This window comes from Allobosea sp. UC22_33 (genome assembly GCF_042700715.1).
In the GTDB taxonomy this organism is placed as follows: Bacteria; Pseudomonadota; Alphaproteobacteria; order Rhizobiales; family Beijerinckiaceae; genus Allobosea.
This window is the reverse complement of record NZ_CP170556.1, coordinates 1,185,392-1,296,581: the sequence shown is the minus strand read 5'-3', so window position 1 is coordinate 1,296,581 and position 111,190 is coordinate 1,185,392. Positions and strand designations below refer to the sequence as shown.

The window sequence follows — 111,190 nt, the reverse complement described above, 5'->3', positions numbered from 1 at the left end:
ACGACATTCTCCGGGCCGAACCAGCGCACGAGCAGGTCCGGGTTGGTCCAGGCCTCGTAGACCTCGGCCGGCGACGCGTTGAGGCGACGCTTCATCGTCAGGCTTGGTGTCACCGGCTGATGCATCTGCCTCTCTCCGCCCTCAACTTTCGCCCTTGCGTCGCGCTTCGAGCAGCGCCTCCAGCGCATCGAGGCGCTCGGTCCAGAACCGCTGATAGCGCGCCAGCCAGCCCATCGCCTCCTCCATCGGCTCCGCGTTCAGATGGCAGGACACGGTGCGCCCCGCCTTGGTCCGGGTCAGCAACCCGGCATCCGAGAGGACGTCGAGATGCTTCATGATCGCCGGGAGCGAGACCGGAAACGGCTTCGCCAGCTCGCTCACGGAGAGCCCGTCCTCCCGCTCCAGGCGCGCCAGCAAGGCCCTCCGCGTCGGATCCGCCAAAGCGGAGAAGGTCCGGTCGAGCTGCGCATCTTGAAACTTAACCATTGAGTTAAGTGTAGACGCAAGCCACTTCGCGCGTCAAGCCGGTGTTGCGGGCGAAGGGTTTCGAGCCGGATCAGGCGGCCGCAGCGGCCTCATGGCGCGAGATATGGGCGATTGCGGCGCGCAGATCGTCCAGCGTCGCGTCAGCGCCGACGCAGCGCTCGGCGAGATGGCGGCGGAACATGCGCGCGCCCGGACGACCAGGAAACAACCCGACGAGATGGCGGGTGAAGGCATGCAGTCGCCCGCCCCGCTCCAGATGCGCGGCGAGATGCGGCTCCAGCGCCTCCAGCATTGCGAAGGCATCGGCCACCGGCGCCTCCTGGTCGAAGAGCAGCGGGTCGACCTGGAGCAGAATCTCGGGATTCTGATAGGCCTCGCGGCCGATCATCACACCGTCGAGCTTATCCAGATGAACCGGCCACTCCGCGGGAGCCTTGATGCCGCCGTTGATGGCGACCGGCAGATCGGGATTGGCGACCTTCAGGCGATAGGCGCGCTCATAGTCGAGTGGCGGGATCTCGCGGTTTTCCTTGGGCGAGAGCCCCTGCAGCCAGGCCTTGCGGGCATGGACGATGAGCGCATCGACGCCGGCCGCGCGGACCGAGGCGGTCAGCGCATCGAGCGCGGCTTCCGGGTCCTGATCGTCGACGCCGATGCGGCATTTCACCGTGACGGGGATCGCAACCGCCGCCTTCATCGCCGCGACGCAGTCGCCGACCAGAGCCGGCTCGCGCATCAGGCAAGCGCCGAAGGCCCCGCCCTGCACCCGGTCCGACGGGCAGCCGCAGTTCAGGTTGACCTCGTCATAACCGAAATCGGCGCCGATCTTCGCCGCTTCCGCCAGGAGCTTCGGATCGTTGCCGCCGAGCTGGAGCGCGACGGGGTGCTCCATCGCGTCGAAGCCGATCAGGCGCTCGCGATCGCCGCGGATCACGGCCTGTGCCGTCACCATCTCCGTGTAGAGCAACGCATGGCGCGACATCAGGCGGTGGATGACGCGGCAATGCCGGTCCGTCCAATCCATCATCGGCGCCACGGAAAATCTAAGAGATTGATATTTCTGCATTTTTAGTATCTTCAGATCTTCAGGTCACGTCGCATGCGCTCGATTGCACGCTACCACACGCCCCGTTTTTCGGTTTTCCGACGCGCGAGTGCATACGGAGCGCACACGAAATTGGCCACCTTCACTAAACTAAAACCCAGCTCTTGGAGAGCCCGGATCCGTCGCAAGGGGCAAGACCTCAACGCGACGCTTCTGCGCCGCAAGGATGCCGAGGCGTGGTTTTCGACATGGAGCGTCGTGAATACCCCCTAGATTTGAGGGCGCCTTCCTGCCTAATCCTGAGGCAAGAAGGCCATGATGGGGGCGGTGATCGCAGAGACGTTTCCAAGTGCGATGCCGTCGCGCAGATTTGCGAGCCGGGGTATCGCTTTGCGGAGGTGGCGAAGCGGCTCGGCGAATAGCCGTACCCGCGCTCTTCAAAACACCCATCCACGCCGTAAACCAGGAGCCTCGATGACCGACCTGCTCGTCGCCAATGTCCGCCCCGACGCGAAGACCACATCCGATATCCTCATCAAGGACGGCCGGATCGCCGCCATCGGACCGAACCTGCCGCGCGAGCCCGGGCTGCAGGTCCATGACGGCGCCGATGCCATCGCCATCGCTCCCTTCGTCGAGCCGCATGTGCATCTCGACAAGATCCTCTGGGGCTTGCCCTGGCACGGCATCAACGTCCCACGCACCCTGCGCGAGATGATCGACAACGAGGTCGAGATCCGCAGGAACCTGCCCTGGGGTGTCCCGGAGCGCGCCGGCAATCTCATGCGCCAATGCGTCGCGATGGGTTCGACGCATATCCGCAGCCACATCGATATCTCGACCGAGTACAAGCTGGACAACCTGCATGGTGTCCTCGAGGCCTGGGAAAAGACCAGGCACGCCGTCGGGCTGGAGCTGGTCGCCTTCCCGCAGACCGGCATGATGATCGACCCCGGCACGGCCGACCTGATGGAGGCGGCGCTCGACGAAGGCGCCTCCGTGATCGGCGGCATCGACCCGGGCGGCATCGATGGCGACCCGAAAGGCCATCTCGACACGATCTTCGACATCGCCAGCCGCAAGGGCGCCAAGATCGACATCCACCTGCACGAGGCCGGCGATCTCGGCCTGTTCGAGATGGGCCTGATCGTGGAGCGGACGAAGGCGCTGGGCCTGCAGGGACGCGTCGTCGTCAGCCACGCGTTCTGCCTCGGAGATCCCCAGCGCGACAAGGTCGAGCGCATGATCGACATGGTGGTCGAAGCCCGCATCGGCATCATCTCGTCCGTTCCCGGCGCCAATGTCTTTCCGCCGATGTTCGAGCTGGCGCGGCGTGGCGTGAAATGCGCCATCGCCTCGGATTCGCTGCGCGACACCTGGAACCCACACGGCAACGGCGACATGCTGGAGCGCTGCTGGCTGCTCGCCTACCGGACCGGCAGCCGGACCGACGACAAGCTGATCGAATGCCTCGGCATGGGCACCAGCAGAGGCGCCGAGCTGCTCGACCTGCAAGGCCATGGCCTGGAGATCGGCTGCGAGGGCAGCCTCGTCCTCATGGCAGGTGAAAACCTGGCCCAGATCGTCGTGGACCGGCCAAAGCGCGCCCTGGTGGTGAAGAACGGGCGCATCGTCGCCCGCGACGGCAAATGGGTCGACTGAAGACCGCATGACAGCAGAGCCCGAGACGGAACGGAGGAGCCCGGAGCCGACCGCGATTCCGGCAAGCCATTGAGGCTACGGTCGATGGCTGCTCAGAGGCCCGCGTCCCTCCTTCGCGACCTTGCCGGGCCGAGGCCGACTCAACGATCGGCCAGAGCTCGCCTCAGGCTGCGAGCTTCGGCCAGGGCCGCGACAGCGCGCGCATCTGCTCGAAGGCATGAGCGACGCGCAGCACGCCGAGATCATCGAAGGACTGGCCGATGATCTGGAGGCCGATCGGCAGCCCGCGGCTGGAATAGCCGCAATTGATCGACAGCGCCGGCTGGCCGCCCATATTGGCCGAGACCGTGAAGGCGATATGCTCGAAGGGCCGCTGCGGATCGTTGAACGGCGAGGCCCATTCCGCCGGATAAGAGGGCTCTGGCGCAGTCGGCGAGATGATGAAGTCGACGTCCCTGAGCGCGCCGTGGAGCGCGTTGCGCATCGCCTCGATCTGGGCGAAGCCGGTATAGACCTCGCCGCCCGTGAAATCCTTGGCGCTCACGATCCAGTTGAAGATATAGGGCAGGATCTTGGCCTGCTGCTCCGGCGGAAGACGCGAGACGTCCTCATAGCCGCGCGCGCGCCAGAAACGGTCGAGCCCGTCGATCATCGTGCGGGTCAGGAAAGGCGCGATTGGGACGATGGTCGCGCCGGCATCGGCCAGCACCGCGGCGGCGCCCTGGACAGCCGCGAGCGTCTCGGCGCCGACGGCCTGACCGAAGCCCGCCTCTAGCCACAGGCCGATCTTCAGGCCCTTCACCGAGCCTGCAAGGTTGAGCCAGTCGAGCTCCTGATAGGGGATCGCCATCGTGTCGCGACGATCCGGCTTGGTCAGCACCGACATGTAGAGGGCAGTGTCGGCAACGGTGCGCGTCATCGGCCCGGCGGCGCGCCCGATGAAGGGCGGATCGATCGGCAGGCGCCCGGCCGAGGGCTTCAGGCCGACGAGGCCGCACCAGCCCGCCGGCAGGCGGATCGAGCCGCCGATATCGGTGCCGATATGAAGTGGGCCGTAGCCGGCCGCCGCCGCCGCGCCGGCTCCGGCGCTGGATCCGCCGGGATTGGTCGAAAGATCCCATGGATTGCGCGCCAGCCTGTGGAAGCTCGACAGGCCGGAGGAGAGCATGCCGTAATCGGGCATCGTGGTCTTGGCGAAGATGACGCCGCCGGCCTCCCGCGTGCGGGCCGCTGGCGGCGCATCGGCCGCTGCCGGCACCAGCGTCACCGCCGCGGTACCCAATGGAACCGGCGTCCCCTTCGTCGCGATGTTCTCCTTGATCGTGACGGGCACGCCGTCGATCGCGCCCAGCGGATCGCCCTTCATCCAGCGGGCCTCGGACTCCCGGGCGCTCGCACGGGCCGTCTCCGGGTCATAGGCCCAGAGCGCATTGAGCTGCGGCTCCCAGGCATCGGCGCGCGCGATGACGGCGTCGATCACCTCGACGGGCGAAAGCTTGCGGGCGCGATAGGCCTCGACGAGTTCGACGGCCGTCAGATCAGCAAGGTCGGTCATGGACAGCTCTCGTCATCATACGCCTCCCGCCGCCCGAAGGCCGCGAAGGCACTCTCACCCGTGAAAGATCGAAATGGTCTTCATGCTGGCGAAGCCGTAGAGGGCCTCGAAACCCTTCTCGCGGCCATGGCCCGATTTCTTGACGCCGCCGAAGGGCAGCTCGACGCCGCCCCCGGCACCGTAATTGTTGATGAAGACCTGGCCGGCCTGCGCGGCGCGCGCCATGCGCAATTGCCGGCCGCCATCGCTCGTCCAGATTCCGCAGACCAGCCCGTAAGGCGTACCGTTGGCGAGCGCGAGCGCCTCTTCCTCGGTATCGAAGGGCATGATCACCTGAACGGGGCCGAAGATCTCCTCCTGCGCCAGCCGGTGATCCGGCGGAACGTCGCGCAGCAGGGTCGGCGCGACATAGGCGCCTTCAGCCGGCGCATCGGGAAGGATCGTGCCCTGCGCCGCGACTTTCAGGCCATCCTTGCGGGCGACGCTGAGGAAGTCCTCGATGATCGCCTTCTGGCGCTGCGAGACGACCGGTCCGACGGCGAGGTCGGACTCGGCCGGCCCGACCTTCAGCGCGCGGTACCGCTCGCTCATCCGGGCGACGACATCCTCATAGACCGCGCGCTCGACGAGGATGCGCGACGAGGCCGAGCAGGTCTGGCCGGCATTCTGGATGCCGGCATTGACCAGGAACGGCACGGCGCGGTCGAGATCGGCGTCGGCGAAGACGACCTGGGCCGACTTGCCGCCGAGTTCCAGCGTCACCGGCACGGCGTTGCGGGCCGCGGCGGTCTGGACCATCTCGCCCGTCCGGGCCGAGCCGGTGAAGGAGATGTGGTTGATGTCGGTGTGTTCGGAGAGCGCCGCGCCGGCCTCGGCGCCGAAGCCCGTGACGATGTTCAGCGCGCCGGCCGGCAGCCCTGCCTCCTGCGCGATGTCAGCGAATTCGAGGATGGTCAGGCAGGCTTCCTCCGCCGGCTTGACCACGGCGGCATTGCCCATGGCCAGCGCCGCGCCCAGGCTGCGCCCGAGGATCTGCATCGGGTAGTTCCACGGGATGATATGCCCGGTGACGCCGTGCGGCTCGTAGATCGTCAGGACGGTGAAGCCGTTCTGGTAGGGAATGGTGTCGCCATGCACCTTGTCGGCGGAGGCGCCGTAGAACTCGAGATAGCGCGCCAGCGCGACGACATCGGCGCGCGCCTGCGTCAGCGGCTTGCCGACATCGCGCGCCTCGATCTCAGTCAGGAGGTCGATATTGCGGAGCACGCCGGCCCCGATCCGGGTCAGGATGCGTCCGCGCTCGGTCGCGGTCAGGCGCCCCCATTCGCCGGACAGCGCCTGCCGGGCAGCGGCGACCGCGAGATCGACATCCTCCCGCCGGCCGCGCGCCAGCCTGGCCAGAACCTGACCTGTCGAGGGATTGCGCACGTCGATATGCTCGCCGTCGGCGGCATCGCGCCATTCGTTGGCGATGAAATTGCGGTAGGTCTTCACGTTACGCCTCGGTCGTTTTCTGTCCGGCAAGCTGCGCCTTAAGGCGGACAGCCGTCGCATGGATGTGAGCCCGCGCGACGCGCTCGGCCTCGTCGGGATTGCGTGTCTGGATCGCGCCGAGAATCTCGACATGCTCGGCCACGGCCGCGCTCGCCCGCTCGCTCGACAGGGCGAAGGCCGGCGCGAACACCTGAGATGTCAGATGCAGGAGCGGCACGAGCGAAGCCAGGGATGCATTCCTGGCCACGCTGATGATCAGTAGGTGGAAATCGACATTCGATTGGGAATAGGCACTCGGATTCCAGTCCGCGGTCAACCTCTTCTGGAGCTCGACGAGCTTGCTGAGCTGCTCGATCTCGGCCGGCGTCGCCCGCTCGGCGGCATTGCGCGCCGCGACGCCGTCCATCGCCTCGCGCACGGCATAGGCATCGAGCAGCTTCGGCAGGTCGGCCGTCGCGACCCGGACACCACTGCCCGGCTTGTTCACGACGAGCCCGTCACGCTCCAGGACGCGGAACGCCTCGCGCAGCGGCGTCCGGCTGATGCCGAACTCGGCGGCGATCCGCTCCTGCCGAAGCGTGGCGCCGGGCGCATAGACGCCGGCATAGATGCGCTCGCGCAGCGCCTGCGCCACCTCGTCCAGAAGGCGCGACTGGCTGCGCCATTCGAGCACTTGGTCCATCGGCTTCTCCAAGATGCGCGAAATGGTATCCAGGATACAAGGACTGTCAATATCGACTGAGGGGTGAGTGCCCCATGCGGCAGCCCCTGCAGCGGCAAATGCAAAGCCGACTTATCAAACGGGAGCAGCAACCGAGGCCGATGAATTGATCTGAGGCAGATACTGCATTGCGCGCGTCACCCTTAGAGCAGACCAAACTTCGATAGATCGTGGCCGCCAGCGCTGCAATCGGCATCGGAGGTCATCGTCTCCGCCTGGCCAGGTACTTCGCTTCGCCGGTGTGGGGCACCGCCGAAGCCACCCATCGGCTCCGCGCCACCGACAACGAGCGCTGCGGCCAAGTCCCAGACCCGTTCGTCTGTTCAGTTTCTGCAGGACCCATGGCGTCCAACGGCAGAAGGGCGTCCATGCCCGACACGGATGGCCTGCTGATGCCACTCACCGCGATGGGCGAGAGGCATGCGAAAATCCGATTCCCACCCATTCGAGCCGCATACGCGAGCGCCATGGAACCGCGTCGCCAGGCTGGGGATTGAGAGCTTGCAGGCTGCCTCCCGCAAGCCTTTCCCGAACCCGACGGCGCCCGAAAGGCGGAGTATTACATGGCCGAGGCTCCGCAGATTTCGCGACGCTCCCGCATGCGGCAGTTCTTCCGCATCGCGTTGCGCTATTGGCGCGGCAGGAAGCGCTGGCAGGCCTGGGCCCTGACAGGCGCCGTCCTGGTCTTCATCGCGGCGCAGACCTCCGCCGCCGTCGGCATCAACCGCTGGAACCGTTGGTTCTTCGATGCGCTGGAAAGGCGCGACGTGGACGCCGTCTGGGCGACGACCGGCTGGCTGCCGTTCCTGCTGGCGGCCTCGGCCCTGTCGGTCTCCGGCCTCGTCGTCAGCCGCATGCTGCTGCAGGTGCGCTGGCGCGAGAACCTGACACGCCGCCTCGCCGGCTGGTGGATCGCCGACCAGCGCTATTATCGTCTGGGCTTCCTGTCCAAAAAGATGACCGCGCCGGAATACCGGATCGCCGAGGATGCCCGGCTCGCGATCGAGCCGCTCGTCGAACTCGCGATCGGGCTGATCACCGCCTTCGTCACGGCCGCGACCTTCGCCGCGATCCTCTGGCAGGTCGCCGGCTCGGCGGAGTTCATGCTGGGCGGAACCCTGATCGTCATCCCCAGCTACATGGCGGTGGCGGCGGTGGTCTATGCCACGATCGCTTCGCTTGCGGCCTATCTCGCCGGCCGCCCGCTCGTCGCGCGCGTCGCCCACAAGAACGAGATGGAGGCGCAGTTCCGGGCCGAGATGACCCGCTTGCGCGAGAATGCGGAGAGCATCGCGCTGATCAAGGGCGATGCCGACGAGCGCAGCTCCGCGGGGGAAGGCTATGGGCGCGTGGTGGCGGCCTGGCTCAAGATCGTGCGGCAGCAGGGCGTCATCGCTTTGGTGCTCAATACCAATGGCGCGCTGTTCCCGATCGTGCCGCTCCTGCTGATCGCGCCGAAATTCCTGGCCGGCGCGATCACGCTCGGCGCGGTCGTGCAGGTCGTCGCGGCTTTCAGCGCCGTTCAGGCTGCCTTGATCTGGTTCGTCGACAATTTCGTGCGGCTGGCGGAGTGGTTCGCCTCGGTCACCCGCGTCGACGAGCTGGTGGAAGAGCTGGAGGCGCTGGATATCGGCACGATCATGGAGAAGGACGAGCGGATCGTCCTCGGCGAAAGCGAGGACGACGCGATCCATCTCGAAAACCTGTCCATCGCCCATAGCAACGGCCGGATCGTCGTGGCCGATGCCACCGTCACCATCGCACAAGGCGCGAAGACGCTGATCGCGGGCGAGAGCGGCTCCGGCAAGAGCACGCTGATCCGGGCGCTCGCCGGCATCTGGCCCTGGGGCTCCGGCTCGATCCGCGTGCCGTCCGGCCAGACCATCGCCTTCGTGCCGCAGAAGCCCTATCTGCCGAAGGGCACGCTGCGCGCGATCCTGCTCTATCCGGACTCAGACCGCGCGGTGGCGGACGATGCGATCCTCGCGGCCTTGCAGCGCTGCGGGTTGGGCTATCTCGCCAAGAAGCTCGACGCAGAGGAGGACGATTGGGATCGCGCCCTGTCCGGCGGCGAGCGCCAGCGCGTCGCCTTCGTCCGCCTCCTCCTGCAAAAGCCCGACATCATCGTGATGGACGAGGCGACCTCGGCGCTCGACGAGGGAAGCCAGGCTTCACTGCTGGGCCTGTTCGACGAGGAACTCGCCGCGGCGACGCTGATCAGCGTCGGCCATCGTCCGGGCCTCGAGGATTATCACGACCAGAAGATCACGCTGGAGCGGCGGCCGGCAGGCGCTCACATGACGTCGAAACGCATGCGGAAATCGCTCTGGCGGCTCTTCAAGAGCCGCAGCGCCGACAATGAGGACGAGCGGCAGGACATCGAGCAAGTGTGACGGCGGCGCTCGCGAGGAACGCCGCCGCCGTTGTCACTTCTTGGCGCGCGCGACGATCTGCGTCGGGTTGACGAAGCGCAGCGCGATCACAAGCCAGATCAGCGTGGTGACCATGTAGATCACCGCCATCGCGTCGATCGACTGCACCGCGCGCACGCCGGCAGCGAAGACCGCGTAGTAGAGCGCGACGACGAGCGTCTGGCTGGTCGGGCCGGCCGTGAGGAAGGTCAGCTCGAACATGGCGAGCGTCCTGACCAGCACCAGGAGGAGCGCCGCGAGGATGCCGGGCATGAGCAGCGGCAGCAGCACATGCACGAAGAGCTTGAAGGTGTTGGCGCCGAAGACGCGCGCCGCCGCCTCGATCTTGGTGTCGATCTGCTCGATGAACGGGATCATCACCAGGATGACGAAGGGCACGGTCGGCACGAGATTGGCGAGCACCACGCCCGACATCTGGCCGGCGAAGCCGGTCTGGTAGAGCACCGTCGCCAGCGGAATGCCGAAGGTGATCGGCGGCACCAGCAGCGGCAGCAGGAAGAGCAGCATGACGAGCTTCTTGCCCGGGAAGTCGCGCCGGGCCAGCGCATAGGCCGCCGGCACGCCGATCAGGCCCGACAGCGCCACCACCAGGAAGACGATCTGGAAGGTGACGAGCAGCACGTCGTAGAGCTGGAATTCCGCCCAGGCGGCCGCATACCAGCGCGTCGTCCAGCCGGCCGGCAGCCAGGTGCCGAGCCAGCGCGTCGAGAAGGACGAGGTCACCACCGTCGCGATCATCGCGAACAGGTTGACGATGAAGAAGCCGATCAGCGTCCAGTTGGCGGCCGCCCAGAGCTTCGTCGAGAGACGGGTGTCTTTCACCATCGGATCAGCCCTTTCCGCCGCCGGCAGGGCCGCGATACAGCAAGCCACGTGCGGCGAGCACCACGACGACGATGGTGAGCTGAACCACGCCCATGATCATCGCGACGGCCGAAGCCATGGAGTAGTCGTATTCCTCGAAGGCCGCCTGATAGGCCGCGATCGAGATCACGCGGGTCGGACCCGAGGGCGCGCCGAGCAACACCGCCGAAGGGAAGACCGAGAAGGCCTGCACGAAGCTCAGGCAGAAGGTGATCGCGAGCCCCGGCAGCAAGAGCGGGAAGAGGATGTGCTTGAAGCGATCCCAAGGCCCCGCCCCCAGCGTCGCGCCCGCCTGCTCCAGCGCCGGATCGATGCCGGAGAGGTAGGACAGGGTCAGCAGGAAGGTGAAGGGGAAGCCGGTGATGACCAGCGAGAGCATCACGCCCCAGTAGTTGTGCAGCAGCTTCACCGGCGTCGAGATGATGCCAGCCGTCATCAGCACGCGGTTGAACCAGCCCTGCGGCCCGAGATAGTTCAGCAGGCCCTCGGCGACGAGCACCGTGCCGAGCGTGATCGGGATCACCAGGATCGTGGTCAGCAGGCGCTGGTTCTGCATCAGCCGGACGCGGAAGGCGATCGGGATCGCCAGCAGCAGCGTCGCGACCGTCACCGGCAGCGCCAGCCAGAGCGTCGTCGCGATCGTCCCGTAGAGGAAGCGATCGGAGAAGAAGCGCTGGTAATTGGCGAAGATGCCGCCCTGCTTCGGCTCGAACGACAGGAAGAGCCCGTAGAAGAACGGGTAGATGAACAGCGCCAGCAGGAACAGGACCGCAGGCAGGACGAGCAGCGTCAACCCGTCGACCCCGCGTGCCGCCAGCCGCTGCTTCAGCGGGATGGAGGAGATGTCCGTGCTCACGCCGCCGCTCCATAGACGAGGACGCGGTCGGGATCGGCGGCGAGCGTCACCGTCTCGCCCGGCGACAGCTTGTCATGGGCGAGGAAGGACAGGTCGGTGCCATCCGCCATGCGGGCGAAGCCGACGAATTCGCGGCCGCGGAACTCGGTCGAGACGACCTGCGCCTTGAGCCCGGGCTGGCCCGCCGCGACCGGATGCAGGTCCTCGGGGCGGATCGCGAGATAGCCGTCGGAGCCTGCGGAAACCGCGTTGCGCGCGCGGCCGGAGAGCTGGGCATCGCCGACAGCGACCGTCGCCTTGCCCTCGCCGGCTGTTGCGACCTTGCCCTTCACCTTGTTGCGGAAGCCCATGAACTCGGCGACGTCGAGATGATCAGGCCGCATGAACAGGTCTTCCGGCGTGCCCACCTGACGGACCTGGCCGTCACGCAGCACGACGATGCGGTCGGCGAGCGAGAGCGCCTCCTCCTGATCGTGGGTGACGTAGATCGTGGTGGCGCCGAGCGTGTTGTGGATGCGGCGGATCTCGGCGCGCATCTCCAGACGCAGCTTGGCGTCGAGGTTCGAGAGCGGCTCGTCCATCAGCACGAGCGGCGGCTCGACGACGATGGCGCGCGCGATGGCGACGCGCTGTTGCTGGCCGCCGGAGAGCTGGCCAGGGAGCTTCTCCGTCTGGCCCTGCAGGCGCACCAGCGCGGCGGCTTCCGCGACGCGCTTGTCGATCTCGGCACGCGGCAGGCCGCGCATCTTCAGACCGAAGCCGATATTCTTGTTCACGTTCATATGCGGGAAGAGCGCGTAGCTCTGGAAGACCATGCCGAAGCCGCGCTCTTCCGGGCGCAGCGGATCGATGCGCTTGTCGTCGAGCCAGATGCCGCCGCCGGTCGCCGGGAGCAGGCCCGCGATCAGGTTCAGCGTCGTCGACTTGCCGCAGCCGGACGGGCCAAGCAGCGCGATGAACTCGCCCTTGCCGATCGTCAGCGAGACGTCCTTGAGCGCATTATGGGTGCCGAAGTCACGGCTCAGACGGTCGAGCCGAAGCTCGCGGAACGAGGCTGCGTTGATGGTCATGGCTTCCGGATGGATCTGAGAAACGGGATCGGAACAGCAGCGGCGGGCCTCGGAGCAAGCCGAGGCCCGCCGCTGCGATCGCAGTTACTTCTTCTTGGCGCCGCCGACCTGCTCGTCCCAGATGCGGAAGGCGATCACCATCTTGTCCGGGTTGAGCGGGGTTTCCATCGGGTTGTCGGCGATCAGCTTCTCGTATTCGGGGCGGCCGAACTCGGCGATGGCCTTCTGGCTGGAAGCCGGCGCCATCGACAGCGGAACGTCCTTCACGGCCGGGCCCGGATAGAAATAGCCCTCGTCATAGGTGAAGGCCTGCTGCGCGGGCGTCAGCATGTGGCGGATCAGGTCGAGCAGCACGTTGAGCTTCTCGTCGGAAACGCCCTTCGGGATCATCATGTACTGGGCGTCGGTGACCCAGTGGAAGCCCTTGAGCGCCTGGATCTTGGCTTCCTTCGGCACGATGCCAAGCACGCGCGGGTTGATGTCCCAGCCGGTGGTCGAGACGATGATGTCGCGCGAACCGTCGCCGAGCTCCTTCATCGTCTGGCCGGTGCCGCCCGGATAGTACTCGATGTTCTCGCCGAGCTCCTTGAGATAGGCCCAGGTCTTGTCCCAGCCCTTCTCGGGGTCCTTCGGGTCCTTGTCGCCGAGGAGATAGGGCAGACCCATGATCCAGGTGCGGCCGGGGCCGGAATTGGCCGGGCGGCCATAGAGGAAGCGGTTCTTGTTCTGCTTGCTCCAGGCGAGCAGCTCCTCGGCCGTGGTCGGCACCTGCTTGACGCGCTCCGGCATGTATTCGAGCAGCGGGCCGGAGGGGTAATAGACCATTGCCATGGCCTGGCCCTGCCCGAGATTGTGCATGGCGAGCGCCGGCTTGAGATAGATCTCCTCCGGCTTCGGCAATTCGGCCTGCAGGCGCGGCAGCAGGTCGACCCAGAGCTTCTGGTCGATGCCGGCCGAAAGCACGTCCAAGCCGCCGATGACCATGTCGATATCGAGGCGCCCGGCAGCCTGCTGGGCCTTGATCTTGGCCGGCAGCTCGGGCGCCGGGGCCTTGGTGAAGACCATGCGCGAGACGGCCTTGGGATTGGCCTTCGGGTAGTTCTCCAGCGGCGTCTGGACGAGGGCGAGCGCCCCGCCGACGTCGATGACGCTGATCGTGAGCGGCGAGGCCGGCAGCTTGAGCTGCTGCGCGAAGACGCCCGGCGCATGGGCGGCAACGCCGAGTCCTGCAACGCCGCCGATGAAATGACGCCGATTGATGCTGTCGTGAGCCATGATTTCTCCTCCGGATGTGGATGCCCGCTTACGAGCTTTATTATGTTGCGCTGGCCCGACCGCCCCGATCCGGCCCCTGCCCTCGCCCCGGAAACCTGCCAAGTTGACGCAGCCCCCGGTTGATCAGTATCCTAGTATACTAGTCATCGAGAGCTTGGCAATGGCCCACCCTGCAACCCGTCACAGCACGGACCAGATCTACAGCGTCCTGCGCAGCGACGTGATCAGCGGCGCGCTGAAACCGCGCGAAGCGATGTCGGAGGCGCGGATGGCCTTGCGCTTCGGCGTCAGCCGCACGCCTGTGCGCGAGGCCTTCAAGCGGCTGGTCGACGAGGGTTTCCTCGTCGCGGTGCCGCAGGTCGGCACCTTCGTCGCGCCGATTGACCTCGCCGCCGTCCGTGACAGCCAGTTCATCCGCGAGACGCTGGAATGCCGCACCGTGGTGCTGGCCGCGCAGCGCATCGGCGACGCCGATTGCCGCCGCCTCGCCGCCCAGGTCGAGGAGCAGGCGGAGGCTGTGCGACGAGGGGATCGGACCGATATCTTCCGCCTGGACGAGGTGTTCCATGCCGAGATCTCGCGCATCGCCGGGCACCGCGCCGTCTGGAGCATGATCGAAGGCGTGAAGGCCCAGATGGACCGGGTGCGCTGCCTCTCGCTGGAAACGCCGTCCTGGTCCGAGGTGATCCTGAACGAGCACCGGATCATCGCGGCCTGCGTCATGAAGCACGACGCCAAAGGCGCGGAGGCCGCGATGCGCGCGCATCTGCGCACGGTCTTCGCGACGATCGACACGATCGCGAAGGACCATGCGGACGCCTTCGACGATTCCCGCCTCACTCCCGAAACCACCTGACGCCCGTTCTCCGCGCAGCGACCTTTCTCACAAGGATAACAAGACCATGGAACAATGCTGGCGCTGGTTCGGGCCGGATGATGTCGTGACTCTGGCGCAGGCCCGGCAGGCCGGCGCGACCGGGATCGTCAACGCGCTGCACCAGGTCCCCTATGGCGTGGTCTGGAGCGTCGAGGAGATCGAGAAGCGCCAGGCGATCGTGCGCGCCGACAGGAGCCTCGGCCTGGAATGGAAGGTGGTCGAGAGCCTGCCGATCCATGAGAGCGTCAAGATCGGCGAAGGCGATCTCGAAACCGTCTTCGAGAACTACCGCCAGTCGATGCGCAACCTCGCCGCCTGCGGCCTTGAGGTGATCTGCTACAATTTCATGCCGGTGCTGGACTGGACCCGCACCGAGCTCGCCCACAAATTGCCGGGCGGCGGCACGGCTTTGCGCTTCAACCTGCACGAATACGTCGCGCTCGATCATTTCATGCTGAAGCGCAAGGGCGCCGACGAGGGCCATTCCGCCGAGGTGATGGACAAGGCTAGGGCCTGGTTCGACCAGTCCTCGCAGGCCGATCGGGACCGTCTGCTCTCCAGCGTCATGGCCGGCCTGCCCGGCGCCTTCGACCGCTACGACCTGCCCGGCCTCGCCCGCATCCTCGATCGCTATGCCGGCATGACCCATGACAAGCTGCGTGCCAATCTGAAGCGCTTCCTGGAGGCGATCATCCCGACCGCCGAGGAAGTCGGCATCCGCATGTGCATCCATCCGGACGACCCGCCGCGCTCGCTCTTCGGGCTGCCGCGGATCTGCTCGACCGAGGACGACATTGCCTACATCCTCGGCTCGGTCGACTCGCCCGCGAACGGGCTGACGCTGTGCTCGGGCTCGCTCGGCGCCAATCCGAAGAACGACGTGCCCGGCATCGCCCGCCGTTTCGCCGACAAGATCTGGTTCGCGCATCTGCGCAACGTCGCCAAGGACCCGGACGGCTCCTTCATGGAGGCCGAGCATCTCGGCGGCGATACCGACATGGTCGCGCTGGTCGATGCCCTGATGGCCGAGGAGCAGCGTCGCAAGGCTGCCGGCCTTGCCGCTTGGCAGATTCCGATGCGGCCTGACCATGGCCACGAACTGCTCGACGATGTCGGCAAGGGCAGCTTCCCGGGCTACCCCGCTGTCGGGCGCCTGCGCGGGCTTGCGGAGCTGCGTGGCGTGATGACCGCGCTGGCGCAGGTCAAGGGCTACGCGGCCTAAGACACGAAAAGCGGGCCCAAGGCCCGCCTTTCGCAAGCAATCACAGCCGTCATTCTCGGGCGAAGCGAAGCGTAGACCCGAGAAGCTCTGGCAGGAAAGGGCGCGTTCTCGTTCCGAGATGCTCGGGTCAAGCCCGAGCATGACCCGCGGCAAGCGCCTCAGTGATCGTGCGAGTGGCCCTTGTGGCCATGCGCGGCGCCATGGCCGTGTCCATGATGACCATGGCCGTGATGATCGTGCTCATGGCCGCAGCCGCAACCCTCGCCATGGGCATGCTGGTGCTTGTGATCATGATCGTGCTTCTGACCATGCGCGTGATCATGGCCATGGTGCGCATGGTCGTGCCCGTGGCCATGGTCATGCCCGTGATGATGACCGTGATCGTCATGGTCGTGCCCGCAGCCGCAATCGTCGCCATGGGCGTGGTGATGCACCTCCGCCTCCGGCTGGAACGGACGCTCGACCACCGTCATCGAGCAGCCCTGCCCGCGCACCAGTTCGCCGAGCGCCGCATCGTTCGGGACATAGAGAGCATCGGCCGTCATCTCGGCCGGGACGTGATGGCCGCCGAGATGCCAGGCGAGGCGCACCAGCCGCAGCGGGTTCTCGGCGCGGATTTCCAGCAGGCTTTCCGGCGCGGCCTTGATCTGGACGAGCGTTCCGTCTTCCAGCTTCAGCGCGTCGCCATCGTTCAGCACCGTCGCCTTGTCGAGCGCGATCGCGAGTTCAAGCCCGCCCGTCGCGCGGACGCTCACGCCATTGATCGCGCGGTCGCGATGACCGAGGGCCAACGTGTCGACGACACGGTCGGCCTTGACGGCGGCCTTGCGGAGAACAGAGGTGGCGCGAAGCATCGGCGGCGATCCCATGGCTTGCGGCCGGGGCGCCACGCGCCCGAGCCCGGATCGCAGCTTAGTAGCACAAACCGGCGGCCGTGCTACCAAGCCTGGATGTCGCAGAGGCCGTCAGCGCGGCAGCGCCTTGACCTCGGTGTCGAACTTCTTGAGCAGGCGCGAACGCTCGGCCGGCGAGCCCCAGCGCGGGGTGTCGTAGTCGATCAGCTTCATCTCGGCGAATTTCGGTGCATCCGGCGAGAGCAGCGAATTCTTGTTCGACGGGATCGAGTTGATCTTCAGCTTCGCATTGATGTTCTGGGCATCGGGCGAGAGCGTGAAATCGACGAACTTGCGCGCCGCTTCCGAATTCTTGCCGCCCTTGATGATCGAGACCGAGCCGGTCTCGTAGCCAGTGCCCTCGCAGGGAGCGACCGTCTCGATCGGCGCGCCCTGCAGCTTCTGCGTCAGCATGTCGTGGATGAAGGCGATGCCGACCGCCGTCTCGCCGAGCGCGGCAGCCTTGACCGGCGCGATGCCGGACTTGGTGTACTGGCTGATGTTCTTGTGCAGGGCCTTGAGGTACTCGAAGCCCTTCTCCTCGCCGAGGCGCTGCACCGTCGTCGCCAGGAAGACATAGGCCGTGCCGGACGAGCTGGGATCAGCGATCTGGACCTCGTCGCGCAGCTTGGGATCGAGCAGGTCGGCCCAGCATTTCGGCGCGGCGATGCCCTTCTTCTTCAGGACCTCGGTGTTGTAGCCGACGCCGAGGGCGCCGAGATAGATGCCGTTGGTGCGGAACTTGGACTGCTCGGCATGGCGCTGCGCCCAGTCATGCAATTCGGGCAGCTTCGGTGACTTGTACTCGTCGAGCAGGCCTTCGTCGGCCGCCTGGAGATGCGGCTCGCCCGGCCCGCCCCACCAGACGTCGCCGCGCGGGTTGCTCGCCTCGGCCTTGACCTGCGCATAGACCTCGCCAGTGCTCTTTCTGACCATCGCGACCTTGATGCCGGTCGCCTTCTCGAACATCGCCGCGCCTTCGCGGCACTGCTCCTCGAGGATCGAGCAATAGACCGTGACCTGGCCCTGGGCGAAGGCCGGAGCCGTGAAAGCCAGGCCGGCGAAGAGCGCGCCAACGGACGCAAAACGCGAAGAAACCATCATCATCCTCCCGATCGGATTCGTTTGCCGACGAAAAGACCGACGGGAGAATGGGGAGTCAAGCGAAGCGCTGCTACGCCGCGCCGTCCGGCTTGTCGGGCACGGGAGCAGTCACCGCCTCGGCCGGCTTCGCGCGCTTCTTCTTGGCGACGGGCTTCTTGCGTCGCTTTGCCCGCGCCTTCGGCAATTGCGCCTCCTGCAGCATTTCGAGCTGAACCTGCTGGATCTCGGCGAGACGCTGCCATTGCCGGGTGACGAGATGGTCCATCTTCTCGTGCAGGTGCCGGATTTCGAGCTCGGCCTTCAGGTTGACTTGGTAATCGTTGAGCGAACGCAACCTGTCTTTCGAATCCTTCCGTTTCTGACTCATCATGATGATCGGCGCCTGCACCGCCGCGATGCAGGACAGGACAAGGTTGAGCAGGATGAAGGGATAGGGGTCGAAGGCCTTCAGATCGCCCATCAGCGCGTTGATCGCCATCCAAACGACCAGCACCACGCCAAAGCTGATCAGGAAGGCCCAGGAACCGCCGAAGTTCGCGAGATTGTCGGAGAAGCGCTCGCCGAGCGTGCGGTGCTCCTCAAAGTCGTCATCGGTGTTCTCGGCGATGGTCTCCTGCTGGGCGATACTCTCGGCAACCTCGCGGTCGAGATCCGAATATTCGCCGTGCTCCTCGCGCAGGATCTCCTCGACATAGCGGGTGCGATAGCGCGCAAGTTCCTTCAGGCTGATCAGCGCGTGATCGGGCATGTCGGGGAAATCGTTGCGGATATGGTCGGCGAGCGCTGGACGCAGCGTGCCGACCTCGACGAGGTTCCGGCGTGCCATCTCCTGCCCGCTGATGGCGCAGGTTCCGCGCTTCTTGCCGGCCGCACCGGCGAGGCTCGCCGGATCGGCCAGGGTCGCGAGAGCGCTCGACGGCGCCTCCGCGACCTGATCGTCATCTCGTTCCTGTGTCATTCCCTGCCTGTCATAGCGTCTCGTGCGTTCCGCAGACTGCACCTGATCCCAGTGCAGATACCAGCATTCGAAGATGCCCGGCCGATGGCAGCGGCCGCTGAAATGGGAACGCCCGGCGAGGCGGCCGCCTCTCCGGGCTCATGGTCACTGCCGGGCCACACTGGCCCGCAGGTGGTTTCGGTTTCAGCCCTTCGGCTTCTCGTTCGTCTCGGAAGCGTCGGAATCCTCTTCGTCCTCGCCTTCGCCGTCTTCCTCGGTCTCGTCCTCTTCGTCTTCCTCATCCTCTTCGTCGAGTTCGAGATACTCGTAGCCGAAGACGATCTCGCCGGTTTCCGGATCGAAGACACTGGCCGAGGAATCCTCGAACGCCTCGATCAGCAGCTCGGCATCATCGGGCCCGTCGACATCGAAGCGGCGCACGGCCTCCTCGCCATCGGCCTTGAGAACGAGCTCGATCGACCAGCCCTTCCCGGTGGTGTCGTAGATGCATTTCAGACCCTGGATCGCCAGCATGATGCTCTCTCCTGAGCTCGACCGATACGCGACAGCGCGCGCCGGATCAGATGCCCGACGCGCGTGACGGCTGCGCGACGCTGGAGAGGAGAAAGCCGTTGCGTCTGCTAGCCGGCGGCCTGCGCCAGGAAGCGCTCAACCTCATCGCGGCGCGGCGCGCCGCTGCGGCCGCCGAAGCGGGTGCATTTGATCGCGGCCGCTGCCGAGGCGAAGCGGATAGCCGCCGGCTCGGCCTGTCCCTCGGCCAGCGCCAGCGCGAAGGCACCGTGCCAGACATCGCCGGCACCGAGCGTATCCACCGTCTCGACGACGAAAGCCGGGCTGTGCCGGACCTCGCCACCCTCGACAAACAGCACACCCTCCTTGCCGAGCGTGACCGCGAGCCAGGTCGGGACACCGGCCGCCACCCTGGCGAGGCCGGCGCGCGGGTCTTCCTCGCCCGAGATCTCGCGCAAGGCCTGCTGGCTGAAGGCGACATGGCTCGCCGTGCCGACCAAATCGGGATGCGGCGGCTTGCGGTCGCCATCGAGCACGCCGGGAACGCCGGCGGCGCGAGCGAGCTTCAGGGCGGCCAGCGCCCCCTCCCCCCAGCGGGTATCGGCGAGCACGGCGCCGGCCCCCTTCGGCAGCTCGGCCGGCAGCCAGGCTGCATCCTCCGGCATGGCCGGATCGGAATAGGAGATCACCATGCGCTCGCCTTCGGCATCGACCAGGATGGCCGAGACCGGCGAGGTCAGGCCCGCGACGCGGCGCGCAAAGCCCGTATCGACGCCTTCCGATTGGAGATCGGCGACGATCTGGTCGCCGGTCAGGTCGTCGGCGAGGCGCGTCGCCAGCCAACAGGCGCCGCCGAGACGCGCGATCGCGACCGAGGCATTGCCGGCGCAACCGCCGCCGACGACGGCGAGCCCGCGTGAGCGGTACTTCTCGCCGCGCGTCGGCATGGTCTCGACGCTGTAGACATAGTCCAGCGTCGCGATCCCCAGGCAGAAGACGCCGGCCAAGACCTCACCAGCTCCCGGTGTTCGGCATGCTCGCCCACGGCTCGGCCGGGGCCTTCGGATCGCCCTTCTGGAGCAGTTCGATCGAGATGTTGTCGGGCGAGCGGATGAAAGCCATGTTGCCGTCGCGCGGCGGGCGATTGATGGTGACGCCGGCCTTCATCAGCTTGTCGCAAGTGGCGTAGATGTCGTCGACCTCATAGGCGAGATGACCGAAATTGCGGCCGCCGGTATAGTTTTCCGGGTCCCAGTTGTAGGTCAGCTCCAGCGTCGGGCGGCCGCGCGAGGCGCCGGCCTTGGCTTCGGCCAGATCATCGGAAGCCGCGAGGAAGACCAGCGTGAAGCGGCCCTTCTCGTTCTCGATGCGGCGGGTTTCGACCAGCCCGAACTTGTTGACGTAGAAATCCAGCGCCTGATCCAGATCGGTCACGCGCACCATGGTGTGGAGATATCGCATCGTCGTTCCTCGTTGAGGGGCGGCAGGGTTGATCCGTTTCCCAAATCAGGCAAGAGCATCGGCACTCTCGACCACCCCGCCAAGTCATCTGAACAGGACGCGCCATGACGACAACGCAAGACGGGCCGGCGACGGCACCGGCCGTGCGCGCCACGCCCGCCCAGATCGCGCAGATCAAGCAGCGCGCCGCGATCCTCTCGGTGATGGCGACGATCCTGCTGACGGCGGCGAAGATCGTCGGCGCGATCCTCTCCGGCTCGCTCGCCTTGCTGACCGACGCGCTGCAGGGCCTGGTCGATGTCGGCTCGACGCTGTTCACCTGGTTCGCCGTCCGCGCTTCCGACAAGCCGGCCGACGACGAGCACCATTACGGCCATGGCAAGGTCGAGGCGCTCGCCGCGCTGGTCGAGACCGCGATCCTGTTCACGCTCGCCGGCGCGATCCTGTGGGAGGCCGGCAACCGGCTCTGGACCAATGTCATCGCGCATGTCGAGGTGACGCCGCTCGTCATCGGCGTGCTCGTGCTCTCGATGATCGTCGACGCCATCCGCTGGCGCTCCCTGACCAAGGTCGCCAAGGAGACCGGCAGCGAGGCGCTGGCCGGCGAAGCCACGCATTTCTCCGCGGATTTCGTCGGTTCGGCGCTGGTGCTCGCCGGCCTGATCGGCATCTGGTACGGCTTCGAACGGGCCGACACGGCCGCCGCCTTCGCCATCGCGGCCTATACCGCCTTCTCGGCCTTTCGCCTGGCCCGGCGCGTGCTCGCCACGCTGATGGATACCGCTCCCGAAGGCGTCAGCGAGGCTCTGCGTGAGGCCGCGCGCGGCGTGCCGGGCGTCGTCGGAATCAACTGGCTGCGCGTGCGCCCGGCCGGCGGACGCGTCCATGGCGAGATCGGCATCAGCGTCTCGCGCACCCTGCCGCTCGACCGGGTGGTGGCGATCAAGGCCCAGCTCGCCGATGCCCTTGTGAAGGCCGAGCCCGGCGCCGAGATCACGATCACGGCCGATCCCGTGCAGGTCGATGACGAGACGGCGCTGGAGCGCGTGCTGCTGATCGCGCTCAAGCTCAAGATCCCGGCGCATCACGTCACGGTCCACTCGATCGGCGACAAGCTCTCGGTCAGCCTCGACATGGAGGTCGACCAGAGCCTCCCGCTCGGCGAGGCGCATGAGATCGCGACCCGGCTCGAAAGCGCGATCCGGGCCGAATTTGGCGGCGAGACCGAGGTCGAGACCCATATCGAGCCGATGGAGACCGGCCAGCCCGCCGGCCACAACGCCGCCTGGGAGACCGTCGAGGATATCGGCAAGGCGCTTGCGGGCGAGGCTGCGAAAGTCGCCGGGCCGATCCACGACATCCACAGCGTGCGCGTGCGCCAGACCGCCAAGGGCCTGGTGGTCAACTACCATTGCCGCGTCGACCCGACGCTCAATGTCGCCGCCGTGCATGATGCGGTCGACGCGATCGAGCGCGCGGTCCGCCTTGCTCGGCCACAGGTCTGCCGGCTGGTAAGCCATGCGGAACCGGCGGTTCCGGCCAGTTCCTGATGCGCCCAGCCGTCATTCTCGGGCGAAGCGAAGCGCAGACCCGAGAATCTCTTTCCAGAGGAGGCTCCGAGCCTCCTTGTCATGAGATGCTCGGGTCAAGCCCGAGCATGACGACCTGCTTTCCGCCATGACGGCGCGTTTCCCTCCCGCGCCGCCATGCTCTAGAAACACCCCCTGACCTTCGCCATCAGGGTTCCCATGCGTACCGAAGATGCTCCGCTGATCCGCCTCGAGGACTACCGCCCCAGCGACTGGCTGATCGACACCGTCGATCTCGACGTCAGCCTGCATCCGCAGAAGACGCGGGTGCGTACGCTGCTGGCGCTCCGGCCGAACCCGGAAGGACAACCCGGCGCGCCGCTGAAGCTCGATGGCGACGAACTCGTGCTGAAATCGCTCGCCATCGACGGCAAGCCGCTCGACGCGTCCGCCTATACGGTGACGCCGCAGGCGCTGACGATCCCCAGCCCGCCGTCGCACGACTTCACGCTGACGATCGAGACCGAGCTCGACCCTTCCGCCAATACCAAGCTGATGGGGCTCTACCGCTCGTCGAAGGTCTATTGCACGCAATGCGAGGCGGACGGCTTCCGCCGGATCACCTATTTCCTCGACCGGCCCGACGTGATGAGCGTCTACACGGTCAGGCTCGAAGCGGCGAAGGCCGAGGTGCCAGTGCTGCTCTCCAACGGCAATCTGGTCGCGGCGGCCGAACTGCCCGGAGGAGACCGGCATTTCGCCGTCTGGCACGACCCGCACCCCAAGCCGGCCTATCTCTTCGCGCTGGTGGGCGGGGCGCTTGACCATGTCCGGCAGGACTACGTCACCGCCGACGGCCACAAGGTCGAGCTCGCCGTCTATGTCGAGCCCGGCAAGGCCGAGCGCGCCGGCTGGGCGCTGGATTCGCTGGTGCGCTGCATGCGTTGGGACGAGCAGGTCTTCGGCCGCAACTACGACCTCGACGTGTTCAACGTCGTCGCCGTTTCCGATTTCAACATGGGGGCGATGGAGAACAAGGGCCTCAACATCTTCAACGACAAATACGTCCTGGCCGATCCGCAGACCGCGACCGATGGCGACTACGCCTCGATCGAGGCGATCATCGCGCATGAGTATTTCCACAACTGGACCGGCAACCGCATCACCTGCCGCGACTGGTTCCAGCTCTGCCTGAAGGAAGGGCTCACCGTCTTCCGCGACCAGGAATTCTCCGCCGACGAGCGCTCGCGCCCGGTGAAGCGCATCGCCGATGTCCGCACGTTGCGCTCGACCCAGTTCTCCGAGGATGCCGGCCCCCTCGCCCACCCGGTGCGGCCGCGCGCCTACAAGGAAATCAACAACTTCTACACGCCGACGGTCTACGAGAAGGGCGCGGAAGTCATCCGCATGCTCAAGGTGCTGATCGGCGACGACGCCTTCAAGCGCGGCATGGACCTCTATTTCGAGCGCTGCGACGGCACCGCCGCGACGATCGAGGAATTCCTCGCCTGCTTCGCCGAGACCTCCGGGCAGAATATCGACCATTTCGCCAGGTGGTACGAGCAGGCGGGCACGCCGACCATCGTCGCCTCGGGCCGCTACGACGCGGCGGCGAAGCGCTACACGCTCGACCTGGCACAGAGCACGCCGCCGACGCCGGGCCAGGCCGAGAAGCTGCCCGTCGTCCTGCCGATCACGCTCGGGCTCGTCGGCGCCAAGGGCGACCTGCCGCTGAAGACGGCTTCGAACGCCTATGCCGGCGACGGGCTCGTCGTGCTCGACCAGTCGTCCCTGTCGGTGACCTTCGACGATGTCGCGGAAGCGCCGATCCCCTCGCTGATGCGCGGCTTCTCCGCTCCGGCACGGCTCGACCTCGACCTGTCGGATGCCGACCTGCTGCGGCTGTTCTCGGCCGACAGCGATTCCTTCAATCGCTGGCAGTCGCTGCAGAGCGTCGCCACCCGCGCGCTCGTGACCGCCGGCAAACCCGGCGCCGATGCCGATGTACTGACGGCAACCGCCGGCAAGCTCGGTGAGGCGTTGCAAGCCTTCCTCAAGAGCGATGCGCTGTCCGACCCGGCCTTCGCGGCGCAGGTCCTGCGCCTGCCGGCACCTGCCGATATCGCTCGCGAGATCGGTGGGGATGTCGATCCCGATGCGATCTTCGCCGCCCATCGCAAACTGTCGGGCGCGATCGGCAAGGCGCTGCTCGGCGAATTGCCCGGCCTGCGCGGGGCTCTGGCGTCAAGCGGCGCCTATCGCCCCGATGCGGCCTCGGCCGGGCGGCGGGCGCTGCGCAACGAATTGCTCGGGCTCGCGGCGCTGGCGGCCCCGGCCGAGGCCGCCGATCTCTGCGAGGAGCAGTTCGCCGCGGGCGATAACCTGACCGATCGCCTCGCCGCGTTGGCTGCAATGACGCTGATCCCCGGCGAGCGCCGCGAGGCTCTGATCGCGCGCTTCGCGGAGGCCTATGCGGGCGAGCCGCTGGTGCTCGACAAATGGCTGATGGCGCAGGCGCTGATCGCCGAGGCGGGCACGCTGGAGCGCGTCAAGACGCTGATGCAGCATCCGGCCTTCTCGCTCGGCAATCCCAACCGCGTGCGGGCGCTGATCGGCGGCTTCGCGGCGAACCTGACCCAGTTCAACCGGGCCGATGGCGCGGGCTACGATTTCGTCGCCGATATCGTCGTCGCGCTCGACAAGACCAACCCGCAGGTGGCCTCGCGCCTGCTCGGCTCGTTCAAGAGCTGGCGCATGCTGGAGCCCGGCCGCAAGCGCCTCGCACAGGAGGCGCTGAGCACCGTCGCGCGCCTGCCGAACCTGTCGCGGGACGTTGCCGACATCGCCGAAAGGGCGCTCGCCTGAGCGCTCCCCGGAATGGTTAACGCCGACCTGTCCAAAACATTAACGTTTCATTACCCGCGCAGGATTCATCCGCATAAGCGCTACAACCTAAAGGAGAATTCGACACTCCTGACTCAACTCAGGGCTAGACAAACCGAGGCGCCCGGATTCAACTGACGGTGATTCGCGGGGATGCGGCACGTCTCCCGATCTTACTGACGGTAAAGTTCCGAAGGGGGACCGGGCATGTCGCGTGCCAACGCGGGCTGCGCACCTGTGCGCGCCGATACGATTCTGGGTGTGGCGCGTTCGCTGACGCACCCTCTGTATCATCGTTTCGAAAGCTTCGAACCCACCTTCCGCACCGCGATTCCCGCGTTTGTGGGGCTTTTCCTCATCATTCTCTGCGCTGGCGCACTGATCCAGACAGCGGCGATGCGCGACGACGCCCTCGTCGACGCCGCCGGCGACATGGACCTGGTCTCGGCCCTGGTCGCCCGGGAGCTCGACACCGCCACGCTGGCAGGCAAGGAGCCGGCAGCGGTGCTGGCGGCGCTGACCGCCCGCCACCTCGCCGCCCATGGCCGCTTCGTCCATGTCAGCGGCGCCGATGGCCGCGTGATCGCCAGCGAGCCGGTGATCGGCCAGACCCAGCGCACGCTTGTCGACTTCCTTGGCCAGACCCAGCCGCTCACCGTGTTCGGCGACCGCGCCGGCGTGATGCGCATCACCCTGCCGAACGGCGCCGATGTCTTCGCCAGCGTGCGCAATCTTGCCGCCCCGCTCGGGCAGGTCGCGGTGCTGCAGCCGGTTTCGCGGGCGCTCTCGACCTGGCAGCTCCGCCGTTCGGGCCTGATTATCCTGTTCGGCTCCGCCGGCCTCATCCTCGGCGTCACCACGCTCGCCTTCATGCTCCAGTCGAAGCGAGCCAGCGCCGCCGACCAGGATTGCGACTGCGTCCGCGAACGCATCGACACGGCGCTGAACCGCGGCCATTGCGGCCTCTGGGACTGGGACCTCGCGCGCGGCCGGATCTACTGGTCGGATTCGATGTATGCCCTGCTCGGCTATGACCGCACCGGCGAGTACATGTCCTTCGGCGAGGTCTCGAGCTTCATCAACCAGGAGGATGTCGACCTCTATGCGCTGGCCGACGCGATCAGCCGTGGCGAGGCCGACCATCTCGACCGCGAATTCCGCGTCCGCTCAGCCGCCGGCGAATGGATCTGGCTGAAGGCTCGCGCCGAGCTGGTGATCGACCGCCGCACCCGCTCCCGCCATCTCGTCGGCATCGTCGTCGACATCTCCGAGCAGCGCCGCATGGCCGAGCGCACCGCGACCTCGGACGCCCGTCTGCGCGACGCCGTCGAGGCGATCTCGGAAGCCTTCGTGCTCTGGGATGCCGACAACCGCCTCGTGCTCTGCAACGCCAAATACCAGCAGCTTCACCAGCTCCCGGCGGACGCCCTGCAATCCGGCGCCTCCTATGACGAGATCATGGAGCTTTCCGCCCAGCCGCAGATCGACCGCGAGCCGATGCGGGTCCAGCGCGGCACTGCCGGCGCCTCCTACGAGGCCCGCCTGTCGGATGGCCGCTGGCTGCAGATCAACGGCCGCCGCACCAAGGATGGCGGCTCGGTCTCGGTCGGCACCGACATCACCAAGCTCAAGCAGCAGGAAGAGCGGCTGACCCAGTCCGAGCACCAGCTCCTGATGAACGTCACCGACCTCAAGGCCTCCCGCCAGAAGCTCGAAACCCAGGCCCAGCAGCTCGCCGACCTCGCCGAGCGCTATCTGAAGCAGAAGGCCTCCGCCGAAGGCGCCAACCGCGCCAAATCCGAATTCCTCGCCAATATGAGCCATGAGCTGCGCACGCCGCTCAACGCCATCATCGGCTTCTCCGAGATCATGGAGAACGGCATGTTCGGCCCGCTCGGCGAGAAGTACACCGACTATGTCCGCGATATCCGCTCCAGCGGCGGCTATCTCCTGAGCATCATCGACGACATCCTCGACATGTCCCGCATCGAATCCGGCCGGATGCGGCTGGAGAAAACCGAGATCGCGCTCGGCCCGGTGCTCGACCAGGCGCTGCAGAAGGTCCAGCCCGAGGTGGAGCGCAAGCAGCTCGTCCTCGCCATCGAAGGCCCGCTCGACACCCATCTCGAAGCCGACCCGCACGCGCTCTACCAGATCCTCGGCAACCTGCTCGACAACGCCGCCAAGTTCACGCCCGAAGGCGGCCGGATCGCGGTCCGTACCCGCCATGTCCCCGGCGCGCTCAACATCTTCATCGAGGATACCGGCATCGGCATCCCCAAGGAGAAGCTCGATCGCGTCGGCAGGCCCTTCGAACAGGTCGAGGGCGATCTGGTGCGCAGCTACAAGGGCTCGGGGCTCGGCCTCGCCATCGCCCGCTCGCTCACCGAGCTGCATGGCGGTTCGCTCCGGCTGCGCTCGGCGATGGGAGCCGGCACCATCGTCATGGTCCACCTGCCGCTCGACGGCGGCGCGGGACGGGTCACAGCGCAGGCGGCGTGATCGGGCACGACCATATTCAGATTACGAGGACAGCGCGGGGAACCCCTCTCCTGTAAGGAGAGGGGCAGGGGTGAGGTGTAGGCCGTTGGACCAGTGCTTCGCAGCTTCATCGCTGCGCAGCGACCACCTCACGGCAATCACGGTGAGCGGCCTACCCCTCACCCTGCCCTCTCCCTACGGGAGAGGGTTCCCCGCGACATCTGGATGACGCCCTATCCCTTCCGAGCCTCGCCCAACACGCGGGTGAAGATCGCCCTCACCGCGCCGCGGACCTCGTCCAGCTCGGCCTTCAACACCTTCGCATCCGGCCGGCCGACAGCCGTCGCGATCCGGCGCAGCACCCGGGGCGGCACGGCCTTGGGATCGAAAGCCTCCTCGACCGTGAAGCGCTGCCAGAGCTGAACGTCGCCGATCAGGCGATGCGCTTCCAGCAGGGTCGAGGCATCCCCGTCCGACAGCAGCCCGGCAGCCTTGGCCGCGGCGAAGACCGAGGCTGTGTCGTTGACGATCAGACCGGGATGCTCGCTGGCATGGGCGAGCAGCAGGAACTGGGCGAGAAAATCGAGATCGGTGATGCCACCGGCCGCGAGCTTCAGGTCCCAAGGGTCCTTCTCGCCCTTCTCCTTAGCGATCAGCGCGCGCATCTCGGCGACCGCCGTCGCGACCTTGGCCGGCTCGCGCTTGCGCGAGAGGATCGCGCGGATCGAGGCTTCCGCGCGCTTCGCCAGACCGGCATCGCCCGCGACGACGCGGGCGCGGGTCAGCGCCATCTCCTCCCAGATTTCGGCCTCGCCGGAATGGTAGGCCTCGAAACCGGCGAACTGGGTCGCGGCCGGGCTCTTGTTGCCGGTCGGGCGCAGGCGCATGTCGACCTGATAGAGCGTGCCGCGCCGCGTCGGCACGGTCAGCGCCGCGACGAGGCGCTGGGTGAAGCGGACATGCCAGGTGACGGGGTCGAGGCTGCGGGCGCCGTCGCTCGGCCCGGCCTCCTCCGGCCGGTCATAGAGCAGGATCAGGTCGAGATCGGATGAGGGCGTGAGCTCGCCCGCGCCGAGCCGGCCGAGGCCGAGCACGACGGTCTCTGCTCCCTCGATCGCGCCGTGATCTTCGACAAAGGACCTGCGGGTGTCGGTGAAAGCGACGCGCAGGCAGGCTTCCGCCACCGCGCAATAGGCCTGCCCTGCCCCTTGCGCCGGATAGACGCCGGAGAGCAAGCGGGCACCGACGAGGAAATTCTCCTGCCGGGCCGCGTCGCGCAGGCGGTCGAGCCCGTCCTCGACGCTGGGCGGCGGGGAGCCGACATGGTTGCGGATACGGCGCTCCAGCGCTTCGACATCGAGCACCGCCTGCCCGAAGGCGGGATCGATGACGCCGTCGAGCACATGCGGGTGCAAGGCCGCGACCTTGGCGAGCCGCGGCGCGCTGCCGAGAATCTCGGCGAAGAGCGTCAGCAGGGAATCGTGCGAGCGCAGCAGCGTTAGCAGTTCGACCGCGGCGGGCATGCGGACGAAGGCATTGTCGAGATGGGCGAGCGCGCCGTCGGGATCGGCGGTGCGGCCGAGCGCGACGAGCAAGGCCGGTGTCAGCTCCGTCAGCACCTCGCGGGCGCGGGCGCTGGTGACGGCGGCGCGGCGGCCGAAATGCCAGCCGCGCACCGTTTCCGCCGCTGTGGCGCCCTCCCGGAAGCCAAGCTTGCCGAGCGTCTCGATCGTTTCGGGATCGGCTTCCGAGCCGGTGAAGCTCAGCGTTCCCGCTTCGGAAGCCAGGCTCGGCCCTTCCTCGAAGAGCAGGGCGTAATGCCCCTCGACGCGTTTCGCATGCGCCGTCAGCGCCTTGCCGAAGGCGGCCGTCGAGGGATAGCCGCAGAAGCGGGAGAAGGCTTCGAGATCGCCCGCCGCCTTGGGCAGGGTCTGCGTCTGCTCGTCGGCCTGCATCTGCAGGCGGTGCTCTATGGTGCGCAGCCAGCGATAGGATTCGGAGAGTTCGTCGCGGGCCTGCGGGGTGATCCAGCCTTCCGTCGTCAATTCGCCGAGCATCTCCAGCGTGCGCGGGCCGCGGAGCGCCGGGCGGCGGCCACCGAAGACGAGCTGCTGGGTCTGAACGAAGAACTCGATCTCGCGGATGCCGCCGCGCCCGAGCTTCACGTTATGGCCGGCGACCGCGATGGTCTCGTGACCCTTCACGGTCTGGATCTGGCGCTTCATCGCGTGAATGTCGGCGATGGTGGCGAAATCGAAATACTTGCGCCAGATGAAGGGCGCGAGGTCTTTCAGGAAGCGGCGGCCGAGCTCGATGTCGCCCGCGATCGGCCGCGCCTTGATCATGGCGGCGCGTTCCCAGTTCTGGCCGACCGTCTCGTAATAGGAATAGGCCGAGGGCAGCGAGACGGCGACATGGGTCGAGGCCGGGTCCGGCCGCAGGCGCAGGTCGACGCGGAAGACGTAGCCGTCCGGCGTGCGCTCCTGGATGATGCGCGCGATCTGCTGGGTGAGCTTGACGAAGAAGCTCGTGGGCTCGCCGACGCCGGCGGCTTCCGCCGCCTCGGGGTCGAAGAAGACGACGATGTCGATGTCGGAGGAATAGTTCAGCTCGCCGGCACCATGCTTGCCGAGCGCCAGCACGACGAGACCGGAGCCAGCGCCGGGATCGGCGGGATCGGCGAGGTTGATCCGGCCGAGATCGGCTGCCCGACGCAAAACGTGGTTCGTGGCGAGACGTGTTGCCGCGTCTGCGGTTGCGGTGAGAGCGCCCGTCACGGTCTCGACATCCCAGGCGCCACCGATATCGGCAAGCGCGACCAGGAGCGCCATGGCGCGGCGGAAGCGGCGCAATTCGCGCATCAGGTCGGCGGTTTCGCAGCCGGTCTCGGCGAAAGCCGTAATGCCGCTCAGAAGCGCGTCGCGGCGCGCCTCCGGCGCCTCCGTCAAGGCAGCGAGCAGCCCAGCGGGGTCGAAGCGCATGATCTGCGTCAGGAAGGGCGAATGGGCGAGGATGCCGGCGACAAGCGCCGCGCTCGCCGGATGCTCGGCCAGATGCGCGTTCAGCGCTCCGGCCGCTTCCTCGTCATGCAGCCGCTCGATCAGCTCGCGCTTGAGCAGCGCCTCGGCCTTGGCCTTGGCCGGCAGGACCGGCGCCGCCTCGAGCCTGTCACAGAGCCGTTCCGCCATCGTTCATCGTCCTGCCTCAGAGGCTGGGCAGGCCAGCAGGGTTTGATGCCGCTGTCGAGGCGGCTGGCTCCGGGAGGGCCGGCGTGTCCACAGGCTTAGGCGCGTCGGCCGGCAGGAGGATAACCACGCGCAGGCCCGGCGCGTTGTCCTCCAGCTTGAGCTGACCGCCATGCAGGCGTACGACGCCGGCCGCCAGTGAGAGTCCGAGCCCGAAGCCCGGCTTGCTGCGGCTGGCATCGAGCCGCACGAAACGGTCGAGCACGCGGCCGCGATCGGCCTCGGGGATGCCGGGCCCGTGATCGGCGACGGACAACTCGACCTGATCGCCGATCTGCCGCGCCGAGACCGACACGCTGCCGTCGCCGCCCTGCTCCGGCGCGCCGTATTTCAGGGCATTGTCGATCAGGTTGTTGAGCGCTTGCCCGATCAGCTCGCGATTGCCGCGGATCTTCAGGTTCGGTGCGACCTCCGAGGTCAGAGAGAGGCCGGCTTCCTCTGCGAGCGGCTCGTAGAGTTCGGCGAGCCCTGAGACGATCTCGGAGATGTCGAGCTCGCTCATGTTCTCGCTGATCCGGCCGGCTTCCAGCCGCGCGATCATCAGGAGTGCGTTGAAGACGCGGATCAGGTTGTCCGCCTCCTCGATCGCGCCGTCGAGCGCGGCGCGCAACTCATCCGGCGCCTTCGCCGTGCGCAGCGCCTCCTCGGCGCGGTTGCGAAGGCGGGTCAATGGCGTCTTGAGGTCATGGGCGATGTTGTCGGTGACCTGCTGCATGCCCGCCATCAACTCGCCGATGCGATCGAGCATGGCATTGAGGTTGAGCGCGAGCCGGTCGAGCTCGTCGCCGGTGCCGGTAATGTCGAGCCTGCCCTTCAGGTCGCCTGCCATGATGCCATGCGCGGTCTCGCTCATGCCGTCGATGCGCTTGAGCACGCGCCGCGCCACGAACCAGCTGGCGAAGCAGCCGAGGATGAAGACCAGTGCCAGCGACCAACCCGCGGCGCGTCGGATGACGATACCCAGCCGCTCGCGCTCCTCGAGGTCACGGCCGACGAGCAGACGGAATCCGGCCGGCAGCAGGTAGACGCGCACGAGCGCATGGCTCGGCCGGTCGACCGACTCGCTGGAACGGGCATATTCGATCTCGCTCTCGCCGGTGCGGTCGAGCGTGCCCGGCGGGATCGCCTCGACATTGCCGGCGATGCGCTCGCCGACCGGCGTGGTGACGAGATAGAGCGAGGCGCCGGGCGCCCGCGAACGACGCTCGACGATGTTGACGATACGGCGGATGCCGCCCTGGCGCTGCTGCTCGGCCAGGCCCTGAATCTCGGCGTCGATGGTCGAGCGGATCTGGTCGTCGAGCAGGCGCTTGGCGTTCCAGGCGACGTAACCCAGCACGAAGGCGGCGAAGAGCGCGAAGATGACGAGATAGGCTGCCGTCAGCTTGAAGGCGGTCGTGCGGAACAGCGTCGGCAGGAACTTCTGGCGTTTCCGCGGAATAGCGTCAGCGGCTGTCACGGACCATGTATCCTGCGCCGCGGATGGTGTGGATCATCGGCAGCTCGAAACCCTTGTCGACCTTCGAGCGCAAGCGGCTGACATGCACGTCGATGACATTGGTCTGGGGGTCGAAATGATAGTCCCAGACATTCTCCAACAGCATCGTGCGGGTCACGACCTGGCCGGCATGCTTCATGAGATATTCGAGCAGGCGGAATTCTCGCGGCTGCAGCACGATCTCCTGGCCCTCGCGGGTGACGCGGTGGGCCAGCCGGTCGAGCACGAGTTCGCCGACGCGATAGGTGGTGGGCTCGGAGGCAGGCGCGCCGCGGCGGCGGGCCAGCACCTCGACGCGGGCCAGCAGCTCCGAGAAGGCATAGGGCTTGGGGAGATAGTCGTCGCCGCCGGCGCGCAGGCCCTTCACCCGGTCGTCGACCTGGGCGAGCGCCGAGAGGATCAGCGCGGGGGTATCGTCCTTCTGCTCGCGCAGGGAGCGGATCAGCGACAAGCCGTCGAGACGCGGCAGCATGCGGTCGATGACCAGCACGTCATAGCCGCCGCCTTCGGCCATGGCATAGCCTTCCAGGCCATCCGCGGCATGGTCGGCGACATGGCCGACCTCGCGGAAAGCCTTGGTCAGATAGGCCGCAGCCTCGGCATCATCTTCGACGATCAGGAGTCGCATAGGCCAACCCTATCTCAAGAAACGCGAAAACGGCAGGCCGGAGGATACGCATCCGGCCTGCCGCCGCGACGGCAAGATCCCTGGGCTGGGGCGACAGGAAACCGAGGGACCCTGCTTCAGCATCGGACCGGAAAGCGGAAGCCGCCTTCCGGGGAAGCCCGATGCAATCCTGATCAGGCCGCCGGCTGGCGGCCGACCTCGAAGGTCACCTCCCGCGACTTGCCTTCGCGGAAGACGGTGATCGTGGTCTTGGTGCCCGGCGCAAAGGTCGCGATCTTGCGCGAGAGCTCGCGGGCATCCTTGATCGCCTCGCCGTTCACCGCGGTGATGGTGTCGCCGCGGCGGATGCCGGCCTTGGCGGCCGGGCCGTTGCCCTGGGCCTCGGCGACCAGCGCGCCCTTGGGCTCCTTCAGGCCGATCGCGTCGGCCATCTCGCCGGTCACCGGCTGGATCTGCACGCCGATGAAGCCGCGCGCCACCGTGCCGTCCTTCTTCAGCGATTCGACCACCTGCTTGACGGTGGACGCCGGAATCGCGAAGGCGATGCCGACATTGCCGCCCGACGGCGAGTAGATCGCGGTGTTGACGCCGACGACCTCGCCGCTCTGGTTGAAGGTCGGGCCGCCCGAATTGCCGCGGTTGATCGGCGCATCGATCTGGATGAAGTCGTCATAGGGACCGGAGCCGATATCGCGACCCTGGGCCGAGACGATGCCGGCCGTGACCGTGCCGCCGAGGCCGAAGGGATTGCCGATCGCCAGCACCCAGTCGCCGATACGCGCCTTGGCATCGGCGAGCTGGACATACGGATAGTTGCCGCTGTCCTTGACCTTGAGCAGGGCGAGATCGGTGCGCGGATCGGTGCCGACGACCTTGGCCTCCAGCGTCTTGCCCGTGTCGGTGACGAGCTGGACCTCGACCGCGTTCTCGACGACGTGGTTGTTGGTCACGACGTAGCCGTCCTGGCTGACGAAGAAGCCGGAGCCCTGCGACATGCTCTGACGCGGCTGCGGCCGGTTCGGCATGGCGCCCTCGCCGCGCTCCCGGAAGAAGCGGCGGAGCTGCGGGGGAATGTCGTCGAGGCTCTGCTCGTCGCCGGCGGAGGCGACCTGCGCCTTCACGCGGACGGAGACGACGGCCGGCTTCACCTTGTCGACGAGATCGGCAAAGGAGGGCAGCGCCGTCTGCGCGCCGGAGAGCTGGATCGGCTGGGCGATGGCATTGTGGTTCTGCATCAGGGCGCTGTCGGCGATGCCGGCGGCGAGGCCGATGCCGAGAATGGCGGTGCCGGCGAGAAGGGCGCCGCGCTTCAGGATGGACTTGCGGTTTTCGGTCTGTGTCGTCATGGCGGGAACCTCTGGACCCACAGGGTGCTTTCCCCTGCTCGTGACGAGGACCATGACGCCCGCCGCCTTACGCGGCTTTGGCCTGAAGATGACGGTTTCGTAAGGTTGGCCAGATCGTCCTGATCATCTTGACGCCGTCTCGCGCATCGTCTCCTCTTGTCGCGTGGTTGGGAGGCTACGATGCGTAAAATCAGTATAGCACTGGCCTTCACGGCCGGGTTCAGCGGCATTGCTGTAGCTCAGAACCGCTCAGCATACGAAACCGGCATGCGGATTGCAGCACAACGTGGCTATACCGGCGCGAAGGCGGCATGTCTCGCCAACGTCTTCCAGTCATACGCCTCGCTGCAACCATTTGGCCGCGCCAACAGAGTGAGCTATGCGGTCGAAGGCCCCAAGGTCCGAGCGATGAAGCACGAGCTGTATCAGCGCTGCGGTATCAACATCTAGACCGGCGCTGAGCATAGCTCGAAGCGGCAGTGAAAACCTGGACGTCTGGATTGGAGCGCGATCTTCAGTCCGGCCGTCTTGCGCCATCCTGCGGCCCAACCAGCGCCGCTAGCTTTGCCTCCTCGTCCGCCGAAAGCGCCGGCAGCGCCGCTGGAGCAAAACTGCGCTGGCGGGCGCGGCGCCACAAAAAGGCGAGCGCCAGCAGCAGGATGACGAAAGGCGCGCCCCAGAGCAGCAGCGTATGCGCGTTGAAGGGCGGACGCAGCAGCACGAAGTCGCCATAACGGGCAACGACGAAATTGACCACGGCCTTGTCGTCGTCGCCGGCGACGAGGCGTTCCCGGACGAGGATGCGCAGATCGCGGGCGAGCGGGGCGTCGGAATCGTCGATCGACTGGTTCTGGCAAACGAGGCAGCGCAGTTCGCTGGAGATGGCGCGCGCCCGCTGCTCCAGCCCCGCATTGGGCAGGATCTCGTCAGGTTGCACGGCCCGCGCGCCGGACGCCGCCAGCAGCATCAGGCCGAGGATGAGAGCGATCCGCCGCATCGCCTTCACTCCGCGGGCTGCGCGACGGCCGCAGGCGCGGCGCGCTTCGGGGCCGCGAGACGGAAGCGCCTGTCGGTCAGCGACAACCCGCCACCGAGGGCCATGACGAGCGAGCCGATCCAGATCAGCAGGATCAGCGGCTTGTCGTAGAGACGAACCGCCACGCCGCCATCCTGCGCCTCGCCGAGGCTGACATAGGCTTGGCTCAGGCCGTCGGTCCGGATTCCGGCTTCGGTCGTCGGCATGGCGCGCGCCGTATAGATGCGCTTGGACGCTTCGACCGGCGTCAGCTCGCGATCGCCCGCGAAAACCTGGAAGCGGGCGACCTCGGCCCGGAAATTCGGCCCGGTCCGCGGCGACATGCCCTCCAGCACGATGGTGTAGCGGCCGCTGGTCAGGCGCTCGCCGGGCTTCAGCACCGTGATCGCCTCGGTGCTCCAGGCCTGGGCGGCGATACCGATGATGCTCAGGCCGATGCCGGCATGGGCGAGCGCCGTGCCCCAGGCAGAGCGCGGCAGGCCGCGTGCCCGCGACAGCATCGCCCGCCAGCCACTGGCGCGGGTGACGATGCGCTCGGCGAGATCGAAGCCGGCGCCCAGGACGAGGAAGGCACCCAAGCCGACCCCGAGCGGCGCCAGAACCGGCCCGCCGCGGGTGAACGAAAGCAGTGCTAGCGCCGCCAGCACCGCAAGCCCGAAGGCAAAGGCGTTGCGCTGCGCGGCGCCGAGCAGGTCGCCACGCTTCCAGGCGAGCGACTGGCCGATCGGCAGCAGGAGCAGCAGCGGCACCATCACCGGCACGAAGGTCGCGTTGTAGAAGGGTGGGCCGACCGAGATCTTGTCGCCGGTGATCATTTCCAGAAGCAGCGGATAGAGCGTGCCGACGAAGACGGTGGCGCAGGCCGTCGCCAGGAAGACGTTGTTGACGACGAGCGCGCTCTCCCGGGAGACCGGCGCGAACAGGCCACCCTGCCGCAGCAGGGGCGCACGCCAGGCGAAGAGCGCGAGCGAGCCACCGACGAAGAAGATCAGGATCAGGAGGATGAAGAGGCCGCGCGCCGGGTCGGTCGCGAAGGAATGCACCGAGGTCAGAACGCCCGAGCGGACGATGAAGGTGCCAAGCAGCGAAAGCGAGAAGGTCAGGATCGCGAGCAGGATCGTCCAGACCTTCAGCGCGTCGCGCTTCTCCATCACCACCGTCGAATGGATCAGGGCCGTGCCGGCGAGCCAGGGCATGAAGGAGGCGTTCTCGACCGGGTCCCAGAACCACCAGCCGCCCCAGCCGAGCTCGTAATAGGCCCAGTAGGAGCCCATCGCGATGCCGAGCGTCAGGAAGGTCCAGGCCAGCAGCGTCCAGGGCCGGACGGCGCGCGCCCACATCGCGTCGATGCGCCCGTCGATCAGGGCCGCGACCGCGAAGGCATAGGTGATCGAGAAGCCGACATAGCCGATATAGAGCAGCGGCGGATGGATCGCGAGGCCAAGGTCCTGCAGGATCGGGTTAAGGTCCTGCCCCTCGGCCGGCACCGGCGATAGCCGCTGGAACGGGTTCGAGGTGAACAGGGTGAAGGCGAGGAAGGCGACCGCGACGAGCCCCTGCGCGGCAAGCGCACCGGCGCGCAGGCGCGGCGGCAGCGAGCGGCGCGAGAGTGCGACCAGCGCGCCGAACAGCGTTAGGATCAGCACCCACAGCAGCATCGAGCCTTCGTGGTTGCCCCAGACGGAGGTGAATTTGTAGATCAGCGGCTGCGCCGAATGGGAATTGGCGACCACATTGCCGACCGAGAAATCGGAGCGGACATAGGACGTGACCAGCGCGGCGAAGGACAGGGCGACCAGCGCGAAGGAGACCAGCGCCGCGCTGCTGCCGACCGAGGCCAGCGTCCGGTCCTGCCGGAACACGCCCCAGAACGGCACCACCGCCTGGATCACGGAGACGCCGAGCGCGAGCGCCAGCGCGTAATGCCCGATCTCGACGATCATGCTTGGCTCACGGCTTTGCCGGCGCGGCAGCGGGAGTAGCGCCCGCGCCGCTGCCCGCCTGCCAGTGCCCCTGCTTCTTCAGCGCGTCGGCGACCTCGCGCGGCATATAGGTCTCGTCATGCTTCGCCAGCACGGAATCCGCCTTGAAGCGCCCGGCGCCTTCGAAGACGCCCTCGGTCACAACGCCCTGACCTTCCCGGAACAGGTCGGGCAGCAGACCGTCATAGCCAACCTTGATCGCGGTCTTGCCGTCGGTGACGCCGAAGGTGACGCGCTGGCCGCCATTGCGCTGGACGGAACCGGCTTCGACCAGCCCGCCCAGGCGCATGCGGGTGCCGGGCTGCACGCCCTTTTCGGCGATCTCGGTCGGCCCGTAGAAAAAGACGATGGTGTCGCGCATCGCAAAGAGGACGAGGCCGGCTGCGAGGAAGAGCACGGCGCCGCCCGCCGCGATCAGGCTCAGCCTGCGCTGCTTGCGAGTCCAGCGGCGTTTCACCGGGAGCGGCCGCGTCGGCTGGGCAATCGTCATGGTGCGGCCTCCTTCAAGGCCAATTCATCGGCGAGCGCGTCGATCGCCGCAAGCGCGGACTTGTCCTCTGCGAGGCGCTCGCGTGCTGTCTTCACGGCCTGAAGCGCCGCAGGCTTGTCGCCGAGGACGGCGCGGGCCCTGATCAGCCGGCTCCATTCCGGCAAAGTGCCGCCGCCTGCGTTCAGGCGTTCGGCAAGACCGTCGACCATCGCCTTGATCGCCTGCTGGCGCTCGGCCTCGGGAAGGGCTGCGACCGCCTTGCGGCCGGCATCGGCCTGCATCCGCTCCAGCCGGGCGCGGACGGCACCGGCCCAGTCGGCATCGGCGGGCACTTCGGCGAGGAGTTGGGAGAGCGCAGCCTGCGCGCCTTCGCCATCGCCGTCCTGCTCCCTGGCAAGAGCGAGGTAGTAACGAGCGCGGGGGTTTTTCGGGTCGAGTTTGACCGTTTCGGCCAGCGCTTCACGCGCCGCTGCGGTCACGACGCCGCCGGCTTCCATGATGCGCGCTTCACCCAGCCCGGCATAGAGATCGGCATCGGGCTTGCCGGAGCGGACGGCAGCGGCGAAGGCTTTGGCAGCCTCGTCATAGCGGCCCTGGCGCAGGTAGATCGGCGCGAGCAGCGACCAGCCCCTGGCGTCGCCCGGATTGGCGGCGAGATGGGCTTCCATGCGGGCCAGCACGATCGCGAAATCCTGCTGCGGACCGGCCTTCTCCAAACGTGCCGCCAATGGCTGGTCGGGCTGGCCGGGAGAGCCGTAAAGGCCATAGATCAGGAGGGCGAGCAGCGGTACGACCGAGAGCATCAGGGCAGAACTCGCCCGGCGCCGTCGCAGCGAGGGCTCGGTCTCGCCCGCAGGGTCGGTTTCGTCGCCGGCGGCGCGCAGAAGGCGGCGCGCGGCTTCGGTGCGGGCGGCCTGCGCCTCCTCTTCGCCAATCAGCTTGCGGGCAAGATCGCGGTCGATCTCCTTGAGCTGGGAGCGATAGAGGCTGCGGGCGTCCGAAACATCAGCGAAGCCCTGAGCCCGGCCGTGACTCAGCGGCCAGAGCAAGGCGAAAACCGCCGCTCCCGTCATCGCTGCAAAGATGGCCCAAATCATCATGCGGCGTTCTTAGCCAATCGTCCGCTCGGGTTCATGGTGACAAAGGGTCACGCGGCAAAGAATTTCTCTAAACCGAAGGCAGCTCCAGCCGCGCCCGCAATCCACCAAGCGGCGAGCGATGCAGGCTCAGACCTCCGCCATAGAGCTTGGCGATGTCGACGACGATCGAGAGGCCGAGGCCGGAGCCCGGCGTGGTCTCGTCGAGTCGACGCCCCCGCTTCAGGACTTCGGCCATGGCCTCCGCCGGCAGACCGGGCCCGTCATCGTCGATCAGGAGCGCGATCCGCTCGGTATCCTCGGCTTTCTCGTCCGCAAGGGAAACCTCGACCGTCGAGCCCGCCCATTTGAAGGCGTTGTCGAGGAGATTCCCGAGCATCTCCTCCAGGTCCTGCTTCTCCCCGCGGAAGCGCAAGCCGGGCGAAATTGCATGCGAGCCGGAAATGCCCCTGCCCTGCGAGATCTTGGTGAAGGTGCGCAGCAATGCGTCGAGCGAGGGCGCGATCTCGGTCACGCCGCCGAGCGCGCCGGAAAGAGCCGCCGCCCGGGCGCGGTCGAGATAATACTGGACCTGATCACGCATGATCGCGGCCTGCGCGCGGACGGTCTGGGGCAATTGCCCGTCGCCGCTCGTGCCGGCCTCGTTCATCATCACGCTGAGCGGCGTCTTGAGCGCATGCGCGAGATTGCCGACCTGGGTGCGGGCGCGATCGAGGATTTCGTGATTGGCGTCGATGAGCTGGTTGAGCTCACTGGCGAGCGGCGCGAGATCAGGCGGGTACTGCCCGACGATCCGCGGATTATCGCCCGTCCTGACAGCGCCGACGGCCGAGCGCAGGCGCACCAGCGGACGCAGGCCGAAGCGGACCTGCACGAGCGTCGAGGCGACCAGCGCGATGCCGAGCAGCACGAAGGTCATCGCCAGAGCGAAGCGGAAATCCCTTATGTCCCCTTCGATCTCGTCGGCGGGAGCCGCGACGGCGACGGTGAAGCGCCCATCCTCGCCTACATCGATCTCGCGCTCCAGGATGCGCAGGAGGCGATCATCCGGGCCGGAAACATAGCTTTCGCGCAGGCCGCGGCTGTTCGGCACGATCGACTGGTCGAGCAGCTTGGGCAATTGCCCGCCGACCAGCGAGCGCGAGGCGCGGACATTGGGCCGCTCGCCGTCGAGCCGCGTGATCTGCCAGTACCAGCCGGTCAGCGGCAGGTCGAAACGCGGCTCGCCGAGATCGCCGACCGTCTGACGCTCGGTCTCGGGCGGGGCGGCGAGATCGGCGACCAGTTGCTTGATATAGACAGAGAGCCGCTCGTCGAAGCCACGCTCGGCCGAGCGGCGGTAGAAGGTGGTGAGGCCGACGCCGGCCAGCACCAGGATCAGCACGCAGCAGACGGCCGCCGAGAAGAACAGCCGCGTTCCCAGCGAATAGCGATGGGACTTGAGCGGCATCGCCCGCGATCAGACCTTTTCCGGGGCAGCGGCGATATAGCCAAGTCCCCGGACGGTCTCGATCACGTCGACGCCGAGCTTCTTGCGCAGACGGCCGACGAAAACCTCGATCGTGTTGGAATCGCGATCGAAATCCTGGTCATAGAGATGCTCGACCAGCTCGGTGCGCGACACCACCCGGCCCTGATGATGCATCAGGTAGGAGAGCAGGCGGTATTCGTGCGAGGTGAGCTTGACCGGGTTGCCGTCGACGACGACGCGACTCGCGCGGGTGTCGAGCCGGACGGGGCCGCAGATCAGTTCCGACGTCGCATGGCCGGCCGCGCGGCGCAGCAGCGCCCTGACACGCGCCAGCAGTTCCTCGATATGGAATGGCTTCACGACATAATCGTCGGCGCCGGCATCGAAGCCCGAGACCTTGTCGCTCCAGCGGTCGCGCGCGGTCAGGATCAGGACCGGCATGGTCTTGCCTGCCCGGCGCCAGCCCTGAAGCACGGCGACGCCATCGACCTTCGGCAGGCCGAGATCGAGAATCACCGCATCATAAGGCTCGGACTCGCCGAGATAGAGGCCTTCCTCACCGTCGAAAGCCTTGTCGACGGCATAGCCGGCATTCTCAAGCGCTGTCACGATCTGGCGGTTGAGGTCCTTGTCGTCCTCGACGACGAGCAATCTCACGGTAGGGTCGCTCCAGTTTGGGGTCGCCGCGACGGTTGTCAGCGGATGGTGGCGATCTTGCCGGATTGTCCTTCCAGCGTCACCCTCGCAACGCGGCCGTCACGCTTCAGCGTCGTCACCACATAGACGAATTCCTCGCCCTGGCGACAGAGCCTTATGCGGACGACCTCGCCCGGCGCGGCATGGCGGGCATGGCGCGAGGCTTCCGCCGGCTGCATGACGCGCCCTTCGGCAACCGCGTCGCGCGTCTCTTCCGAGGACAGGCAGGAAATCGGCGTCGCGTCATCGACGCGGATGACCGGCATCGGCGAAGAAGCGATAAGCGCAAAAGCAAGGATCGGTTCGACCAGCATCATCGACATGGCTAATCCCATCCGCGTGAATGCGCCATGAATGCATCGCCTCGTTCACACCCCACACTAGATCAACGCACCGAAACCCGTCCACGCCATTCGCGCCCGCGACCGACGGTGGCGCTGAGCTGGCGGAGCGAGAGCGCGATGTCCTGCTGGGGCGCACCGAAATCGGCGAACTCCTGCGCGGTCGGATAGAGCCAGGCCGGGGCATTCACGATTTCGGCATGGAGCAAATCCTCGCCGTCGAGAATGCCGATTTCGTAGCGTTCGTTCTCCTCTCCCAACGGCACTTCCGCCAGTTCCCAGGAATCGCCGTCTATCCGCGTGCGCCTGAGCCAGCTCAGGGCAATACCATCTCCGGTTCGCCGCGCTTTCGGACGGACGGGAGACAGCGGAACGAGCGGCTCTCCGGCGATCGTGGCTTCGAACTCGACCATCGTCGCATCGCCCACATCGTCGCGGGCCGGGCCGACGCGATAAAGCTGCGTCCGCCCGAGATCGGCCAGATCGGTCGTCAGCGAGACAGCCGCGCCATCCAGCACCACGACCCGAGCGCCAGCCGGCAGAAGGCGCGCAGCAGGGGCCTCGCTGCCGCCGATCCCGCGAATCAGGCCGGACAGGCGGAAGCGCTGCGGCCCAATGAGCTCGACCTGAGGCACCGTGACGATCTCGACCGCGCCGTCCGCTCCGACCAGCGCCAGCGCATTCGCCCCAGCCAATGCCGCTTCCGGCGGTACGGAAGACAGCACGCCGCCGCGCAGCCTCACCTCCAGGACGGCGCGTCGATCCGTCCGCCAGAGTGGCCCCGACGGCAGCGCCGTCAAGGTCTCGCCGACGATCGAAGGCGCCTCGACGAAGCCGTCCAGCGCGAAGAGCCCGGCCTCGTCCGCGCGCCAGATCGCAAGGCCACCCGGCCAAGGCGCGGCGAAGGCGGCAAGCGACAGCAAGGGCGGCGGCTGGACCGTGACGACCGGCAGGGCCAGCGGCACGGCCAGTGGGCGCCCGGGCAAGGCTGGCGGCGTTCGCGGCGGGCGCGTGCCGCCGCTTGCTCCCGTCGTCACGTAGATCGCCGGCTCGACGGCGCGAGCGCTGATCCGTCGCATCGGGCCGTCGGCGATGCGGGTGACGCGAAACAGGCGGTTGCCGGCCTCGGTCGGAACGGAGAGAACATCGCCGGGCTCGATCGCGATGCAGCGCGGCGAGAGCTCGCATTCGAGGGTTTCGCGCCCGGCCCAGGCTTCCTGCAGCCGCTGATCCGCGAGGCGGCGCCCCTCGGCGGAGCGGGTCACGATCGCGGTCTCGACCGCGACTTCGCGGCGGGCCGCCCCGGCCAGCCGGCGCGAGCGCGCAGCCGCGCTGCGATAGTCGGCCTCGCTGTCGCTGAAGCCGACGCGCAGTTCGAGCGGCAATTCGGTTTCCTGGCTGCGCCGCAGCGTGAAAGGTTCGCCATCGCGATCCGGAACGAGATCGTCGGGGCCAAGCAAGCGCGAAACCTTGCCGCCCCTGCCCTCGAAGCGCAAGGTGCCCGCACTCATGATCGCGTCGAAGCCGAAGCTCTGGGCGAGCGGTTCCAGTGCCTGCCGCGCCGATAGCGGGCGATCCAGCACATAGCCGTCGACGAAGCCGTCGACGGCGATCCGGTTGGCCGCGGGCAATCCGAAATCGGCCAACAGTTTCGCGACGAGCCGGTCGACCGGCGTGCCTTCCAGGCGCCCGTTCAGCCAATGGCCGGTCTCGAAATTCGTCCCGTCGGCCCAGATGCCGGATAGGTCGGGGAAGGCCGGGAAAGGCCGCGCATCCCAGTTCCACACGAAGATCCTGTTGGGATCGACCATGCGGATGCCGCTGACCGGATGGAGCGGATTGCGCGCGGCATCGAACCCCGCCCGGGCCGGGTCGAAGCCCGAGATGATCGCCTCTAGCGCCCGTGCCTGCACGAGATCGTCGCGCGCGCCGCTCGAAAACGGCGGGTAGCCGCCCTCGTCCGACTTGGGATCGGGGAACATGTTGGGCGCATTGGGCCCCTTGTCGACGGCCGGCACGCCGATCTCGGTCAGCCAGACCGGCTTTCCGCCCGGCACGAACGGGGTCGCCGTGGTCTCTATGCCGCCCGCGCGGCGGATATGGGTCTGGCTCCACCAGCCCCACAGGTCCTTGGGCCGGAAGATCCAGGGTTTGCCATAAGCGCCGTCCGTGATCGGCAGGCGTGTCTGCGCAGCCCGACCGGCCTCGTCGGCATAGTACCAGTCATAAGCTTCGCCGGCGGTGAGACGCTGGCGCAGATAGGCGAGATCGGCTGGTCCGCGCGCGATTGCTGCATCGGCATGGCTGCCGGAATCGCGCCAGTCCGACAGCGGCGGATAGAAATCGATGCCGATCGCGCCAATGGCCGGCGAGGCCCAGAGCGGATCGAGCGGGAAATCGATGGTGTCGCCGCCGTCGCGGACATCCGCGCCATATTCGGTCCAGTCGGCGGCATAGGTCAGCGTCGCGCCCGGCAGCATCGTCTTCACGTCCTGCGCGATGGCTGCGAGGCGATCGACCATCGGGTATCCCGCGGCACCGCGCAGATGCGTCAGGCCGACCATCTCGGAGCCGACGACGAAGCCCTCGACGCCGCCCGCTGCCTGAGCCAGCGCGGCGCAGTGCATGACGAGCCGGCGGTAAGACCATTCGTCCGGCTTGGCGCAGGCGACGCTCGCTCCGGCAACGGCCATATCGGCCGGGCCGACCGTTCCCACGAAGGCCGCGATCTGTGCCGCAAGCGCCGCGCCACCTTCCGGGCTGCCCGGCTCGCCGGGTGCGGGATCGCAGGTGATGCGCCCGCGCCAAGGATAACGCGGTTGGCTGGCCGCGTTCGAATAGGGATCCGGCAGCGCGTTCCCAGCCGGGATATCCATCATCAGGAAGGGATAGAGCACGACCTCCAGGCCGTAATCGAAGCGCAGGCGCCGGATCAGCGCGACGACGCTCTCGTCGGAGGGCGTGCCGCCGAAAGCAGGCCGGCCGTCGACCAGGCTGACGATACGGGCCGACGAGCGCGAAAGCCCGGCGACCGACCACTCCGCCCCGACCGTCGGCTTATGCGGAATCTCGATCCGTGGCGCGATCGTGCAAGCGCCGGCACGCAGATCGTCGCCGAACCAGGATACGACCAGCGACACCCGGCGCAGGTTTGGGCAGAGCGCCGTGAGATAGCGCAGCGCGGTCTCGGCGTCGCTGCCGCTATAGAGCTGATGGCGCGTCAGGCTTTCGGTCACGCCTGGCTCAGGCTCGTGACTGACCGGGCGCAGGTCATAGACGAACTCGCCGGCACCCGGCGTCAACGCCATCGCGCGGATCATGCCACCCAGCCCCTCGACGGCGCGCACGACCTCGAAATCGAACTGCGGCACACGGTTGCCGTAGTCGGCCAGCGGAAAGCGTTCGAACACGACATAGGCGAGGCCGCGATAGGCCGGGGCCTCGCCCGCCTCCTTCGCTGCGATCAGCGGATCGGGCTCCTGCGTCTCGTAGCCGTGATGCACGCGCATCTGGACCGTCTGGACATCGAGTTCGCGCCCATCGACCCAGATGCGCCGGATGAAGGCGATCGGCCCCTCGCACAGGCCGATCGCGAGATTGGCATGGTAGCTATAGGTCGTCTCGAAGGTCTTCTTGGAACGGCCACCGCCCTTGCCGCCGCTCTTGGTGCGCGTGATCGAGACCGTGACCTCCTCCTCGAAGCGCGTCGCCCAGATCAGTTGGCCGCCAAGCCGCGCGCGGCCGTAAAGACGCGGGATCGCAGCGCCCTCGGTCGCGGCGAGGCCGTTGACCTCCTTGAGGCGTGGCCCGTCGACGATCTTGTTCCCGCCGCCGGAACCGCCGAGCCAGGCCTGGTCGATGCTGGCGCCGGCGAGCCCGCCCAAAGCCTGGCCGATGACGCCGCCGACCGGCCCGCCCAGGGCCGACCCGAGGGCAGCGCCGGCAACCTGGAGAAGAAGCGTCGCCATCAGTCGGTCACTCCGGGAAAGGAAAAGGCATGGCTGAGATGGCGCCGCCACCAGGACGTGAAGGCAACCTCGGCGACGGCGGCGCCGTCATGGGCATGGATGATGCGATCCGGGCCTGCGAGGATCGCGCAATGCTTCGCCGGCAGATGCTCCCGCCAGCGAAAGAGCAGCACGTCGCCGGCTTGCGCCTCCGACACCGCAAGCGGCTGCAGATGTCGCGAGGCTGCCAGGGCCAGCGTTTCCTGCCGCAAGCTCTCGGCCCAGCTCGGCGAATAGGGCGGCGGCTGTTCGGGTTCGACCCCGCAGAGGTCGCGCCAGACGCCGCGCACCAGTCCGAGGCAGTCGCAGCCGACACCGCATAACGAGGCCTGGTGGTGATAGGGCGTGCCCAGCCAGAGCCGCGCCGCCTCGACGATCTCTGCGCGCCTCATCGGAACAGGCTCCCGCCGTCGAGCGCCCCGTCGCCGGGGCGAACACCGCCGATGATGAAATCGCTCGTCGGCATATGCGGGAAGCCGCGGAAATTGACGCCGTTGGCGAATTTGGCGCGACAGGTCGCAAAGCTCTTGTCGCAGCCCGGCGTCACCCGAAAGCCGTCACCTGGGACGATCGGTGCAGCGGGTGCCTGCCAGAGCTGGAACAGTGCCTGTGCGCCCTCGTTGCCGTGTAGCTTTACTTCGGTGGCGAAGCCGGCATTGGCGCCGCTGGTGAAGACCAACCGGCCGCCGGTAAAATGACCATCGGCATAGGAGCCCATGCCCTCGGCCGAGAGCGACAGGCGGCCGTCGCTTTCGACGACATCGGCTTCCGCCGCGACGAGCGCGAAGCCACAGCGCGCATCGCCGAGATCCGCGGAGCAGGAGCGCATGTAAAGCCGGCCGCGCTCCTCGTCGAACGCCTTGGCGAAGCTGCGGATTTCGGCGGTAAAGCTCGCTTCGCCGCGCTTGATCTCGCCGACGAAGCCTTCTTCCAGCAGCACGCGCTGACCGGGATCGGCCCAATTGACCAGCCAGACGCGAACGCGCGCATCATCGTAGAGCCCGCGCGCCAGGTCTGCCTCGTTCAACCCGAGGGCGGCGAAGGCGCCCGCAACCTCGCCGCCACCGATGGCGAAGCCCAGTTCCGCTGCGCTTTCCGCAGCTTCGAGGCCAGCCGTCGCGGCGAAATCGACGCCTTCGAAGGACAGCTTGCGATCGTGATCGGTGAAACCGAGCACGAGCCCGTCACGGCGCGTCAGGCTCCAGCAATGGCAGAGCGTGGTCGCAGCCGCCTCGATATGGGCGGCGAGAGCGGAAGGAATGTCACGCATGAGCGAGCCTCAGGGGATGATCTCGACCACAGGAACGCGCGGGATCTCGCCGGCTGCGAAGGCGGAGAGATCGACCTCGATCGCGTCGGTGTCGAAGCGGACGGGCACGTCGAAGGCGAAGCCGGCGGTCAGGACGGCAGCCGGCGGCGGGATCGAGCCGGCTGCGAAGGTAACCTGCCCGGTCGACAGGTTGCAGGAGAAAGCCGCGCCCGCGAGCTCGACGCCATCCATGGCGACCCGGACCGTGCCAGCGCAGGGTTTGGTGATCTCGCGGCTATAGGCGGAGCTGCCTGCCCCGTAGGCCTTGCAGAGCTGGAACGCGGCTGCGACACCGTCACCGACCCCAATGACCTGGTCCGTCGCCGCAGGCTGCTGCGAGGGTGAGCAGCTCTTCCAATCGAGCTGGTCGCGCCAGCGGAAACCGTGGAGCCGGCCGCGACGCTCCTCGAAGAAGCTCACCACGGCCGCCAGCGCATCGAGATTGCGGATACCGAGCCCGGCGTCGTAGCGGCGGCGCGAATGGGCCCAGCGGCTGTTTCGAACTTCTCGCCCGGAAGCGAGCGTCACGATCTGGGTCTGGCGCTCCGGCCCGCCGCGCGCGCCGCGCGCGGACATCGAGCGGGAAGCGGACCTCGTGGAAATCCGGCATGCGTCCCCCTCCCTCAAAGAGCCCGTCGCCCGCGCGCGACAGCGCGGGCGATCGCGGCGGAGACCTGCGCCTCCGAGCGGCGGAAGCTGTCGGCATCGGGTGTCGAGACCTGCACGACGACATTGAGCGGCCGGCCCTGTCCGCCGCCGGCGCGCACGCCGAGACGCCCGTCCGGGCCGCGCGAGAGCGGCATGATCGCCTCGGCGCCACGCTCGCCCATCAGGCCGAGCCCGCGCCCGGTCGGAAAGTAGGAGGGCGAGGCGACGATACCGCCCTCGGCGAAAGGAGCGACCGGAATGCCCCCGCCTCCCGAGCCGCCCAAGCCGATGCCGCCGAACAGGCCACCCAGGCTCTTGACGCCGGTGCTCAGCAAGCTCGACAGGCCGGTCTGCAGCGGCTTCAACGCGGTCTTGAGCAGGCTGTCGGTCATCGAGCGGCCGACGCTGCGCAGCACATCCTCGAAACGCTTGCCCTCGACGACGCCGCGCGAGAAGGCGCTGACGATCGACTTGCCGAAACTCTCCGAGGAGCGGCTCAGCGACTGGGTCAGCCGATCCATCGCCCTCAGGTCCGAGAGGCGCCCCCCCGAACTCGATACCGTCATCGTCCGTCATGGCATCACCTCGATAGATTGGTTGGGATTGCCCGACTCAGGCGTCGGGAAAAGCATCCATCAGCGCCGCGAGTGCCGGGCGCTCCGGGGCGGTGCCACGGGACACATCCTGATGAGCCCGTAGCGCCGCTGCGATCTCGCGGGGCGTCGCGGCCCAGAAGCGCTCGGGCGGCCAGGCCAGCCGGCCGAGCCCGAAGGCCATCACCTCGTCCCAGGGAAAACCCGCCGGCGCGCCTAGGCCGGCGGCTGCGGAGGGCGGGCAGCGTCACCGCCCTCCCCAAACGTCGCCTCGAGCAGCGCGATCGCCGCCTTGATCGCGCCGCTCAGGCCGCCGTCGAAGGAGAGTTCCGCGACATCCTCGTCGCGGATCGCCCTGCCCGCTCCGCGCAAGCCCGCCGCGATGATGCGGATGATGTCGCGGGCGGAAAGCCTGCCCTCGACGAAGCGCTCGCCGAGCGCGGGGAGGCTGTCGACGGCGAAAGCGTGTTCGAGCTCGGCGAGCGCACCGAGCGTCAGCCGCATCGGCAGCGTTTCGCCGGCGACCATGAGCGCGGTCTCGCCGCGATGACGATTGACCATGGCCGTCTCCTCAGAGCGCCGCAAAGGCCAGAAGCCCGGCGGATTCCAGCGACATATCAAAGGTGACCTCGCCGGCATGATCGCCGCGGTACTCCAGACCCGTGAGCTGGAACGGCCCCGAGATCGAGCCGAAATCCGGCACGACGATCTGCCAGTCCCGGATCATCCCGTCGAAAAACGTCTGGCGGACGAGCGCATCGGAGGCCTCGTCCTTGAAGATCCCGGCACCGCTGATGCTGGCGCGGCGTACACCGGCTCCCGCCAGCAATTCACGCCAGCGCCCGGCCGATTCCGAATGCGTCACATCGACGGTCTCGGCGTTGAAGGCGATCTGTCGCGCCCTCAGGCCGGCGACCGTGACGAAACCGCCGGCACCATCCCCCGCCTTGAGCAGCAGGTCCTTGCCCTTCTGTGCCGCCATGCGGCTTCTCCTTTATGAGCTAGAGCGTTTCGGTGACGGCGCGGAAGCGGATCGTCACCTGGGGCAATCCGTTGCGCGTCTCGCGGGCGAGACGGCTCGACAGCCAGCGCAGATTGATCAGCGCATGCCCCTCCGGGACGAGATCGACTTGGTCGAGCGCCGCGACGATCAGGCCGGCGGCCTCCAGCGCCTGGCGCGACGAGCCGCTCTGCGCGGCCCAGACGACGAGCGCGAATTCCTGCTCGCAGCCCCTGTCGCTGCCGGTCGACCAGTCGCGCGCCTCGACCTCGCCATGGACGACGTAGAGCCCGTGCGCCGCGCGCGGCGCCTCGTCGAAGATGCGGTCGGGGCCGATCAGCGCCGTCAGCGCCGTATCCGCGACAAGGTGCGCCTGAACGGCGGCGCGAAGGGCCAGGATGGCGTCGCTCATGGCGTCACCTCCTCGGCAAGGCAGACCAGCCGCCGACGCGCACCATCCGGGTCGGCGGCGGAACGGATGTCGAAGATGCGATCGCCGTCACGCAGGCGCCGGCCGGCATCGAGATCGCCGCGCCAGCGCATCGTGATGCGATAGTTGCGGGACTGCTCCGGCCGACCCTGCCGCCAGGCCTCGGTGCCGGAGATCCATTCGACCTGTGCCCAGAATGCGGCCGCGGCCTCGAAGGCCTGTGTCGTGCCGCCCAGACCATCCGGCGATGCCACCGGCGCCTCCAGCACGAGCCGGCGCCGCATCCGGCCGATGGCGGAAGGTTCCCCGGCCATTCAGAGCCTCCCGCGGCGAAACGGCGCGACCAGCGCCGCGATGGCGGCAGGCAATGCCTGCGCATCGCGCCCGGCGACATCGCCGCGCTGCTCGAACCAGCGGGCAGCGAGGCGCAGAACGGCTTGCCGCAGCGGGGCCGGAACGGCGGCAGCGGTCGCCCCGTATCCGGCCGCGATATCGATTTCGATCGCGCCATGGGCGCGGCCGATCTCGGGCACCTCGCCCGTCAGGCGGATGACCGGCGGGTCGGCAGCCCTGTCCAGGGTCAGGGACGCTGTCGCGACGGCTTGGGCAGCGCCCAACACGTCGTAGGCGCGCGCGGCTTCGATCCGCAGCAGCGGCGAGAGCGGCAGGCGAACCTCGCCGCCCGCCGGCCAGCGATCGAGCACGATGCGCCAGGGCTGCTCGATCAGGCAGCGACCCGACGCCGCCTCGATCATCAGCCGGGCGGCCGTGATCAGGGTGGCGAGCAGGGCGTCCTCATCGGTCTGGTCGAGGCGGAGGAACTGGCGGGCTTCAGCGAGCGTAACCGGTTCCAATGCCGGCGGACCCAGGGCAAGCGGCGTCATGAGCGCTCCCTTCATTCGTTCGATTGCATGGGGTTCGACCGCGAAGCCGCGGCCGAGAGGGTTCATCTGCGGCGCTGGGCGCGCTATCAGCGCTGTCTCGGAGAGGAGCACCCGATGCACATCGCCAACGGAATCGCCGCCATCGGCCTCGCCTGCGCCTTCGCCGGAAGCGTCTGGAGCAGCCCGACGCAGGCCGTCGTGGCCGGGCAAGAGGGCGGGCCGGCTGCCGATGCGACGCTGATGGTGCTCAATGCCCGCGGCGGAGTCTGCACCGGCATCGTCCTGTCGACCCGCACCATCCTGACAGCCGCGCATTGCGCGGCGGGTGGCGCGGAATTGCGCGTTCACTGGCGCGAGGGCGGAGAACCTGTCCTCATCGCGCCTGCCTCTGTCGCGATGCATCCGGAATTCGAGGCCGGCGCGATCCGCAGCCGCCGCCGTACGATCGACCTCGCGCTGATCCGCCTGAGCACGCCCCTGCCCGGCCGCTTCAGTGCCGCGAGCCTCGTCGACGGCTCGCTGCCGCGCGCCGGCAGCAGCGTCACGCTCGCCGGCTACGGCGTCTCCCGCGAGGGCGAGGCGCGCAGCACAGGGACCTATCGCTCTGCAGTGCTGGCCACCGTCGAACCCTATGGGCCCGGCCGCATCCTGCTCTGGGCGGCCGACAGCACCGGAGGTGGCAAGCGCCCTGGCGCCGGCGCCTGCCAGGGCGATTCCGGCGGGCCGATCTTCGGGGCTGACGGCATCGTCGCGGTCACGAGCTGGTCGACCGGCCCCTCCGGGCGCCAATGCGGGCTGCTCAGCCAGGGCGTGCTCGTGGCGCCACAGCGCGGCTGGATCGATTCCACCCTGTCCCAATGGGGCGAAAGCGCCCGCTGGACTCGCAGCCGCTGACGGAAAGGCTGGACTGTGGCGCGCCACTCCCTAGATTGGTCAGCCGATCCATTGGTTCTGTTCATGATCTTCCGCTCATCGATCGCCCTCTCGTGTTTTCTGGCCGTCAGCGCCGCCCACCCGGCGCTTGCCGTGGTTGGCGGCGTCGATTCGCGCGATATGCTCGGCGCTCGCGCCTCGACCGTCCGCGTCGAGACGAGCCGCGGCGAACTCTGCTCCGGCGCGGTGATCGCGCCCGAGATCGTTCTCACCGCGGCACATTGCCTGATGGGCGGCGGCTCGATCAGCGTCGTCAGCCTCGACACCCGTTTCCGGGCGCGCCGGCAGATGGTGGTCGCCGTGCTGCCGCACCCAAGCTTCGTGCCGGGAACGACGCCGCGTACCCAGCCCGGCACGGACCTCGCCTTGCTGCGCCTGGCTCAGCCGCTACCCGGCGATATCGAGCCTTTGACGCTCGGCAGCGGGCTCTGGCAGGGCGAGACCATCACCATGGCCGGCTACGGGCTGTCTGCGGAGAACAACAAGCGCACAGCGCGGCGCCTGCGCGAGACGCAGCTCGTCAATGCCGGCAACTACACCACGCAGAACACGGTGAAGGTCGCCGTCGATGCCGAGAATCGCGGTGAAACACCGGGAGCCGGCGCCTGCCGCGGCGACTCCGGCGGGCCGGTGCTGCGGGGCGGCGCCCGCTCGCGTGACCTCGTCGGCATCGTCAGCTGGTCGAGCGGCCCGCTGAAGACGCAGGCGAAGCGAATCTGCGGCGGCTTCACCGCGATCACGCCGGTCAGCGACTATCGCAACTGGATCAGCGAAGGCAGCACGCGGCTGCGCTCGCTTGGCAGCGAGGCGCCGCCGGAGCAGGCGGCCGAGCCGCGTGCCGCCTTCAGCTGGTGGTTTTCGCGCTGACCGAATTTACACCGCGAATTTCAGCCCCTTGATCGCGGCGAAGTCCTGCACGCCGCCGCCGACGCGCTTGGTGGTGTAGAACAGCACATAGGGCTTGGCGGAATAGGGGTCGCGCAGGATGCGCACGCCGGCCCGATCGACGACGAGATAGCCGCGCCGGAAATCGCCGAAGGCGATCGAGACCGCGTTGTTGGCGATGTTCGGCATATCCTCCGCCTCGACCAGCGGAAAGCCGAGCAGCGTCGCCGGCGCGCCGGCTGAAGCCGGAGGCTGCCAGAGGTAGTTGCCCCTGTAGTAGTCAAATTGACAGTTGCCATCCGCTTCGTCATAGGGCCGCGCCATGAACGTCCACGTCCCCGCCCCCCTCTCGAACCTCGGACACCTTTATCGGCGCGTTTCGAGTTCCGCCCAGCTTGCCGGTGATGGTCTCGAACGGCAGGACAAGGGCACCCGTCGCTACATTGAACGGGAAGGCTTGGTGATCGTCCGCGAGTACGAGGATCGCGGCGTGTCGGCGTTTCGTGGCCGCAATCGGCGGACCGGTCAGTTGGCCACGATCCTGGAGAACATCCGGCGCGGCGTGATCAAGCCGGGCGAACATCTGATCATCGAATCACTGGACCGGTTGAGCCGTCAGCCGATCTTCGACGCGCTCGCGACCATGAAGGAAATCCTGAGCGCGGGCGTCACGATCCATTCGGTCTTCGACGGCCTCCCCTACACTCTGGAGAGCGTGAACCGGGAGCAGTGGCGGGCTCAGCAGTTGCTGAACTCGATGATGCGCGGCCACGAAGAATCCAGGATCAAGAGCGAGCGCGTCGCCGAAGCCTATGAGAGAGGACGCCAGACCGGACGGATCGTGGCCGGGCGCATTCCGACGTGGCTGAGGATCGAGAAGGAGGACGGCCGGAAGGTCTTCAAGGTCAACGAAGACGTGAAAGCGATTGTCGTGGACATCTTCGAAATGGCCCGCGACGGCCTGTCTTCGTACAAGATCGCTCAGGACTTGAAACGCCGGGGGATTGCGCCGTTCGGTGAGCAGCGGAAGCCGGTCGGCTCGAAATCGCGCGCCGCCCACCACTGGAACGCAACGTCGATCCTGAACATCCTGACCCGGAAGACCGTCCTCGGCGAGTACCGCCCGACCACCACGAGCTACGACGAGAACGACAAGCGCATCATGACGCCCGCAGGCGTCCTCCCCAACTACTACAAGCCGATCATCGAGCCGGAGCTTTGGCAGGCCGCGAACGACGCAATCCAGTCCCGGAAACGTCGCGGCTCAATGGGTCAAGGTCGGAAGGGCGCGGACTTCGCCAACGTCCTCAAGGACACGACTATCTGCTCGCATTGCGGGAACCCGATGCACATCAAAGTCCAGCGGGAGCATCGCACGCTCGCGAGGTACACCCGGCTCCGGTGCGCGGGAAAGAGCGAGGGCGTTTGCGACAACAGCCGCTCGCCCCGGTACTTGCCGATCGAGAACGCCATCCTGGACTTCGTCAGCGAGGTTCAGTTGGTCGATCGTCGCTCAGACGAAGCCGCAGCCCTCCAGCGCGACATCGCGGCCGAGACGTTGCGGGTCGAAGCTCTCGATGAACAGATCAGGACGGTGATCACCAGCTTCCTTTCAACCAAGTCGTCCGTGGCCGTTCAGATGGTCACGGAGCTTGAAGCTGAGAAGGCGGGGCTGGCCTCGAATCTGGACACGAAACGCTCGAAGCTGGCGAGCGTCGCGGTCAGCCAGTCGCCAGATGACCGCAAGACGGCGCTCAGGGAGCTTCGGGCTCGCATGCTGGCACTGGAGCCGGTTGAGGGCGACAACGCCTCAGAGACGGCCCGGAAAACCTCGGAGCGCTACGCGGTGCGGGCGAAGCTCAATCTCAAGATCAAGGACGTGATCGACCGGATCGAGTTCACCAAGGTCGGGACCAGCGTGGTCTTCATGCGCGATGAGAGCGTGTTCTACGTGCTGGAGGACAACGTCAACGGCTCGTTGCGGGTCTCTCGCGCTCAAGCTCCGCAACCGCATGATCCAGCCGTTGAAGCGACCTTTGCAGGGGAACCAGCCTGATCGCCACGTCGCGCTCAGCTTCCAGCACCGCGATCACAAAAACAAAGACGGGCGGGTCAGACGAGGTGTAGGGGCTTTCTGCGGTAGCGATGAGGACAGCGAGGGCGCGGTCCCGAAGGTCGGTGTTCGTGGTGGTCATAGGGTCCTTGGATTGGTTGTTCCAAGGGTATTATCCCGGTGCTGCAAAACGCCCCTGATAAACGATTTTTTCCGTCAGTCGTCGTCCAACCACTCGTAAGTTGAATAGTGCTGACTGGTCGCAAATTTTACGGCCGAAACCTCGTGAACCACAAAACTATCTGCGACCGGCGTGATCCTAATTTCAGGCGATGGGACCAAGAACGACGGGAACAGATCGAAGAATTCGTTTTCGCTCTTTTTGATTTTTCGTTTGCCGTTCTCGTCTAGCTCACCGGTCACGCTCGCAGGGCCGAGAATGGCTATGTTCTTGCCCTCCCCGTCGTTCTGAGCCGACGCGTAAATGATCGCATCGACCTTCCGGGTTTTTCCGTCAATCTTCATCTCGTGGTGATAGGCAAGGTACTCGGCGACCGCTTGGGTAGGGATATAATCGAGGTGCTCTTCTCCCGGCTTCACCGGCTTTGAAATCTGGCGCATGAAACTCCGCATGAAGTTCCACTGCGCAGCAATTTGCAGAGCACCCGGCTTGAACATGTTGTTGGCCTTGGGCTTGCCGGAAAACCGCGTCGTGTCCAGCACGCAGATCGGCTTTTTTATCTGAAACTGAGCAAGAGCTACCCGCGTACCGACTGAGGGTCGTAGCTCGGCCACGCTGGTATCAAGGTCGAACGCGCCGTAAAACGCCGAGATACCAGACGGGTTCAACCGGCCGGGTGTGCGCATGCGATCGGGAGGCGGACCAAGCTGGTCGGCGACATTCTCCCGGAATTTCTTCGTCTCCGAAGGGTCGCGGATTATTCGAGCGCGGTAAAAGGCATGCTGCCCCCCTCCAGGCTCGATCATGTAAACGGGTGAACGGCGATTCTTGTCGGTTTGTTGCTCAACGTCCTTGAAAATCAGCGCGAGCAGTTCGAAGGCGTTTCGGCTGAAAAAACGCTGCTCGTGCATGAGCAGCTTTTGAAATTCATCCCAAAACCGGCCGTAATTGTCAGTCCCGACCTCGATACGATTGTAGACATACTCTTCGCTGTAGAACGCCTCCTCACCATCGGGCGGCCAGTAGTTGTCCTGCTTCTCAAGCTCGGTTTTCAGGGCCGACGCGATATCATCATCAGTCGGCGACGTGAGATCGTCGATCAACTCATGTAGTTCGAGCCCGCCCGAAAATTCATCGCGCGAGTCCGGGACCCCTCCGCCGTAATTCTCCCTTGCGACCTCATCCACGATCGACGCGACGGCTTCGAGCGGGAACTCCCTTTCGGGTCGGGTGGAAGTCACAATTGCCGACTTTGAAGTTGGGGCGGATTTTCACGATCCGAAGCTTCAAGCCCGGATTGCCGAAGCATTCGGGACAAACCAGCGTCCTAACATCGTCTGGCATCGAATCGCCCCCCGCGAACCCTATCCCGAAGGCATCTTACAGATGGAGGGTGAAGTTTCGCGAGTTCCGTTCTCCTCGGCGGCAAGCTACGGTCGAGCATCAGCCCGCCGAGACGATCCCCCCAATGTCCGTGAAACTGCCGATGCTGGCCGCCTGCGCTGCCCTTTCGTTGGGCGGCTGCGACGAGATCGAGAACCTGTTCGCCAACAACTTCAAGAAGTTTCAGCGATGCACGGAAAACGCCTCTCGCGACGGGCTGATCACCAAAGGCGTCGCGAAGCAGGCGTGCGCGATCAAATACAGCACGGACAAGGGCAAGACGGTCAACGTCGAGTTCGGGCGCGGTGGTTTCTCGTACTGCCCCGACGAGTGCGACACCTTCGAGTTGAACTTCGTCAACCCGACCAAGACCACCATCCTCACCGGCATCCACGTCACCGTGCAAGCGAAGAGCGGCCGGACGCTCTCAGGCGGCAACACCAACCCGCTCTTCGTCGAGCCGGGAACATCTGTGACGACGCTGATCACGCTGCCGGAGAAGTTCAACAAGGAAGAGCGAGAGGGCCACTCGTGGTCGTTCTCTGGCTTCGCGGGCATCGAGATCGACGGGTGAACTGATGGCGGGCGAACTGGACATTCTGCGAGCGATCGGACGAGGTCATCCGACCCGCCGTTTCACCGCCCGGCTCGATGGTCGGGACAAAGAGCTATCCGCCGTGACCTGGGACGAAATCCAGGTTGCCGTTCAAGCGACGATGCTCGAAATCGCCGAACCGATCTCACACCTGATCAACAAGGGCTTGATCGATTCGAGCCGCGAATACCCTTCCCTGATCGGAAAGCTCGCAGGCAAGAAGCCGATCACCTACTTCTGGATCACGAAGAACGGTGAAGCGACGCTCAACTCGATATCTGACCAGCAGAAGCCCGCCGACGATGCGGATGACAACGATCTGATCGTCGAAGTTGACGACAAGATGCTCGAACTCGGCTTCATCTTGTCGAAGTACGGCACGGCAGTCGCTCTGCTAAGCCGCCAAAGCGGCTACAGCGCGGCTGAGACCGCCTCGCATCTTGCCCTCGCCACCATCGCCCGCGACATTCGAGAAGAGCCAAACAATCTCGATATGACCCTGGCGATCGCAAACCAAGCGCGCGAAATGCTCCAGGTGCTCAAGCGCTTCGTCGATGACGGCGATATGCGCGCCGATTTTTTCAAGAACGACGGGCTGGCCTTAGTGAAGATCAGCACCCCTGGACCCGAACAGCACGAATGGCTCAACCGCGTCCTGTCGGATGAAATCGTAGCCCGCGATCGAGTGGCTAACCACGAGATCAACTATGGCTTGCCATCGTGATCGACACGCGCCTTCAGTTCCCCGCTGCATGCGCTTGGGAACGTGGGCGGCAAAGCGGCCGAGATCGGATTGAGGCGAGGTTGGCGTCACCGGCCCGCCAATTGCTGCGCCTGAAAAGACACTCGCGCGCCTCTCGGGCTCTCTGGTGAAGACGCCGAGATCGAAGCCGGATAGCATCTGCCGCAACTTATGCTGGCAGGGACTCAGATGCGTCGCTCATTTTTGGCATTGGTCATGACGATCGGTTCTGCCCAGGCTCAGGTGCCAATGACCGCAGGCCCAGGGGTTATCCCGTGTGCCGAGTTTGCCGAATATTACCGCAAGAACCCGTCACTGGCAGAACTACAATCTTTCGCTTGGGCGCAGGGCTATTGGAGCGCGGTCAATGAGGCGGTTCGGGCTCGCGGCGAAGCAACCCGCGACCTACGAGTCGTCCCAAATCCGACAAAAAAGCAGTTGCTGCGATCCTTCTGCGATAAGCGCCCTCTCGCGAACTTTATCGACGTAGTGAGAGAGCTTTATCTAACTTTCCCAGAAAGCCCGCGTTCACCGTGATCTTGGCCAATTGGCGCAGCCCGCGACCCACTGCACCGAATAAATACCGGGTCCGCAAAGGTTCTCACCGGCAGCGCCTGGAAAGGACCGCGCGCTCAAGCTACCGCTGCTGGAGCCGGTAGCAGGTTTCCGTATCCCCGATATCAGATTGGCCTGACGCAGCGAAGTTAGTGCCGGTCCAGGTGAATACGGCACGCGTGCACCGTTGATTGGAAATCCAGTAGGCAATGACCGCACGGCTTTCGACATTGTATCGCAGGTCTAGGCTGTAATACTCCTCGCCCCCGATCGGGAACGAGTAGACCTGCCCCGTTCGAACGTCGCCCGCGAAGGCAAAGCGGCAGCTTGTTCCGCAACCGATTTCCACCATAGCAAGGCTACCAGCGAAGTTCGCTCCTTGCCCCATTCCGGTGCGCAGTCTGGTCCGGTAGTTCGCATAATCGCGGTCCCGCCCTGCGAAATCAGGAAGACGGACCGGGCCACGGTATGCGGAGCCTGCTGCATTTCGAGCGAAAGTGGACCTTTCGAATGCGTCGATGCTGTCGGGAGCGGCTGCACCGGCCGGAGCGACAGGTACGGATACGCTACCGGGAGCCGTCTTCTGAATCTGAGCCAGTATCGCTGCCTGTCGCTCGACTTCGACCTTCAGCTTTCGGACGACTTCGCTTTCGATCGCAGCTTCCAGCCGCGCCGCATGCAGTGATTGAACGGTCACTGAATACCGCTCTTCCAGCGTCTTCAGGCGGTCTTCCAGAATTCGAATGCGCCCTTCCTGCTCATCCGCCTGAGCGGCGGCGGCAACAGTCATAAAGGCGAGGATCGGAAGCGTGAGCAGAATGGTGAAGCGCATGATCGGCCACAGTGCGAGGATCGGCGGCTCGCGGTCTAGCCGTGCTGCCGGAGAGCCTCAAGGGGCTTATTCGGACGCACGAGGCTCGGCCACAATCCTCCACGCGTAAAAAGCGCGACTGCCTGCGCCGATTGCCTGCGGAATCTCGACGCGCGTCGTGCCCCGCATTTTAATTTCGACATTCCGAGGGCGGCTGTGTCCTTCTGATGAGGCCGGAGCATTAGCCGGTCGCGCTGGCTCGAAGAGCGAGGCGGTGCGCATAGACTTCATTTCAGATCGATATTCGGACCATTGCCATGACCCCATTCTCAGCGCTCGACGCGCTCAACAAGCTCGCCAACACCACTGCCATTCCCGCGACGATCTCGGCTCTGACGCAGCCGCCTGCGGCTGCTCCGGTCGGACGGCCTCTGTCCCGGCTGCCCGCCTTCAACGAGATCACGCTGGCCAACGCCTACATCTTCGACAACTCGGACAAGGGCAAAAACTTCGAGTGGATGAAGTGGCGGGCGACCTTCCAGGTCTTCACCCAGACCACGCCGTTCACGCCCAGCCACAAGAATGCAGCCTGGGAAGGCAACGCCGTCCTGCGGCACCCCGACGTGTTCTCCTCGGTGATGGAGGACTACGCCTACAAGAACCCGACGATGCTGCCCGCTGACTTGTGGGACGCCGCCTACATGCCGGTCCTGCGCGAGACCGCCTCCATGCCGGTTGTCGGCGAGTGGCCCCGCCTGGGGCAGGTGCAGATGGACGGTTCGGGCACCTACTACGAGTTCGGCTCGATCGCCTGCGCCCATGTCTCGGCGCAGGGGGAGTTCTTCCTCGACCTGCTTCTGCCGAGCGGCACCATCACGTTCCAGGACTTCTTCGTCGAGAGCGTGAAGGTCCCGAACAAGCCGATCATGCGCGCGAGCTACGATCCGCATCGGCTCTGGCTGAGCCGGAATGGCCGGAAGGCCAAGTCATGACGGAGGTCGAGCAGGTGCTGGTCGCAGCGCTCAACGAGCAGCGCCTGATCACCGAGGCGTTGGAGCAGCGGATTGTCGCTCTCGAAGGCAAGGAGCAGATTCGCCACGCCTTCGAAGCCCCCCAGGAGGTCATCGAGTTCATGGAGAAGCTCGCTGGGGTCATCGACGGGATCGAACGTCGTCAGGACGATCTCGAACAGGTCGTTGAGCGCCGTGGCCTGGGAACGTCCTGGTCACCCAGCCGGGATGTTCTGATGAAGATCATCGAGGCGGATGAGCGGAGGTTAGGTTGATGTCTGTGTGATCTCATCTCGCATGAGCAAAAACACAAGCACCAACACAATCAGTATCAATAGCATTATACTAACACTAGAGCCTCCCGGATGGGGCGCTCGATATAAAGCGGTTCGTCCTCGCTTCGCTCGATACGAACACTAAACCGCGCTACGTCGGCCCTGCCTCCGGGATGGAGAGAGCCGCGCGACCGGGTGAACGAGCCAGGGCAGAGCCGCATCAGTGGCCTGTCCTGGTCACTCGTCGAGGGGTCGTTTTTGACTGACTCCTGTGCGCGAGACGGATCACCATGGCCCGCATGATGACGCCGAAGCCATGACACATCCTGCTCGTATAGGGGGTGGCTGAGAGGTGCTCCTGATGATGGAGGTCCCATGCCGCGCAAGCGCCCTGGCCGTCCAAGCACGATTGCCCGCTACCTGCTCGTCGAACGATGGCGTGCCAGCGTGAGTTCGCATTACGGCGCACCGATAGGCTTTGAGCCGCACTCGGCCCACCTGCACTTCCACGGCCAACTTGATGAGCCACTTCGAGGCGTGAGCGATGCTCAGCTTCAGATTGGCTCCGATCCCGAATGGGAAAGCGAGACGAGGGCGGGAGCCCTGATCGGCATCAAGCCAGTCGTGCAGTTCGTGATCAACGTGCCGCCGCTCCAGTTCGAGCGGCTCTGGCAACTGGCCCCCGCCTGTCGCTCGATCCACATCGCCTTCGCGGAGCCCTATCGCAGCACGGCAGCCATCCACGCATGGTCTGCCTCGACCCACCCGCCCGACGAAGACGTGTGACGATCATCGCCACATCTAGGCGGCCACGGTCTCCTGACCGTCCTCGACCGTCATCGCGCGCTTTAGGCGCTGGACCGTGGCGGTGCCTGCACCGGTCCTCCTGGCCGTCTCGCGCACGCCCAGCCCCTCGGCCAACATCGTGCGAATGGTCTCGGTCTTCTCGACCGACATGGGCGGGCGGCCAAGCCGCTTCGTCTCCCGGACCCGATCGAGCCCGGCCAGGATGCGATCGCGGATCATCGCCCTCTCGAACTCGGCGAAGACGGAGATCATGCCGAACAACATCCTGCCTGATGGCGTCGAGGTATCGAGCCCCTGGACGTGCAGGTAGAGGCCCACATCGCGGCTCTGGAGATCGGCGAGGAAGGTGACGAGGTCCTGGAGCGATCGCCCCAGGCGGCAGACTGACCATGCCGCGACGAGGTTGTACTCGCCTCGGGTGACGCCCTTTAGCAATGCGTCGTAGCCCGGTCGCTTCTCGCGGCCCTTCGCGCCCGAGATGCCTTCATCGACATGGACGGCGACGATGGTCCAGCCCAGGCGCGCGGCGGCGTCCTGAAGCAGCCGCAGTTGGTTCTCGGTGGTCTGGTTGCTCCGGGCGACCGAGACCCTGGCGTAGAGGGCGACGCGCTTCATGCCCTCGACGGTCTCACGGATCGTCTCCCGGTCAATCGAAAACAGATGGTATCGGCCACGCTCGCCGACGCGTTCCGGCATCGTCGCCAGCCCAGGAAATACAGGGGTTTGCGAAGACGGTCGGGAGCGAGAATCTGGGAGGGTTTTTGGGACAGGGGGCGAGAGGGACGTGGAAGATGGTCGAGGCGGAAATTCGGCCACCCCATCCGGGAAGCCTCTGCTTGAAAATCCCAGCCATCCACCACCGACCGAGGGGCTCGCGAGTGCGAACAACGCGGGCGGATCGCGACCGAAATTTGCCAATCGCAACCTATTGGTGACCGCAAGCATATATGATCGAGCAGCAGTTGGCTCGATCGGAAGTGGCTGATGATGCAACCCGGTTTCTTATTGTTCATCGATGAGGCCGGAGATGACGGCACCGAGACGGTCAGGCCGATCGACGAAAATGGATCATCGGAGTTCTTCATCCTCGCGGGCGTCCTCATCCGCGTACATCGGCGGAACGAGTTGCTGGCCAGCATCAATACAGCCAAACACTTGGCACAACTTCGGCCCGACCAGGAACTCCACTTTCGTGACGTAGCCGCTGAAGCTCAGGTCAGAGTCATCGGGGAATTGGCTCGGTTCAAGGCCGGGTTAATCGCCGTCGTTTCAAACAAACGAAACATGCGCCAATACCGGAACAAGCGCGTCGAAGCGAAGAATATGGAGATTGTGAGAGACGGCAAGGAACAGCCGCAGCGTTATAATTGGTTCTACAACCATCTCTTCCGCTACCTATTAGAAACCGCGAGTGCGGAGTGCGCAAGGTATTCTGTTGCAGCTTTCGGTCGGAAACTCCCCATTCAGGTAATATTCTCGCATCGCAAGCATTTCCGATACTCACAGACGAAGGCGTACCTTCACAAGCTCAGTATCGCAACGCGCGACGCCTCTTACTTCAACAACAAGCATCAAATCGATTGGTCTGTCGTTAACCCCTCCCTGATTGACAGCGCGCGGTCGAAGAGCGAGCCCGGACTCCAGTTTGCCGACTGCATCGCAAGCTCAATCTTTAAAGCCGTTGACGAAGACCGCTTCGGCTCCATCGTGCCCGAGTTCATTTCCGAACTTGCGCCGCGCTTCGTGAGAGCGCCCGGCAGGACGGAGCCGCTCGGGTACGGCTTCAAGCTGCTGCCTGATGGTTACACTGGCCCGCTATCCGTGCGCCAGATTGAGGCGCTGAGCGCGATCGGGTTCAATCCTGCCATGTCGAGCCCTGGGCGGTTTCCGAGGAACATGGGTCGGCCTCCTGGAAATAGCTGGTGATCGCTCGTTGCCATTCCAGAGACCGCTTCGACTTAGACATTTCGACCAGCAAAGTTCCAGCGCGACACACTCACACAATTACCGGCATGGGCTCGATCATCCTGATGTCTACGATCGGCACGGCAGACACCGCCGCGATCATCGGCTCGATCGAAATCTTCACCGGCTGGTATCGTCCCGCAGCATCGCTGCGCTGGGACGGAGAGACCGATTGTGCCGCCCGGTAGACCTCGATGCGGACAGTCTCGATCGCAATTGGCCGCAGACGAACATCTCCGTGCTGCCGCAGCGCGGAAACAAACTCGGTCGTAGTGATCGAACCGAGTTCGAGGAGGCCGTGCAGATCGATGCCGTTCCACCACGCCCAAAGGCCGACGCTGCTCCACCAGCGCGATTGGCGTCGGCGGTAGCCGACGGAATTGTGGATGCTCTTCCGCCGTTGCTCAAATGCGGAGGGGGCAGGAAGCGAGGAGACGATCTGCACAGAGTGAAGTTGGCGAGGATCGTGCGCCTGGATGCGGCGGGCAAGCCTGAGAGAGTATCGCCAGCAGCACGCGTCGCAGAGGATCGAGGTGCACCGCGAAGACGAGTGGCACATACGGGTCATAGGCTATTTATGGATCGGCCCGGCTCTCGCTCGCCGATGCGTTTTCAACGAGCGATTTTAATTTCGACTCCTGAGCAGGTCATTCGGTATTCAAGTTCCATTGCAACACCAATGGATATTCCGAATGTCACGTATCAAGACAGGTCGCATTGAGACCAAAGCAAAGATTTATATTGGCACCCGCATCAGCACGAGCGGCATGTTGAAGACAGATATTTTTCATCAGTCCGATTTGACCAACTCTTACCTTCCTGTTCCCGTGACCTGGGAGGGCTGGCCCGCCAATCTTCATTTCTGGAGTTGGCGTAGCCGGAAGACGCCGTTCAATCGGGTCGCCACCGACCTGATCAAACATCCTGGCTTCACCATTCAGGGCGATGCGATCGTCATCACACAGATCGAGCGCTGGCATCAGTTTCGGGTCGAAGGCGACTTGAATGATGCGCGCGAGATGATCGATCATCTCGGCATGAAGGAAGGTGTTCAGGTGATGTTCAAGCCTTCAGGTCGCCACAAGACCCATCAGTACATTTACGTGAAGCCGGACAACGACGCCTTTGCGGTTCGGCTGGCCATCTGAACAGTCTCAGTGGCGCGCGCAGGCGCGCCACTTCTATAAATACGAGATGAGAATAATCGAAACGAGCGGCATTGCGGAACGCGTCCGCGCAGAACGGCTTGCCAAGCATCCCCACCAAGTGGAACAGCACGGCCTCATGTGGCACGCTCTCGGCGACGATCGCTTCCGCGCCGAGCTTGACGAACGGCGGCGCTGGATCGAGCAACATCGCTCGGCATCATTTGCCTTCGACACTCTGCCGGATGGCGGGGGGCGAGTGTATTTCTTTGCAGACCAGGATGACGCTTTCCACTTCAAGATGCGGTTTGGAGGGCGGGTTGACCGCCCGGTTGGGGATCGCTGAGAAACAAGCCGTCCTTCGGCATGACCTTCGCGATCCGGCCTCGCGCGATCTCGATATAGTCTGCCTGCTGCTCGCAGCCGACGAAGCTGAAGCCTTGCTGAAGCGCCGCGACGCCGGTCGAGCCGGAGCCCATGAAAGGGTCTAAGACCCTTCCGCTGGGCGGAGTTACGAGCCGGACGAGGTACCGCATCAAATCGTTGGGCTTGACGGTGGGATGGTCGTTTCCGGCACCTCTGTCGGCCTTCGATGCCTTGGCCGCGTAGAAGTATCGCCCCCAAGTCTCATCGATGTCAGTGAGGATCACATTGGCTGGCCATCTTCCGTTCTCAGTCCTTGGGGCCTCGACGCACTGCTTCAGGCTCGTCGTTGGCCGAATTCCCGCCGCCACGTTGGCCTCAGTATAGCTCGCAACACCCTTGCTACCGGGGCCGGATGTCGGCCGGTCCTTGTGCCCGATGCCCACGGGGCAGCCGGTTGGAGATAGGCCACGGCCAGTCAGTGCGACGGAGGTGCCGAGTTTCTTGCCCGCCCGACCTTGCTCGATCCATTCGCTCGTGGGGATTCGGCAAGCATCGATGTTCATCGCCCCGGTGCCGAACCTCACGACGTTGGAAGCTACGCTTGTTTCCGCGAGTGGCTTGCGCGCGATGATGATCGGCTCATAGCCGGGTTTGAGGGCTGTCCCGCGACCTGCGTGCTTGCCTCGAAGATTGAGAGATTTCGGAAAACCGGACCCGAACAGCCACATGATCTGGTCTCGTATCTCGAAGCCCGCATCCTCGATCGCAACGGCGAGGCGATGGAAGGTTCTGGGTCCACCAAACGCGACGAGGTGACCGCCCGGATTCAGCACGGTATATGCCGCACGCCATGTCTCGACATCGAACGCGATGTCGCCACCGTCCCATACCTGCCCGAGGAAACCGGTGGCCATAGTCCTATAGGGGTTGGCACTGCCCGGCTCGCCGCCCTTCAATGCCGCTGCTCGCTTTCCACCAAAGCGGCGCGCGATCGACAGGTGATATGGTGGATCGCAGATCACGGCGTCGAACAGCAACCCTTGCTGGGCGAAATCCCTCATATGCTCGCGACAGTCGCCCAGGAGAACCTGGGCGGTGGGCGCAGGAGATGGCGGCGGCGTGGTCTCGATCGCGGCATCGACCAAGGACATCGACAAGCCGAGCGCATCGATGGCCGCGATCAACGTCGAAATGTTGCCCTCTCCCCGCTCAACGCGCACCAGCGCAGGCTTCGAAACTCGGGCCAGGGCGCAGAGCCCCTCCTGTGACAGCCCTGCGCGCTTCCGCAATCGAGCGATCCATCGGCCAAGTTCGACCTCGGGAGGCTGATCGGCGAAGCAGTGGGCCAGGACCGCGAGGACGGCGATCAATGAGGCGATCGAGCCACGTCCGGCTTCCAAGTTCGCGAGGGTGACACGGCTGATTCCCGCCCCCATCGCGAGCGCGCTTCGGGTCACGCGGCGATGCTGTCGCACGCGGACAAGCTCCTTGCCGAGCATGGCGGCAGCGGCTTCGAAATTGTACAGGTTCATGAACTGGAAGGCGTGATTCTAGGAGGGGAACAGACCACGATTCTGGCAGGGAATCGTGACTGGCAGCCTAACGGTCACTTCGTCGGTCCTGTCGTTGAAGGCCGTTTTGATGTTGCCGAGATCAGGCCGGTGGCGGCATCGTTCGCGAACGCTGAATCGCTCGGGAAGCTTGAGGGGCTGAGTTAGTTGGACAACATCCCCATGGGGCGCTTCGTCGTCCTCGACTTCGAGACCACGGGTCTCAGCCCCGCCGTGGGAGCACGTGTGATCGAGGTGTCGGCCCGCGAGGTCATCGATGATCGGGCTGGTCAGGAGTTTTCGACACTGGTCGATCCCGGCCTCCGCGTGCCCGCCGAGGTCACGCAGATCACCGGCATCACGACGGCGATGCTGTGCGGCGCGCCGAAGTCCTCCGCCGTGATGCGTGAGTTGGCCGACTTCATCGCGGCATCGCCGGTCGTGGCTCACAACGCGGGTTTCGACCGTAAATTCCTGGAGCATGAGGCGCAGGATTTCCTCGGCGTGCGACAAATTTTTACGCTGTGCACCTTGCTGCTCGCGCGGCGCGTGTTTCCGGGCCGAGCGAGCTACAGGCTTGATGACATCGTGCGAGAGGTCGGGATCAGCATTCCTGGGCAACTACACCGGGCCAGCGCAGACACCTGGGTGACCACCCACCTGTTCGCGCGAATATGCGCGGACGCCCGCTCGCGCTGCCCTGCTCAGCACTTCGATCATGACGTGCTGCACCGACTTCAAAGCGTGCGAATTGCTGCGGCATTCGAGTGGCTGCAAACTCTGGCACCGCCCGCTGGAGCAGCCGCTTGATAACGGAGCAGGGATCGGTCGTCGGCATCGACGTGGGATGCTCTCCAACCCGTCGATCCAGTGCTATTTGTCGGCTCGATTGGTCCGCATCTGGTGTTTCATGCGACATCGCGCGCTTCCGTGCTGTCGAACCGGAGCGGGAGCGTGTGATTGCCCAGGTCGCGGGCGGTCGCCAGATCATCGGGGCGGCCTTCGATGGCCCGATCCGCCGAGGTTTCGGCATCATCGGCAGGTATCGGACTGCTGAAAGGATGCTGACCCGCCGCCTCCGTCCGCTGATCGGCAAGCCGGGCCAATCGAGTGCGCCGGTCGGCAAGTTGCTGAACGAACACGCCAACGACTGCGTTCAACATCTCGTTGCATGCTGCGATGTACAAGATGCTCGGCACGGTGTGGCTATCGACCAGAAAGCGCTGGTGGAGGCGTTTCCGAGTTCATTTCTTGGACTGATGATCGACGATCCGACGCACCTTGCTGCCCGGCGCGGAGATCGCTCCGACACGTTTTTCCAACACCTAGCAGCGGCAGGCGGATTCCACGCACTGCTGGAATGCCTTCTTCCGGGGAGGAAACTCGTGTTCGATCCGAACACAGTGACCAATCATGATGACCGGGCAGCGATTGTCTGCGCTCTGACCGCGCTTTGCGTCGCAGCAGGCCAGTTCGTTGCGGTCGGCGATGACGATGGTTGGATCATAATGCCACCGCGTAAGTTCATCCGGTCGCCGCAGTGGGAACTGCTCGCAGCCAACGCCAGCGAGGAACCTCCTGGAGCGCTGCATCAGTCGGCCGTCTAACCTTGCGCCGCGATCTGGTCGAAGACGCTCTCGGCCGTTTTGAAGCGCCGTTCGGCTTCTGCCTTCGCCGAAGCAGGGTGCCGATCTGGATGCAAGGCTGCCCGATACGCGCGCCGGGCCGCCGCCACGAGCCATTCCGGCGCGGCCGGGCTGAGACCGACCTGCCGATAAAGATCGGCCTTCGGATCGGGCTCGGAAACAGGACGAGACGCGGGAAGCCGCTCGATCTCGACCCGCAGCCGTTCGACCTCCGCGTCAGCATCCGCCACCATCGTTTCGAGCGCGGCGACGTAGTTGTGGTCGATGACCTTGCGATTGAGTCTCGTCGAAGCGGCATGGCGCTCGATCGAAACCGAGAGAAACCATGCTGCCGCGAGCGCCGCCACGATCAGCACGACATAGCTGAACAAGGCCACCCAGGGCAGCGACATCGCCCAGCCCAGGGCGGCGAGGACCAGAAGAGACCGCATCAGCGCCTCTGGAACAGCAGCGCCGGGAGCAGATTGGTCCGGCCGACGATCCTGCCGTGTGCATCACGCGTCGTGCGCGAGCGCTCGTCGTAAACGCCAACGACAATGCCGCGCGCGTCACGGGCGATTAGCCTGCCGACAAACTGCTGGCGCTCGATCACGCCCATGGTAACGCCGCGAGCGTCACGAACGACCTCGCGCGTGTGCTCGTGCTGAAGCTGGATCATCGCCGCGTCCATCTCAGGCGGCCTCGTGATGTTCGATCTCCTGCTGAAGCTCTTCGAGCATCTGCTGGATGTCGGCATCATCGTCCCCATCCTCCGCCGCTTCGCGTTGCCGGTCCCAGGCGAAAGCCGTCGTGTGATCGACCAGCTTATGCAGCGCTTGTTCCTCGGCCGTGGGGGGCGCTACGGATTGGTAGAAGATGCCGTACTGGTCCAGTTTCGATTGAACCCAAGCGGCCATTTCGGGGCTGACACGCCTGTTCCGAGGACCCCGCAGGTCTTCACAGACCCACTTCACCTGCTCGCCAGTCGTCAGGCGCAGCAGTTCGAGAACGGCCTGTTCACCCGGTTTCACGACCTCGAAAATCAGTCTTTCCCCGAGGAAAGTGAACGATTTTCGTTGAGCGGCGCAGTTTCTGAGGCGGCGGCCGAGATCATCCAGTTCCCGTCCGAGGCGGAGTCGCAAGTCAGGATCATTCGCCGGAATGGGAGCCACAAACGAAAGGTGCACCTGCCGAGACAGCCAGCCTTCCGCCCATTCGGTCATTTTGCAGCCTCGGGTGCCAACCGCCAATTGGTCGAGGCTCTCACGGATGAGTTCGGGCGTCGCGCCGCACAGTTCCGCGATCATCTCAGCAAAGGTGTTCAGCGCGGCAACTTCTCTCGGATGACACCGCTCCAGAACGCTGCGGTGCAGGAGTCGCTCATCGAGATTACCGGCGACCGTGACGTGCTCGGGACGCACTTGCCCAGGAAGCTGGCCGATGACTTTTGCACGACGTTTGTGCTCGGGCCGGGAGAACAACTCGAAGGCCAGCCTGTAGCTTTCCGGGCCGTACAGGGGCTGACTTCCGAGCCTGCCGAAAAGCCCCAACAGGCCATCCGGGCATGCCCCGAAGACGCATTCGAGCGTCGTTCGGGGCGTCATCAAAGCCAACGCCCGCGCAATCCGCGCATCTGGGGCGAGGCCGTGGAACTCGGCCAGTACATCGGCTGCGCGCACCTCGATCTGAGCCAGGACGGCTTCGGGACGGTCGAGGTCAATCTCGGCGGCGGCGGCGAAAAACACCTGTCGGCTCAGGTGACTCCTCGCCTGGAGGAGCCTCAGAATCGTGGTTGGAACGCTGGCTTCAAGGCGCGCCGCAAAATTCAGCGCGTAGCCACGGAATTCCTGAACCCGAAAGGGCCGCTGCTCGATCTGTTGTCCCATGCATTCTCCACGTTGCCTTCGTGGAGAAAACCCTGACGCCGTTTCCGATTTTGTCGATCACTTTATCGACTAGACCGTGCCGACATCATCACCCGGCTGTTAATCCGATCCCAGCCATTCCCGCAGTTTCGTCCATCGGCGCTTCCCACCAGCCCTGACCGCCATGGCCAGGGCACGCCTCTGGCCAATGATCACGGCCAGCTTGTACCGAGGACAGGGGCCAATCACGTCAGGACGTGCGGGGCCGAAATCGCCACGTTCCGCCACCCGAGCAGATGCTCGTTGCGGTCGAGCCACCCCTTCCGATCCTGCCAATCGGGGATGATCGTCGCGACCAAGCCCCAGAACTCCGGGTCGTGATTGCGGTGCCGGAGATGGCAGAGTTCATGGACAACGGCGTATTCGAGCACCGTTTTTGGCGCGAACACCAACTGCCAGTTCAGGTTGACGATCCGATCCTGGCCGCAACTGCCCCAGAGATGCTTCTGGTCCTTGATGCGCACGGCTCTGGGCTTCAGGCCGTTCGGAGCACCGTGCTTGGCGACGAAGGCCGCCACATCCTCGCGCAGGCGCTTCTTCAGCCAGAGGCGCAGCCCCGTCTCGATCAAGCTGTCGGCGGAGTTCGGATTGATGCCGCGCGGTACGCCGACGATGAAGCCATTGTGAAAGGCGACATCGACCAAGGTGCCATCGGTCGGCTCAAGCCGGAGCCTCGCCATCCGCCCGCGATAGGGGATTTTCGCGCCGGTCGTGAAGTGGGCAATGGCGGGCGCGCTCTGCACCTTTGCCGACATCCGCCGCGTCTCGCTCACCAGCCAAGCACGTCGGCGCTGGAGGACCCCGGCGATCTGATCATCCGTGGCAGTGTCGGGCACGACCAGGATGACGCTGCTCGGCGACACCGTGATGCGCGCCTGTTTCGCTGTGGCCGAGCGCCGCAGCGTATAGCTGATCTCAGTGTCGCCGACAGACAGGATCGGCATCGTCAGCCCGCCGCGAAATGCTTGAGTGCGAACTCCTCGACGGCGACCGGGAGGTCCTTCAGATTGGAAAGTCCGTGTTCGTGCGCCATTCCGCGCACCGCCTGTCGCAACATTTTGCGCAGACCGTCCTTCTGCGGCCAGCCGCGCGGGGCTGTGTCTCCGTCCGTGTAGAGAACGACGATCTGGCTCGCCAAATCCTCGGCTCCGCCGTCCGCGCCGTACGAGCGCAGGATTTGCAGTACGCCATAGGCTCCGGCTGAAAGCCCGCTGCTCTCGTGCGCCCTGTCTTCGGCCTGGATATCCTTGGCGAGCCTCTCGGCCATCTGGAGCTTTGCGCCCCAAGACAGTTGCGCGTCGCCCAGGCGCTCCAGCAGTTCGCGCAGGCGCTCGGAGAACTTCTCGAACTGGTGCGGGTTCGCCTCGATCCGTTCTGTAACCGTGCGGCGAAGTTCGGTCGTCTTGCGGATCGCCGCCGTCTTGAGATCGGGTTCTGTCATGCCCTCTATCTTGAAGTCCTCCCAGAACTCGGGATCGGTGATGTGGCGCAGCTTGACGGTAACGCTGAGGCCAGTCGCATCCAGGTGCTCGGCCAGCATCTGCCGGATTTTCTGGCTGTAGTCGCGTTGGTCGAACGCCTCGCGCTTCTCGAAGACCTGGGTGGCGTACTGGAGGAAGGTGGCGACCCATTTCAGGTCATCGGTGAATTCCAGCACGCAGGGATCGGGGCTGACCGCCTCATAGGCCGCGATGAACTCACGCGCCTTGGCTTTGAACGCGAACCACTCATCCTCGGAGCCGAGAATGTCGATGAACGCGTCGAACTCGGCCTTCCACTCCTCCCGGCTCTTGCCGTCGCCTTTCCGCTTCAACGGCTTCAGCACGGCCCTCACAACGGCATGGGCAGCCCGCAACTGGCTGCGCAGATCGTCCAGATTGCGCATGGCGTTGGCGACATCGTCGGCACGGTATGAGGCCAACGCCTCGTCGAGTTTCGCCGAGACGCCGATATAATCCACAATCAGGCCGTTGCGCTTCTTTGAATCCGCGACCCGGTTGGTGCGCGCGATCGCCTGAAGCAGGCCGTGCTCCTTCAAGGGCTTGTCCAGGTACATGACCGACTCGATCGGGCAGTCGAAGCCGGTCAACAGCTTGTCGCAGACGATCAGGAACTCCGGCTGCACGCCTTTCTTGCCGAAGGCGAGCTTCGCCTCCGTCTCGGCGACACGGTCGAGATAGTGCCGCTGAAGATCGTCGCGAATGCTCTGGATATAGGGGTCCTCGCTCGGCTTGGCGTCCTCCTGGGAGGGCGAGTAAACACAGGCCGACATGGCCGTCGCGCGCCGCTGCGCCTCGTCGGCCGAAACACCCGTCTTGATCAGGTCCTGCGCGATAACCCTGTCGAGGGCGCGCTTGTAGAGTACGACCGCCTCGCGATCGATGGCGACGATCTGGGCCTTGAAGCCGTCCGGCTGCGCGTACGCCTTGAAGTGGGTCCAGATGTCGTAGGCGATCAGGTCGATGCGATCAGGGTGTTTGACGAGGTCAACGATCTTCACGCCCTTGCGCTTCACCTCGCTCAAGGCGTCGTCGTCGAGTTCGGCGAACCATTGATCGAACAGAACGTCGAGCTTGGCCTCGTCCATCCGCCAGTCGATCTTCCGACCGGTGTAGTAGATCGGGACCGTGGCCCCGTCCGCGACAGCGTCGTCTATCCCGTATTTGTCGAGATAGCCCTCTCCTACGACGCCGAAGTTGGCGTAGGTGTCCTTGTCGTCCTTCTTGATCGGGGTGCCGGTGAAGCCGAAGAAGCGGGCGTCGGGCAGGGTTTTTCGCAGATAAGCCCCGAGGTCCTTCTCCTGGGTGCGGTGGCACTCGTCCACCATGACCACCCAGTTGGCGGAGTTCGGAATGGGTGTTTCAGAGCCCTGGAACTTGAAGATCGTGGAGAGAACGGTGAGCCCATCCGTGCCCTTGCTGATGAGATCGCGGAGGCCACGAATGCTCTCCACCGCAACCGGGTTCGGCAGGCCGCAGGCCGCGAAGGTGCCGCTGATCTGACCGTGCAGGTCGATGCGGTCGGTCAGCACCATGATGTTAGGATTGGTCAGCGCCTCGTCCGCGATCGTCAGATGCGTCTTGAGCTTCAGCGCGGCGAACACCATCGTCAGGGACTTGCCACTGCCCTGGGTGTGCCAGATCAGCCCTCGACGGTGCTTACCCTCGACGACACGCTCGACAAGTTTGTTCACCGCGCGGAACTGCTGGTAGCGGCAGACCTTCTTCACCGTTCCGCTGTCGGTCTTCTCGAACACGATGAAATGGGCAATCAGGTCGAGAAGCCGCGATGGCTCCAGCAGACTCCAGAGCCCTTTTGACAGGTCATCCGGGAAATTGGCATCCGGCTTCGGCCACGGATCGCGCCAATCGGCATAGAACTTCGACGGGCTACCGGTCGCGCCATAGAGGCAGTTGGTGCCGTCCGTGACGATGTTGAAGCAGTTCGACAGGAACAGGCGCGGGATGTCGCGCTCGTACTGCTTGATCTGCTCGAACGCCTCGCCGGTCTTGTCCTTGGCGTTGATCGGGCTCTTGCATTCGATCACGACGAGCGGGATGCCGTTCACATGAACGACGATGTCCGCGATCCGCGTCTTCTCGGCCTTCACCTTGAACTGGTTGGTGACGGTGAAGACGTTCCGGCTCGGGTCGAGGAAGTCGATGACGCGCAGCGTTTGCCGTGTCGCCTTGCCTTCGACCGTGCGGCTGAAGTTGCCACGCAGGATCGAGAGCCAGACTTCGTTGTCGGCAATCGAAACGAGATCGGCATATGCGGCGTTCGCATCGGCGTCCGAGATGCCGTTGATCCGCTTCAGCGCCTCGATGAGATCGGGGCGGAACAAGACCTGATTGTCGCCATCGCGAAGCGCGACATGGTTCGACGACGGGACGACGGCATAGCCCATGGCCTTAAGGCAGGCGATGGTCGGCGCTTCAGCGAGGTGCCATTCCATTCCGGGGGCCACACGCGGCTCCTGTGTGAGAGACTATTCGGCAGCGAGGGGAAGGTTGATAGAGATGCGCCTGCGGCCGGTCAGTAGATCGGCCATGAGCGCCGACTTCACACTTCTGATCCGCTCTAACTGCGCTTGATTTGTTGAAATGGAATCGTCGATGAAGCTCAGCGCTCGCTCAAGGCTCTCCTGAACGTCACGTGGCGCGATAGGAATCGGGAGGTTTCTCACGTCGTTGACGCGCAAGTGGCCAACCGTTGAACCGCCCGCCTTCAAAAACATGTCGTTCTGAACTCCGGCAGATTGCAGCGCGTAGAGCAAATAGCTGGGGCTCAATACGTCCCGGTCAGGACGAAACAGCATCATCCTCTGTCCGAGGCAAACCTCCATCTCTGAAGGTGTGAGGCAAACTTCTCCGAACGGGGCCTCGCGAGTGAACAACACATCGCCAGAGGTCGGCTTCCCCTTGCGGGTCCATTCACGAAAGCTATTTGCATCCGTGTAGTGAAGCCCTTGGTGAACGAACTTGCCATTTCGGACGTTGGGCGTGCGGACGACGGCAAAGCCCGTTTCTGTTCGCGGAGGAGTGCGGTTCTTGCAGTCGATTATGGCCTTTGTGACCTGATTGGCTGGCCGGACCGACCAATCCGCGAATTTCTCTGATAACTCGTTCAAGTCGAGCGGAAACAGCCTGCGAAAGGCAGTCGTTCGCGCCTTCTCAAGCTGATCAATGACAGCCCGCGTCGCCTGGATGGCCTCGTCCACGCTGGAGAAGATTTCCGCAATGCGACGTTGCTCTGGGAATGAAGGCAGTAAGAAAGATATCTCGGGAACGTCTTTGGTCTTGAGATGAACGACCGTCGATCCGCCCGACCTTATCCTCATCTCATGTCTTATTTCTTGAGAATTTATTAGGTGATAGAAAAATAATCGATCCAGTCTTTCCGAGGTTATATCTACTCTCGATACATCCATAGAAAATAGAAGTCCATTGAGTGATTCAGGCGTTAGGATCGCGCTTCCGATGATATCACCGTCTCTCGTTAAATCGGTGTTAGCGATGAGCACGTCACCTGACTTTGCTATGAACCTGACATCGCTCACATTTTCATAGTATTTAAGGCCGTCAGAATTGAACCCGCCGCCTTTTCTAAAAACCTTGATCCCAGCAAACGGAACACCGTTGTTGGGATCGGCGTACCCAGAGGACTTGTAGGTCAAACCTTTTTGAAGGCGCGCAACATCCCCAAATCGAACGACAGTCCATCCTGCGGGCACTTCACGCGACATACCCAAGCTCCTTCAGCAAGCCCATCATCTTGGCCTCCGCCGCATCGCGCTGCGCTTGCAGTTCGACCAGCTTCTCGACCTCTTCGGCCACGTCGAGGTCTTCGGCCTCTTCGCCGACATGGACGTAGCGGGTGATGTTCAGGTTGAAGTCGTTGTCGGCGATTTCGCCGACCGGCACGACACGTGCAAGCCGGTCCACGTCGGCATAGTCATGAAATGCCTTGGCTAGGGTAGCGACGTTGGCCTCCGACAGGTGGTTCTGCGCCTTGCCTTCTACGAACTGCTCTACACCGTTGATGAAAAGCACCTTGCCCTTCCGAGCGGCGGGCTTTTCCCGGCGGATGATCAGGACACAAGCCGGAATGCCCGCGCCATAGAACAGGTTGGGAGCAACGCCGATCACGGCCTCGATCAGATCATCGTTCAGCAGCCCCTCGCGGATACGGCCTTCCGCTCCACCTCGGAACAGCACGCCGTGGGGAAGCACGACGCCGAGCATGCCGTCGCTCTTCAGGCTGGCGATCATGTGCTGGACGAAGGCGAGATCGCCATACGACTTTGGCGGGCAGCCATAGCGATCCCGACCGAACGGGTCACCATTGCTCCACGTCTCGTAGCCCCAGCTTTTCAGCGAGAATGGCGGATTGGCTAATACGCGGTCGAAAGTGCGGATCGCCTTCACGCCATCCCCGACGACATGTTTCGGGTCGAGCAAGGTATCGCCCCGCGCGACCGACGCGTCGTCGATGTCGTGCAGGAACAGGTTCATCTGGCAAATCGCCCAGGTGTTGAGATTTTTCTCCTGGCCGAACAGCGAGAGGCTCTTGGGGTTCTTGCCCCGCCTTTCGAGGTGGTGGACGGTTTCCAGCAGCATGCCGCCCGACCCGGCCGTGGGGTCGTAGATCGACATGCCCTCTTCGGGTCGCAGGCAATCAACGATCAGCCGGACCACCATCTTGGGGGTATAGAATTCGCCGCCCTTCTTGCCTGCGTCGTCCGCGAACTGCGCGATCAGGTACTCATACGCTTGTCCGAGCACATCGGCCTCAACGTCCGAGTTCCGAAGCCGGTAGGTCTCGAAATGCTGGAGAAGCCGCTCCAGGGCGGCATCGGGGAAGCGCTCCTTGTTGTTGAAATCCACATCCTGGAAAACACCGCGAAGCTTGAGGTTCGCGTCTTCGACCGCGTTGAAGGCGGCGTTCAGATGCTCGCCGATGTTGGTAGTGTGTTTCCGAACGTCCCTCCAGAAATGTCCGGCTGGGATGTGGAAGCGGTGTTCTTCAGGGTCGGCGGCAAGCTCTGCGTCGCCGTATTTCGCGAGGCGCTCCTCATACTCCTCCTGCCACACGTCGCAGAGGCGTTTGAAGAAGAGCAGGCCGAATATGTAGTGCTTGTAGTCGGCAGCATCGATTGAGCCGCGCAGAATGTCGGCGGCGCGCCAGAGGTGGCCTTCCAACTGGCTGAGCGTGAGAACTGCCATGACGCACTCGGATGCAAATCAACGATCTGTCGGTAATCATGATCACGTAGGTCAGGAGGACACTAGCCGCGTCAGGCTTGGCGCGTCGATTGCGCCAAATGTGTTGCCTCCATGACGCATATCGCTCGCAGCCGTTTGACCTCGGCGCGCTGCGGGTTCTTCCAACCGATCAAGTTGAGCGGTGGACCCGCCGACCTGATTGCGTCTCGCTCGACAGCTATACCGTTGTTGCCGACCTCGCGGTACGAGTACGTCAGGTTTGCCCGCATCCATTTGGTCAAGCTGGCCTCGCCATCAGGGTCGAACCTGAAGTTTAGGACGTTCGTACGCGCCTTGCCCGGCGAGCGCGGAAGCGCGCGAAGCTCAAGCTGGCTCTTCAAGATCGACCCCAACGAACGGCGGAACGTTGAGAAGCCGCTGTGCGCGTGCTCAAAGTGACAGCGAACATCTAGGCCGCTGTCCGTCATGCCGATGTAGAGCAGGCCATGCGCGGGCACCGAAATTGGCAGAAGTTCATCGAGGCGGTCGATGAAATAAGCGTAGATGCCTGTCGCCCGGCTCGAAGGCCGTTCGTCCCAACGGAACCTGGGTCCGAGTTCGAAGGTCATCAGCGAGCCTCCGTTAAGTCGTTCGCTCGCACGATGATGGGCGTTCGCGATGACCAACACGATGCGATCGAGAAATGGCGGCCGCCCCCGTCCCACAAAGGTCGTTTCCGCGACGCCAATGATGGCGTGGTGGCGAGCGAGGATTCTGCTTATGACAGAGTAGCATACTCAATTGCATAACTTCGAACCCTTGGGCTTTCATATCGATGGGTTTCGAGACGAAGGCGGAATGCTGCTGTCTGATCAGCGCCCTTGGATCAACCGCGCTACGCCAACGATCGCGCTGACGATCCCCGCAACTTCCACCACCAGCTTCCACCATGCAGCCTTTGGAGGCAGCCATGCTTGCTTCTGACCTTGGCTCCGGCGATCAAGAAAGTGCGTTTTTGAATGGTACTTCCCGGTGGAGTCCTTGAACTTGCGGACAGCGGCCTGCGTCTTGCGGTTCATCACGAAGGAGGCGTTCTGGCGGAAGCCTGCCTTCAGCGCATAGACGAGATCGACGAGCACGTCCGAGGGGTTCGAGGCCGGGAAGGCCCCGGCAACACCGGTGTTGAGCACGCCGATATTGCCCCAGCTCCAGCTCGCATCGGCCACCGTCGGATAGGCCAGGAAACCCTTGGGCTTGTCGATGCCGTCACCGGTGACGAAGGCGGCGCCTTCCTGCTCGGCGAAGGCGCTTTCGACCTCCTCGGCGATCCACTGATCGATATCGACGATAGCGTCGTCGAGCAGCGTCTGCGTCGCCGCCGGCATGGCGTAGAGTTCCATGGCCGGGAAGGAGAGCTCGGCCAGGGTCGGCGAAGACCCTTGCGGCCGGGCCGCCGTCTCCGCCACCCAGCCCGAGGCCGGACCGGTGGTCGAGAATGCCTTCTTGTAGGTGCCGGACGAGATCGTGCGGACCGTGGCGAGCGAACGGATCGGCGAGACGTTTGCCAGGCGGCGCAGGATTTCACCCTCGACGGTAGCCGGCGCGAGATAGCCGCCATCCGGGCCAGAGCCGGCGGAGAGCGCTTTCGATTCCAGCCGCTTCAGGCCACCGGCCTCGCCGGTGCGGACGTAAGCTCCGAAAGCCGCCTTGTGTTCGGCCGTCAGCGGATCGCGCGGGCCGTCCTGGCCCAGAGCCGGGCGGGCGCGCTCCAGCGTCAGCCGGTCGATGCGGCGCATGGTGTCGTCGAGCGCCGCGTCCATGCGGACGAGCTTCTCCTCCGTGAGCGGATCGGAGCCCTGGCGGGCCTCGAGGCCGGCAAGACGTTCCTCGTTGGTGGCGCGGTAATTCTCCAGCGTGTAGCGCAGGTCCTCGAAGGCCAGCGCGAGATCGGCGCCGGCCGCCTTGGTCTCGGGCGCGGTGTTGAGATGGCTCATGGTCTCTCCTCGGGGGTGATGATCAGATGAAGGCGGAAGGCCGCGTCGCCTTGACGGCGGCGATCCGGGCCTGGGGCAACATCGGGAAGGTCACGACCGACACTTCCCAGAGATCGATGCGTTCGAGCCGGCGCAGGCCGGTCCGCGGTTCGGTGCGGGCCTTCTCGTGGCGAAAGCCGATCGACAGCCCGTCGATCGCACCGTCCAGCATCAGTGCATAGATCTCGCGGGCACGGGCGACGGCGAGCGACAGCCGGCCCCGCACGAACAGGCCGCGGCTATCCTCGGAGAGACTCGACCAGCGGCCGATCGGCTCGGCCGGATCATGCTGCCAGAGCATCTTCACGCCGCCCGGCCCGCGCCTTTGCAGGCTCTCGCGGAAGGCGCCGGGCTCGACGATATCCTTGCCGAGATCGGGAATGCGGAAGAGGCTGGCATAGCCTTCGAAGACGCCGTCGAGCCCGATCCGGGACGGCTGAACCGGCAGCAGCTTGGATTCGAACGAGGCGCGTATCGGACTCGGCCGCGTCATCGCTCGCCCTCCGCGCCGTCGCGGCCACCCTTGGTCCGTTCGTCCTCGAGCCTGGCGAGCTGACGGACGAAGCGGCTGAAGGTCTCGACGGGTGCGCCGCTGCGCGATGCCCTTCCCGCGCGGGCTGGCGCAGGAGCCTTGGCCGGCGGCTTGGCCGCGCCGTTTCTGCCTTTCATGACGGGTCCCCTTCGTGGCGTGCGTTGAAGCGGTTGAGCTCGCGGACGAAATCATCGAAGCGGCGGTTCGCGGCGGTCAGTTCGCGCAGCACGAGCCAGGCCAGCCCCGATGCGCTCGCCGCCCAGAGCAGCAAGCCGAGATGGCCGACATCGGCACGGCCGACGAAGGCCGCGACGACCTGTTCGAGCATGTTCATGAAGCCTCCTTTCCGGAGGTGCGCCGGCCATAGCCGACAGCCTCCCGCTTCTCGTCCTCGTCGAGGAATGTCGCGGCGCCCAGCCGGCGCCAGAGCGATTCTCGCTCCTCGGCCAGCGCCTCGATGGCGTCGAGATCGGGCTCCAGGACCAGTTCGTCGCCGAAGGCCGGCCCGAGCCATTGCGCCAGCGACTGTGCCGTCCGGCGCACCAGCGGAATGACGGTCTGGCGCCAGAGCGCGCGATTGGCCTCGACGAAATTGGCATGGGTGTTGTCGCCGGGCAGGCCGAGCAGCAGCGGCGGCACGCCGAAGGCAAGCGCGATCTCGCGGGCGGCCACACCTTTGGCGGCGACGAAATCGAGCTCGGCCGGCGTCAGCGAGAGCGGCTTCCAGTCCAGCCCGCCTTCGAGCAGCAGCGGCCGGCCGGCATTGCGTGCACCCTGGAAGGAATCCTCCAGCTCCTGCTTCAGGCGCTCGAACTGCGCCTCGGTCAGCGGCGCGCCTTCCGGTCCGTCATAGACCAGGGCACCGGAGGGGCGCGCGGCATTGTCGAGCAGGGCCTTGTGCCAGCTGCCGGCGGCGTTGTGGATGTCGAGCGAGACCGCCGCCGGCTCGATCGGCGACAGCCCGTAATGATCGTCGACGGGGTGGAACAGCGTCAGGTGCAGGATCGGCGGCAGGCCGCCCTCATCCTGCTGGAAGCGCACCGTGTCGCCACCGACCGTGTAGTCATAAGCCTCCGGCCAGCCATCGCGGCCGGGCACGACGCGCATCCGGTCGGGCCGGAGCGCATAGAGCTCGCGCGGCTCTCGGCCAACGCTGACCGCCTCGACATAGGCATTGCCGGCGACGAGCAGGTGCCCGACCAGCATTTCGCGGAAGGCGATGCCGCCCTGGCGCGGATTGGGCCGCTCGATAAGCGCGAGCGCCGGATGTTCCGGCATCTCGCGTGCGCCGACCTTGGCGACGAGCGGCGTCTGCGCCGCCGCCTCCGCGATCAGGCGGATGCAGCGATGCACGACCGGATTGCGCTCATAGCCCTCGCGGGAGAGCGCGACATAGTCGCGGGGTGTCCAGACGGCGCGCCCAGCTTCGTGCAGCGCGATCAGCGGGCCGACGCGCGAGCGCTTCTGGCCCGGCGCGGCTCGGCCGCGCAGGCTGCGAAGAAAATCGAACATGAATGTCTCGCTGTTGGAGCGTAAGGGAACGAAGGGCTAGATGCCCCTCACCCGCGGCCGGGCCTTCGGTGCCAGCATCAGATGGGTCAGCGCCCAGACCAGAGCGTCGAGCCGGTCCGGCGAGCGGCCGGTTTCGAGGCCCCGCGGCCCGAAGGCGCACATCTCGTCCTCCAGTTCCGGAAAGGCCCCGGCGTGGCGGACGCGACCCTGCGCATAGAGCGCGGCAACCGGCTCGGCGCGGAGATATTTGCCGCGCGTCGCCCGCACGGAGATCACGGGCACACCGGCATCGACCTCGCGGATGATGCTCTCCACCATCTCGCCGCCCTGGTTGACCTCGACCACCAGCGCATCCGCCTCGTGGCGGCGATAGAGCGCGACCGCCCTCTCCGCCCATTCGTGAGGTCTCGCGCCGGCCAATGTCGCGTCTTCCAGCACATGGCCGATACCGTCATGGCCGATGCCGGCGACGACGAGCCCGCAGCGGTCGGCCCGCTGCGAGGAGGTGGCGGGCGGATCGACCGCCACCGCGATGCGGGCAAGCGTGGGCTTCTCGCGCTCGCGGGACGCCTCGATCATCGCCCGCGTCCAGAGCGCATCCGGGCTCTCCTCGACGATCTCGCCATCGAGTTCCTGCCGGCCGAGCCGCGTGCCCCCATAGCTCTGCGTGACCGTGCGAACGAACTCGGCCGCGAGATTGTAGCGATTGTCCTGCGTCCGCGCCCGGCTCACCGCGACATGAGGCTCGACCAGCAGGCGCTTCACCAAGGGCAGCGGGCGCGGCGTCGTCGTCACCACCTGGCGGGGATTGTCGCCGAGGCGCAGGCCGAATTGCAGCATATCCCAGCACTCCTGAAGGTTCGGCCATTTCGCGAGTTCGTCGGACCAGGCGGCGCCGAATTGCGGGCCGCGCAGCGCCTCGGGGTCCTCGGCGGTGAAGACCTGTGCGATCGCACCGTTCGTCCATTGCAGGCGGCGCAGCGAAGGGTGCCAAGTCGGGCGCTCCCAGCGGGTGTGGATCGAGAGCAATCCGGAGACGCCCTCGATCATGACGTCGCGAACCTGAGCCTGCGTCTCGCCGACAAGGGCGATCCGTTCGGTCCGCATATCCGCAAAGGGCGGATGGCCCAGCGCCATGCCCTTGACCCATTCGGCGCCGGTGCGGGTCTTGCCGGCGCCGCGGCCGCCCAGCACCAGCCAGATCGGCTTCAGCGGTTCGGGCGGCAATTGATCGGGGCGCGCCCAGATTTCCCAGGTATTCCGAATGAGCTCGACATCATCCGGGCTCGCCGTCGGCATCAGCTTCCTGAGAATTCTCACCCGCGTCCTGAGCGGCCAGCGCTTCAAGACGTCGAGCAAGATCCTGACGGAGCTGTGCGACATGTCGCAGATCGTCGGCAGCGGAAGGCTCATCCGTATGCTTGTCCTTCCTTGCTACTGGGGGCTCATCGATCGCGACCAGTTCGCGCACGGTGCGGGCGAGCACGGCCAGCGCCTTCGCGTCGGCCTCGCTCGCAGTCGTGCCCTTGGGCAGGTCGGCGAGATATTCCTCATGGGTATCGATCTGGCGCTTGGCGGCGCGCCAGAGCTGGCCCACCACCGCCTTGCGCGAGACCGGCCTTGGTTTCGGCTTCGATTCGGAAGGCGGTTGCGGCGTGGCGCCATCCTGTTCGGCCATGACGTCCCTCTCGGATGACAGGCACGAAAAAGCCGCCGGCTGGAGAGCGCGGCGGCTTCGTTCGGGCAGATTTCGTGAGCGTTCCCGATGTCTAGCGGATCAGCGTCACGATGTCAAGGACAAAATTCCTACAACCTAAAAGCGCGCCCGCGATCCGTCAGGCCTGCTCCTTCTCGATCCACTTGTAGGTCGCGGCCGGCACATAGTTCTGCATCCGGTCGAGCAGTGTCGCCGGCTCGGTATCGGTCATCGCCATCGCGCGGTGGTTCTGCTTGAGGAAGCCGGCCTCGACGGTGCGGTCGAGGAAGGTCGCCAGCGGATCGTAGAAGCCGGCGACATTGAGCAGGCCGAGCGGCTTGGCGTGAATGCCGAGCTGGCCCCAGGTCCAGATCTCGAACAGCTCCTCGAAGGTGCCGATGCCGCCGGGCATCGCGATGAAGCCGTCCGAAAGCTCGGCCATCCGCGCCTTGCGGGTGTGCATGGTGTCGACGACCTCGAGCCGGGTCAGCCCGACATGGCCGACCTCCTTGTCCTTCAGCGCCTTGGGAATGACGCCGTGGACCTCTCCGCCGGCCTCCATCGCCGCATTGGCGACGATGCCCATCAGACCGACCGCGCCGCCGCCATAAACCAGCGTCAAACCGCGCCGGGCGATCTCGGCGCCCATGGCGCGGGCACCCGCCGCATAGACGGGATCGTTGCCGGGATTGGAGCCGCAGAAGACACAGACAGATTTCATGAACCGAGAGCTTGCAAGATACGGGCCCAGGAACGCTGGCCCTTGTGGAAGGAGGACAGGTCGTATTTCTCGTTGGGCGAATGAACGCGGTCGTCGTCGAGGCCGAAGCCGACGAAGAGCGTGTCGATGCCCAGCGTGCGCTTGAAGTCGCCGCCAACGGGGATCGAGCCGCCGCTGCCGATCGAGACGACGCGCCCGCCCCATTCATCGGCGAGCGCGACACGGGCCTTCTGGAGCACCGGCGAATCCACGGGGACCGCCAAGGCTGGCGAGCCGGAATGGCTGATGAATTCGGCGGTCACGTCGTCGGGCAGGCGCTCGCGGATGAACTGGTGGAAGGCAGCCGCGATCTTCGCCGGGTCCTGGTCGCCGACGAGGCGGAAGGAGACCTTGGCCGAAGCTTTGCCGGGGATGACCGTCTTGCTGCCCTCGCCGGTATAGCCGCCCCAGATGCCGTTGACGTCGCAGGTCGGGCGGGACTGGATCTGCTCGATCAGCATCCGGCCCTTCTCGCCGATGGAGTGCTTCAGGCCCACCTGCCCGAGGAATTCCTTCTCGGTCAGGTTCAGGTCGGCCCACTCGGCCTTTTGGGCGTTGGTCGGCTCATGCACCCCCTCGTAGAAGCCGGGGATGGTGATGCGGCCGGTCTCGTCATGAATCTCGCCGAGGATGCGGGCGAGGAGATGGATCGGGTTGGCGGCCGCGCCGCCGAACAGGCCGGAATGCAGGTCGCGGTCGGCCGCCGTCAGCGTGACCTCCTGATAGACCATGCCGCGCAGTGTCGAGGTGATCAGCGGGGTCTCGCGGTCCCACATACCGGTGTCGCAGACCAGCGCGTAATCCGCCTTCAGCTCGGCGGCATTCGCCTTGATATAGCCGGGCAGATTGACGGAGCCGGACTCCTCCTCGCCCTCGACCAGGATGGTCAGGCCGATCGGCAGGTCGCCGGTCTCGGCCAGCGTCGCGCGCACGGCCTCGATGAAGGTCATCACCTGGCCCTTGTCGTCGCAGGCACCGCGGGCCGAGATGACCTTGCGGCCGGGCTCCAGGTCGCGGACGACCGGCTTGAACGGGTCGGTGTCCCAGAGGCTGACGGGGTCGACCGGCTGGACATCGTAATGGCCGTAGAACAGCGCATGCGGCGCGCCGGGCTTGGGGCGATGGGCGAGGACGACGGGGTGCCCGCCGGTCTCGCGCAGCTCCGCCTTGAAGCCGAGCCCTTCCAGATCGGCCCGCAGCCACTCGGCGGCAGCGCGCGTCTGTGCGTTGAACGCGGGATCGGTGCCGATCGACGGGATCTCGAGCCAGGTGGAAAGACGGTCGAGCGAAGCGTCGAACCCATCATCGAGACGGGCGAGAATGGCGGGGAGCTTGGTCATGACAGCCATCGGATGCGATTCAGGTGACGCCATCATGGCAAGCCCCGTCGCGGGCGTCAGCCCATATTCGCGCATGGCGGGCAGGCCCGCATCTCCTCGCTATTTCTAACTGCAATCCATTCGCAATTACATTGACAGCGCCTCGGCGAGCCAATACCTCTTATTGCAACCAAGTTGCAGCAAGGCATCATCATGTCGCAGGGCGCCCCCGAATCCTCGTCGATCTGGCTTCGATCGCGGGGCGAGCCGTCGCTGACGGATGTCTTCCGCACGATCAAGGTGACGCCGACCTCGTCGAACTGGCGCAAGTTCCTCGCCTTCTTCGGGCCGGGCTATCTCGTCGCCGTCGGCTACATGGACCCCGGCAACTGGGCGACCTCGCTCGCCGGCGGCGCCCAGTACGGCTACACGCTGCTCGTCGTCGCGCTGGTCTCCAACCTGATGGCGATCATCCTGCAATCGCTCTGCGCGCGGCTGGCCATCGCCACCGGGCGCGACCTCGCGCAGGCCTGCCGCGACGCCTATCCGCCCTACATGGCCTGGCCGCTCTGGCTGCTGGCCGAACTTGCGATCTGCGCGACCGACCTCGCCGAGGTGATCGGCACCGCGATCGGCCTCAACCTGCTCTTCGGCGTTCCGCTCGAAATCGGCGTGCTGATCACCGCCTTCGACGTCTTTATTATCCTCTGGCTGCAGACGCGCGGCTTCCGCTGGATCGAGGCCTTTATCATCACGCTGCTCGGCGTCATCGCGGTTTGCTTCGGCATCCAGATCGCTCTCGCCGACCCGAACTGGGGCGAGGTCATCCGCGGCTTCGCGCCGACGACGGAGATCGTGACCAATCCGAACATGCTCTACATCGCGCTCGGCATCATCGGCGCGACGGTGATGCCGCATAACCTCTATCTGCATTCCGGCATCGTGCAGACCCGCGCCTATGGCGAGACGATCCCGGAGAAGCGTGAGGCGCTGAAATTCGCGACGATCGATTCCACCGTGGCGCTCTGCTTCGCGCTCTTCATCAACGCCTCGATCCTGATCCTCGCCGCCGCGACCTTCCACAAGGCCGGCCACCACGACGTTGCCGAGCTCGGCAAGGCGCAGGAACTCTTGCAGCCCCTGCTCGGCGCCTCGATCGCGCCGTCGCTCTTCGCCATCGCCCTGCTCTGCTGCGGCCTGAACTCGACGGTGACCGCGACCATGGCCGGCCAGATCGTGATGGAAGGCTTCCTGCGCATCCGCCTGCCGGCCTGGATGCGGCGGCTGGTGACGCGCCTCGTCGCGATCGTCCCGGCGATCGCGGTCACGCTGATCTATGGCGAGAGCCAGACGGCGAAGCTGCTCATCCTGAGCCAGGTCGTGCTCAGCCTGCAATTGCCCTTCGCGGTCGTGCCATTGGTGATGTTCACGGCCTCGAAGCAGAAGATGGGCGCGCTCGTCGCCCCACGCTGGCTCAGCCTGACCGCAGCCATCATCGCCGCGATCATCATCGTGCTGAACATCAAGCTGATCATCGATTTCGCGACGGGGGCTTGAACGACCGCCGTCATGCTTGGGCTTGACCCGAGCATCTCAGGACCAGCGCCCTCTCGTCATGAGATTCTCGGGTCGAAGCTTCGCTTCGCCCGAGAATGACGCGCGTTAACAGCCCTCAGCGCTTGCCCGTCATCGACCCCAGGATTCCCCGCAGGATCGCGGTGCCGACCTGCCGGCCGATCGAGGTCGCGGCCGAGCGGGCGGCCGAAGTGATGATCTTCTCGGTCATGCTCTGGGGCAGCGCCCCGCCGCGCGAGCCCGGCCCGGTCTTCGGACGCTGCTGCGGGGCGCCGCCACCGAGCCAACCGCCGATCGTGTCGAGGATGCCGCCGCCCCCGCCACTCGTGGAAGCCTCGACCGGCGAGCCGTCCGGATTGAGGTTCTTGCGCGCCATCAGGATCTCATAGGCCGACTCGCGATCGACCATGATGTCGTACTTGCCCTTCTCGGGAGAGGCGTTGATCGCCTGCTGGCGCTGCTGCGGCGAGCAGGGGCCGACCTGCGCCATCGGCGGCGCGATCAAGGCGCGCTCGACCATCTCGGGCGAGCCCTTGCCTTCGAGCATCGAGATCAGCGCCTCGCCGACGGCGAGCTGGCTGATCGCCTCCTCAGTGTTGATCTTGGGGTTCTGGCGGAAGGTCTCGGCGGCGGCGCGCACCGCCTTCTGGTCGCGCGGGGTGAAGGCGCGCAAAGCGTGCTGGACGCGGTTGCCGAGCTGGGCCAGCACCGTATCGGGGATATCGAGCGGGTTCTGCGTCACGAAATAGACGCCGACGCCCTTGGAGCGGATCAGGCGCACGACCTGCTCGACCGCGGTCAGCAGGGCCTTGGGGGCGCCGTTGAAGAGCAGATGCGCCTCGTCGAAGAAGAAGACGAGCTTCGGCTTGTCGAGATCGCCGACCTCCGGCAGCTGCTCGAACAGCTCCGAGAGCAGCCAGAGCAGGAAGGTCGCGTAGAGCCGCGGATTGTTCATCAGCTTGTCGGCGGCGAGGATGTTGACGATGCCGCGGCCGTCGCGATCCGTCTTCATCAGGTCGTTGATGTCGAGCGCCGGCTCGCCGAAGAAGAGATCGCCCTTCTGGTTCTCCAGCACGAGCAAGGAGCGCTGGATCGTACCCACCGTCGCCGAGGTGACGTTGCCGTATTTGGTGGTCAGATCCTGCGCGTTCTCGGCGATGAAGGTCAGGATCGCGCGCAGGTCCTTGAGGTCGAGCAGCAGCAGCTTCTGCTCGTCGGCGATGCGGAAGGCGATGTTGAGCACACCCTCCTGCGTATCGTTGAGGTCGAGCAGGCGGGCCAGCAGCAGCGGGCCCATCTCTGAAATGGTGGCGCGGACGGGGTGCCCCTGCTCGCCGAACACATCCCAGAACACAGTGGTGAACTGGTCCGGCTCGTATTTCAGGCCGAGCTCCTTGGCCCGGTTGACGAAGGGCGGCTTGGAATCGCCGGGCGCGACGATGCCGGATAGGTCGCCCTTGATATCGGCTGCGAAGACCGGCACGCCGTTGCGGGCGAAGCCCTCGGCCATCACCTGCAGCGTCACGGTCTTGCCTGTGCCGGTCGCGCCGGTCACCAGTCCATGGCGATTGGCGAGCTTCAGCAGGAGATTTTCAGGCTTGCCGCTCTTGCCGATCAGAATCGCGCCGTCATTCGCCATCGAGTTCGCCCATCAGGTTTTCAAATCGGTCCGGCAAGGATGTAAACAAACGACGCAGAAGGCGGAAGCCCAATGACCATTGGAAATCAGATCGTAAACATGTAAACTATTTTCCGAAGGCTTCGTGCCGAGGCCGTTTGGCGAGGGGTTTGGGTTTCATGGAAGAATTGCTCACGCGCGTGGCGGCGGCTGCCGGCATCAATGAAGAGCTCGCCCGCAAGGGCGTCGGCATCATCCTCGCCTTCCTGCAGAAGGAAGGCCCCACCGCCGAGATCGGCCAGCTGATGTCGGCTCTGCCGGGCGCGCAGGCGCTTGCCGATGCCGAAGGCGGCGCCAAGGGCGGCATGCTCGGCGCGATCGGCGGCCTGATGGGCGGTGGCGGCGGCGTGATGGCGCTTGGCGGCCAGCTCATGAGCGCCGGCCTCTCCATGGGCCAGATCCAGAGCGTCTCGAAGGAAATGTTCGCTGTCGGCCGCGAGAAGGCCGGTGAGGACGTGATGGGCGCCATCGTCGGCGCGATCCCGGGCCTCGGCCAGTTCGTCTGATCTGAACCGCATTCCCCAACGCCGCGGCGCCATCTCAGGATAGCGCCGCGGCGTTTTTGTATTCTCGCACCTGTCTTGCGACGAAGTAGGGATGGCGGTGCGTGCGCGCCCATGGCAATCAGCGCTCCACGGCTGCACACTATGCGGAAGAGGAGTATCGGCGCGCATGAACTCGGCTGCCCCATCCGACCTTCCCTATCTCGACGCTTTCGCGGCGCCGTCGCATGACGCGTGGCGCGCGGCGGTCGACAAGGTTCTGAAGGGCGCCGATTTCGAGAAGAAGCTCGTCGGCCGCACTGCCGACGGCATCCGCATCGAACCGCTCTACCCTGCCGCCGCTGCACCCGCCCGCGCGCTGCGTGCCGAGACCGGGCGCTGGCATGTCGCGGGCCGGCTCGACCACCCGCAGCCGAGCGAGGCGCGGACTCTGGCTCTCGCCGATCTCGAGGGGGGAGCCGACACGCTGACGATCAGCTTCGCCGGGGCGCTGGCCGCACGCGGCTACGGTCTCGTCGCCGACGATGTGGCGACGCTCGATACGGCGCTCGACGGTGTGATGCTCGATCTGATCCATCTGCGGTTGGACCCGACCCCGCAAGGTCGCATCAATGCCCTGCTGCTGGCGGCCCTGATCGAGAAACGCGGCCATGCCGCAAGCGAGGTCTCGGTCTCGTTCGGCCTCGATCCCATCGGTGTCTTCGCCAGCCGTGGCTCGCTCGCGGCGCCCTGGCCCGAACTCGGCCGCAGGCTCGCGGCAACGATCCGCACGCTCAAGGAGCATGGCTTCGCCGGGCCGTTCATCGAGATCGACAGCCGCCCCTATCACGAGGCCGGCGCGAGCGAGGCGCAGGAACTCGGCGCGGTGCTTGCCACGGCGGTGGCCTATCTGCGTACGCTCGAAGCGCAGGGCATGTCGCTGTCCGAGGCGCGCGATGCACTGGCCTTCACGCTGGTCGCCGATACCGACGAGTTCCTGACCGTGGCGAAGCTCCGGGCTGCCCGCCTGCTCTGGGACCGCATCCAGCAGGCCTGTGGCCTGACGCCGAAGCCCGCTCGCATCCATGCCGAAACGGCCTGGCGTTCGCTGACCAAGCGCGATCCGAACGTCAACCTGCTGCGCGGCACGGTCGCGGCCTTCGCGGCCGGTGTCGGCGGCGCCGATTCGATCGCCGTCCAGCCCTTCACCGCCGCGCTCGGCCTGCCCGACGTCTTCGCGCGCCGTGTCGCCCGCAACACGCAGCTGATCCTGCTCGAAGAGAGCAATCTCTGGCGCGTCGCCGACCCCGCCGCCGGTGCCGGCGGCTTCGAGACGCTAACGCAGGCGCTCTGCGAACAAGGCTGGCAGGCCTTCCAGGAGATCGAACGGCAGCGCAGCGGCGATCTCGGCGGCATCGTCGCGGCGCTGGTCGACGGCCATCTCCAGAAGACGCTCGCCGAACGGCGCGCCGCCCGCGCCAAAGCCGTGGCGACGCGCCGCGAGCCGATCACCGGTACCAGCGAATTCCCGAACATTCGCGAGGAAACCGCGAAGGTGCTCGAAGTGGCGCCGGTCAAGCTCGACGGCAAGCGCGTGCAGGGCAGCCTCGCCGAGCGCAACCAGGGCGAGATCATCCGCTCCTTCGTCAGCGGCGCCGGCCGGGCCGATGCGCTGGCAGCACCTGCCGCTGGCCTGCGGGCCGAGCCCCTGCCCTCGCTCAGGCTGGCGGAGCCGTTCGAGGCTTTGCGCGACAAGGCCGATGCCCAGCCGAAGCGCCCGGTCGTCTTCCTGGCGACGCTCGGGCCGATCGCCGATTTCACCGCGCGCGCCGGCTTCGCCCGCAACCTGTTCGAAGCAGGCGGGCTTGCCGCTCCTAGCGACGACGGCTTCGCGACGGATGGCGCGACCGATCTCGACGCTCTGGTCGGCGCTTTCCGAGCCTCGGGCGCGAAGCTCGCCTGCCTGTGCGGCTCGGATGCCGCCTATGTCGCCGAGGGCGCGGCGGCGACCGAGGCGCTCGCCAAGGCCGGCGCGACGGTCTGGCTCGCAGGGCGCCCGGCCGAGACCGAAGCCTTGAACAGGGCCGGCGTCGCCACCTTCATCCATATGGGCTGCGATGTGGTCGAGACGCTCGCACAAGCGCAGGCCATCGCAGGCGCCCGACCGGAGACAAGAGTTTGACTGCCATCGCCCTCACCATCGCCGGCTCGGATTCGAGCGGCGGCGCCGGCATCCAGGCCGATCTCAAGACCTTCGCGGCGCATCAGGTCTATGGCGCCAGCGTCATCGTCGCGCTGACCGCGCAGAACACGAAAGGCGTCAGCGGCATCCATGCCGTGCCGCGCGATTTCGTCGCCCAGCAGATGGACGCCGTGTTCGAGGACCTCGACGTCAATGCCGTCAAGATCGGCATGCTGGCGACGGCCGAGCTGATCGAAACCGTCGCGGCCGGGCTGAAGCGCCACGGGGCGAAGAACGTCGTGCTCGATCCCGTCATGATCGCGGCATCCGGCGCGCGGCTGCTCGAAAGCGCGGCGGTCGAGGCGATCCGCACGCATCTCTTCCCGCTCGCGACGCTGATCACGCCGAACCTGCCGGAAGCCGCCGCCCTGCTCGGCAGCAGCATGGCCGAGACCGATGAGGCGATGGACGAGCAGGCCGAGAAACTCGCCGCGCTCGGCGCGGCGAACGTCCTGGTCAAGGGCGGGCACGGCACCGGCGACGTCAGCAGCGACCTCCTGCTGCTCGCGGGCGGCACGCGCCAGCGCTTCAACGCACCGCGCCTCGCGACGCGCAACACACACGGCACCGGCTGCACGCTGTCCTCCGCGATCGCCGCCAATCTTGCCAAGGGGCTGGCGCTGCCGGAGGCGGTCGGCCACGCCAAGACCTATATCTCCGCCGCCATCGCCGCGGCCGATCAGGTTGCGGTTGGCCACGGCCACGGACCGGTGCATCATTTCCACCACTGGTGGGACAGGACCGACGGGAGCACCTCATGACCGCGATCCCGGATTTCACGAAGCTCGCCTTTGCTGGAGGCGCACGCCCCGCCGCCAGCGCGTTGCCCACGGGCGAAGTCTGGCTGACGCCCGAGGATATCCCGGTCAAGCCTATCTACTCTGCGGCGGACCGTGACGGCTTGCCCTTCGTCGAGACGCTTCCGGGCATCGCGCCCTATCTGCGCGGCCCTTACCCGACGATGTATGTCAACCAGCCCTGGACGATCCGGCAATATGCCGGCTTCTCCACGGCCGAGGATTCGAACGCCTTCTACCGGCGCAACCTCGCCGCCGGGCAGAAGGGGCTTTCGGTCGCCTTCGATCTCGCGACCCATCGCGGCTATGACAGCGACCACCCACGCGTCGCCGGCGATGTCGGCATGGCCGGCGTCGCGATCGACTCGATCTACGACATGCGCACGCTGTTCTCCGGCATCCCGCTCGACCAGATGAGCGTGTCGATGACGATGAACGGGGCCGTGCTGCCGGTTCTGGCGCTCTATATCGTCGCGGCGGAAGAACAGGGCGTGGCGCAGGCCAAGCTCTCGGGGACCATCCAGAACGACATCCTCAAGGAGTTCATGGTCCGCAACACCTATATCTACCCGCCCTCGCCCTCGATGCGGATCATCGGCGACATCTTCGCCTTCACCTCGGCCAACATGCCGAAGTTCAACTCGATCTCGATCTCCGGCTACCACATGCAGGAGGCCGGAGCGACGCAGGACCTCGAGCTCGGCTATACGCTCGCCGACGGTGTCGAGTATATCCGCGCCGGCCAGCGCGCTGGCCTCGGCGTCGACGTCTTCGCGCCGCGCCTGTCCTTCTTCTGGGCGATCGGCATGAACTTCTTCATGGAAGTCGCCAAGATGCGCGCCGCGCGCCTGATCTGGGCGAAGCTGGTCAAGGATTTCGGGGCGCAGAACGAGAAGTCATTGCCGCTGCGGACCCATTGCCAAACCTCCGGCTGGTCGCTGACGGCGCAGGACGTGTTCAACAACGTGCCGCGCACGATGATCGAGGCGATGGCAGCGACGCAGGGGCATACCCAATCGCTGCACACCAACGCGCTGGACGAAGCGCTGGCCCTGCCGACCGACTTCTCGGCCCGCATCGCCCGCAACACCCAGATCCTCCTGCAGCAGGAGAGCGGCACAACCCGGATCATCGATCCCTGGGGCGGCTCCTATTATGTCGAGCGGCTCACCGCCGAGCTCGCCGAAAAGGCCTGGGGCCATATCCAGGAGGTCGAGAAATTAGGGGGCATGGCGAAGGCGATCGAGGCCGGCATCCCGAAGCTGCGCATCGAAGAGGCCGCCGCCAAGACGCAGGCCCGCATCGATGGTGGGCTGCAGAAGATCATCGGCGTCAACTGCTTCAAGCCCGAGAACGAGGCTTCGATCGACGTGCTGAAGGTCGACAACGCTTCCGTGCGCGCCCAGCAACTCGACAAGCTCAGGCGCCTCAAGGCCGAGCGCAACGAGACCGAGGTGCAGGCCGCCCTGACAGCGCTGACCAACGGCGCAGCCGGAAACGGCAACCTGCTCGACCTCGCGGTCAAGGCCGCCCGCGCCAAGGCCACGGTCGGCGAGATTTCCATGGCGATGGAGCAGGTCTTCGGGCGCCACCGGGCCGAGATCAAGGCGATCTCCGGCGTTTACAAGCGGGAGGTCGGCGAGATGAACCCAGCCGTGACGCGCGTCCAGATGATGTGCGAGGCCTTCGAGGAAGCGGACGGGCGTCGCCCGCGCATCCTCGTCGCCAAGATGGGCCAGGACGGGCACGATCGCGGCCAGAAGGTGATCGCCTCGGCCTTCGCCGATCTCGGCTTCGACGTCGATATCGGCCCGCTCTTCGCAACGCCGGATGAAGCAGCGCGGCAAGCGGTCGAGAACGACGTCCATATCGTCGGCGTCTCCTCGCTGGCGGCCGGCCACCTGACGCTGGTGCCGGAGCTGAAGGCAGCGCTCGCGCATGCGGGCCGGCCGGACATCATGATCGTCGTCGGCGGCGTCATCCCGCCGCAGGATTTCGACGCGCTGATCGAGGCCGGAGCCTCCGCCATCTTCCCGCCGGGCACCGTCATCGCGGACGCCGCCGAGAAGCTGCTGCAAGAGCTCAACCAGCGCCTCGGCTACGCCCAGCGGACGGCTGCCGAGTGATGTGATAAGGTTGAGGTTCCGGCCTCGAACTGACAGCTCCGCCATGATGAGCCAGGACGAACTGAAGCAGCGCATTCTGGCCAAGCGTCCGGATTTGCGGGCGCGCGGCGTCAGTCATATGGCGCTGTTCGGCTCGCGGGCGCGCGGCGATGCGCGTCAGGACAGCGATATCGACCTGATGATCGAAGTCGACGATCCCGGCTTCTCCCTTATCGATCTGGTCGGGATCCAGCAGGACCTGTCGGAAGATATCGGCCTGCCGGTCCAAATCACCATGCGCCGCAGCCTGCCCGAACGCCTCGCGGACAACATCCGAAACGAGACCGTCGAGCTGTTCTGATGGCGGCCACCTTTCGCGACCGCATCGCACATATGAAGGATGCGATCGCGCATATCCGCACCCTTCGCTCCGAAGTCTCCGACAGCCGGATCAGGCACGATCCGGTCTTGCGCGCGGCTCTGGAACGCTTCTTCGAGATCATCAGCGAAGCAAGCCGGCATATCCCCGAAGAACGGCGCGCCGCCTATCCACACATTCCCTGGAAGCGCATCGCGGGCATCGGCAATGTTCTGCGCCATGCCTATGACGGCGTCGACATCGACCTGCTTCTCAACACGGCAGGGCCCGAGCTCGATGCGCTGGAGCTGGTGGTCACGCAATTGCTCGACAATACCCCGGAATAAAAGAAGGCGGGCGCTGCCAGCCGGCAGCGCCCGCCCCATGATCACGACCGACGTGGCGACACTTACCGCCAGCCGTAACCATAGCCGTAACGCGGCGGAGGCGGCCGCATGCCGTAACCGTCGGAATAGCGATGCCAGCGGCGCTGACCCCAGAAGCCGTGGACGGCCGGCGGCGCCGGGCGCCAGCCATAGCCGTAGGCCGGGCGATCATAGGAGCGCTCGTAGCCGCCGAAGGCCTGGGCTTCGCCCGCTCCGGCGAAGGCCGAGGCTGCGAGAACGGCGCCGCTGAGCGCGAGAGCCGTCAAACCGATCCGGGCGCGATTGCCAAACATGGTCTCATGTCCTGTTCCGGCAGGGGTCGCCCTGCCACGGATCGGACATTCGCAGGTTCTGGCTGAACGGGCTTTGAGGGCGCCGTTCAGCCGCCGTTTAGCTGCCGGCCAGTTGCTCGCGCTTCAAAAGCAGCGAGGCCGCGATAACGACGACGGCGACGGCGCCGATCATGATCGTGCAGGCGGCGTTGATCTCGGGCGAGACGCCGAGCTTGACCGCCGAATAGAGCCGCATCGGCAGCGTCGTCGCGCCGGGCCCCGTGGTGAAGCTCGCGATCACGAGATCGTCGAGCGAGAGCGTGAAGGCGAGCATCCAGGCCGCCGCCACGGCCGGCCAGATCAAGGGCAGGGTCACGGTCCAGAAGGTGACGAAGGGCGTGGCGCCCAAATCCTGCGCCGCCTCCTCCAGCGAGCGGTCGAAGCCCGCCAGACGCGACTGCACGACGATGCAGGCGAAGCCGAGGCTGAAGGTGGCGTGGGCGATCGTCACGGTCCAGAAACCGCGCTCGACATCGGCGGCAACGAAGAGCAGCAGCAGCGACAGGCCGGTCACCACCTCGGGCATGACCAGCGGCGCCAGCACCATACCGGAGAACAAGGTGCGCCCGGCGAAACGGCCGTGCCGCGCCAAAGCGAGCGCCGCCAGCGTGCCGAGGATCGTCGCCAGCGTCGCGGAGACGAAGCCGAGGCGGATCGAGAGCCAGGCGGCGTCGAGCAGCGGCTGGTTCTGCATCAGCGCGCCATACCAATGCGTCGAGAAGCCGCCCCAGACCGTCACCAGCCGGGAGGCGTTGAAGGAATAGGCGATGAGCGTCAGGATCGGCAGATAGAGGAAGGCGAAGCCGACGATCAGCGCCAGGATCAATCCGGGACCGAGCCGGCTCATGCCGCCATCTCCCGCTGCAACCTTGCGCGCTGCAAGAGGACCAGCGGCAGCACCAGCACGACGAGCAGCACCACCGCCACGGCCGAGGCCAGCGGCCAGTCGCGGTTCGAGAAGAACTCGCTCCAGAGCACCTTGCCGATCATCACCGTGTCGGGGCCGCCGAGCAGATCGGGGATGACGAACTCGCCGACCGCCGGGATGAAGACCAGCGCGGAACCGGCGAGGATGCCGGGCAACGAGAGTGGCAGGGTCACCGTGAGGAAGGCCGTGACCGGCGTGGCGCCGAGATCGGCCGCCGCCTCAAGCAGGCCGCGATCGAGTTTCTCCAGCGTCGCGAAGAGCGGCAGCACCATGAAGGGCAGGTAAGAATAGACCATGCCGAGAAGCACCGCCGTCTCGGTATTCAGAAGGCGCAGCGGCTCACCCTCGAAACCGAGGAAGGCGAGCGTCGCATCGAGCAACCCTTCCGGCCTCAAGATGCCGATCCAGGCGTAGACACGGATCAGGAAGGAGGTCCAGAACGGCAGGATGACGAAGACGAGCAGGATGCCACGCCAGCGCGCGGGCGCGGAGGCCATGGCGTAAGCCAGCGGATAGCCGATCGCGAGGGCGAAGACGGTGGTTAGCGCCGCGATGCGCAGTGAGTAGAGATAGCTCTGCCAGTAGAGGGCATCGTCGCCGAGCAGGCTGAAATTCGCGATATCGAGCTGCGAGAGGAAGTCGGCGAGCTGGGCGAGGCCTTCCCAATGCGGCGCATAGGGTGGCAGGGCCGTCGCCGCCTGCGAAAAGGCCATGCGCAGCACGATGGCGAAGGGTGCGAGGAAGAACAGCGCAAGCCAGAGATAGGGCACGGCCACCACGAGCCGGCCCAGCCGCTGCAGCGAGGCGACCGCCCTCATGGCGGCAGCACCACGCCAGCCTCGACATCCCAGGAGAGCCAGACCTTGTCGTCCCAGGCGAAGGGCCGCGCCAGCCGGCGCGTGCGGTTGGCGAGCGCGACCTTGACGAGCTGCCCCTCGTCGCCACCCAGCATCACCTGGATCATGGTGAAGTCGCCGAGATAGCCGATATCCCAGATCTCGCCCGCGACCTTGTTGACCGCCTGACAGGGCTCGTCATGGCCGATCTCGATCTTCTCCGGCCGGATGCCGAGGACGAGCGGCTCGCCCGGCTTCAGAGTCGGAGCTTCCTCGTCGAACTCGACGGTGCCGACATGCGGCACTTCGGCCCGGACCAGCTCCCCCTCGACGGCGGTAATCCGACCCTCGAAGATATTGATGTCGCCGACGAATTCCGCGACGTGGCGGTTGGCCGGCGCCTCGTAGATCACGTCGGGCGGGCCGATCTGGACGAGCTTGCCATGGTCCATCACCGCCATGCGGTCGGCCATGGTCATCGCCTCGTCCTGGTCGTGGGTGACGACCATGAAGGTAAGGCCGAGCTCGCTCTGCAGGTCCATCAATTCGAACTGGGTCTGCTCGCGCAGCTTCTTGTCGAGCGCGGCCATCGGCTCGTCGAGCAGCAGCAGCTTCGGCCGCTTCGCGAGCGAACGGGCGAGAGCGACGCGCTGGCGCTGCCCCCCGGAAAGCTGGTGCGGCTTGCGCTGCCCAAGGCCGGCGAGCTTGACCAGCGCCAGCATCTCCTCGACGCGCCGGTCGATCTCGGCGCGCGGCAACCCTTCGCGCTTCAGCCCATAGGCAATATTGCCGGCCACGCTGAGATGCGGGAACAGCGCATAGGATTGGAACATCATGTTGATCGGCCGCAGATGCGGCGGGATGCCGGTGATGTCCTGCCCGTCGAGCAGGATCGTGCCGGCATCGGGCGTCTCGAAACCGGCGAGCATGCGCATCAGCGTGGTCTTGCCGCAGCCGGACGGGCCGAGCAGCGCGAAGAACTCGCGCGGGTAGAGCGCGAGCGAGAGATCGCCCACCGCGGTGACGTCGCCAAAGCGCTTGGTCACGCCCTGGAACTGCACGAGCGGCTTCGCCGCCGGGTCGTTCCAGGGCTGGAAGGCCCGGCGCACGCTGCCGGGCGAGGTTCTCTTCATGGAGCCAGCGATCTGTCCGGTGCCGGTCACTTGCCGGTCTTCACGCGGGTCCAGAGCCGGTTCACCAGCCGCTGCGCCTTCTGGTCATAGGGCGTGATCGTGTAGAGCCGCCCCATCACCGCGTCCGACGGATAGATGCCGGGATTGTCGCGCACCGCCGCCGAGAGGAACGGCTTCGAGGCGATGTTGCCGTTGGCATACTGGATGAAGTCCGAGTTCTTCGCCGCCATCTCGGGCTTGTTGACGAAGTCGATGAACTTCATGGCGGCCTCGACATTGCCGGCATCCTTCGGGATCACCAGCGAGTCGAACCACATCAGCGCACCTTCCTTCGGGATAGAATAGGCGATCTGGACGCCGTTCTTCGCTTCCTCGGCGCGTTTCTTGGCCTGGAGGATGTCGCCGGAATAGCCGACGGCGAGGCAGATATCGCCGTTCGCCAGGGCGTTGATGTATTCCGACGAATGGAACTTCTGGATATGCGGGCGGATCTTGCGCAGGAGCTCCCCGGCCTTGTTGAGATCGGCCTCGTTCTTGGAGTCGGGATCGAGCCCGAGATAGCGCAGAGCGGCCGGGAACATCTCCTCGACCGCATCGAGGACATGGACGCCGCAATTCGAGAGCTTCTTCAGCGTCTCCGGCTCGAAGACGATCTTCCAGCTGTCGATCACCGCATCGGGACCGAGGCGCTCCTTGATCTTGGCGGTGTTGTAGCCGATCCCCGTGGTGCCCCACATGTAGTTCACGGCGTATTTGTTGCCGGGATCGTATTTCGACAGCCGGGTCTGGATTTCCGGCCAGAGATTCCTGAGGTTGGGCGCCTTGTCCTTGTCGACCGGCTGGTAGAGGCCGAGCGGGATATGGCGCGGCAGGAAGGAGGCTGTGACGACGATCAGGTCGTAGCCGGTCTTGCCGGCGAGAAGCTTGGTCTCGACCGTCTCCATCTGGTCGAAGGTGTCGTAGACGACGGTGATGCCGGTTTCCTTCTTGAAGGCGTCGAGCACCTCCGGATCGACATAATCGGACCAGTTGAAGATGCGCAGCTGCTTGTCCTGCGCGGTCACCGGCGTGGTCAGAAGTCCCAATCCGATCGCGCAAGCGGCAATCGCCTCGGTCAGTCGCTTCGTCGTCCTACCCAATCCGCCCCTCCATCGTGTTGGTGCGCGCACGCTACCAGCTTTCCCCCCGGCTTCAACCGCGATCGGGCGCGATCGAACGCCCGCGCACAGGCAAGCTGCGCCTGACGCAAGCGTGAACGGCAGCAGCCTTGCCGGCCTCCGCCGTCATGCACATACCGTACCGCATGCGCCTGTTCCGCCGCTTCCTGCTGTTCTTCGCGATTGCCTTCCTGCTGCCGCTCGCGAGCCATGCGGGCTGGTGGACCTGGCAGACGCATGCGCCGAACTGGCAGCGCGCCGACTGGACGAGCGCCAAGCTCCTGCCGGCGGCTTCCGCCGAGCCCGAAGCGACGGTGCATGTCTTCGCCGCGCGTGTCGGGCGCTGGCGCGGTATCTTCGCGCATCATTCCTGGGTCGTGGTGAAGGAGCGTGGCGCTTCCGCCTATACCCGCTTCGACGTCGTCGGCTGGGGCGCACCGCTCCGGGTCAACCATCGCGAGGCCGATGGCCGCTGGTTCGGCAACATACCCGAGCCCGTTGCCGAAATTCGCGGGGAAGCGGCCGAGCGTCTGATCCCGCGCATCCGTGCCGCCGTGGCTGACTACACCTATTCCAGTCCCGGCAGCTATCTCGCCTGGCCGGGCCCGAACTCGAACAGCTTCGTCCAGCATGTCCTGGCGGAGGTGCCGGAGCTCCGGCAGGCGCTGCCACCGACCGCACTCGGCAAGGACTGGCGCGCCGATGGCCTTTTCGCCGGGCTGACCGCAAGCCGCACCGGCATCCAGGCCTCGCTCTATGGGCTCGCCGGCGTCACCGTCGGCTGGGTCGAGGGTATCGAGATCAACCTGCTCGGCCTCGTCGCCGGGCTCGACCTGCGCAGCCCGGCGCTGAAGCTACCGGGCTGGGGACGGGTCGGGGTTTAAGGCCCGCAGCGTCAGCCAGCCTTGCAGAGCACCCAAGTAATCGTTACATGTAACGATGATCGAGGTGATCGATATGGCCAGTTCGACTGCGAGACGAGTTCAGAAGCGCCGTGATGCCTTGCGGGCGGCTGGGCTGCGGCCAGTTCAAATCTGGGTTCCCGATACGCGAAGCCCCGGGTTCAGCACGGAGTGCAGCCGTCAGGCCCGCCTCGTTGCCGCGAGCGACAACACTGATCGGGAACTGGACGCGTTCCTCGACATCGCCCTTGAAGACCTTAACCGCGCCCCGAATGAAGCGCGGTGACCTCGTCACCGTCGCGATCGCGGGGGATTTCGGCAAGCCGCGCCCTGCCCTCGTCGTTCAGGCCGATCCGTTCGAGCTGACGGCGACGGTGACCTTGCTGCTCATCTCCAGCGATCTCGTCGATGCGCCGCTCATCCGATTGAGCGTCGAGCCCGACGCGACGAACGGGTTTCGCCTTGCCTCCCAGATCATGGTCGACAAGGCGATGACCGTGCGCCGGGAGCGGGTCGGCCCGGTTTTCGGCCGCCTCGATCCCGAGATGATGATCACGGTAAACCGGTCGCTGGCGCTTTTCCTCGGCCTCGGCTGAGGCAAGCGCCGCGACCGCGCAGCATCACACCGCTTCGAAGGCCTGCGCCAGATCCGAGATCAGGTCCTCGATGTTCTCGATGCCGACCGAGATGCGGATCAGCGCATCGGTCAAGCCGATCTCCTCGCGCAATTCGCGGGCGACGCCGGAATGGGTCATCGCCGCCGGATGGGAGACCAGCGTCTCGGTGCCGCCGAGGCTGACCGCGAGCTTCATGATCTGGAGGTTGTCGAGCAGCGCGAAGGCCTCCTTCTCGCCACCCTTGACGTCGAAGGCGAAGGTCGAGCCTGCCGCCGTGCACTGACGGTCGAAGACCGCCTTGCGCGGATCGCCGTCCTTGAGATTGCCGAGATAATGAACCCTGGCGACCTTGGGGTGGCTCGCGAGATACTCCGCCACAAGCTTAGCGTTCTCGTTGGCGCGGCTCATGCGGATATCGAGCGTCTCCAGCGAGCGCATCAGCATCCAGCAGGAGTTCGGATCGGCCTGCGTGCCGAGCGAACCGCGCCAGGCCTTGACCTGACGGACGAGCGCCTCGGAGCCGCTGATCGAGCCGCCGACGAGGTCGGAATGGCCGCCGACATATTTGGTCAGCGAGAGCAGCGAGAGATCGGCGCCCTGCTTCAGCGGCTTCTGGTATTTCGGGCCGAGCATGGTGTTGTCGACGACGACGGGCGGGCGGTGGCCCTGCGACTTCTCGAGTTCGTCCGCGATCGCCTTGCAGGCGGCGAGGTCGACGAGACCATTGGTCGGGTTGGCCGGGGTCTCGACCAGGATCATCGCGACGCGGCCCTTGGCAGCGGCGGCCCGCGCGACGTCACGCATCTGCTCGATGTCGAGCCCGTCGGTGAACCCGAAGGGCGTGACGCCGAAGGCGCCCATCTGGTTCTTCAGCAGCGTCTCGGTGCCGCCGTAGAGCGGGCGGGAATGCAGGATCGTGTCGCCCGGCCGCAGGAAGGCAAAGCAGGTCGTCGCGATCGCGGCCATGCCCGAGGCGAAGACGGCGCATTTCTCGGCCTCGTCCCAGATCGCCAGGCGATCCTCGAGGATCTCCATGTTGGGATGGTTGAAGCGCGAATAGACCAGGCCGGGCTTCTCACCGGGCTTGGGCTGGCGCCGGCCCGAGGTGAAATCGAAGAAGTCCTTGCCCTGCTGGGCGTTCTGGAAAACGAAGGTCGAGGTCAGGAAGACCGGCGGCTTGAGCGAGCCCTCCGACATGGCCGGCGAATAGCCGAAGCCCATCATCAGCGTCTCGGGATGGAGCTTGCGGTTGGCGATCCGGTCCTTGTGGTAGTTGTCTTCGCTCATGGCGCTCTCCCTTGCGATCCTGCGACGCAGGCCGGTTTCTGGCATCAGATTATTCCCATCAGCGCGCCATTGCTTGGCCGATCAGCATCATCCTAATGTGCGCTGAGCAGCTTTCTGCTCAATTTTGACAGGGATGGAGCATATCGTGCTCGACAGCATCGACCGCCGGATTCTCGCCGTGCTGCGCGAGGACGGGCGCATCACCAACCAGGACCTGTCGCAGCGCGTCGGGCTCTCGCCGACGCCGTGCCTGCGGCGTCTGAAGCGGCTGGAGGAGACCGGCGTCATCCAGGGCTATACGGCGGTCGTCGACCCCAAGGCCTATGGCCTGCCCTTCAGCGTCTTCGTCTCGGTGCGGCTGACCCAGCAGAACCAGGAGCAGATCGCCGAATTCGAGAAAGCCGTCGAAAGCTGGAGCGAAGTCGCCGAGTGCTACCTTATGACCGGCTCGCAGGACTACCTGCTGCGCGTCGTCACCGATGGCATCGAGGGCTATGAGCGCTTCCTGAAACAGAAGGCGACCCGGCTGAAATGCATCCAGTCTGTCGAATCCAATTTCGCGCTGGCGACGATCAAGAAGCGCTCCGGCCTGCCGCCGGTCTAGCCGTTTTCAACGGGCGGTGAACAACTCGGTCGCCGCTGCCTTGGCCATGCCCCTCTGGTCGTGCGCGACGCCGGGCACGACGATCTCACGCCAGCGCAATGTCACACCAAGACGGCGCGCTTCCGCGCGGGCCGCTGCGATGAAGTGCTCGCCACGGGCGAAGCGGGTCGGCCCCTGCTCCTCGGCACCGCGGGACTTGTTGAGCTGATAATGATTGGGATCGGTGTCCTGATCGCCGAGCATGACCAGCATCGGCTTGGCGAAAGCACGGGTCAGCGTCGCATCGGTCGCGGGAGTGCCCTTGAGCGAATAGGGATAGGCGCGCTCACCGGCCAAGGCGGGCAGCGTGTAATAGCCGGCATTCGCCACGGCCGCCGTCGCGATGCGCGCCTCCGGCATCAGCATGACCATGCGATGCACGAACTGGGCGCCAGCCGAATGCCCGAAGATCGTATAGCTGTCGCCGGCAACACGGCCACTGGCGCGAGCGGCGTCGAACAGCCTCTCGATCAGGTCGAATGTCCATTTCGCCTTGTCGGGCTCGCCGCGCACGTCACCTTGCTGGAACCGGCGGCTGGAAAACTGCTCCTTGTCGAAACGCGGGGCCAGAACCAGGAAACCGGCCTGGTCGGCGGCAGCCTTCCAGGCATCGCGCGCGCCCTTGGCATTGCGGCCCATCCCGTGGATCGCGATCAGCAGCGGACAAGGCTTGTCGGCACAGGCCGGCGGCGCATAGCTCGAAACCGCAATGGTGGCCGGCAGCGGATCGGCATAGCTGCCCTCGGCTGGTCCGGTCCCGGCGAAGAGCGCCGGCGTTTCGGCAGAAGCGGCGGGCAGGCCGAGGCCAAGCGCCAGCACGACCGCCGTCAGTCCCCAACCCAACCGCACCATTCCGCCCGCTCCTCTAGCCGCCGCGATCCATGGCGCGGCGCACGACCTGCGTGACCTCGCTGTTGGACAGGAAGAGGTCGTGGCGCAACATGCTCCAGCCCCGCCCGGAGGTGTCCGCGACCCTGACACCCAACGCCTCCAGCCGCGAACGATCCGCCGCACCGGCGCGCGCGACGCCACCGGCGATGCGCGCCGAGACGGCCAGCGCCCGGTCGCCGGGATCGATGATCACGGTCATGCGCTGGGCCAGCGGGCCGAGCCGCTTCACCGTCTGCTCGAAGGCGTCGATATCGACATCGGGCGAGGCCAGCACGACCGAGCCGATCCGGGCATAGACGTCCTGGGAATCGCGCAATTCACGCAGGCCTTCCAAGGTCAGGAAGGTGCCCATGGAATGGGCGACGATGTGAATGCGACCCACCGTGGGGTTGGCGACGAGCGCCTGCAGCGTCTGGACGAAGCCGTCGCGCGACCAGAGCGCGCTCTCGCGGTCATAGGCATAGTCGAAGAGCTTGCCGCCGGAGGGCCAGGTGAACAGGGCGGTGCGGCCCTGGAATTCCAGGGAGTGGGAGAGCTGGCCTGCGCTGCGGGCAGCGGTCTCGAAGGTTTCGTTGAAGCCATGGATATAGAGCAGCACGTCGCGGCCGTTCACGGCATCGGAGAAGGCGCGCGCCGCGGCGTCCCCCGTGGTCTCACGCGAGATCCCGAGCACCTCCCAGTCGCCGCTGACCGCCGAGGAGACGCGGCCCGAGATGCCGCGCCCGGGCGGCGACAGCCTCGTCTCGGCGAAGGTCAGCGGACCACGATCCGTGTTGAAATAGGGTGTGGCATTGCCGGTCGACCGGCGGGTCGTCATGACGAGCAGACGTGGGTCCTTGCCGAGCGCCGAGGTATCGGCACGCTCCGGTTCGGAGAAGGGCGATACGCTCGCTTCGCTCTGCGCGCAGGCGGCGAGCCCGAGCGGCAGGAACGCGGCGAGGGCCAGCGAACGGCATGAAAAGGCGCGCCTTGTAACGGGCATGGAGACGAATATCCGGTCAGAATGTGAGAGGCCGAACTGGCAGCCGTAACTCTAAAGGCAGGCCAAGGCGGCCAGAATGGGGCAAGGCCACCGCGGCCTGCGCGGGATCGCGCAGGCGTTGCATGGAAGCGACATCATTGCGCGGCGCCGGAAATGATCTGGATCGGCGCGGTAACGACAAGCCCGACGGTCGAGCCGACAGTGCCCATGACGCCGCCGGCGACATCGCCAAGCCGGTCGCCGAATTGCGGCCCGGCGAAGCCGATGCCCTTGTCCTGCTGCAGCCTCTGGCCGATGAGCTGCACCACTTTCGGCGAGGACGCGAATTTCGCGTGGTTGAGGCTGTCGCCGGAGGCAACCTCGGACAGGTCGATCAGCCGTACGCCGAGCTTTTCCAGCTCCGCGATCGTCTCGGTGTCCTTGCTCGACACTGCGCCGAGCCGCGTCTTGTCGCCGGCGAAGCGCCGGGAGAAGTCGAGCGCCCGGTCATCGGCCGAGACGAAGACGGTAATAGGCCGGCGGATCGCGCGCATCTGCGTCCTGAACACGTCGAGATCGACGTCCGGCGCCGCGAGCATGACGTCACGCAGCTTACCGCCGAAGGCACCGTCGCCGCGGATCGCGGCCTGCCGGAGCGTCTCCAGCGTCAGCAGCGTGCCCATCGAATGGGCCAGGATATCCATGCGCGACGGGCCGAGATCGCTGGCGATGGCGCGCAGATTCGCCCTCGAGGAAATCGCGGGAATAGAAGGCGCTCTCGCGATCATAGGGATAGGCCAGAAGCTGGCCGCGCGAGGGCCAGGTGAACAGCACCGGCACGCCTTTGAAGCCGGAATCATAGACGATCTGGGCGAAGCGATAGACCGAATCGGCGAAATTCGTGTTGTAGCCGTGGACGAAGACCAGCACGTCGCGCTGGGAGGCCGGCCGCCGCTGCAATTCCTTGCGCACGTCGGAGACGATCGGCGCAAGGTCGAGCTTCTGAAGATTGGTCGCGGTGAAGTGCTTCGCCGGGTCACCCGGCCCCGAATCGGGCAGCTCCAGATTGCCGGACTTGTGGGTAAGCGGCACGGTGATGTCGAGGCGGGCGAAGGAGAGCTTGGGCCCGCGTTCGCCGCTGAAATAGACTGGCTGCGCCGAGACCTCGCGCGTCGTCGCGACATAGATCTGGACAGTCGCCGCGACCTCCGCCTTCGGCGCTGCGCTCAGCTCAAGCACGCGCGGCGTGCCGCAGGCGGCGAGCGCCAGCGGCAGAAAAAGGACCAACAGGAAAACACGAAGCCGCATTGCCACGCACATCATCATCAAGTCGTCTCATCGCCACGGCGGATTCACAAGAGGCGGACATGACACAGTGATGAATCAAGTGGAGCGTCGGGAGTGCTTGTCGCCCATGTCCACGACTTGCTAACTGGCGGCATGGTCGACAGCAGTTCTCCAGCCGATCCGCTCGGCGATGCCATCCTCGCCGGCGAGCGCGCGGCGCTGGCCCGCGCGATCACGCTGGCGGAATCGCGCCGTGCCGACCATCGCGAACGGGCGCAGGCCCTGATCCAGCGGCTGCTCCCGCAGACCGGCCGCGCCATCCGCGTCGGCATCACCGGCGTGCCGGGCGTGGGCAAATCGACGACGATCGATGCGCTCGGCACCTATCTGACGGGCAAGGGCCACAGGGTCGCGGTGCTCGCCGTCGACCCCTCCTCGACCCGCACCGGCGGCTCGATCCTCGGCGACAAGACGCGGATGGCCCGGCTCGCGGTGGACCCCAACGCCTATATCCGCCCCTCCCCCTCCTCCGGAACGCTCGGCGGCGTCGCGGCCAAGACGCGCGAGACCATGCTGCTCTGCGAGGCCGCCGGCTTCGACGTGATCCTGGTCGAGACGGTCGGCGTCGGCCAGTCGGAGACCGCAGTCGCCGACCTCACCGATTTCTTCCTCGTGCTGATGCTGCCCAATGCCGGCGACGAATTGCAGGGCATCAAGAAGGGCATCATCGAGCTCGCAGACATGATCGCGGTCAACAAGGCCGATGGCGACGGCGCAACGCCTGCCCGCGCCGCCGCCGCGCAATACAAGGCCGCACTGCACATCCTGGCGCCGGCCTCGTCGCTCTGGAGCACGCCGGTCGTGACGATATCGGGGCTGACCGGGCTCGGTCTCGATGCCCTCTGGACCAAGGTCGAGGATCACCGCGCCCGCTTCGAGGCCAAAGGTCTGATCGCCGAAAAGCGCCGCAAGCAGGACGTGAAATGGATGTGGGCGATGGTGCAGGACCGATTGCAGGCGAAGCTGCGGCACGATCCTGCCCTCAAGGCCCGCACGCCCGAGCTGGAAGCCGCCGTCGCGGCCGGCCGCCTGCCCCCGACGGCAGCGGCCGAGGAGATCGCCCGGGCGTTGGGGCTGTAGAACTCGTAAGCTTTTCTCGGAAACACGCGTCATCCCGGACGCAGCGAAGTGGAGATCCGGGATCCATCGTAGGGCTCCAGCGCTTTACGATCGGATCCCGGGGGCAAGCCCGGGATGACGGCACGCTTCCGTGCAAAACCGCCGAATGCGCCCTTTTCCCGGATACTGTCGCGACCAGCGAAGCGGTCCCAGATCGGCACAGCCCAGACTGGCACAGGGCTTGATCCGCACCGGCCGAACAGGAGCTTCCATGATGCTTTCCCGACGCGGCGTGCTGGCGATGGGCCTTTTCGGCACGGCCTCAGCCGTTCTGCCCGCCCGCGCGCAATCGCGCGGAACGGCTGCCGGCCCGCTCGGCCAACTCGGGCTCGATGCCGGCCAGTTCGGCTTGCGTCCCGGTGCCACGGAGGATCAGTCGCGGCAGTTGCAGACCGCGCTGAAGCAGGCCGCCGCGCGTGGTGCGCCACTGCTGCTGGCTCCGGGCCGCTATCGGGTCGGCGGCGTTGTCCTGCCGGAGAATATGCGGATTGTCGGGGTGCCCGGCGAAACGTATCTCGTCACCGCCAACGGCCAGCCGGTCCTGATCGCCCGCAATATTGGCCGGGCGGAACTCTCCGGCCTGAGTTTCGACGGGCTCGACATTCCCGCCACCCAGCGCAGCGGACTGCTGACCGCCGAGAATGTCGGCGAGTTGACGGTCTCCGGCTGCGCCTTCGCCAAGGCCGGTTCCGCCGGCCTGACACTGGACCGCTGCGGCGGGCGCATCACGGCGAACCGCTTCGGCAACATGCGGGACGTAGCCGTGTTCGCCATCGATTCGAAGAGCCTTGTCGTCGAGCAGAACCGGATCGAGGATTGCGGCAATAACGGCATCCAGATCTGGCGCAACCAGCCGGGCGACGACGGCTCGATCGTACGCGGCAACCATGTGGCGCGCATCAGGACGGATGGTGGCGGCGACGGCCAGAACGGCAACGGCATCAATGTCTTTCGCGCCGGTGGTGTGATTGTCGAGGGTAACCAGATCCGCGACTGTGCGCTGACCTTCATCCGGAACAATTCCGGCTCGGGCGTCCAGATCCTCGGCAATCAGGGGCGGCGCTGCGGCGAAGTCGGCCTCTTCTCCGAATTTGCCTTCGAGGGCGCGATCCTGGCCAATAATTATCTCGAGGACTGCGCGGTGGGGGCCTGCATCACCAATCTCGACCATGGCGGGCGCATCGCGGTCTGCGCCAACAATATCATCCGCAACGCGACCCGCAGGGCCGCGCCCTTCAGCAAGGAGCCGGGCGGCGGCTTCGGCATCCAGGTCGAGGCGGAAGCGGCGGTGACCGGGAACGTCATCGAGAATGCCAGCGAGGTCGGCATCGTGCTCGGCTGGTCCTGGGCCATGCGCAATCTCGCCGCCACCGGAAACGTCATCAGCAAGACCGGGATCGGCATCTCGGTCTCGCTGGTGCCGAAGGAGCGCAACGCGCTGGTCGCCAACAACGTCATTTCCGAGGCCCGCAACGGCGCCGTGATCGGCACCGAATACGGCAAGCCCGTCTCCGGCGACCTGACGAAGGCCCCCGACGCCAGGGCGTCAGGGATCGTGGTGGCGAACAACGCGGTGCGCTGAGCCCGGTTCAGGCCGCGGGCGCGCGAATGCGGCCGACCTCGATGCCGTTCCAGTTCTTCAGGACGGTCTCGCGCAGCGGCGCGAAAGCGGCCTGCGTGGCGTCGTCCATCGGCAGGAAACGTGCGATCAGCGCGCCGAGCGCGATCTCGGCGGCGCGGCCGGCGCCGTCATCGCATTTCAGGGCGATCCCGTAGCCGAGTTCGGGCAAGGCGGCGCAATAGACGCCCTCAGCCCCGGTCTTGGTGAAGGCGCGCGCGCCGAGCAGGTCCATCAGGCGCGTGTCGTAGCGGCCGGTGCCGGCGACCATGAAGGGATGGGCCGCAACCGCCGCCCGGATGCGCGCCGCCGCCTTCGCCCGCTCCGGCCCGAAGCCGCGGCCGGTGCCGAGCCGGGCGAAGCCCAGAGCCAAGGCCGAAAGCGGGACGGCGTAGGACGGGATCGAGCAGCCGTCGATGCCCATGCGGTCGGCGCTATGTACTGCACCGGTCACGGCCTCCAGCGCGCCGCGCACGGCCTGCTGCACGGGATGGCTCGCCTTCACATAACCCTTGGGGTCTTCGTCCATGTTGCAGGACAGGCAGACGAAGCCGGCATGCTTGCCGGAGCAGTTATTGTTGAGGGCGCTCGGCTCGGCGCCCGACTTCGCCAGGGCGCGCGAGACGCCGTCGTTCGACGGCCAATGCGCGCCGCATTCGAGGCAACCGGCGTCGCGGCCGGCCTTGCGCAGCATCGCGAGCGACGTCTGGGCATGGAGCGGTTCGCCGGAATGCGAGGAGACCGCAAGCGCGATCTCGGCCTCGGTCAGCCCGTAGCGGTCAGCGGCCCCGCTTTCGATCAAGGGCAGGCCCTGGATCGCCTTGACGGCTGAGCGCGGGAAGACCGGGCGCTCGACATCGCCTGCGGAGAACACCACGCCACCATCGGCATCGGCGACGATCGCCGCGCCGCGATGGCGCGATTCGATGACATTGCCGCGTGTGACCTCGGCGAGAACAGGGTTTTCCATGGCGACCTCCGTTGCCCATTGGTACGGGCTTGCCGCCTTTTGGCGCCGGAGCGGGGTCATGTCAAAAGCGCTGGCGCGAAGCGCGCCGGGCTGCCACGGTGCGGCCCAGCAGACCCACGCATCTCAGCGATGGAAGACCGATGTCGCCGGACTACGAGACCGAATACAACAACCGCGCCCGCGTGCCGGAACATCCGGGAATCATCGCCGGCTGGCAGGCGGATGCCGCCGCCTATCGCAGCGAAGCGCTGTCCGAGCTGGACGTCTCCTATGGCGAAGGCGAGCGCCAAGCCTACGACCTGTTCAAGCCCGAGGCGATCCGCGGCAATGCGCTGGTGATGTTCATCCATGGCGGCTACTGGCAGGCGCTCGACCGCAGCTATTTCTCGCATATGGCGCGCGGACTGAACCGGCTCGGCCTGCCGGTCGCTGTCGTCGGCTACGATCTCTGCCCGCAGGTCCATCTCGGCCATATCGTCTGGGAATTGCAGCAGGCGGCCGCGGCGCTCTGGCGGCGTTTCGGCCTGCCGGTGATCGCGACGGGGCACTCCGCCGGCGGCCATCTCAGCGCCTGCACGCTCGCCACCGACTGGAAGAATGTCGACCCGGACCTGCCGGACCAGCTCGTGCCGGCAGCCTATGGCATCTCCGGCCTCTACAACCTGAAGCCCCTGACGGAGACCAGCATCAACAAGGCGCTGAATCTCGACCTGGCTGCCGCGGAGCTGGAAAGTCCGCTGTTCTGGCCGGCGCCTTCGCGATTGACGATGGACGCGGTCGTCGGTGGCGCCGAGAGCGACGAATATCACCGGCAGAGCCGCCGGCTGGTCGATGTCTGGGGGCTGGAAGGGGTGACGACGCGCTATGAAGAAATCCCCGGCGCCAACCATTTCACCGTGATCGCCGGGCTGACTGATCCGGAGAACGCCATGACACTGCGGATCGCCGCGCTCGCCGGCGCTTGATCTTTCCACGCCTGGGGCTCTATCCAGACCGCATCAGAATTTCGGAGCGCGCGATGCAGACCTTCTTCGTCGAGATCAAATGCAAGCTCGGCAAGACCTACGAGGTCGCCAGCGAACTGGCCGATCGCGAGATCGCCTCCGAGATCTACTCGACCGCCGGCAATTACGACATCCTGGCCAAGTTCCACGTCGCGGCCGATGTCGATATCGGCCATTTCGTCGCGCAGAAGGTGCAGTCGATCCCCGAGATCGCCGACACCCACACGATCATCACCTTCAAGGCGTTCTGAACTTCGCGCCGATGGCGCCGTGAATTTGTCGAATCGTTTCCGGCGCTTGCGTGCGACTTCTCGCATGCTGATTTAGCATCTTGCCACATTGATTCAAGTTGGCGCCCGCCTCATCCTTTCCGCCCCGGCGAAACTGCTGGCAGCACCGACGGCTTGACGGCATAGGGGCTTTCGCGCGACCAGCAGTGCTCGTACTGCGGGGAAGACTAGCGCCATGAAAAGCACCCTCTCCACCGATCTGCGCTCGGGCGCGCTCGTCTACCACCGCCAGCCCCGGCCCGGTAAGATCGAGATCCAGGCAACCAAGCCGCTCGGCAACCAGCGCGACCTGGCGCTCGCCTATTCCCCCGGCGTCGCAGCCGCCTGCGAGGCGATCGTTGACGATCCCTCCGAGGCCGCCGAGCTGACCTCGCGCCAGAACCTCGTCGCCGTCATCACCAATGGCACGGCCGTGCTCGGCCTCGGCGATATCGGCCCGCTCGCCTCCAAGCCGGTGATGGAGGGCAAGGCCGTCCTCTTCAAGAAATTCGCCGGGATCGACTGCTTCGACATCGAGGTCGAGCAGAAGAACATCGAGAAATTCGTCGAGGTCGTCGCAGCGCTGGAGCCGACCTTCGGCGGCATCAATCTCGAGGACATCAAGGGGCCGGAATGCTTCGAGATCGAGGAGCAGCTCAAGGCCCGGATGAATATCCCGGTCTTCCATGACGACCAGCACGGCACGGCGATCATCGTCTCGGCCGCCGTCCTGAACGGCCTCGACCTCGCGGGCAAGAAGATCGCCGACGTCAAGATCGTCGTCTCCGGCGCGGGCGCAGCCGCACTCGCCTGCACCAACCTGCTGGTCGAGCTCGGCGCGCAGCGCAAGAACATCTGGATCAGCGATATCGACGGGGTGGTCTACAAGGGCCGCAACACGCTGATGGACCGCTGGAAGGAGGTCTACGCGCAGGAGACCGATGCGCGGACGCTCAGCGACATCATCGGCGGCGCCGACATCTTTCTCGGCCTCTCCGCCGCCGGCGTGCTCAAGCCCGAGATGGCCAAGCAGATGGGGCCCAAGCCGCTGATCCTGGCGCTCGCGAATCCCAATCCCGAGATCACGCCGGAAGACGCGCTCGCAGTGCGGCCCGACGCGATGATCTGCACCGGCCGCTCGGACTATCCGAACCAGGTCAACAACGTCCTGTGCTTCCCCTATATCTTCCGCGGCGCGCTCGACGTGCAGGCGACGACGATCAACGAGGCGATGAAGCTCGCCGCGGTGCGCGCCATCGCCTCGCTCGCCCGCGAGGCGACCTCCGATATCGCGGCGCGCGCCTATGGCGGCGAGGCCTCGACCTTCGGCGCGACCTCGCTGATCCCGAACCCGTTCGATCCGCGCCTGATCATGCGCATCGCGCCCGCCGTCGCCGAGGCGGCGATGGCGACCGGCGTCGCCCGTAAGCCGCTGATCGATGTCGAAGCCTATCGCGAACAGCTCTCGCGCTTCGTCTTCCGCTCCGGCTTCCTGATGAAGCCGCTCTTCCAGAAGGCCAAGGCCGATCCCAAGCGCGTGATCTATGCCGAAGGCGAGGACGAGCGCGTGCTGCGCGCCGCCCAGGTCGCGCTGGAGGAAGGGCTCGCCGTCCCGATCCTGATCGGCCGCCCGAGCGTGATCGAGACGCGCATCCAACGCTTCGGCCTGTCGCTGAAGCCCGGCATCGATTTCGAGGTGGTGAACCCCGAGGACGACCCGCGCTATCGCGACTATGTCCAGACCTATCTCGACATCGCCGGTCGGCGCGGCATCACCCCCGAGGCGGCGCGCTCGCTGGTGCGCACCAACAATACCGTGATCGCGGCGCTCGCCGTGGCGCGGGGCGAGGCCGACGCGATGATCTCCGGCCTCGAAGGCCGGTTCATGTCGCGTCTGCGGCATATCAAGGACATCATCGGCCTGGCGCCGGGCGTTTGCGACCTCGCGGCGATGACCCTGATCATCACCAACAAGGGCGCCTTCTTCATGTCGGACACCCATGTGAAGCACGATCCGACGGCGGAGGAGATCGCCGACATGACCGTGCTGGCGGCGAGCCATGTCCAGCGTTTCGGCATCGACCCGAAGATCGCGCTGCTCTCGCATTCCGA

General features: G+C 65.8%; 107 protein-coding genes and 3 pseudogenes (2 of these 110 cut by a window edge). 37 read left to right on the top strand and 73 right to left on the bottom strand.

All coding sequences use genetic code 11. From position 1 onward, the window contains the following. From ACFJGT_RS06095 to dusA, 3 genes are all read right to left on the bottom strand, one after another. Nucleotides 1-125: the start of an SRPBCC domain-containing protein gene (locus ACFJGT_RS06095; protein WP_377846892.1), read on the bottom strand. It extends 310 nt beyond the left edge of the window; the window shows 125 of its 435 coding nt (coding positions 1-125); it begins with the start codon at nt 123-125; its stop codon lies beyond the left edge, outside the window. Nucleotides 126-141: 16 nt separating this feature from the next. After that, a complete protein-coding gene (locus ACFJGT_RS06090) occupies nt 142-417 on the bottom strand; it encodes a helix-turn-helix domain-containing protein (RefSeq protein WP_336814896.1) in 276 nt (91 codons plus the stop codon). 139 nt (nt 418-556) lie between these two features. Further along, a complete protein-coding gene (gene dusA, locus ACFJGT_RS06085) occupies nt 557-1,552 on the bottom strand; it encodes a tRNA dihydrouridine(20/20a) synthase DusA (RefSeq protein WP_377846890.1) in 996 nt (331 codons plus the stop codon). A gap of 453 nt (nt 1,553-2,005) precedes the next feature. Between dusA and ACFJGT_RS06080 the strand changes: the two genes are divergently transcribed. Next, complete coding sequence (locus ACFJGT_RS06080; protein WP_377846888.1) at nt 2,006-3,193, top strand: amidohydrolase; 1,188 nt, start codon at nt 2,006-2,008, stop codon at nt 3,191-3,193. Nucleotides 3,194-3,356: 163 nt separating this feature from the next. Here the strand turns inward: ACFJGT_RS06080 and ACFJGT_RS06075 are convergent, their stop codons facing one another. Genes ACFJGT_RS06075 through ACFJGT_RS06065 form a run of 3 tightly spaced genes read right to left on the bottom strand, consistent with a single transcriptional unit; the run spans nt 3,357 to nt 6,924 of the window. Next, nucleotides 3,357-4,748 carry an amidase gene (locus tag ACFJGT_RS06075; protein WP_377846886.1) on the bottom strand — a complete coding sequence of 464 codons (1,392 nt, stop codon included), beginning with the start codon at nt 4,746-4,748 and terminating at the stop codon, nt 3,357-3,359. Between the two features lie 54 nt (nt 4,749-4,802). Continuing rightward, nucleotides 4,803-6,242: an aldehyde dehydrogenase family protein gene (locus ACFJGT_RS06070; protein ID WP_377846884.1), complete on the bottom strand. Its 1,440-nt coding sequence runs from the start codon at nt 6,240-6,242 to the stop codon at nt 4,803-4,805. Nucleotide 6,243: 1 nt separating this feature from the next. After that, on the bottom strand, nt 6,244-6,924 hold the full coding sequence (locus tag ACFJGT_RS06065; protein ID WP_377846882.1) for a GntR family transcriptional regulator: 681 nt from the start codon (nt 6,922-6,924) through the stop codon (nt 6,244-6,246). A 602-nt stretch (nt 6,925-7,526) separates the two neighbouring features. On the opposite strand from ACFJGT_RS06065, the gene ACFJGT_RS06060 reads away from it, so the two are divergent. Beyond that, nucleotides 7,527-9,356, top strand: a complete 1,830-nt coding sequence (locus tag ACFJGT_RS06060; RefSeq protein WP_377846880.1) for an ABC transporter ATP-binding protein/permease — start codon at nt 7,527-7,529, stop codon at nt 9,354-9,356. A 33-nt stretch (nt 9,357-9,389) separates the two neighbouring features. Here ACFJGT_RS06060 and ACFJGT_RS06055 read toward each other — a convergent pair whose 3' ends face one another. From ACFJGT_RS06055 to ACFJGT_RS06040, 4 genes are all read right to left on the bottom strand, one after another. Next, the gene (locus ACFJGT_RS06055) at nt 9,390-10,220 is read right to left on the bottom strand and encodes an ABC transporter permease (protein ID WP_377846878.1); all 831 of its coding nucleotides are present in this window, start codon (nt 10,218-10,220) and stop codon (nt 9,390-9,392) included. Between the two features lie 4 nt (nt 10,221-10,224). Then, nucleotides 10,225-11,115, bottom strand: coding sequence for an ABC transporter permease (locus tag ACFJGT_RS06050; protein ID WP_377846876.1), 891 nt, complete (start codon nt 11,113-11,115; stop codon nt 10,225-10,227). Continuing rightward, entirely contained in the window at nt 11,112-12,179 is a 1,068-nt protein-coding gene (locus ACFJGT_RS06045; RefSeq protein WP_377848933.1) for an ABC transporter ATP-binding protein, read from the bottom strand. The genes ACFJGT_RS06050 and ACFJGT_RS06045 overlap by 4 nt, the downstream gene beginning before the upstream one ends. A 90-nt stretch (nt 12,180-12,269) precedes the next feature. After that, nucleotides 12,270-13,460 carry an extracellular solute-binding protein gene (locus ACFJGT_RS06040; RefSeq protein WP_377846874.1) on the bottom strand — a complete coding sequence of 397 codons (1,191 nt, stop codon included), beginning with the start codon at nt 13,458-13,460 and terminating at the stop codon, nt 12,270-12,272. A gap of 103 nt (nt 13,461-13,563) precedes the next feature. Here ACFJGT_RS06040 and ACFJGT_RS06035 point away from each other — a divergent pair, with 103 nt between their 5' ends. Then, on the top strand, nt 13,564-14,316 hold the full coding sequence (locus ACFJGT_RS06035) for a GntR family transcriptional regulator (protein WP_377846872.1): 753 nt from the start codon (nt 13,564-13,566) through the stop codon (nt 14,314-14,316). A gap of 46 nt (nt 14,317-14,362) precedes the next feature. Next, nucleotides 14,363-15,559 (top strand): mannonate dehydratase, encoded by a 1,197-nt coding sequence (gene uxuA / locus ACFJGT_RS06030; RefSeq protein WP_377846870.1) that lies wholly within the window; start codon nt 14,363-14,365, stop codon nt 15,557-15,559. 158 nt (nt 15,560-15,717) lie between these two features. Here the strand turns inward: uxuA and ACFJGT_RS06025 are convergent, their stop codons facing one another. From ACFJGT_RS06025 to ACFJGT_RS06000, 6 genes are all read right to left on the bottom strand, one after another. Continuing rightward, complete coding sequence (locus ACFJGT_RS06025; RefSeq protein ID WP_377846868.1) at nt 15,718-16,413, bottom strand: urease accessory protein UreE; 696 nt, start codon at nt 16,411-16,413, stop codon at nt 15,718-15,720. A gap of 111 nt (nt 16,414-16,524) precedes the next feature. Beyond that, nucleotides 16,525-17,553 (bottom strand): ABC transporter substrate-binding protein, encoded by a 1,029-nt coding sequence (locus ACFJGT_RS06020; RefSeq protein WP_377846866.1) that lies wholly within the window; start codon nt 17,551-17,553, stop codon nt 16,525-16,527. 73 nt (nt 17,554-17,626) lie between these two features. Beyond that, the gene (locus tag ACFJGT_RS06015; RefSeq protein WP_377846864.1) at nt 17,627-18,514 is read right to left on the bottom strand and encodes a DUF1003 domain-containing protein; all 888 of its coding nucleotides are present in this window, start codon (nt 18,512-18,514) and stop codon (nt 17,627-17,629) included. 183 nt (nt 18,515-18,697) lie between these two features. Beyond that, nucleotides 18,698-19,027, bottom strand: coding sequence for a hypothetical protein (locus ACFJGT_RS06010; RefSeq protein WP_377846862.1), 330 nt, complete (start codon nt 19,025-19,027; stop codon nt 18,698-18,700). A gap of 107 nt (nt 19,028-19,134) precedes the next feature. Further along, nucleotides 19,135-20,031: a PfkB family carbohydrate kinase gene (locus ACFJGT_RS06005; RefSeq protein WP_377846860.1), complete on the bottom strand. Its 897-nt coding sequence runs from the start codon at nt 20,029-20,031 to the stop codon at nt 19,135-19,137. A 4-nt stretch (nt 20,032-20,035) separates the two neighbouring features. Further along, nucleotides 20,036-20,485 (bottom strand): VOC family protein, encoded by a 450-nt coding sequence (locus ACFJGT_RS06000; RefSeq protein WP_377846858.1) that lies wholly within the window; start codon nt 20,483-20,485, stop codon nt 20,036-20,038. 104 nt (nt 20,486-20,589) lie between these two features. On the opposite strand from ACFJGT_RS06000, the gene ACFJGT_RS05995 reads away from it, so the two are divergent. The 3 genes from ACFJGT_RS05995 (at nt 20,590) to ACFJGT_RS05985 (ending at nt 27,399) form a co-directional block, all read left to right on the top strand. After that, nucleotides 20,590-22,035 carry a cation diffusion facilitator family transporter gene (locus ACFJGT_RS05995; protein WP_377846856.1) on the top strand — a complete coding sequence of 482 codons (1,446 nt, stop codon included), beginning with the start codon at nt 20,590-20,592 and terminating at the stop codon, nt 22,033-22,035. A 198-nt stretch (nt 22,036-22,233) separates the two neighbouring features. Further along, complete coding sequence (gene pepN, locus ACFJGT_RS05990; RefSeq protein WP_377846854.1) at nt 22,234-24,879, top strand: aminopeptidase N; 2,646 nt, start codon at nt 22,234-22,236, stop codon at nt 24,877-24,879. 225 nt (nt 24,880-25,104) lie between these two features. Next, the gene (locus ACFJGT_RS05985; protein WP_377846852.1) at nt 25,105-27,399 is read left to right on the top strand and encodes a PAS domain-containing sensor histidine kinase; all 2,295 of its coding nucleotides are present in this window, start codon (nt 25,105-25,107) and stop codon (nt 27,397-27,399) included. A 212-nt stretch (nt 27,400-27,611) separates the two neighbouring features. On the opposite strand, the gene ACFJGT_RS05980 is transcribed toward ACFJGT_RS05985, so the two are convergent. The 4 genes from ACFJGT_RS05980 to ACFJGT_RS05965 all read right to left on the bottom strand — a co-directional run bounded on the left by ACFJGT_RS05980 (nt 27,612) and on the right by ACFJGT_RS05965 (nt 34,095). Beyond that, nucleotides 27,612-30,566 (bottom strand): bifunctional [glutamine synthetase] adenylyltransferase/[glutamine synthetase]-adenylyl-L-tyrosine phosphorylase, encoded by a 2,955-nt coding sequence (locus ACFJGT_RS05980; protein WP_377846850.1) that lies wholly within the window; start codon nt 30,564-30,566, stop codon nt 27,612-27,614. A gap of 16 nt (nt 30,567-30,582) precedes the next feature. Further along, complete coding sequence (locus tag ACFJGT_RS05975) at nt 30,583-32,082, bottom strand: sensor histidine kinase (RefSeq protein WP_377846848.1); 1,500 nt, start codon at nt 32,080-32,082, stop codon at nt 30,583-30,585. Beyond that, nucleotides 32,069-32,749 carry a winged helix-turn-helix domain-containing protein gene (locus ACFJGT_RS05970; RefSeq protein WP_377846846.1) on the bottom strand — a complete coding sequence of 227 codons (681 nt, stop codon included), beginning with the start codon at nt 32,747-32,749 and terminating at the stop codon, nt 32,069-32,071. The genes ACFJGT_RS05975 and ACFJGT_RS05970 overlap by 14 nt, the downstream gene beginning before the upstream one ends. 173 nt (nt 32,750-32,922) lie before the next feature. Beyond that, complete coding sequence (locus tag ACFJGT_RS05965; RefSeq protein ID WP_377846844.1) at nt 32,923-34,095, bottom strand: Do family serine endopeptidase; 1,173 nt, start codon at nt 34,093-34,095, stop codon at nt 32,923-32,925. 180 nt (nt 34,096-34,275) lie between these two features. On the opposite strand from ACFJGT_RS05965, the gene ACFJGT_RS05960 reads away from it, so the two are divergent. Further along, nucleotides 34,276-34,545: a hypothetical protein gene (locus ACFJGT_RS05960; RefSeq protein ID WP_377846842.1), complete on the top strand. Its 270-nt coding sequence runs from the start codon at nt 34,276-34,278 to the stop codon at nt 34,543-34,545. Between the two features lie 64 nt (nt 34,546-34,609). On the opposite strand, the gene ACFJGT_RS05955 is transcribed toward ACFJGT_RS05960, so the two are convergent. The 18 genes and pseudogenes from ACFJGT_RS05955 to ACFJGT_RS05870 form a co-directional block, all read right to left on the bottom strand. Next, the gene (locus ACFJGT_RS05955) at nt 34,610-35,092 is read right to left on the bottom strand and encodes a cytochrome c-type biogenesis protein (protein WP_377846840.1); all 483 of its coding nucleotides are present in this window, start codon (nt 35,090-35,092) and stop codon (nt 34,610-34,612) included. Between the two features lie 5 nt (nt 35,093-35,097). Beyond that, on the bottom strand, nt 35,098-37,074 hold the full coding sequence (locus ACFJGT_RS05950; protein ID WP_377846838.1) for a heme lyase CcmF/NrfE family subunit: 1,977 nt from the start codon (nt 37,072-37,074) through the stop codon (nt 35,098-35,100). A gap of 7 nt (nt 37,075-37,081) precedes the next feature. Next, nucleotides 37,082-37,603: a cytochrome c maturation protein CcmE gene (ccmE, locus tag ACFJGT_RS05945; RefSeq protein ID WP_377846836.1), complete on the bottom strand. Its 522-nt coding sequence runs from the start codon at nt 37,601-37,603 to the stop codon at nt 37,082-37,084. After that, nucleotides 37,600-38,703, bottom strand: a complete 1,104-nt coding sequence (gene ccmI, locus ACFJGT_RS05940) for a c-type cytochrome biogenesis protein CcmI (RefSeq protein WP_377846834.1) — start codon at nt 38,701-38,703, stop codon at nt 37,600-37,602. The genes ccmE and ccmI overlap by 4 nt, the downstream gene beginning before the upstream one ends. A 67-nt stretch (nt 38,704-38,770) precedes the next feature. After that, nucleotides 38,771-40,150 carry a sensor histidine kinase gene (locus tag ACFJGT_RS05935; protein WP_377846832.1) on the bottom strand — a complete coding sequence of 460 codons (1,380 nt, stop codon included), beginning with the start codon at nt 40,148-40,150 and terminating at the stop codon, nt 38,771-38,773. A gap of 9 nt (nt 40,151-40,159) precedes the next feature. After that, nucleotides 40,160-40,828: a response regulator transcription factor gene (locus tag ACFJGT_RS05930; protein WP_377846830.1), complete on the bottom strand. Its 669-nt coding sequence runs from the start codon at nt 40,826-40,828 to the stop codon at nt 40,160-40,162. A gap of 38 nt (nt 40,829-40,866) precedes the next feature. Next, nucleotides 40,867-41,190: a PepSY domain-containing protein gene (locus ACFJGT_RS05925; RefSeq protein WP_377846828.1), complete on the bottom strand. Its 324-nt coding sequence runs from the start codon at nt 41,188-41,190 to the stop codon at nt 40,867-40,869. A gap of 62 nt (nt 41,191-41,252) precedes the next feature. Further along, a complete protein-coding gene (locus ACFJGT_RS05920) occupies nt 41,253-45,176 on the bottom strand; it encodes a glycoside hydrolase TIM-barrel-like domain-containing protein (protein ID WP_377846826.1) in 3,924 nt (1,307 codons plus the stop codon). After that, the gene (locus ACFJGT_RS05915; protein WP_377846824.1) at nt 45,176-45,607 is read right to left on the bottom strand and encodes an NlpC/P60 family protein; all 432 of its coding nucleotides are present in this window, start codon (nt 45,605-45,607) and stop codon (nt 45,176-45,178) included. The genes ACFJGT_RS05920 and ACFJGT_RS05915 overlap by 1 nt, the downstream gene beginning before the upstream one ends. Continuing rightward, nucleotides 45,604-46,485, bottom strand: a complete 882-nt coding sequence (locus ACFJGT_RS05910; protein ID WP_377846822.1) for a DUF2163 domain-containing protein — start codon at nt 46,483-46,485, stop codon at nt 45,604-45,606. The genes ACFJGT_RS05915 and ACFJGT_RS05910 overlap by 4 nt, the downstream gene beginning before the upstream one ends. Before the next feature lie 9 nt (nt 46,486-46,494). Next, nucleotides 46,495-47,134 (bottom strand): annotated as a pseudogene (locus tag ACFJGT_RS05905) (TIGR02217 family protein). Between the two features lie 13 nt (nt 47,135-47,147). Continuing rightward, nucleotides 47,148-47,693: a phage tail tape measure protein gene (locus tag ACFJGT_RS05900; RefSeq protein ID WP_377846820.1), complete on the bottom strand. Its 546-nt coding sequence runs from the start codon at nt 47,691-47,693 to the stop codon at nt 47,148-47,150. 91 nt (nt 47,694-47,784) lie between these two features. Then, nucleotides 47,785-47,955 (bottom strand): annotated as a pseudogene (locus tag ACFJGT_RS05895) (phage tail assembly chaperone); the annotation flags it as partial. A 26-nt stretch (nt 47,956-47,981) separates the two neighbouring features. Beyond that, nucleotides 47,982-48,326 carry a gene transfer agent family protein gene (locus ACFJGT_RS05890; protein ID WP_377846818.1) on the bottom strand — a complete coding sequence of 115 codons (345 nt, stop codon included), beginning with the start codon at nt 48,324-48,326 and terminating at the stop codon, nt 47,982-47,984. A 10-nt stretch (nt 48,327-48,336) separates the two neighbouring features. Then, nucleotides 48,337-48,747 carry a phage major tail protein, TP901-1 family gene (locus tag ACFJGT_RS05885; protein WP_377846815.1) on the bottom strand — a complete coding sequence of 137 codons (411 nt, stop codon included), beginning with the start codon at nt 48,745-48,747 and terminating at the stop codon, nt 48,337-48,339. 19 nt (nt 48,748-48,766) lie between these two features. Further along, nucleotides 48,767-49,177, bottom strand: a complete 411-nt coding sequence (locus tag ACFJGT_RS05880; RefSeq protein ID WP_377846813.1) for a DUF3168 domain-containing protein — start codon at nt 49,175-49,177, stop codon at nt 48,767-48,769. Continuing rightward, nucleotides 49,174-49,509, bottom strand: a complete 336-nt coding sequence (locus ACFJGT_RS05875) for a phage head closure protein (RefSeq protein WP_377846811.1) — start codon at nt 49,507-49,509, stop codon at nt 49,174-49,176. Before ACFJGT_RS05875 ends, ACFJGT_RS05880 begins: the two co-directional genes overlap by 4 nt. Beyond that, entirely contained in the window at nt 49,510-50,079 is a 570-nt protein-coding gene (locus ACFJGT_RS05870) for a head-tail connector protein (protein WP_377846809.1), read from the bottom strand. A gap of 114 nt (nt 50,080-50,193) precedes the next feature. Here ACFJGT_RS05870 and ACFJGT_RS05865 point away from each other — a divergent pair, with 114 nt between their 5' ends. Both ACFJGT_RS05865 and ACFJGT_RS05860 read left to right on the top strand, forming a co-directional pair. After that, nucleotides 50,194-50,973 (top strand): S1 family peptidase, encoded by a 780-nt coding sequence (locus tag ACFJGT_RS05865; RefSeq protein ID WP_377846807.1) that lies wholly within the window; start codon nt 50,194-50,196, stop codon nt 50,971-50,973. Between the two features lie 63 nt (nt 50,974-51,036). Further along, on the top strand, nt 51,037-51,879 hold the full coding sequence (locus ACFJGT_RS05860) for a S1 family peptidase (protein WP_377846805.1): 843 nt from the start codon (nt 51,037-51,039) through the stop codon (nt 51,877-51,879). 6 nt (nt 51,880-51,885) lie between these two features. On the opposite strand, the pseudogene ACFJGT_RS05855 reads toward ACFJGT_RS05860, so the two are convergent. Next, nucleotides 51,886-52,167 (bottom strand): annotated as a pseudogene (locus tag ACFJGT_RS05855) (phage major capsid protein); the annotation flags it as partial. A 52-nt stretch (nt 52,168-52,219) separates the two neighbouring features. On the opposite strand from ACFJGT_RS05855, the gene ACFJGT_RS05850 reads away from it, so the two are divergent. Then, on the top strand, nt 52,220-53,953 hold the full coding sequence (locus tag ACFJGT_RS05850; RefSeq protein WP_377846803.1) for a recombinase family protein: 1,734 nt from the start codon (nt 52,220-52,222) through the stop codon (nt 53,951-53,953). 213 nt (nt 53,954-54,166) lie between these two features. On the opposite strand, the gene ACFJGT_RS05845 is transcribed toward ACFJGT_RS05850, so the two are convergent. Further along, nucleotides 54,167-55,372 (bottom strand): RES family NAD+ phosphorylase, encoded by a 1,206-nt coding sequence (locus tag ACFJGT_RS05845; protein WP_377846801.1) that lies wholly within the window; start codon nt 55,370-55,372, stop codon nt 54,167-54,169. Between the two features lie 227 nt (nt 55,373-55,599). On the opposite strand from ACFJGT_RS05845, the gene ACFJGT_RS05840 reads away from it, so the two are divergent. Both ACFJGT_RS05840 and ACFJGT_RS05835 read left to right on the top strand, forming a co-directional pair. Beyond that, nucleotides 55,600-56,088 (top strand): hypothetical protein, encoded by a 489-nt coding sequence (locus tag ACFJGT_RS05840; protein WP_377846799.1) that lies wholly within the window; start codon nt 55,600-55,602, stop codon nt 56,086-56,088. 4 nt (nt 56,089-56,092) lie between these two features. After that, nucleotides 56,093-56,833 carry a hypothetical protein gene (locus ACFJGT_RS05835; RefSeq protein WP_377846797.1) on the top strand — a complete coding sequence of 247 codons (741 nt, stop codon included), beginning with the start codon at nt 56,093-56,095 and terminating at the stop codon, nt 56,831-56,833. Nucleotides 56,834-57,488: 655 nt separating this feature from the next. On the opposite strand, the gene ACFJGT_RS05830 is transcribed toward ACFJGT_RS05835, so the two are convergent. Next, nucleotides 57,489-58,238: a hypothetical protein gene (locus tag ACFJGT_RS05830; RefSeq protein WP_377846795.1), complete on the bottom strand. Its 750-nt coding sequence runs from the start codon at nt 58,236-58,238 to the stop codon at nt 57,489-57,491. A 296-nt stretch (nt 58,239-58,534) separates the two neighbouring features. Between ACFJGT_RS05830 and ACFJGT_RS05825 the strand changes: the two genes are divergently transcribed. From ACFJGT_RS05825 to ACFJGT_RS05815, 3 genes are all read left to right on the top strand, one after another. Then, nucleotides 58,535-59,209, top strand: a complete 675-nt coding sequence (locus ACFJGT_RS05825) for a hypothetical protein (protein ID WP_377846794.1) — start codon at nt 58,535-58,537, stop codon at nt 59,207-59,209. Continuing rightward, nucleotides 59,206-59,502 (top strand): hypothetical protein, encoded by a 297-nt coding sequence (locus ACFJGT_RS05820; RefSeq protein ID WP_377846793.1) that lies wholly within the window; start codon nt 59,206-59,208, stop codon nt 59,500-59,502. The genes ACFJGT_RS05825 and ACFJGT_RS05820 overlap by 4 nt, the downstream gene beginning before the upstream one ends. A gap of 375 nt (nt 59,503-59,877) precedes the next feature. Next, the gene (locus ACFJGT_RS05815) at nt 59,878-60,288 is read left to right on the top strand and encodes a hypothetical protein (RefSeq protein ID WP_377846792.1); all 411 of its coding nucleotides are present in this window, start codon (nt 59,878-59,880) and stop codon (nt 60,286-60,288) included. A 15-nt stretch (nt 60,289-60,303) separates the two neighbouring features. Here ACFJGT_RS05815 and ACFJGT_RS05810 read toward each other — a convergent pair whose 3' ends face one another. Further along, entirely contained in the window at nt 60,304-61,005 is a 702-nt protein-coding gene (locus ACFJGT_RS05810; protein WP_377846790.1) for a recombinase family protein, read from the bottom strand. A gap of 288 nt (nt 61,006-61,293) precedes the next feature. Here ACFJGT_RS05810 and ACFJGT_RS05805 point away from each other — a divergent pair, with 288 nt between their 5' ends. Beyond that, nucleotides 61,294-62,235 carry a DUF3800 domain-containing protein gene (locus ACFJGT_RS05805; protein WP_377846788.1) on the top strand — a complete coding sequence of 314 codons (942 nt, stop codon included), beginning with the start codon at nt 61,294-61,296 and terminating at the stop codon, nt 62,233-62,235. A 70-nt stretch (nt 62,236-62,305) separates the two neighbouring features. Here ACFJGT_RS05805 and ACFJGT_RS05800 read toward each other — a convergent pair whose 3' ends face one another. Then, complete coding sequence (locus tag ACFJGT_RS05800; protein WP_377846786.1) at nt 62,306-62,719, bottom strand: hypothetical protein; 414 nt, start codon at nt 62,717-62,719, stop codon at nt 62,306-62,308. 247 nt (nt 62,720-62,966) lie between these two features. On the opposite strand from ACFJGT_RS05800, the gene ACFJGT_RS05795 reads away from it, so the two are divergent. Then, nucleotides 62,967-63,422, top strand: coding sequence for a hypothetical protein (locus ACFJGT_RS05795; RefSeq protein WP_377846784.1), 456 nt, complete (start codon nt 62,967-62,969; stop codon nt 63,420-63,422). After that, on the top strand, nt 63,400-63,765 hold the full coding sequence (locus ACFJGT_RS05790; RefSeq protein WP_377846782.1) for a hypothetical protein: 366 nt from the start codon (nt 63,400-63,402) through the stop codon (nt 63,763-63,765). Before ACFJGT_RS05795 ends, ACFJGT_RS05790 begins: the two co-directional genes overlap by 23 nt. Here the strand turns inward: ACFJGT_RS05790 and ACFJGT_RS05785 are convergent. Continuing rightward, nucleotides 63,716-65,317 (bottom strand): DNA methyltransferase, encoded by a 1,602-nt coding sequence (locus ACFJGT_RS05785; protein ID WP_377846780.1) that lies wholly within the window; start codon nt 65,315-65,317, stop codon nt 63,716-63,718. The genes ACFJGT_RS05790 and ACFJGT_RS05785 overlap by 50 nt on opposite strands. Before the next feature lie 201 nt (nt 65,318-65,518). Between ACFJGT_RS05785 and ACFJGT_RS05780 the strand changes: the two genes are divergently transcribed. Together ACFJGT_RS05780 and ACFJGT_RS05775 are read left to right on the top strand one after the other, a co-directional pair. After that, entirely contained in the window at nt 65,519-66,145 is a 627-nt protein-coding gene (locus ACFJGT_RS05780; protein WP_377846778.1) for a PolC-type DNA polymerase III, read from the top strand. Beyond that, nucleotides 66,142-66,942, top strand: coding sequence for a hypothetical protein (locus ACFJGT_RS05775; protein ID WP_377846776.1), 801 nt, complete (start codon nt 66,142-66,144; stop codon nt 66,940-66,942). The genes ACFJGT_RS05780 and ACFJGT_RS05775 overlap by 4 nt, the downstream gene beginning before the upstream one ends. Here the strand turns inward: ACFJGT_RS05775 and ACFJGT_RS05770 are convergent. The 17 genes from ACFJGT_RS05770 to ACFJGT_RS05690 form a co-directional block, all read right to left on the bottom strand. Continuing rightward, nucleotides 66,939-67,412, bottom strand: a complete 474-nt coding sequence (locus ACFJGT_RS05770; protein WP_377846774.1) for a hypothetical protein — start codon at nt 67,410-67,412, stop codon at nt 66,939-66,941. The genes ACFJGT_RS05775 and ACFJGT_RS05770 overlap by 4 nt on opposite strands. After that, nucleotides 67,412-67,639, bottom strand: coding sequence for a hypothetical protein (locus ACFJGT_RS05765; RefSeq protein WP_377846772.1), 228 nt, complete (start codon nt 67,637-67,639; stop codon nt 67,412-67,414). Before ACFJGT_RS05765 ends, ACFJGT_RS05770 begins: the two co-directional genes overlap by 1 nt. Nucleotides 67,640-67,652: 13 nt before the next feature. Next, nucleotides 67,653-68,846: a hypothetical protein gene (locus ACFJGT_RS05760; RefSeq protein WP_377846770.1), complete on the bottom strand. Its 1,194-nt coding sequence runs from the start codon at nt 68,844-68,846 to the stop codon at nt 67,653-67,655. 224 nt (nt 68,847-69,070) lie between these two features. Then, nucleotides 69,071-69,829, bottom strand: a complete 759-nt coding sequence (locus ACFJGT_RS05755; protein ID WP_377846768.1) for a M48 family metallopeptidase — start codon at nt 69,827-69,829, stop codon at nt 69,071-69,073. Between the two features lie 2 nt (nt 69,830-69,831). Beyond that, the gene (locus ACFJGT_RS05750; RefSeq protein WP_377848932.1) at nt 69,832-72,792 is read right to left on the bottom strand and encodes a type I restriction endonuclease subunit R; all 2,961 of its coding nucleotides are present in this window, start codon (nt 72,790-72,792) and stop codon (nt 69,832-69,834) included. Between the two features lie 81 nt (nt 72,793-72,873). Next, entirely contained in the window at nt 72,874-74,130 is a 1,257-nt protein-coding gene (locus ACFJGT_RS05745; protein WP_377846766.1) for a restriction endonuclease subunit S, read from the bottom strand. Continuing rightward, the gene (locus tag ACFJGT_RS05740; protein ID WP_377846764.1) at nt 74,120-75,610 is read right to left on the bottom strand and encodes a type I restriction-modification system subunit M; all 1,491 of its coding nucleotides are present in this window, start codon (nt 75,608-75,610) and stop codon (nt 74,120-74,122) included. Before ACFJGT_RS05740 ends, ACFJGT_RS05745 begins: the two co-directional genes overlap by 11 nt. A 71-nt stretch (nt 75,611-75,681) precedes the next feature. Continuing rightward, entirely contained in the window at nt 75,682-76,218 is a 537-nt protein-coding gene (locus ACFJGT_RS05735; protein WP_377846762.1) for a GIY-YIG nuclease family protein, read from the bottom strand. Between the two features lie 243 nt (nt 76,219-76,461). Continuing rightward, nucleotides 76,462-77,583 (bottom strand): phage major capsid protein, encoded by a 1,122-nt coding sequence (locus ACFJGT_RS05730; RefSeq protein WP_377846760.1) that lies wholly within the window; start codon nt 77,581-77,583, stop codon nt 76,462-76,464. Nucleotides 77,584-77,605: 22 nt separating this feature from the next. Continuing rightward, nucleotides 77,606-78,115: an HK97 family phage prohead protease gene (locus ACFJGT_RS05725; RefSeq protein ID WP_377846758.1), complete on the bottom strand. Its 510-nt coding sequence runs from the start codon at nt 78,113-78,115 to the stop codon at nt 77,606-77,608. Continuing rightward, nucleotides 78,112-78,291: a hypothetical protein gene (locus ACFJGT_RS05720; RefSeq protein WP_377846756.1), complete on the bottom strand. Its 180-nt coding sequence runs from the start codon at nt 78,289-78,291 to the stop codon at nt 78,112-78,114. The genes ACFJGT_RS05725 and ACFJGT_RS05720 overlap by 4 nt, the downstream gene beginning before the upstream one ends. Beyond that, nucleotides 78,288-78,488 (bottom strand): hypothetical protein, encoded by a 201-nt coding sequence (locus ACFJGT_RS05715; RefSeq protein WP_170843290.1) that lies wholly within the window; start codon nt 78,486-78,488, stop codon nt 78,288-78,290. The genes ACFJGT_RS05720 and ACFJGT_RS05715 overlap by 4 nt, the downstream gene beginning before the upstream one ends. After that, a complete protein-coding gene (locus ACFJGT_RS05710) occupies nt 78,485-79,666 on the bottom strand; it encodes a phage portal protein (RefSeq protein ID WP_377846753.1) in 1,182 nt (393 codons plus the stop codon). Before ACFJGT_RS05710 ends, ACFJGT_RS05715 begins: the two co-directional genes overlap by 4 nt. Before the next feature lie 36 nt (nt 79,667-79,702). Beyond that, nucleotides 79,703-80,965: a DNA-packaging protein gene (locus ACFJGT_RS05705; RefSeq protein WP_377846751.1), complete on the bottom strand. Its 1,263-nt coding sequence runs from the start codon at nt 80,963-80,965 to the stop codon at nt 79,703-79,705. Beyond that, nucleotides 80,943-81,344, bottom strand: coding sequence for a hypothetical protein (locus tag ACFJGT_RS05700; protein WP_377846749.1), 402 nt, complete (start codon nt 81,342-81,344; stop codon nt 80,943-80,945). The genes ACFJGT_RS05705 and ACFJGT_RS05700 overlap by 23 nt, the downstream gene beginning before the upstream one ends. A gap of 157 nt (nt 81,345-81,501) precedes the next feature. Beyond that, nucleotides 81,502-82,083 (bottom strand): TIGR00730 family Rossman fold protein, encoded by a 582-nt coding sequence (locus ACFJGT_RS05695; protein WP_336809456.1) that lies wholly within the window; start codon nt 82,081-82,083, stop codon nt 81,502-81,504. Then, nucleotides 82,080-83,462 (bottom strand): M20/M25/M40 family metallo-hydrolase, encoded by a 1,383-nt coding sequence (locus ACFJGT_RS05690; RefSeq protein WP_377846746.1) that lies wholly within the window; start codon nt 83,460-83,462, stop codon nt 82,080-82,082. Before ACFJGT_RS05690 ends, ACFJGT_RS05695 begins: the two co-directional genes overlap by 4 nt. A gap of 192 nt (nt 83,463-83,654) precedes the next feature. Here ACFJGT_RS05690 and ACFJGT_RS05685 point away from each other — a divergent pair, with 192 nt between their 5' ends. After that, complete coding sequence (locus ACFJGT_RS05685; protein ID WP_377846744.1) at nt 83,655-84,998, top strand: Nramp family divalent metal transporter; 1,344 nt, start codon at nt 83,655-83,657, stop codon at nt 84,996-84,998. A gap of 115 nt (nt 84,999-85,113) precedes the next feature. On the opposite strand, the gene ACFJGT_RS05680 is transcribed toward ACFJGT_RS05685, so the two are convergent. Continuing rightward, complete coding sequence (locus ACFJGT_RS05680) at nt 85,114-86,655, bottom strand: helicase HerA-like domain-containing protein (RefSeq protein WP_377846742.1); 1,542 nt, start codon at nt 86,653-86,655, stop codon at nt 85,114-85,116. A gap of 158 nt (nt 86,656-86,813) precedes the next feature. On the opposite strand from ACFJGT_RS05680, the gene ACFJGT_RS05675 reads away from it, so the two are divergent. The 6 genes from ACFJGT_RS05675 to ACFJGT_RS05650 all read left to right on the top strand — a co-directional run bounded on the left by ACFJGT_RS05675 (nt 86,814) and on the right by ACFJGT_RS05650 (nt 93,025). Beyond that, nucleotides 86,814-87,200, top strand: coding sequence for a DUF2267 domain-containing protein (locus ACFJGT_RS05675; protein ID WP_377846740.1), 387 nt, complete (start codon nt 86,814-86,816; stop codon nt 87,198-87,200). Nucleotides 87,201-87,366: 166 nt separating this feature from the next. Then, nucleotides 87,367-89,358 carry a methylmalonyl-CoA mutase family protein gene (locus ACFJGT_RS05670; RefSeq protein ID WP_377846738.1) on the top strand — a complete coding sequence of 664 codons (1,992 nt, stop codon included), beginning with the start codon at nt 87,367-87,369 and terminating at the stop codon, nt 89,356-89,358. Continuing rightward, nucleotides 89,355-90,179, top strand: a complete 825-nt coding sequence (gene thiD, locus ACFJGT_RS05665; RefSeq protein WP_377846736.1) for a bifunctional hydroxymethylpyrimidine kinase/phosphomethylpyrimidine kinase — start codon at nt 89,355-89,357, stop codon at nt 90,177-90,179. The genes ACFJGT_RS05670 and thiD overlap by 4 nt, the downstream gene beginning before the upstream one ends. Continuing rightward, a complete protein-coding gene (scpA, locus tag ACFJGT_RS05660) occupies nt 90,176-92,341 on the top strand; it encodes a methylmalonyl-CoA mutase (RefSeq protein ID WP_377846734.1) in 2,166 nt (721 codons plus the stop codon). The genes thiD and scpA overlap by 4 nt, the downstream gene beginning before the upstream one ends. A gap of 43 nt (nt 92,342-92,384) precedes the next feature. Then, nucleotides 92,385-92,681, top strand: coding sequence for a nucleotidyltransferase family protein (locus ACFJGT_RS05655; RefSeq protein WP_377846732.1), 297 nt, complete (start codon nt 92,385-92,387; stop codon nt 92,679-92,681). Beyond that, entirely contained in the window at nt 92,681-93,025 is a 345-nt protein-coding gene (locus ACFJGT_RS05650; RefSeq protein ID WP_377846729.1) for a DUF86 domain-containing protein, read from the top strand. The genes ACFJGT_RS05655 and ACFJGT_RS05650 overlap by 1 nt, the downstream gene beginning before the upstream one ends. Nucleotides 93,026-93,087: 62 nt before the next feature. Here ACFJGT_RS05650 and ACFJGT_RS05645 read toward each other — a convergent pair whose 3' ends face one another. From ACFJGT_RS05645 to ACFJGT_RS05625, 5 genes are all read right to left on the bottom strand, one after another. Beyond that, nucleotides 93,088-93,357 (bottom strand): hypothetical protein, encoded by a 270-nt coding sequence (locus ACFJGT_RS05645; RefSeq protein WP_377846727.1) that lies wholly within the window; start codon nt 93,355-93,357, stop codon nt 93,088-93,090. 97 nt (nt 93,358-93,454) lie between these two features. After that, on the bottom strand, nt 93,455-94,243 hold the full coding sequence (locus ACFJGT_RS05640; RefSeq protein WP_377846725.1) for an ABC transporter permease: 789 nt from the start codon (nt 94,241-94,243) through the stop codon (nt 93,455-93,457). Next, nucleotides 94,240-95,142 (bottom strand): ABC transporter permease, encoded by a 903-nt coding sequence (locus ACFJGT_RS05635; RefSeq protein WP_377846723.1) that lies wholly within the window; start codon nt 95,140-95,142, stop codon nt 94,240-94,242. The genes ACFJGT_RS05640 and ACFJGT_RS05635 overlap by 4 nt, the downstream gene beginning before the upstream one ends. Further along, on the bottom strand, nt 95,139-96,293 hold the full coding sequence (locus tag ACFJGT_RS05630) for an ABC transporter ATP-binding protein (RefSeq protein WP_377846721.1): 1,155 nt from the start codon (nt 96,291-96,293) through the stop codon (nt 95,139-95,141). The genes ACFJGT_RS05635 and ACFJGT_RS05630 overlap by 4 nt, the downstream gene beginning before the upstream one ends. 26 nt (nt 96,294-96,319) lie before the next feature. Beyond that, nucleotides 96,320-97,432 carry a polyamine ABC transporter substrate-binding protein gene (locus ACFJGT_RS05625; protein WP_377846718.1) on the bottom strand — a complete coding sequence of 371 codons (1,113 nt, stop codon included), beginning with the start codon at nt 97,430-97,432 and terminating at the stop codon, nt 96,320-96,322. A 146-nt stretch (nt 97,433-97,578) separates the two neighbouring features. On the opposite strand from ACFJGT_RS05625, the gene ACFJGT_RS05620 reads away from it, so the two are divergent. From ACFJGT_RS05620 to ACFJGT_RS05610, 3 genes are all read left to right on the top strand, one after another. After that, complete coding sequence (locus tag ACFJGT_RS05620; protein WP_377846716.1) at nt 97,579-98,334, top strand: DUF3750 domain-containing protein; 756 nt, start codon at nt 97,579-97,581, stop codon at nt 98,332-98,334. A gap of 73 nt (nt 98,335-98,407) precedes the next feature. Beyond that, complete coding sequence (locus tag ACFJGT_RS05615) at nt 98,408-98,638, top strand: antitoxin MazE family protein (RefSeq protein ID WP_377848931.1); 231 nt, start codon at nt 98,408-98,410, stop codon at nt 98,636-98,638. Next, complete coding sequence (locus ACFJGT_RS05610) at nt 98,625-98,948, top strand: type II toxin-antitoxin system PemK/MazF family toxin (RefSeq protein WP_377846714.1); 324 nt, start codon at nt 98,625-98,627, stop codon at nt 98,946-98,948. The genes ACFJGT_RS05615 and ACFJGT_RS05610 overlap by 14 nt, the downstream gene beginning before the upstream one ends. Before the next feature lie 24 nt (nt 98,949-98,972). Here ACFJGT_RS05610 and ACFJGT_RS05605 read toward each other — a convergent pair whose 3' ends face one another. Then, nucleotides 98,973-100,256 carry a cystathionine gamma-synthase family protein gene (locus ACFJGT_RS05605; RefSeq protein ID WP_377846712.1) on the bottom strand — a complete coding sequence of 428 codons (1,284 nt, stop codon included), beginning with the start codon at nt 100,254-100,256 and terminating at the stop codon, nt 98,973-98,975. A 133-nt stretch (nt 100,257-100,389) separates the two neighbouring features. Between ACFJGT_RS05605 and ACFJGT_RS05600 the strand changes: the two genes are divergently transcribed. After that, on the top strand, nt 100,390-100,860 hold the full coding sequence (locus ACFJGT_RS05600) for an Lrp/AsnC family transcriptional regulator (protein ID WP_377846710.1): 471 nt from the start codon (nt 100,390-100,392) through the stop codon (nt 100,858-100,860). Between the two features lie 6 nt (nt 100,861-100,866). Here ACFJGT_RS05600 and ACFJGT_RS05595 read toward each other — a convergent pair whose 3' ends face one another. The 4 genes from ACFJGT_RS05595 to ACFJGT_RS05580 form a co-directional block, all read right to left on the bottom strand. Then, nucleotides 100,867-101,751 (bottom strand): hypothetical protein, encoded by an 885-nt coding sequence (locus ACFJGT_RS05595; protein WP_377846708.1) that lies wholly within the window; start codon nt 101,749-101,751, stop codon nt 100,867-100,869. Between the two features lie 13 nt (nt 101,752-101,764). Next, complete coding sequence (locus tag ACFJGT_RS05590; protein ID WP_377846706.1) at nt 101,765-102,772, bottom strand: alpha/beta hydrolase; 1,008 nt, start codon at nt 102,770-102,772, stop codon at nt 101,765-101,767. Nucleotides 102,773-102,906: 134 nt separating this feature from the next. Continuing rightward, nucleotides 102,907-103,434 (bottom strand): alpha/beta hydrolase, encoded by a 528-nt coding sequence (locus tag ACFJGT_RS05585; RefSeq protein ID WP_377846704.1) that lies wholly within the window; start codon nt 103,432-103,434, stop codon nt 102,907-102,909. Continuing rightward, a complete protein-coding gene (locus ACFJGT_RS05580; RefSeq protein WP_377846702.1) occupies nt 103,364-104,038 on the bottom strand; it encodes an alpha/beta hydrolase in 675 nt (224 codons plus the stop codon). The genes ACFJGT_RS05585 and ACFJGT_RS05580 overlap by 71 nt, the downstream gene beginning before the upstream one ends. 153 nt (nt 104,039-104,191) lie before the next feature. Between ACFJGT_RS05580 and meaB the strand changes: the two genes are divergently transcribed. Both meaB and ACFJGT_RS05570 read left to right on the top strand, forming a co-directional pair. Then, nucleotides 104,192-105,178, top strand: coding sequence for a methylmalonyl Co-A mutase-associated GTPase MeaB (gene meaB, locus ACFJGT_RS05575; protein ID WP_377846700.1), 987 nt, complete (start codon nt 104,192-104,194; stop codon nt 105,176-105,178). A 250-nt stretch (nt 105,179-105,428) separates the two neighbouring features. Beyond that, nucleotides 105,429-106,799: a TIGR03808 family TAT-translocated repetitive protein gene (locus ACFJGT_RS05570; protein ID WP_377846698.1), complete on the top strand. Its 1,371-nt coding sequence runs from the start codon at nt 105,429-105,431 to the stop codon at nt 106,797-106,799. 7 nt (nt 106,800-106,806) lie between these two features. On the opposite strand, the gene ACFJGT_RS05565 is transcribed toward ACFJGT_RS05570, so the two are convergent. Further along, nucleotides 106,807-107,805, bottom strand: coding sequence for an asparaginase (locus ACFJGT_RS05565; protein WP_377846696.1), 999 nt, complete (start codon nt 107,803-107,805; stop codon nt 106,807-106,809). A gap of 140 nt (nt 107,806-107,945) precedes the next feature. Between ACFJGT_RS05565 and ACFJGT_RS05560 the strand changes: the two genes are divergently transcribed. From ACFJGT_RS05560 to ACFJGT_RS05550, 3 genes are all read left to right on the top strand, one after another. Further along, entirely contained in the window at nt 107,946-108,770 is an 825-nt protein-coding gene (locus ACFJGT_RS05560; protein WP_377846694.1) for an alpha/beta hydrolase, read from the top strand. A gap of 53 nt (nt 108,771-108,823) precedes the next feature. Continuing rightward, nucleotides 108,824-109,060: an Lrp/AsnC ligand binding domain-containing protein gene (locus tag ACFJGT_RS05555; RefSeq protein WP_038361355.1), complete on the top strand. Its 237-nt coding sequence runs from the start codon at nt 108,824-108,826 to the stop codon at nt 109,058-109,060. Between the two features lie 214 nt (nt 109,061-109,274). Next, nucleotides 109,275-111,190 carry the 5' portion of an NADP-dependent malic enzyme gene (locus ACFJGT_RS05550; RefSeq protein ID WP_377846693.1) on the top strand. The gene runs 385 nt beyond the window's last position, so 1,916 of the gene's 2,301 nt are visible here — the first part of the coding sequence; it begins with the start codon at nt 109,275-109,277; its stop codon lies beyond the right edge, outside the window.

Coding starts and splice junctions, on each gene's coding strand:
- dusA (WP_377846890.1), bottom strand. CDS start 1,552: ATGCAGAAATATCAATCTCTTAGATTTTCCGTGGCGCCGATGATGGAT.
- ACFJGT_RS06080 (WP_377846888.1), top strand. CDS start 2,006: ATGACCGACCTGCTCGTCGCCAATGTCCGCCCCGACGCGAAGACCACA.
- ACFJGT_RS06075 (WP_377846886.1), bottom strand. CDS start 4,748: ATGACCGACCTTGCTGATCTGACGGCCGTCGAACTCGTCGAGGCCTAT.
- ACFJGT_RS06065 (WP_377846882.1), bottom strand. CDS start 6,924: ATGGACCAAGTGCTCGAATGGCGCAGCCAGTCGCGCCTTCTGGACGAG.
- ACFJGT_RS06060 (WP_377846880.1), top strand. CDS start 7,527: ATGGCCGAGGCTCCGCAGATTTCGCGACGCTCCCGCATGCGGCAGTTC.
- ACFJGT_RS06055 (WP_377846878.1), bottom strand. CDS start 10,220: ATGGTGAAAGACACCCGTCTCTCGACGAAGCTCTGGGCGGCCGCCAAC.
- ACFJGT_RS06040 (WP_377846874.1), bottom strand. CDS start 13,460: ATGGCTCACGACAGCATCAATCGGCGTCATTTCATCGGCGGCGTTGCA.
- uxuA (WP_377846870.1), top strand. CDS start 14,363: ATGGAACAATGCTGGCGCTGGTTCGGGCCGGATGATGTCGTGACTCTG.
- ACFJGT_RS06025 (WP_377846868.1), bottom strand. CDS start 16,413: ATGCTTCGCGCCACCTCTGTTCTCCGCAAGGCCGCCGTCAAGGCCGAC.
- ACFJGT_RS06020 (WP_377846866.1), bottom strand. CDS start 17,553: ATGGTTTCTTCGCGTTTTGCGTCCGTTGGCGCGCTCTTCGCCGGCCTG.
- ACFJGT_RS06015 (WP_377846864.1), bottom strand. CDS start 18,514: ATGACACAGGAACGAGATGACGATCAGGTCGCGGAGGCGCCGTCGAGC.
- ACFJGT_RS06010 (WP_377846862.1), bottom strand. CDS start 19,027: ATGCTGGCGATCCAGGGTCTGAAATGCATCTACGACACCACCGGGAAG.
- ACFJGT_RS06000 (WP_377846858.1), bottom strand. CDS start 20,485: ATGCGATATCTCCACACCATGGTGCGCGTGACCGATCTGGATCAGGCG.
- ACFJGT_RS05995 (WP_377846856.1), top strand. CDS start 20,590: ATGACGACAACGCAAGACGGGCCGGCGACGGCACCGGCCGTGCGCGCC.
- pepN (WP_377846854.1), top strand. CDS start 22,234: ATGCGTACCGAAGATGCTCCGCTGATCCGCCTCGAGGACTACCGCCCC.
- ACFJGT_RS05985 (WP_377846852.1), top strand. CDS start 25,105: ATGTCGCGTGCCAACGCGGGCTGCGCACCTGTGCGCGCCGATACGATT.
- ACFJGT_RS05980 (WP_377846850.1), bottom strand. CDS start 30,566: ATGGCGGAACGGCTCTGTGACAGGCTCGAGGCGGCGCCGGTCCTGCCG.
- ACFJGT_RS05970 (WP_377846846.1), bottom strand. CDS start 32,749: ATGCGACTCCTGATCGTCGAAGATGATGCCGAGGCTGCGGCCTATCTG.
- ACFJGT_RS05965 (WP_377846844.1), bottom strand. CDS start 34,095: ATGACGACACAGACCGAAAACCGCAAGTCCATCCTGAAGCGCGGCGCC.
- ACFJGT_RS05960 (WP_377846842.1), top strand. CDS start 34,276: ATGCGTAAAATCAGTATAGCACTGGCCTTCACGGCCGGGTTCAGCGGC.
- ACFJGT_RS05955 (WP_377846840.1), bottom strand. CDS start 35,092: ATGCGGCGGATCGCTCTCATCCTCGGCCTGATGCTGCTGGCGGCGTCC.
- ACFJGT_RS05950 (WP_377846838.1), bottom strand. CDS start 37,074: ATGATCGTCGAGATCGGGCATTACGCGCTGGCGCTCGCGCTCGGCGTC.
- ccmE (WP_377846836.1), bottom strand. CDS start 37,603: ATGACGATTGCCCAGCCGACGCGGCCGCTCCCGGTGAAACGCCGCTGG.
- ccmI (WP_377846834.1), bottom strand. CDS start 38,703: ATGATGATTTGGGCCATCTTTGCAGCGATGACGGGAGCGGCGGTTTTC.
- ACFJGT_RS05935 (WP_377846832.1), bottom strand. CDS start 40,150: ATGCCGCTCAAGTCCCATCGCTATTCGCTGGGAACGCGGCTGTTCTTC.
- ACFJGT_RS05925 (WP_377846828.1), bottom strand. CDS start 41,190: ATGTCGATGATGCTGGTCGAACCGATCCTTGCTTTTGCGCTTATCGCT.
- ACFJGT_RS05920 (WP_377846826.1), bottom strand. CDS start 45,176: ATGGCGACGCTTCTTCTCCAGGTTGCCGGCGCTGCCCTCGGGTCGGCC.
- ACFJGT_RS05915 (WP_377846824.1), bottom strand. CDS start 45,607: ATGAGGCGCGCAGAGATCGTCGAGGCGGCGCGGCTCTGGCTGGGCACG.
- ACFJGT_RS05910 (WP_377846822.1), bottom strand. CDS start 46,485: ATGCGTGACATTCCTTCCGCTCTCGCCGCCCATATCGAGGCGGCTGCG.
- ACFJGT_RS05900 (WP_377846820.1), bottom strand. CDS start 47,693: ATGGATCGGCTGACCCAGTCGCTGAGCCGCTCCTCGGAGAGTTTCGGC.
- ACFJGT_RS05890 (WP_377846818.1), bottom strand. CDS start 48,326: ATGGTCAATCGTCATCGCGGCGAGACCGCGCTCATGGTCGCCGGCGAA.
- ACFJGT_RS05885 (WP_377846815.1), bottom strand. CDS start 48,747: ATGGCGGCACAGAAGGGCAAGGACCTGCTGCTCAAGGCGGGGGATGGT.
- ACFJGT_RS05880 (WP_377846813.1), bottom strand. CDS start 49,177: ATGAGCGACGCCATCCTGGCCCTTCGCGCCGCCGTTCAGGCGCACCTT.
- ACFJGT_RS05875 (WP_377846811.1), bottom strand. CDS start 49,509: ATGGCCGGGGAACCTTCCGCCATCGGCCGGATGCGGCGCCGGCTCGTG.
- ACFJGT_RS05870 (WP_377846809.1), bottom strand. CDS start 50,079: ATGACGCCGCTTGCCCTGGGTCCGCCGGCATTGGAACCGGTTACGCTC.
- ACFJGT_RS05865 (WP_377846807.1), top strand. CDS start 50,194: ATGCACATCGCCAACGGAATCGCCGCCATCGGCCTCGCCTGCGCCTTC.
- ACFJGT_RS05860 (WP_377846805.1), top strand. CDS start 51,037: ATGATCTTCCGCTCATCGATCGCCCTCTCGTGTTTTCTGGCCGTCAGC.
- ACFJGT_RS05850 (WP_377846803.1), top strand. CDS start 52,220: ATGAACGTCCACGTCCCCGCCCCCCTCTCGAACCTCGGACACCTTTAT.
- ACFJGT_RS05840 (WP_377846799.1), top strand. CDS start 55,600: ATGTCCGTGAAACTGCCGATGCTGGCCGCCTGCGCTGCCCTTTCGTTG.
- ACFJGT_RS05835 (WP_377846797.1), top strand. CDS start 56,093: ATGGCGGGCGAACTGGACATTCTGCGAGCGATCGGACGAGGTCATCCG.
- ACFJGT_RS05830 (WP_377846795.1), bottom strand. CDS start 58,238: ATGCGCTTCACCATTCTGCTCACGCTTCCGATCCTCGCCTTTATGACT.
- ACFJGT_RS05825 (WP_377846794.1), top strand. CDS start 58,535: ATGACCCCATTCTCAGCGCTCGACGCGCTCAACAAGCTCGCCAACACC.
- ACFJGT_RS05820 (WP_377846793.1), top strand. CDS start 59,206: ATGACGGAGGTCGAGCAGGTGCTGGTCGCAGCGCTCAACGAGCAGCGC.
- ACFJGT_RS05815 (WP_377846792.1), top strand. CDS start 59,878: ATGCCGCGCAAGCGCCCTGGCCGTCCAAGCACGATTGCCCGCTACCTG.
- ACFJGT_RS05810 (WP_377846790.1), bottom strand. CDS start 61,005: ATGCCGGAACGCGTCGGCGAGCGTGGCCGATACCATCTGTTTTCGATT.
- ACFJGT_RS05805 (WP_377846788.1), top strand. CDS start 61,294: ATGATGCAACCCGGTTTCTTATTGTTCATCGATGAGGCCGGAGATGAC.
- ACFJGT_RS05795 (WP_377846784.1), top strand. CDS start 62,967: ATGTCACGTATCAAGACAGGTCGCATTGAGACCAAAGCAAAGATTTAT.
- ACFJGT_RS05785 (WP_377846780.1), bottom strand. CDS start 65,317: ATGAACCTGTACAATTTCGAAGCCGCTGCCGCCATGCTCGGCAAGGAG.
- ACFJGT_RS05780 (WP_377846778.1), top strand. CDS start 65,519: ATGGGGCGCTTCGTCGTCCTCGACTTCGAGACCACGGGTCTCAGCCCC.
- ACFJGT_RS05770 (WP_377846774.1), bottom strand. CDS start 67,412: ATGCGGTCTCTTCTGGTCCTCGCCGCCCTGGGCTGGGCGATGTCGCTG.
- ACFJGT_RS05765 (WP_377846772.1), bottom strand. CDS start 67,639: ATGATCCAGCTTCAGCACGAGCACACGCGCGAGGTCGTTCGTGACGCT.
- ACFJGT_RS05760 (WP_377846770.1), bottom strand. CDS start 68,846: ATGGGACAACAGATCGAGCAGCGGCCCTTTCGGGTTCAGGAATTCCGT.
- ACFJGT_RS05755 (WP_377846768.1), bottom strand. CDS start 69,829: ATGCCGATCCTGTCTGTCGGCGACACTGAGATCAGCTATACGCTGCGG.
- ACFJGT_RS05750 (WP_377848932.1), bottom strand. CDS start 72,792: ATGGGCTATGCCGTCGTCCCGTCGTCGAACCATGTCGCGCTTCGCGAT.
- ACFJGT_RS05745 (WP_377846766.1), bottom strand. CDS start 74,130: ATGTCGCGTGAAGTGCCCGCAGGATGGACTGTCGTTCGATTTGGGGAT.
- ACFJGT_RS05740 (WP_377846764.1), bottom strand. CDS start 75,610: ATGGCAGTTCTCACGCTCAGCCAGTTGGAAGGCCACCTCTGGCGCGCC.
- ACFJGT_RS05735 (WP_377846762.1), bottom strand. CDS start 76,218: ATGACCTTCGAACTCGGACCCAGGTTCCGTTGGGACGAACGGCCTTCG.
- ACFJGT_RS05730 (WP_377846760.1), bottom strand. CDS start 77,583: ATGAGCCATCTCAACACCGCGCCCGAGACCAAGGCGGCCGGCGCCGAT.
- ACFJGT_RS05725 (WP_377846758.1), bottom strand. CDS start 78,115: ATGACGCGGCCGAGTCCGATACGCGCCTCGTTCGAATCCAAGCTGCTG.
- ACFJGT_RS05720 (WP_377846756.1), bottom strand. CDS start 78,291: ATGAAAGGCAGAAACGGCGCGGCCAAGCCGCCGGCCAAGGCTCCTGCG.
- ACFJGT_RS05715 (WP_170843290.1), bottom strand. CDS start 78,488: ATGAACATGCTCGAACAGGTCGTCGCGGCCTTCGTCGGCCGTGCCGAT.
- ACFJGT_RS05710 (WP_377846753.1), bottom strand. CDS start 79,666: ATGTTCGATTTTCTTCGCAGCCTGCGCGGCCGAGCCGCGCCGGGCCAG.
- ACFJGT_RS05705 (WP_377846751.1), bottom strand. CDS start 80,965: ATGCCGACGGCGAGCCCGGATGATGTCGAGCTCATTCGGAATACCTGG.
- ACFJGT_RS05700 (WP_377846749.1), bottom strand. CDS start 81,344: ATGGCCGAACAGGATGGCGCCACGCCGCAACCGCCTTCCGAATCGAAG.
- ACFJGT_RS05695 (WP_336809456.1), bottom strand. CDS start 82,083: ATGAAATCTGTCTGTGTCTTCTGCGGCTCCAATCCCGGCAACGATCCC.
- ACFJGT_RS05690 (WP_377846746.1), bottom strand. CDS start 83,462: ATGACCAAGCTCCCCGCCATTCTCGCCCGTCTCGATGATGGGTTCGAC.
- ACFJGT_RS05685 (WP_377846744.1), top strand. CDS start 83,655: ATGTCGCAGGGCGCCCCCGAATCCTCGTCGATCTGGCTTCGATCGCGG.
- ACFJGT_RS05680 (WP_377846742.1), bottom strand. CDS start 86,655: ATGGCGAATGACGGCGCGATTCTGATCGGCAAGAGCGGCAAGCCTGAA.
- ACFJGT_RS05675 (WP_377846740.1), top strand. CDS start 86,814: ATGGAAGAATTGCTCACGCGCGTGGCGGCGGCTGCCGGCATCAATGAA.
- ACFJGT_RS05670 (WP_377846738.1), top strand. CDS start 87,367: ATGAACTCGGCTGCCCCATCCGACCTTCCCTATCTCGACGCTTTCGCG.
- scpA (WP_377846734.1), top strand. CDS start 90,176: ATGACCGCGATCCCGGATTTCACGAAGCTCGCCTTTGCTGGAGGCGCA.
- ACFJGT_RS05655 (WP_377846732.1), top strand. CDS start 92,385: ATGATGAGCCAGGACGAACTGAAGCAGCGCATTCTGGCCAAGCGTCCG.
- ACFJGT_RS05650 (WP_377846729.1), top strand. CDS start 92,681: ATGGCGGCCACCTTTCGCGACCGCATCGCACATATGAAGGATGCGATC.
- ACFJGT_RS05645 (WP_377846727.1), bottom strand. CDS start 93,357: ATGTTTGGCAATCGCGCCCGGATCGGTTTGACGGCTCTCGCGCTCAGC.
- ACFJGT_RS05640 (WP_377846725.1), bottom strand. CDS start 94,243: ATGAGCCGGCTCGGTCCCGGATTGATCCTGGCGCTGATCGTCGGCTTC.
- ACFJGT_RS05635 (WP_377846723.1), bottom strand. CDS start 95,142: ATGAGGGCGGTCGCCTCGCTGCAGCGGCTGGGCCGGCTCGTGGTGGCC.
- ACFJGT_RS05630 (WP_377846721.1), bottom strand. CDS start 96,293: ATGAAGAGAACCTCGCCCGGCAGCGTGCGCCGGGCCTTCCAGCCCTGG.
- ACFJGT_RS05620 (WP_377846716.1), top strand. CDS start 97,579: ATGCACATACCGTACCGCATGCGCCTGTTCCGCCGCTTCCTGCTGTTC.
- ACFJGT_RS05615 (WP_377848931.1), top strand. CDS start 98,408: ATGGCCAGTTCGACTGCGAGACGAGTTCAGAAGCGCCGTGATGCCTTG.
- ACFJGT_RS05610 (WP_377846714.1), top strand. CDS start 98,625: ATGAAGCGCGGTGACCTCGTCACCGTCGCGATCGCGGGGGATTTCGGC.
- ACFJGT_RS05605 (WP_377846712.1), bottom strand. CDS start 100,256: ATGAGCGAAGACAACTACCACAAGGACCGGATCGCCAACCGCAAGCTC.
- ACFJGT_RS05600 (WP_377846710.1), top strand. CDS start 100,390: ATGGAGCATATCGTGCTCGACAGCATCGACCGCCGGATTCTCGCCGTG.
- ACFJGT_RS05595 (WP_377846708.1), bottom strand. CDS start 101,751: ATGGTGCGGTTGGGTTGGGGACTGACGGCGGTCGTGCTGGCGCTTGGC.
- ACFJGT_RS05590 (WP_377846706.1), bottom strand. CDS start 102,772: ATGCCCGTTACAAGGCGCGCCTTTTCATGCCGTTCGCTGGCCCTCGCC.
- ACFJGT_RS05585 (WP_377846704.1), bottom strand. CDS start 103,434: ATGGGCACGCTGCTGACGCTGGAGACGCTCCGGCAGGCCGCGATCCGC.
- meaB (WP_377846700.1), top strand. CDS start 104,192: ATGGTCGACAGCAGTTCTCCAGCCGATCCGCTCGGCGATGCCATCCTC.
- ACFJGT_RS05570 (WP_377846698.1), top strand. CDS start 105,429: ATGATGCTTTCCCGACGCGGCGTGCTGGCGATGGGCCTTTTCGGCACG.
- ACFJGT_RS05565 (WP_377846696.1), bottom strand. CDS start 107,805: ATGGAAAACCCTGTTCTCGCCGAGGTCACACGCGGCAATGTCATCGAA.
- ACFJGT_RS05560 (WP_377846694.1), top strand. CDS start 107,946: ATGTCGCCGGACTACGAGACCGAATACAACAACCGCGCCCGCGTGCCG.
- ACFJGT_RS05555 (WP_038361355.1), top strand. CDS start 108,824: ATGCAGACCTTCTTCGTCGAGATCAAATGCAAGCTCGGCAAGACCTAC.